This is a genomic window from Gracilimonas mengyeensis (genome assembly GCF_900182705.1).
In the GTDB taxonomy this organism is placed as follows: domain Bacteria; phylum Bacteroidota; class Rhodothermia; order Balneolales; family Balneolaceae; genus Gracilimonas; species Gracilimonas mengyeensis.
Genome location: NZ_FXTP01000002.1, coordinates 288,357 through 403,699 on the forward strand (window position 1 = coordinate 288,357; position 115,343 = coordinate 403,699).

The 115,343-nt window shown below is 45.2% G+C and carries 101 protein-coding genes (1 of these 101 only partly in view); 59 read left to right on the forward strand and 42 right to left on the reverse strand.

What is annotated here, in order from left to right; all coding sequences use genetic code 11:
- Window positions 1–951, reverse strand: partial view of a DNA-methyltransferase gene (locus FN815_RS03555; protein ID WP_221930228.1) — the 5' portion only. It extends 39 nt beyond the left edge of the window; the window shows 951 of its 990 coding nt (coding positions 1–951); it begins with the start codon at window positions 949–951; the stop codon falls past the left edge of the window.
- A gap of 129 nt (window positions 952–1,080) precedes the next feature.
- On the opposite strand from FN815_RS03555, the gene FN815_RS03560 reads away from it, so the two are divergent.
- From FN815_RS03560 to FN815_RS03585, 6 genes are all read left to right on the forward strand, one after another.
- Window positions 1,081–1,761 (forward strand): AbiU2 domain-containing protein, encoded by a 681-nt coding sequence (locus FN815_RS03560; RefSeq protein WP_142453233.1) that lies wholly within the window; start codon window positions 1,081–1,083, stop codon window positions 1,759–1,761.
- Window positions 1,762–2,065: 304 nt separating this feature from the next.
- A complete protein-coding gene (locus tag FN815_RS03565; protein WP_142453234.1) occupies window positions 2,066–2,383 on the forward strand; it encodes a type II toxin-antitoxin system RelE/ParE family toxin in 318 nt (105 codons plus the stop codon).
- A complete protein-coding gene (gene nadS / locus FN815_RS03570) occupies window positions 2,380–2,667 on the forward strand; it encodes a NadS family protein (RefSeq protein WP_142453235.1) in 288 nt (95 codons plus the stop codon). The genes FN815_RS03565 and nadS overlap by 4 nt, the downstream gene beginning before the upstream one ends.
- A gap of 222 nt (window positions 2,668–2,889) precedes the next feature.
- Entirely contained in the window at window positions 2,890–5,127 is a 2,238-nt protein-coding gene (gene purL, locus FN815_RS03575; protein WP_142453236.1) for a phosphoribosylformylglycinamidine synthase subunit PurL, read from the forward strand.
- 99 nt (window positions 5,128–5,226) lie between these two features.
- Window positions 5,227–5,946: an SDR family oxidoreductase gene (locus tag FN815_RS03580; protein ID WP_142453237.1), complete on the forward strand. Its 720-nt coding sequence runs from the start codon at window positions 5,227–5,229 to the stop codon at window positions 5,944–5,946.
- 167 nt (window positions 5,947–6,113) lie between these two features.
- Window positions 6,114–7,004, forward strand: a complete 891-nt coding sequence (locus FN815_RS03585) for a PIG-L family deacetylase (RefSeq protein WP_142453238.1) — start codon at window positions 6,114–6,116, stop codon at window positions 7,002–7,004.
- Window positions 7,005–7,081: 77 nt separating this feature from the next.
- Here FN815_RS03585 and FN815_RS03590 read toward each other — a convergent pair whose 3' ends face one another.
- Genes FN815_RS03590 through FN815_RS03600 form a run of 3 tightly spaced genes read right to left on the reverse strand, consistent with a single transcriptional unit; the run spans window position 7,082 to window position 9,142 of the window.
- Window positions 7,082–7,846 (reverse strand): SIMPL domain-containing protein, encoded by a 765-nt coding sequence (locus FN815_RS03590; protein WP_246075134.1) that lies wholly within the window; start codon window positions 7,844–7,846, stop codon window positions 7,082–7,084.
- Window positions 7,797–8,420, reverse strand: a complete 624-nt coding sequence (locus FN815_RS03595) for a hypothetical protein (protein ID WP_142453240.1) — start codon at window positions 8,418–8,420, stop codon at window positions 7,797–7,799. The genes FN815_RS03590 and FN815_RS03595 overlap by 50 nt, the downstream gene beginning before the upstream one ends.
- Window positions 8,420–9,142 (reverse strand): SGNH/GDSL hydrolase family protein, encoded by a 723-nt coding sequence (locus FN815_RS03600; protein WP_142453241.1) that lies wholly within the window; start codon window positions 9,140–9,142, stop codon window positions 8,420–8,422. The genes FN815_RS03595 and FN815_RS03600 overlap by 1 nt, the downstream gene beginning before the upstream one ends.
- 231 nt (window positions 9,143–9,373) lie before the next feature.
- On the opposite strand from FN815_RS03600, the gene FN815_RS03605 reads away from it, so the two are divergent.
- From FN815_RS03605 to dnaJ, 3 genes are all read left to right on the forward strand, one after another.
- Entirely contained in the window at window positions 9,374–12,286 is a 2,913-nt protein-coding gene (locus tag FN815_RS03605) for a TonB-dependent receptor (protein ID WP_142453242.1), read from the forward strand.
- A 242-nt stretch (window positions 12,287–12,528) separates the two neighbouring features.
- Window positions 12,529–13,092 carry a nucleotide exchange factor GrpE gene (locus tag FN815_RS03610; protein ID WP_142453243.1) on the forward strand — a complete coding sequence of 188 codons (564 nt, stop codon included), beginning with the start codon at window positions 12,529–12,531 and terminating at the stop codon, window positions 13,090–13,092.
- Between the two features lie 10 nt (window positions 13,093–13,102).
- Complete coding sequence (gene dnaJ, locus FN815_RS03615) at window positions 13,103–14,293, forward strand: molecular chaperone DnaJ (protein WP_142453244.1); 1,191 nt, start codon at window positions 13,103–13,105, stop codon at window positions 14,291–14,293.
- Window positions 14,294–14,381: 88 nt separating this feature from the next.
- Here the strand turns inward: dnaJ and FN815_RS03620 are convergent, their stop codons facing one another.
- The 3 genes from FN815_RS03620 to FN815_RS03630 form a co-directional block, all read right to left on the reverse strand.
- Window positions 14,382–14,702, reverse strand: coding sequence for a heavy metal-binding domain-containing protein (locus FN815_RS03620; RefSeq protein WP_142453245.1), 321 nt, complete (start codon window positions 14,700–14,702; stop codon window positions 14,382–14,384).
- Window positions 14,703–14,789: 87 nt separating this feature from the next.
- Complete coding sequence (locus tag FN815_RS03625) at window positions 14,790–16,031, reverse strand: trypsin-like serine peptidase (protein WP_142453246.1); 1,242 nt, start codon at window positions 16,029–16,031, stop codon at window positions 14,790–14,792.
- Between the two features lie 104 nt (window positions 16,032–16,135).
- Window positions 16,136–16,381 (reverse strand): RNA recognition motif domain-containing protein, encoded by a 246-nt coding sequence (locus tag FN815_RS03630; protein ID WP_142453247.1) that lies wholly within the window; start codon window positions 16,379–16,381, stop codon window positions 16,136–16,138.
- A 224-nt stretch (window positions 16,382–16,605) separates the two neighbouring features.
- On the opposite strand from FN815_RS03630, the gene FN815_RS03635 reads away from it, so the two are divergent.
- From FN815_RS03635 to FN815_RS03665, 7 genes are all read left to right on the forward strand, one after another.
- The gene (locus FN815_RS03635; RefSeq protein ID WP_142453248.1) at window positions 16,606–17,184 is read left to right on the forward strand and encodes a TetR/AcrR family transcriptional regulator; all 579 of its coding nucleotides are present in this window, start codon (window positions 16,606–16,608) and stop codon (window positions 17,182–17,184) included.
- A complete protein-coding gene (locus tag FN815_RS03640; protein WP_246075135.1) occupies window positions 17,171–17,923 on the forward strand; it encodes an outer membrane lipoprotein-sorting protein in 753 nt (250 codons plus the stop codon). The genes FN815_RS03635 and FN815_RS03640 overlap by 14 nt, the downstream gene beginning before the upstream one ends.
- A 97-nt stretch (window positions 17,924–18,020) precedes the next feature.
- Window positions 18,021–19,241 (forward strand): ABC transporter permease, encoded by a 1,221-nt coding sequence (locus FN815_RS03645; protein WP_142453249.1) that lies wholly within the window; start codon window positions 18,021–18,023, stop codon window positions 19,239–19,241.
- Between the two features lies 1 nt (window position 19,242).
- The gene (locus tag FN815_RS03650; protein ID WP_142453250.1) at window positions 19,243–20,466 is read left to right on the forward strand and encodes an ABC transporter permease; all 1,224 of its coding nucleotides are present in this window, start codon (window positions 19,243–19,245) and stop codon (window positions 20,464–20,466) included.
- Between the two features lie 23 nt (window positions 20,467–20,489).
- Window positions 20,490–20,900 (forward strand): hypothetical protein, encoded by a 411-nt coding sequence (locus FN815_RS03655; RefSeq protein ID WP_185957150.1) that lies wholly within the window; start codon window positions 20,490–20,492, stop codon window positions 20,898–20,900.
- 33 nt (window positions 20,901–20,933) lie between these two features.
- Entirely contained in the window at window positions 20,934–21,638 is a 705-nt protein-coding gene (locus tag FN815_RS03660) for an ABC transporter ATP-binding protein (RefSeq protein WP_142453252.1), read from the forward strand.
- 11 nt (window positions 21,639–21,649) lie between these two features.
- Window positions 21,650–23,170 (forward strand): hypothetical protein, encoded by a 1,521-nt coding sequence (locus FN815_RS03665; protein ID WP_221930229.1) that lies wholly within the window; start codon window positions 21,650–21,652, stop codon window positions 23,168–23,170.
- Window positions 23,171–24,087: 917 nt separating this feature from the next.
- On the opposite strand, the gene FN815_RS03670 is transcribed toward FN815_RS03665, so the two are convergent.
- The 4 genes from FN815_RS03670 to FN815_RS03685 all read right to left on the reverse strand — a co-directional run bounded on the left by FN815_RS03670 (window position 24,088) and on the right by FN815_RS03685 (window position 29,797).
- Entirely contained in the window at window positions 24,088–25,266 is a 1,179-nt protein-coding gene (locus FN815_RS03670) for a lipocalin-like domain-containing protein (protein ID WP_142453254.1), read from the reverse strand.
- Window positions 25,267–25,865: 599 nt separating this feature from the next.
- Window positions 25,866–28,412, reverse strand: coding sequence for an FtsX-like permease family protein (locus FN815_RS03675; RefSeq protein WP_142453255.1), 2,547 nt, complete (start codon window positions 28,410–28,412; stop codon window positions 25,866–25,868).
- Window positions 28,409–29,116: an ABC transporter ATP-binding protein gene (locus tag FN815_RS03680; RefSeq protein WP_142453256.1), complete on the reverse strand. Its 708-nt coding sequence runs from the start codon at window positions 29,114–29,116 to the stop codon at window positions 28,409–28,411. The genes FN815_RS03675 and FN815_RS03680 overlap by 4 nt, the downstream gene beginning before the upstream one ends.
- A 315-nt stretch (window positions 29,117–29,431) precedes the next feature.
- Complete coding sequence (locus FN815_RS03685) at window positions 29,432–29,797, reverse strand: endonuclease domain-containing protein (protein ID WP_142453257.1); 366 nt, start codon at window positions 29,795–29,797, stop codon at window positions 29,432–29,434.
- 427 nt (window positions 29,798–30,224) lie between these two features.
- On the opposite strand from FN815_RS03685, the gene hisA reads away from it, so the two are divergent.
- Window positions 30,225–30,941: a 1-(5-phosphoribosyl)-5-[(5-phosphoribosylamino)methylideneamino]imidazole-4-carboxamide isomerase gene (hisA, locus tag FN815_RS03690; RefSeq protein ID WP_142453258.1), complete on the forward strand. Its 717-nt coding sequence runs from the start codon at window positions 30,225–30,227 to the stop codon at window positions 30,939–30,941.
- Between the two features lie 139 nt (window positions 30,942–31,080).
- Here the strand turns inward: hisA and FN815_RS03695 are convergent, their stop codons facing one another.
- The 6 genes from FN815_RS03695 to FN815_RS03720 form a co-directional block, all read right to left on the reverse strand.
- Window positions 31,081–32,184, reverse strand: coding sequence for a glycoside hydrolase family 88/105 protein (locus tag FN815_RS03695; protein WP_142453259.1), 1,104 nt, complete (start codon window positions 32,182–32,184; stop codon window positions 31,081–31,083).
- A gap of 208 nt (window positions 32,185–32,392) precedes the next feature.
- On the reverse strand, window positions 32,393–32,974 hold the full coding sequence (locus FN815_RS03700) for a hypothetical protein (protein WP_142453260.1): 582 nt from the start codon (window positions 32,972–32,974) through the stop codon (window positions 32,393–32,395).
- Between the two features lie 186 nt (window positions 32,975–33,160).
- On the reverse strand, window positions 33,161–35,446 hold the full coding sequence (locus FN815_RS03705; RefSeq protein WP_142453261.1) for a TIM-barrel domain-containing protein: 2,286 nt from the start codon (window positions 35,444–35,446) through the stop codon (window positions 33,161–33,163).
- 132 nt (window positions 35,447–35,578) lie between these two features.
- Window positions 35,579–37,711 (reverse strand): glycoside hydrolase family 65 protein, encoded by a 2,133-nt coding sequence (locus FN815_RS03710; protein WP_142453262.1) that lies wholly within the window; start codon window positions 37,709–37,711, stop codon window positions 35,579–35,581.
- A gap of 266 nt (window positions 37,712–37,977) precedes the next feature.
- Complete coding sequence (locus FN815_RS03715; protein WP_142453263.1) at window positions 37,978–38,829, reverse strand: esterase/lipase family protein; 852 nt, start codon at window positions 38,827–38,829, stop codon at window positions 37,978–37,980.
- Window positions 38,822–39,268 (reverse strand): hypothetical protein, encoded by a 447-nt coding sequence (locus FN815_RS03720; protein ID WP_142453264.1) that lies wholly within the window; start codon window positions 39,266–39,268, stop codon window positions 38,822–38,824. Before FN815_RS03720 ends, FN815_RS03715 begins: the two co-directional genes overlap by 8 nt.
- 158 nt (window positions 39,269–39,426) lie before the next feature.
- Between FN815_RS03720 and FN815_RS03725 the strand changes: the two genes are divergently transcribed.
- The 3 genes from FN815_RS03725 (at window position 39,427) to FN815_RS03735 (ending at window position 41,418) form a co-directional block, all read left to right on the forward strand.
- A complete protein-coding gene (locus FN815_RS03725) occupies window positions 39,427–40,572 on the forward strand; it encodes a hypothetical protein (protein WP_142453265.1) in 1,146 nt (381 codons plus the stop codon).
- A gap of 221 nt (window positions 40,573–40,793) precedes the next feature.
- Window positions 40,794–41,081, forward strand: coding sequence for a nucleotidyltransferase family protein (locus FN815_RS03730; RefSeq protein ID WP_142453266.1), 288 nt, complete (start codon window positions 40,794–40,796; stop codon window positions 41,079–41,081).
- Window positions 41,071–41,418 carry a HepT-like ribonuclease domain-containing protein gene (locus FN815_RS03735; RefSeq protein ID WP_142453267.1) on the forward strand — a complete coding sequence of 116 codons (348 nt, stop codon included), beginning with the start codon at window positions 41,071–41,073 and terminating at the stop codon, window positions 41,416–41,418. The genes FN815_RS03730 and FN815_RS03735 overlap by 11 nt, the downstream gene beginning before the upstream one ends.
- A 187-nt stretch (window positions 41,419–41,605) precedes the next feature.
- On the opposite strand, the gene coaBC is transcribed toward FN815_RS03735, so the two are convergent.
- From coaBC to FN815_RS03755, 4 genes are all read right to left on the reverse strand, one after another.
- Window positions 41,606–42,793 (reverse strand): bifunctional phosphopantothenoylcysteine decarboxylase/phosphopantothenate--cysteine ligase CoaBC, encoded by a 1,188-nt coding sequence (gene coaBC / locus FN815_RS03740; RefSeq protein ID WP_142453268.1) that lies wholly within the window; start codon window positions 42,791–42,793, stop codon window positions 41,606–41,608.
- Window positions 42,794–42,795: 2 nt separating this feature from the next.
- Complete coding sequence (locus FN815_RS03745; protein ID WP_142453269.1) at window positions 42,796–43,089, reverse strand: DNA-directed RNA polymerase subunit omega; 294 nt, start codon at window positions 43,087–43,089, stop codon at window positions 42,796–42,798.
- A 4-nt stretch (window positions 43,090–43,093) separates the two neighbouring features.
- Window positions 43,094–43,669: a guanylate kinase gene (gene gmk, locus FN815_RS03750; protein ID WP_142453270.1), complete on the reverse strand. Its 576-nt coding sequence runs from the start codon at window positions 43,667–43,669 to the stop codon at window positions 43,094–43,096.
- A gap of 82 nt (window positions 43,670–43,751) precedes the next feature.
- Entirely contained in the window at window positions 43,752–44,633 is an 882-nt protein-coding gene (locus FN815_RS03755) for a YicC/YloC family endoribonuclease (RefSeq protein ID WP_246075136.1), read from the reverse strand.
- 180 nt (window positions 44,634–44,813) lie between these two features.
- Between FN815_RS03755 and FN815_RS03760 the strand changes: the two genes are divergently transcribed.
- From FN815_RS03760 to FN815_RS03770, 4 genes are all read left to right on the forward strand, one after another.
- Window positions 44,814–46,658 carry a carbamoyltransferase family protein gene (locus FN815_RS03760; protein ID WP_142453271.1) on the forward strand — a complete coding sequence of 615 codons (1,845 nt, stop codon included), beginning with the start codon at window positions 44,814–44,816 and terminating at the stop codon, window positions 46,656–46,658.
- A gap of 245 nt (window positions 46,659–46,903) precedes the next feature.
- Complete coding sequence (locus FN815_RS18800; protein ID WP_020403364.1) at window positions 46,904–47,053, forward strand: DUF5989 family protein; 150 nt, start codon at window positions 46,904–46,906, stop codon at window positions 47,051–47,053.
- 1 nt (window position 47,054) lies between these two features.
- Window positions 47,055–47,441, forward strand: coding sequence for an SxtJ family membrane protein (locus FN815_RS03765; RefSeq protein ID WP_142453272.1), 387 nt, complete (start codon window positions 47,055–47,057; stop codon window positions 47,439–47,441).
- Window positions 47,442–47,595: 154 nt separating this feature from the next.
- Window positions 47,596–48,825 (forward strand): carboxypeptidase regulatory-like domain-containing protein, encoded by a 1,230-nt coding sequence (locus FN815_RS03770; RefSeq protein WP_142453273.1) that lies wholly within the window; start codon window positions 47,596–47,598, stop codon window positions 48,823–48,825.
- A 12-nt stretch (window positions 48,826–48,837) separates the two neighbouring features.
- On the opposite strand, the gene msrB is transcribed toward FN815_RS03770, so the two are convergent.
- Window positions 48,838–49,302, reverse strand: coding sequence for a peptide-methionine (R)-S-oxide reductase MsrB (gene msrB / locus FN815_RS03775; RefSeq protein ID WP_142453274.1), 465 nt, complete (start codon window positions 49,300–49,302; stop codon window positions 48,838–48,840).
- A 213-nt stretch (window positions 49,303–49,515) separates the two neighbouring features.
- Between msrB and FN815_RS03780 the strand changes: the two genes are divergently transcribed.
- On the forward strand, window positions 49,516–50,541 hold the full coding sequence (locus FN815_RS03780) for an Atu2307/SP_0267 family LLM class monooxygenase (protein ID WP_142453275.1): 1,026 nt from the start codon (window positions 49,516–49,518) through the stop codon (window positions 50,539–50,541).
- Between the two features lie 3 nt (window positions 50,542–50,544).
- Here the strand turns inward: FN815_RS03780 and FN815_RS03785 are convergent, their stop codons facing one another.
- The 7 genes from FN815_RS03785 to FN815_RS03815 all read right to left on the reverse strand — a co-directional run bounded on the left by FN815_RS03785 (window position 50,545) and on the right by FN815_RS03815 (window position 59,442).
- Window positions 50,545–51,711: a DUF3095 family protein gene (locus FN815_RS03785; RefSeq protein WP_142453276.1), complete on the reverse strand. Its 1,167-nt coding sequence runs from the start codon at window positions 51,709–51,711 to the stop codon at window positions 50,545–50,547.
- A 114-nt stretch (window positions 51,712–51,825) separates the two neighbouring features.
- A complete protein-coding gene (locus FN815_RS03790; RefSeq protein ID WP_142453277.1) occupies window positions 51,826–52,689 on the reverse strand; it encodes a DUF4382 domain-containing protein in 864 nt (287 codons plus the stop codon).
- A gap of 196 nt (window positions 52,690–52,885) precedes the next feature.
- Complete coding sequence (locus FN815_RS03795; protein WP_142453278.1) at window positions 52,886–54,655, reverse strand: DUF2207 domain-containing protein; 1,770 nt, start codon at window positions 54,653–54,655, stop codon at window positions 52,886–52,888.
- Window positions 54,656–55,060: 405 nt separating this feature from the next.
- On the reverse strand, window positions 55,061–55,957 hold the full coding sequence (locus FN815_RS03800) for a glycine betaine ABC transporter substrate-binding protein (RefSeq protein WP_142453279.1): 897 nt from the start codon (window positions 55,955–55,957) through the stop codon (window positions 55,061–55,063).
- Between the two features lie 67 nt (window positions 55,958–56,024).
- Complete coding sequence (locus tag FN815_RS03805) at window positions 56,025–56,846, reverse strand: ABC transporter permease (protein ID WP_142453280.1); 822 nt, start codon at window positions 56,844–56,846, stop codon at window positions 56,025–56,027.
- 6 nt (window positions 56,847–56,852) lie between these two features.
- The gene (locus FN815_RS03810) at window positions 56,853–58,079 is read right to left on the reverse strand and encodes a quaternary amine ABC transporter ATP-binding protein (RefSeq protein WP_142453281.1); all 1,227 of its coding nucleotides are present in this window, start codon (window positions 58,077–58,079) and stop codon (window positions 56,853–56,855) included.
- A gap of 163 nt (window positions 58,080–58,242) precedes the next feature.
- On the reverse strand, window positions 58,243–59,442 hold the full coding sequence (locus FN815_RS03815) for a hypothetical protein (RefSeq protein ID WP_142453282.1): 1,200 nt from the start codon (window positions 59,440–59,442) through the stop codon (window positions 58,243–58,245).
- Window positions 59,443–59,732: 290 nt separating this feature from the next.
- On the opposite strand from FN815_RS03815, the gene FN815_RS03820 reads away from it, so the two are divergent.
- A complete protein-coding gene (locus FN815_RS03820) occupies window positions 59,733–61,412 on the forward strand; it encodes a M1 family metallopeptidase (protein ID WP_142453283.1) in 1,680 nt (559 codons plus the stop codon).
- A 394-nt stretch (window positions 61,413–61,806) separates the two neighbouring features.
- Here the strand turns inward: FN815_RS03820 and FN815_RS03825 are convergent, their stop codons facing one another.
- Window positions 61,807–62,790, reverse strand: a complete 984-nt coding sequence (locus tag FN815_RS03825) for a c-type cytochrome (RefSeq protein WP_142453284.1) — start codon at window positions 62,788–62,790, stop codon at window positions 61,807–61,809.
- Window positions 62,791–63,099: 309 nt separating this feature from the next.
- On the reverse strand, window positions 63,100–63,861 hold the full coding sequence (mazG, locus tag FN815_RS03830; RefSeq protein WP_142453285.1) for a nucleoside triphosphate pyrophosphohydrolase: 762 nt from the start codon (window positions 63,859–63,861) through the stop codon (window positions 63,100–63,102).
- 201 nt (window positions 63,862–64,062) lie between these two features.
- On the opposite strand from mazG, the gene FN815_RS03835 reads away from it, so the two are divergent.
- Entirely contained in the window at window positions 64,063–65,061 is a 999-nt protein-coding gene (locus FN815_RS03835) for a potassium channel beta subunit family protein (RefSeq protein WP_142453286.1), read from the forward strand.
- Between the two features lie 96 nt (window positions 65,062–65,157).
- On the opposite strand, the gene FN815_RS03840 is transcribed toward FN815_RS03835, so the two are convergent.
- Window positions 65,158–66,039, reverse strand: coding sequence for a hypothetical protein (locus FN815_RS03840; protein ID WP_142453287.1), 882 nt, complete (start codon window positions 66,037–66,039; stop codon window positions 65,158–65,160).
- Between the two features lie 279 nt (window positions 66,040–66,318).
- Complete coding sequence (locus FN815_RS03845) at window positions 66,319–66,675, reverse strand: DUF3127 domain-containing protein (protein WP_142453288.1); 357 nt, start codon at window positions 66,673–66,675, stop codon at window positions 66,319–66,321.
- Window positions 66,676–67,040: 365 nt separating this feature from the next.
- Here FN815_RS03845 and hemA point away from each other — a divergent pair, with 365 nt between their 5' ends.
- The 8 genes from hemA to FN815_RS03885 all read left to right on the forward strand — a co-directional run bounded on the left by hemA (window position 67,041) and on the right by FN815_RS03885 (window position 75,462).
- Complete coding sequence (hemA, locus tag FN815_RS03850) at window positions 67,041–68,222, forward strand: glutamyl-tRNA reductase (RefSeq protein WP_142453289.1); 1,182 nt, start codon at window positions 67,041–67,043, stop codon at window positions 68,220–68,222.
- Entirely contained in the window at window positions 68,212–69,111 is a 900-nt protein-coding gene (gene hemC / locus FN815_RS03855; protein WP_142453290.1) for a hydroxymethylbilane synthase, read from the forward strand. The genes hemA and hemC overlap by 11 nt, the downstream gene beginning before the upstream one ends.
- Entirely contained in the window at window positions 69,104–69,790 is a 687-nt protein-coding gene (locus FN815_RS03860; protein WP_142453291.1) for a uroporphyrinogen-III synthase, read from the forward strand. The genes hemC and FN815_RS03860 overlap by 8 nt, the downstream gene beginning before the upstream one ends.
- Before the next feature lie 89 nt (window positions 69,791–69,879).
- Complete coding sequence (gene hemE / locus FN815_RS03865; protein ID WP_142453292.1) at window positions 69,880–70,911, forward strand: uroporphyrinogen decarboxylase; 1,032 nt, start codon at window positions 69,880–69,882, stop codon at window positions 70,909–70,911.
- Window positions 70,912–71,287: 376 nt separating this feature from the next.
- A complete protein-coding gene (hemF, locus tag FN815_RS03870) occupies window positions 71,288–72,220 on the forward strand; it encodes an oxygen-dependent coproporphyrinogen oxidase (protein ID WP_142453293.1) in 933 nt (310 codons plus the stop codon).
- Window positions 72,221–72,312: 92 nt separating this feature from the next.
- Window positions 72,313–73,296: a porphobilinogen synthase gene (gene hemB / locus FN815_RS03875; RefSeq protein ID WP_142453294.1), complete on the forward strand. Its 984-nt coding sequence runs from the start codon at window positions 72,313–72,315 to the stop codon at window positions 73,294–73,296.
- Between the two features lie 266 nt (window positions 73,297–73,562).
- Window positions 73,563–74,861, forward strand: coding sequence for a glutamate-1-semialdehyde 2,1-aminomutase (gene hemL, locus FN815_RS03880; protein WP_142453435.1), 1,299 nt, complete (start codon window positions 73,563–73,565; stop codon window positions 74,859–74,861).
- Window positions 74,862–75,006: 145 nt separating this feature from the next.
- Window positions 75,007–75,462 (forward strand): SRPBCC family protein, encoded by a 456-nt coding sequence (locus tag FN815_RS03885; RefSeq protein ID WP_142453295.1) that lies wholly within the window; start codon window positions 75,007–75,009, stop codon window positions 75,460–75,462.
- Window positions 75,463–75,476: 14 nt separating this feature from the next.
- Here the strand turns inward: FN815_RS03885 and FN815_RS03890 are convergent, their stop codons facing one another.
- Entirely contained in the window at window positions 75,477–76,697 is a 1,221-nt protein-coding gene (locus FN815_RS03890; RefSeq protein ID WP_142453296.1) for a hypothetical protein, read from the reverse strand.
- A 182-nt stretch (window positions 76,698–76,879) separates the two neighbouring features.
- Here FN815_RS03890 and FN815_RS03895 point away from each other — a divergent pair, with 182 nt between their 5' ends.
- The 11 genes from FN815_RS03895 to FN815_RS03945 all read left to right on the forward strand — a co-directional run bounded on the left by FN815_RS03895 (window position 76,880) and on the right by FN815_RS03945 (window position 90,307).
- On the forward strand, window positions 76,880–78,061 hold the full coding sequence (locus FN815_RS03895; RefSeq protein ID WP_142453297.1) for an imelysin family protein: 1,182 nt from the start codon (window positions 76,880–76,882) through the stop codon (window positions 78,059–78,061).
- An 83-nt stretch (window positions 78,062–78,144) separates the two neighbouring features.
- A complete protein-coding gene (locus FN815_RS03900) occupies window positions 78,145–79,560 on the forward strand; it encodes a di-heme oxidoreductase family protein (protein WP_142453298.1) in 1,416 nt (471 codons plus the stop codon).
- Entirely contained in the window at window positions 79,557–80,615 is a 1,059-nt protein-coding gene (locus FN815_RS03905) for an imelysin family protein (RefSeq protein ID WP_142453299.1), read from the forward strand. Before FN815_RS03900 ends, FN815_RS03905 begins: the two co-directional genes overlap by 4 nt.
- Window positions 80,616–80,711: 96 nt before the next feature.
- Window positions 80,712–82,226 (forward strand): sodium:solute symporter, encoded by a 1,515-nt coding sequence (locus FN815_RS03910; RefSeq protein ID WP_142453300.1) that lies wholly within the window; start codon window positions 80,712–80,714, stop codon window positions 82,224–82,226.
- A 314-nt stretch (window positions 82,227–82,540) separates the two neighbouring features.
- The gene (locus FN815_RS03915; RefSeq protein ID WP_142453301.1) at window positions 82,541–84,346 is read left to right on the forward strand and encodes a M3 family oligoendopeptidase; all 1,806 of its coding nucleotides are present in this window, start codon (window positions 82,541–82,543) and stop codon (window positions 84,344–84,346) included.
- 115 nt (window positions 84,347–84,461) lie between these two features.
- Entirely contained in the window at window positions 84,462–85,928 is a 1,467-nt protein-coding gene (locus tag FN815_RS03920; RefSeq protein ID WP_142453302.1) for a GAF domain-containing protein, read from the forward strand.
- On the forward strand, window positions 85,928–87,094 hold the full coding sequence (locus FN815_RS03925) for a phosphopentomutase (RefSeq protein ID WP_142453303.1): 1,167 nt from the start codon (window positions 85,928–85,930) through the stop codon (window positions 87,092–87,094). Before FN815_RS03920 ends, FN815_RS03925 begins: the two co-directional genes overlap by 1 nt.
- A 242-nt stretch (window positions 87,095–87,336) precedes the next feature.
- On the forward strand, window positions 87,337–87,927 hold the full coding sequence (locus tag FN815_RS03930) for a DUF3109 family protein (RefSeq protein WP_142453304.1): 591 nt from the start codon (window positions 87,337–87,339) through the stop codon (window positions 87,925–87,927).
- On the forward strand, window positions 87,917–89,425 hold the full coding sequence (gene rpoN / locus FN815_RS03935; protein ID WP_142453305.1) for an RNA polymerase factor sigma-54: 1,509 nt from the start codon (window positions 87,917–87,919) through the stop codon (window positions 89,423–89,425). Before FN815_RS03930 ends, rpoN begins: the two co-directional genes overlap by 11 nt.
- 220 nt (window positions 89,426–89,645) lie before the next feature.
- A complete protein-coding gene (locus FN815_RS03940; RefSeq protein WP_142453306.1) occupies window positions 89,646–90,074 on the forward strand; it encodes a putative toxin-antitoxin system toxin component, PIN family in 429 nt (142 codons plus the stop codon).
- The gene (locus FN815_RS03945; RefSeq protein ID WP_142453307.1) at window positions 90,071–90,307 is read left to right on the forward strand and encodes a YlcI/YnfO family protein; all 237 of its coding nucleotides are present in this window, start codon (window positions 90,071–90,073) and stop codon (window positions 90,305–90,307) included. The genes FN815_RS03940 and FN815_RS03945 overlap by 4 nt, the downstream gene beginning before the upstream one ends.
- Before the next feature lie 273 nt (window positions 90,308–90,580).
- Here FN815_RS03945 and FN815_RS03950 read toward each other — a convergent pair whose 3' ends face one another.
- Both FN815_RS03950 and FN815_RS03955 read right to left on the reverse strand, forming a co-directional pair.
- Window positions 90,581–92,428, reverse strand: coding sequence for a hypothetical protein (locus FN815_RS03950; RefSeq protein ID WP_142453308.1), 1,848 nt, complete (start codon window positions 92,426–92,428; stop codon window positions 90,581–90,583).
- Window positions 92,429–93,188: 760 nt separating this feature from the next.
- Complete coding sequence (locus FN815_RS03955; protein WP_142453309.1) at window positions 93,189–94,832, reverse strand: hypothetical protein; 1,644 nt, start codon at window positions 94,830–94,832, stop codon at window positions 93,189–93,191.
- A gap of 335 nt (window positions 94,833–95,167) precedes the next feature.
- Between FN815_RS03955 and FN815_RS03960 the strand changes: the two genes are divergently transcribed.
- The 10 genes from FN815_RS03960 to FN815_RS04005 all read left to right on the forward strand — a co-directional run bounded on the left by FN815_RS03960 (window position 95,168) and on the right by FN815_RS04005 (window position 105,375).
- Window positions 95,168–96,967 carry a hypothetical protein gene (locus FN815_RS03960; RefSeq protein ID WP_142453310.1) on the forward strand — a complete coding sequence of 600 codons (1,800 nt, stop codon included), beginning with the start codon at window positions 95,168–95,170 and terminating at the stop codon, window positions 96,965–96,967.
- 273 nt (window positions 96,968–97,240) lie between these two features.
- The gene (locus tag FN815_RS03965) at window positions 97,241–98,374 is read left to right on the forward strand and encodes a multicopper oxidase domain-containing protein (protein WP_142453311.1); all 1,134 of its coding nucleotides are present in this window, start codon (window positions 97,241–97,243) and stop codon (window positions 98,372–98,374) included.
- A 124-nt stretch (window positions 98,375–98,498) separates the two neighbouring features.
- Entirely contained in the window at window positions 98,499–99,314 is an 816-nt protein-coding gene (locus tag FN815_RS03970) for a formylglycine-generating enzyme family protein (protein ID WP_142453312.1), read from the forward strand.
- Window positions 99,311–99,925 (forward strand): SCO family protein, encoded by a 615-nt coding sequence (locus FN815_RS03975; RefSeq protein WP_142453313.1) that lies wholly within the window; start codon window positions 99,311–99,313, stop codon window positions 99,923–99,925. The genes FN815_RS03970 and FN815_RS03975 overlap by 4 nt, the downstream gene beginning before the upstream one ends.
- A 61-nt stretch (window positions 99,926–99,986) precedes the next feature.
- Window positions 99,987–100,448, forward strand: coding sequence for a cupredoxin domain-containing protein (locus tag FN815_RS03980; RefSeq protein ID WP_142453314.1), 462 nt, complete (start codon window positions 99,987–99,989; stop codon window positions 100,446–100,448).
- Window positions 100,449–100,616: 168 nt separating this feature from the next.
- Window positions 100,617–101,138 carry an exosortase X gene (gene xrtX, locus FN815_RS03985; RefSeq protein ID WP_142453315.1) on the forward strand — a complete coding sequence of 174 codons (522 nt, stop codon included), beginning with the start codon at window positions 100,617–100,619 and terminating at the stop codon, window positions 101,136–101,138.
- Between the two features lie 83 nt (window positions 101,139–101,221).
- A complete protein-coding gene (locus FN815_RS03990; RefSeq protein WP_142453316.1) occupies window positions 101,222–102,145 on the forward strand; it encodes an aminotransferase class IV in 924 nt (307 codons plus the stop codon).
- A 16-nt stretch (window positions 102,146–102,161) separates the two neighbouring features.
- Window positions 102,162–102,890: a sulfotransferase-like domain-containing protein gene (locus FN815_RS03995; protein ID WP_142453317.1), complete on the forward strand. Its 729-nt coding sequence runs from the start codon at window positions 102,162–102,164 to the stop codon at window positions 102,888–102,890.
- A 162-nt stretch (window positions 102,891–103,052) separates the two neighbouring features.
- A complete protein-coding gene (locus tag FN815_RS04000) occupies window positions 103,053–104,318 on the forward strand; it encodes a carbohydrate porin (RefSeq protein WP_142453318.1) in 1,266 nt (421 codons plus the stop codon).
- A 37-nt stretch (window positions 104,319–104,355) separates the two neighbouring features.
- Window positions 104,356–105,375 carry a porin gene (locus FN815_RS04005; protein WP_185957151.1) on the forward strand — a complete coding sequence of 340 codons (1,020 nt, stop codon included), beginning with the start codon at window positions 104,356–104,358 and terminating at the stop codon, window positions 105,373–105,375.
- 125 nt (window positions 105,376–105,500) lie between these two features.
- On the opposite strand, the gene lgt is transcribed toward FN815_RS04005, so the two are convergent.
- On the reverse strand, window positions 105,501–106,325 hold the full coding sequence (gene lgt / locus FN815_RS04010; RefSeq protein ID WP_142453320.1) for a prolipoprotein diacylglyceryl transferase: 825 nt from the start codon (window positions 106,323–106,325) through the stop codon (window positions 105,501–105,503).
- A 133-nt stretch (window positions 106,326–106,458) separates the two neighbouring features.
- On the opposite strand from lgt, the gene FN815_RS04015 reads away from it, so the two are divergent.
- A complete protein-coding gene (locus FN815_RS04015; RefSeq protein WP_142453321.1) occupies window positions 106,459–107,169 on the forward strand; it encodes a protein-L-isoaspartate(D-aspartate) O-methyltransferase in 711 nt (236 codons plus the stop codon).
- On the forward strand, window positions 107,169–108,299 hold the full coding sequence (locus FN815_RS04020; protein WP_246075141.1) for a DUF368 domain-containing protein: 1,131 nt from the start codon (window positions 107,169–107,171) through the stop codon (window positions 108,297–108,299). The genes FN815_RS04015 and FN815_RS04020 overlap by 1 nt, the downstream gene beginning before the upstream one ends.
- A 189-nt stretch (window positions 108,300–108,488) precedes the next feature.
- Here FN815_RS04020 and FN815_RS04025 read toward each other — a convergent pair whose 3' ends face one another.
- Window positions 108,489–109,223 (reverse strand): M48 family metallopeptidase, encoded by a 735-nt coding sequence (locus tag FN815_RS04025; protein WP_185957152.1) that lies wholly within the window; start codon window positions 109,221–109,223, stop codon window positions 108,489–108,491.
- A gap of 208 nt (window positions 109,224–109,431) precedes the next feature.
- Here FN815_RS04025 and FN815_RS04030 point away from each other — a divergent pair, with 208 nt between their 5' ends.
- Entirely contained in the window at window positions 109,432–110,370 is a 939-nt protein-coding gene (locus FN815_RS04030) for a mechanosensitive ion channel family protein (protein ID WP_142453324.1), read from the forward strand.
- Between the two features lie 107 nt (window positions 110,371–110,477).
- Here FN815_RS04030 and FN815_RS04035 read toward each other — a convergent pair whose 3' ends face one another.
- The 4 genes from FN815_RS04035 to FN815_RS04050 all read right to left on the reverse strand — a co-directional run bounded on the left by FN815_RS04035 (window position 110,478) and on the right by FN815_RS04050 (window position 115,266).
- Complete coding sequence (locus FN815_RS04035; RefSeq protein WP_142453325.1) at window positions 110,478–111,704, reverse strand: hypothetical protein; 1,227 nt, start codon at window positions 111,702–111,704, stop codon at window positions 110,478–110,480.
- A gap of 179 nt (window positions 111,705–111,883) precedes the next feature.
- The gene (locus FN815_RS04040; protein WP_142453326.1) at window positions 111,884–114,130 is read right to left on the reverse strand and encodes a S9 family peptidase; all 2,247 of its coding nucleotides are present in this window, start codon (window positions 114,128–114,130) and stop codon (window positions 111,884–111,886) included.
- Between the two features lie 262 nt (window positions 114,131–114,392).
- On the reverse strand, window positions 114,393–114,686 hold the full coding sequence (locus FN815_RS04045) for a hypothetical protein (protein WP_142453327.1): 294 nt from the start codon (window positions 114,684–114,686) through the stop codon (window positions 114,393–114,395).
- A complete protein-coding gene (locus FN815_RS04050) occupies window positions 114,679–115,266 on the reverse strand; it encodes a hypothetical protein (protein ID WP_142453328.1) in 588 nt (195 codons plus the stop codon). Before FN815_RS04050 ends, FN815_RS04045 begins: the two co-directional genes overlap by 8 nt.
- Window positions 115,267–115,343: the final 77 nt, after the last annotated feature.

Genomic DNA, 115,343 nt, shown 5'->3' on the forward strand with positions numbered 1-115,343 from the left:
GTTTAGTAAATCTAAGTGCCCTCTAACTCTTTTGTAAGCTTTCCTCAAATAACCTGCATTTATGTCAAAGCCCATAGAATTACGACCATAATCACAACAAGACATTATAGTAGTACCGCTTCCTACAAAAGGATCGATAACAGTATCTCCTACAAAGCTAAACATCTGTACTAGCCTATCAGTAACTTTTTTGGGATATGGCGCAGGGTGAAATTTCGATGAAGTACCAGTTACATTCCAAATTTGTGTGTACCATTTATTAAAATTCTCTTCACTAATTATAGAAAGTTTTCGTTGGGTTTTTGATGGACTTCTATAACCCCCTGGTTTTCGAAGCATTAAGATATACTCGATATCGTGCTTAATTATGCCATTTGGCTCATATGGTTTTCCCAAAAATTTTGAGTTACCGTTTACCTCAAAAGATGCATTAGAAATTTTATGCCAAAAAATAGGGGCTAAATTATCAAAACCTATTTTTTCGCAATTTACCTGAATATCAGCGTGAAGAGGTACAACTTTATGTCTTCCAAACTTTCTTCTGGAAAGTAAAACATCTCCAACAATGACTATCAATCTACCACCAGGCTCAAGTACTCTTAGTGTTTCTGACCAAACCTTATTTAACTCTGTATGGAAATCTTGATAATGATCAATGTTGCCAAGCTGATTATCAAAATCATCATACTTTTTGAGATTCCAGTACGGAGGTGAAGTTATTGCAAGCTGTATTGATTCATCTTCTAGAAAGCTAAGATCTCTCGCATCTTTTTTTGCAAGCACATGGTTGGTTTCAAGTTGTGAAACTTTCTGTCTTAGTTTTTCAATTTTTACTTTGTCTTTAGCAATCGCAGGAATTGCTTTATCTAATTCTTTTACTGTTAATACTTTTTCAGCCATTTCTTTTTTTACCAAAATACAATAGTTCAGTAACCCTAACAAGCGTTTCAAGTCGGACGCAGGTAGGGTTCGTTGGAAAACTTGTGGGCAATAAAATAAATCAGTTACTTCAACAAAAACCGAAAACCCGCGCCGCTTAAACGCCGGGCCGTTATATGGCTTTACTTTAATCCAATCATTATGCCATTTAGAATTAACAGTTCTGAGGAATTTGAAAGACTTTTGGAAGGAATAGCAGATGATCTAGTCCATGCCAAGATTCATTTTCGTTTACATCAGGATCTTTCTAAATCAATAAAAGAATATGAACGCGAGTTTAATGAATCACGCACATTTTGGTTTCTCACTTTTCGTGCTCAATATGATGCCTGTGTATTTAGACTGTGCCGAGCATATGATCAGAATGATTCAGCTCTACATCTAAACAACTGGTTAAAAATTATAAGCCGAAATATAAAACTTTTTGAAGTTGATGAGTTTAGAACCAGACTCAAAGATAATACATTTGTAGAAAGTCTGGCCGTGAATGTAAAAAAGCCCAACATTGAACAACTTAAAAAAGATATCAAGGCTACAAGTAACAAGAACTCACTTGTTAAGAAACTTACTATACTTCGGAATAACATTTTCGCACATCGAAATGCAAAGCTTACTATGGATAACCGCAATATTCTAGAAGAAAGACCTATAAAAACTGGTGAAATAGAAAAGCTTTTAGATCAAGGTATTGAAATCTTAAATAGGTATAGCAAACTATTCAAAGCTTTATCCTATTCGACACAGATTGTTGGACATGATGATTACAAATATGTATTGGAAGCAATAAAGAAAGATATCAAAAGGTTTGAAACTCGAAGTTAGGTACCATAAAAACAAAGAGCCATATAACAAGGCGTTACTCTTGGTTGAGAGTCAAGAAATAGTACAAAATATCCCTCATCAGCCATACCTTCTCTGGATTTAAATCGGACGGGGTGCGATGGAAACTTGTTTGCAAGCAATTAATTTCGCTACTTCAAAAGAAATCCTAATCCCCGCGCAGTTTAAACGCTGGTCCGTATTTGCCTAAACTCTACTTCGATATCTACCCAGGTAAGCGTTCTCATTCATTAGTTGCGAATTGTGCGTCATTGGCGTACTTTTCTGAGCAACACAGCGTTAGCTAATGGAATTTTTTGAAACGTCCATTTTTACTAAACTAATTCAAAAACTTCTCAGGGATAAGGAATATCACCTGCTTCAATTACAGTTATCTGTGCGACCAGAATCTGGTGACATTATTAAGGGAAGTGGTGGCATCCGAAAGCTGAGATGGGCTGGATCAGGACGTGGAAAACGAGGTGGCATCCGGGTGATTTATTACTACATCACCGAGGATGAAAAAATTTATATGCTTTATGCATATCCAAAGAGTAAACAGGATGATCTCACTGCAGATCAACTCAAGCAATTGAAACAACTAGTTGAGGACCAATTGTCATGAAAGATGAAATGTTTAATGAACTGCTCGAAAGTGTAAAGCAAGCCGGAGATATTCGGAAAGGTAAACGTGAACCATCCAGGTATTCAATAATTGAAGAACCTGATGTTGTAGCGATCCGCGAAAAGTACGATATGACCCAGCAAGAATTTTCTTCACTTCTTGGAATCAGTGTGGGTACACTCAGAAATTGGGAACAAGGAAGGCGAAAGCCACAGGGTCCGGCAAAAGTGCTATTGAAAATTGCGGAAAAGAGACCCAAAGCAATTTTAGATTCTTTGTCGTAAGACAATCGTCAAATAATCAGCGGCTCAACCGGAGGGTATTTTAATTTCAGTCATTGGAGAGCTGTTTGATCCGCCGGTTAGCCGCCACACGGTTATATCCTCCATTTCTTCCCTCAAGATTTTCTTTTAGAGCCTTTTCTCAAATAATCGTACCTTCTGTTCCGTCTTAACTCGTCCGGCTGTTTTGAGCCGGATCAATCCAATTCCAACCAAATATCCACAATGTCTAACACTGCCATTCAGGAACCGGAAGTAAACCTGGAACTCGCCCTCGAACACGGTCTTAACGAAGAAGAATATGAGATGATAAAGTCCCGGTTGGGACGTACCCCCACTTTTACCGAGTTGGGTGTGTATTCCGTGATGTGGAGCGAACACTGTTCCTACAAAAACTCCATCGTTGAGTTAAAGAAATTACCCTCCGAAGGAGAAAACCTGTTGGTGGGAGCCGGTGAAGAAAATGCCGGCCTGGTAGATTTAGGCGATGGACTCGGTTGCGCCTTCAAGATCGAAAGCCACAATCACCCCTCAGCTATTGAACCTTACCAGGGAGCTGCAACGGGGGTAGGTGGTATTCACCGCGATATTTTTACCATGGGCGCACGTCCCGTAGCCAGCCTCAATTCGCTTCGTTTTGGTTCGATGGAAAATCCACGGGTGCGCTACCTGCTGGATGGCGTGGTACGCGGCATCGGTGATTACGGAAACTCGTTTGGCGTGCCTGTGATTGCCGGGGAAGTTTGTTTTGATGAAAGTTACGAAGGCAACCCGCTGGTAAATGCCATGAGTATCGGATTGGTGAAAGAGGGCGAAACCGCCTCTGCTATTGCAAAAGGCATTGGCAATCCTGTGATTATCGTAGGTGCCAGTACGGGAAGGGATGGTATCCACGGGGCGACCTTTGCATCCGAAGAAATTAGTGAGGAAAGCGAAGCCAAACGTCCCAGTGTGCAGGTAGGCGACCCTTTCACTGAAAAACTGTTGCTGGAAGCCAGCCTTGAAGTCCTCAAAACCGGTGCCGTTGTGGGAATGCAGGATATGGGTGCGGCAGGTATTGCCTGTTCTTCTTCTGAGATGACAGCCAAAGGTGGTCAGGGTATGAACGTTGATCTCGATAAAGTACCCGCCCGCGAAGATGGCATGACGGCTTACGAACTGCTGCTTTCCGAAAGTCAGGAGCGTATGCTGATTGTAGCCGAAAAAGGCCGTGAGCAGGAAGTAATTGATGTATATGAAAAATGGGATCTCCACGGTGTGGTGATTGGTGAAGTAGTGGAAGGCGACAAAGTAATCTATTGGAAAGAAGGCGAGATTAAAGCTGAAATCCCGGCCGACCACCTGGTGTTAGGCGGCGGTGCTCCGCAATATGTACGCGAAACCAAAAAGCCTGCCTATTTGGATGAGGTGCAAGCTTTTGATTCCAACTCGCTGGAGCATCCCGAAGATCACACCGAAACCCTGAAGAAATTATTGAGCTCGCCCAATATCGCCTCCAAGCGATGGGTACACGAGCAGTACGACACTACGGTACGAACCAACACGGTAACGCCTCCCGGTGCTTCCGATTCTGGTGTGATTCGCATCAAAGACAGCAAAAAAGGCTTGGTAGCCAAAACCGATTGCAACGGCCGGTATGTATATCTGAATCCACGGAAAGGCGGACAGATTGCCGTAGCAGAATCAGCTCGTAATGTAGTTTGTTCTGGTGCCAAGCCGATGGCTATCACCAACTGCCTGAACTTTGGAAATCCCTATAAGCCGGAAGTGTACTGGACGTTCAAAGAAGCGCTCGGCGGAATGAGCGATGCCTGTAAAGCATTGAATACCCCCGTAACCGGCGGTAACGTGAGTTTCTATAATGAAAATCCAAATGGCGCTATTTTCCCTTCACCGATCATCGGTATGCTTGGGGTGATGGAGGATGTGGAAAAACATACCACCACCCCAGCTTTCAAAAACGATGGCGACCTGGTGCTTTACATCGGAGCTGAACGTAAAGGTTTGGGCGGCAGCGAATATCTGAAAGTGCTGCATGGCCTTACCTCTGGTGATGCTCCCGAGATTGATCTCGACTTTGAAGTGAAGTTGCAGGAAGCACTGCTAACAGCTATTAAATTGGGTCTGATTACCGCCGCCCATGACATCTCTGACGGCGGCCTGGCAACTACCCTTGCAGAAATGGCCATTTTTGGCAAGAAGGGAGCAAAAATATCGGTAGATACCCTAACAGGCACTCCGCATGAAGTGCTGTTTAGCGAGGCACAATCAGGCGTAGTGATTACGATCCCAGCTGCAAAATTGCACACTGTAAAGCATCACTTTGATGAAGCCGGTGTTCCGGTTTTTGAATTGGGAGAAGTTGGCAAAGATCAGCTTATCATCAAAGATATGCTTACACTGGATGTGGCTGAATCTGAAGAGCTGTATGAAAATGTGATTCCTAAAGCGATGGAAGTGTAGTTTAGCTTTAAATCTTGTCTGAATTCCGTTAGACAGGAACGAAAAAACGGGCGTTCTGCTTGTATGATGTGACTATTCATAAAGAGAAAAAATCACATCATGGAAGATACAACAGTACTAATTGTAGGCGGTTCTGGCGGTATAGGTCGGGAAAGCGCCAAGCTATTCGCAAAATCCGGAGCTAAAGTAATTATAGCAGCTCGCAATAAGGAAAAACTGGACGAAACAGTCAAAAGCATAAACACCAACCGTGGAAAAGTCTATGCCATTGAGGTAGACGCCACGGATCAGGAATCGGTGCAGAGCATGGCCAATACCATCAAAGAGAAATACGGTGAAATAGACGTGCTGGTGAATGCATTTGGCCAGGGACTCATCCAGCCGTTCATGGATATTGATCCCAAAGATGCTAAAGAAATCATTGATGTAAATGTATATGGTACATTTTTGGTCACCCAAACCGTGATGGGGATCATGAGTGAAGATGGCCCGAATAATGTGATCATGTTTCCGGGTACGATGGGGAAATACGTGATGAAAAATGCATCGGTTTATGCAGCCTCCAAATTTGCTATTCAGGGTTTCACGAAATCGTTGGTGGAAGAACAGCGTCGTGGTAATACCAAGTTCTCACTCTTATATCTCGGAGGAGTGAATACTGCTTTTTGGGATGATGAACGAGTAAAAATGAAAGTAAAGAAAGAAGCGATGCTTGATCCCGAGGAAATTGCCAAAGTGGTGTTTTATGCCGTAAGCCAGCCTTCAGCTTCGGTAATGAATGAAGTGGTGATACAGCCGGAAAGCCACCAGCTGGTTTAGTAGCTATTGATAAAATTCCGTTAAGATGACGTAGGTCGGACAGTTTTGTCCGACCTTTTTTTTGATCCCATTTATTGCCTGTAGTTCTTCAGTTTATTACGAACTTTCCAATCTCCCAAATCACCCCTACCTTTGGGAGGTTCGAATATCAATCAAGAAGACCTTCCATGAAGAGACTATTTTTGCTATCTGTTTTTCTTATTTCTGCATCCGTAGCTTTTGCGCAGGATTCCCTCCTTAACTATCAACCCAAAGTACTGCTGGTAACGGCTCATCCCGATGATGACGCCTTATTTTCAGCTACCATTTTCAAAACCACGAAGTTGCTGAATGGTAAAGTAGATCTGGCGCTGATGACCAACGGCGAAGGTGGCTACACCTATTCTACCCTGGGGAACTACATCTACAACAAAGAGCTGGATAAAGAAGAAATCGGACGGCAGTATTTACCCGGTATCCGCAAGCAGGAACTGATGGCAGGGGGTGAAATTGTGGGCATCCGGAATTACTTCTTTTTTGATCAGCCCGATTTTTATTACACTGAGGATGTGGAAGAAACCCTGGAGAAGTGGAATACAGATTGGGTACACGAGCGCATGGTGCAGATTTTGGAAGAAGGCGACTATGATTTCATGTTCCTGATGTTGCCCTTTGAAGAGTTTCATGGCCATCACAAAGCATCGGCAGTATTGGGACTTCGGGCTATGCAGGAGCTTCCTGAAGAAGACCGTCCTATTGTATTGCAAGGCATTATCAGAAGAGGGGACGGACCGGGCATGTCGTTTACGCAAATGCCGGGTTATCCTGAGACCAAAGTGATGGAAGGAGAAATCTTTGAATTTGACCGCAGCCAAACCTTTGGCGCCAACGACCGCATGAATTATAACATCATTTCTAACTGGGTGATTGCTGAACATAAATCACAAGGCACTATGCAGTTACTGATGCAAACCGGCGATAAGGTGGTAGAGCAATACTGGTACAATGCCATCAACGGAGAGGGAAACCTGAAGAAAACGGCTGAGTATTTTGAAGCGGTAAATGCGGCCCAGCCGTAAGTTGGTTATTAGTTATTAGTGTAATGAAAAATGGTGAGAATACGATTAACAATTTACCATTACACCATTAACCAACCTCACTCGATAAAATAGCTGATGTTTACGCTGGCTTGTATCTCTACTTTTTGAGAAAAGTCCATCATTGAAGCATCTGAAGAGGCTCTTGACATCATTTCCATGGCTTGGGCTTTGCGCGGAACTCCAATTTGATGGTCCGAATAGTGAATGGTTGAAACGTTACCCAATTCTACACCTGAAGTTTTAGCAATCAGCTCAGCCCGTTGCTTAGCAGCCTCAATAGCTGAAATCAATGCTTTTTCTTTGCCCTCATCAATTTTGGTAGAAGAAAACTGGCCGTTAAAAGAATCAAACTCATTTTCAATGAGGGTAAGCTGAATTTTTTCGTACAGGCTGAAATCTTCAAAAGTGATACTCACCGATTGGTTGGTGGCTGTAACATACTCGGGCTTTTCATTACTGGCATACCGGTTGCCGCTTACTTGACGTCGGTTCATGCGCACGGGCTCGTAATCAATATTTTCATCCTTGATATTCAAATCTTTTAAAAGGCTGGCTAAAAGGGATTCTCTTTTCTTGTGCAGCTCAAAAGCTTCTTCGGGTGTTTTGCCTTCCGCATTTACATTCACATTAAAAATAATCAGGTCGGCCGGCAGCAATTCAGAGGCTCCCATGTTAATGGTGATGGTGCGCTTTTCTACCGGTTGCTGAGCCAAAGTAGTACAGCTTATCCCAAAAAAGAGAAGACTAACGGTTAAAGTGATTTTGCCAAGCTTACTTCCAGTCGAGGCCATATTCTTTCTTGATTTTTTGTACATCTTCATAGCTTTTTCCTTGGTTGATTTTAAACACCCGGTTGCCAAACTGATCATGTTCTTCAACTTTGTAACCGGCTCTGTACCAACTCTCTAAGACCTCCAAATATTGTTGTTTTTTTTGTTTGTTTTTGATCATGAATCCAAAGCGATCTTCACTGCCATCCGGATGGGTAATCAACACAAACAATAGAACCCTGCTGGAAAACCATTGAAATGATTGCATGGTGTTAATCCTTATTTTTGTTTGCTGATGGAGATGAATTGGGGAGCCTGGAAACTGATCCGGATTTCTTTTAGGGGTGATTTCAATCTGATTTTCCTTAAAAGTTACGATGCCTGCATTTCGGCTAAAAAAGTAGGCAAAAAATGCCAGTATGTATCCAACGATTAGTGCGATAAGAGAAAGCAGTTCGGTCCATTCGGGTAGTCCCAGTTCAAAAAAATCCAGAACAAAAAATGAGATTATAAGAACGGCTGTAATCCCCATAATCACCCTGAATGATTTGCTTTCGGTAAAAGTAACTTTCCCGGTTAAAGGGTCTTCTTTGTTTTGTACATCAACTAAACTGAATTCAGCCATTACTCTCTGAGAATTTTAGTTACAGTAGGAAGCATTTCTTCTACCCACATGGCATACATACTGGCAGAAGGATGCAAATTATCGGAAGCCAATAAACCCCGGTCATTGGCAGCAAGCTCCGATATTGGGGTGATATCAACGAAAGAAACCCCATACTCTTGGCTTATATTATGGGCAATGTTATTATAAATCTCAATCTCTTCTGCAATACGGGCCGTGTCTCTGGATTGGGCAAAGGGGGTAACGCCATAGTTGGGGATGGAAAGCACCCACACATTTTGGATATTTCCTCCCGCAAAGGCAATGGCTTGTTCCAGTAAAACGCGAAATTCCTCTTCGTAAAGTTCGATTTCCAGCCCCTGATATTGATTATTCACTCCAATCAAAAGAGATACCATGTCATAGCTGGAGTCAGGTTGGGCATCTTCAATTCCAAGCAGCAAATCGGTAGTGGTCCAGCCATTGGTAGCAATAATGGCCGTGGTATCTATCGGGAAGTTTCTTTGAGCCAGTGAGTCGGTTAACTGATGGGGATAGTTATTAACAGGGTCAATACCCGTACCGATAGTGTAAGAATCTCCCAGGGCAAGGTACCGGAATGACTCTGTTGATGAAGCAGGGGGTACTTCAGGTTCTGTGTTAGTACACTGTATAAGGCTAAAAGTGGTTAAAAAAGTCAGGATGAGTTTTACCGTAAGCTGCAGGGCAGGAGTGAAGTTCATAAAATGTTATTTTAAATATGCTAAGGGTTTGCGCAGGGATAAGTTCTGTAAGATAGTAATGCCTCAATAAAAGTTATGGAAGCGCTTGCATTTATACCAAAAACACACGTTTATTTGAATATGAAGAAACTATGAAGATAAAAGCAATAAGGACGCTTCAATTTATCAAACCAGCCAATAAATAGTTTCGTGTGAAAAGGCGGAAAACAAAAATAAAATAGGATCAACAAAATGAGGAATAAACTACGATTAGTTTTTATACAATTTTTGGTGCTTATACTCGTAGGCGCTGCTTCAACAGAGATTCAGGCCAATAGCCTGGATCAAACCCAAATTTCTGGAATGGTGACCGATTCCAGCGGAGAGCCACTGGCCGGGGTAAACATCAGGGTAGAAGGAAAGGTAATTGGTACGGCCACCGGGGTAGATGGAACATTCAGCCTGAATGTTACCCAGGATCCGCCTCTAACACTTATTGTCTCTATTGTAGGGTTCAAAACTCAAAGAGTTGAAATTACGGAGGCGGTTGTGGAAGATCTGATCATAGAACTTCAGGAGGAAACGGTTTCCGGAGGCGATTTTGTGATATCAGCTTCACGGGTGGAGGAAAGCATACTGGAAGCCCCGGTAAGTATTGAGCGGCAGGATGTAATTCAAATTCGAACTACTGCTTCTGATGATTACTACAAAGCTCTTGCCAACCTGAAAGGGGTAGATATGACCACCAGCAGTATCAACTTTCAGATTATTAATTCCAGAGGATTTAACTCAACCGGTAATACCCGGATGGTACAGCTTACCGATGGGATGGACACGCAGGCACCGGCTCTCAATTTCCCAATTGGGAACCTGAATGGTCCTTCTCAACTTGATGTGGAAAGCATGGAATTTTTGCCAGGCGCTTCGTCGGCATTATATGGGCCCAATGCTTTTAACGGCATTCTTCTGGTAAACAGTAAAGATCCGTTTAGCTATCCTGGACTGAGTGTGATGGTTAAGTCTGGTGTGAATCATATAAACAGTCGCCCAGCCTTAGGTGAGCCGGAAGACCCACAACCGATGTATGAGACAGCCATCCGGTATGCGAAATCATTCAATAACAAGTTTGCCTTTAAAGTGAATTTCTCCTACTCACAGGCTGAAGACTGGAGAGGCATCAACTACGACGATAAAAATGCCTCATTGAATAGTGGCTTCCAAAGTAATCCAGCCTATGATGGCGTACACACTTATGGCGATGACGGTACTTTCAATATGGCATTACTGGGCCTCCCCGGACCAACACGTGCACAAATTGCAGCAGGAGTATCGCAGCAAACCGGTGTGCCACAGTCTGAAGTGGAGCAATATATGGCCGCTTTGCCATCTCAACCGGTATCACGCACAGGTTACCGTGAAGAGTACCTGGTAGAAAGTGACGCCAAGAACCTGAAATTTGGAACATCACTGCACTATCGGATTACGGATGCCGTAGAAGCAAGCTATACTTTTAATTACGGGTACGGAACCTCCGTATACAGTGGCGCGCAGCGCTATAGCCTGAAAGATTTCAATATCTCACAGCATAAAATTCAGTTTGACGGGGACAACTTCATGGTACGTGCCTATGGAACCTTTGAAAACTCCGGAGATTCTTACATCGCTGACTTTGTAGGCTTTTCGGTTAACGACCAATACATGAACACGCAGCAGTGGTTTGGTGCGTATGGAGGAACCTTTACCGGAGGTTTGATACAGGCCGCAGCTCAAGCACAAGGCGGTGACCCAACCTATAACCAGGCGACGGTGAATGCTATTCTAAGCAACACGGCTTTGGTGGGCCAATTCCACGCGGCCGCCCGAAATGCAGCCGATGCCAACCGTTATCAACCCGGAACCGAGGCATTCAATAATGCCAAAGAAGCAGCAACGCAAGCAGTAGTGCCTAACGGCGCCCTTTTTGATGATCAATCCCGCTTCCTGCATGCCGAAGGTCAGTATGATTTTAAAAACGAAATCGATTTTATGGACCTACAGGCTGGCTTGAGTTTCCGCCAGTACCAGCTGCGTTCTAACGGTACTATTTTTGATGATGAGGGAGGCGTAGATATCAACGAGTTTGGTGGATACCTGCAGGGCTCTAAATCTGTTTTAGATGACAGATTAAAGCTGACCGGGTCCGTTCGTTATGACAAAAACGAAAACTTCGACGGACAGTTTAACCCCAGAATTTCAGCCGTGATTAACGTAACGGACAACCAAAATATCCGGGCTTCCTATCAAACGGGATTCCGAAATCCCACTACACAGGGGCAATATATCGACCTGAACGTACTTACTGCGCGCTTGTTAGGAGGACTCCCTTACCTGGCTGAAAAATACAATATCACTGAGAATGCTTTTACGCTGGAGAGTGTAAACAATTTTACCACTGAATTGTTGGCAGGTAATCCCGCTGCAGCGGCAGAATTGGTTCCTTACACCAGTTTTGAACCGGTTAAACCTGAGCAAATCCAGTCATTCGAGATTGGCTACAAAGGCTTGCTGGGCGATAAGCTGTTTTTTGATATGGCTTATTACTATAACATTTACAATGACTTCATTGCTCAGTTCCGCGTACGAAAAGCTGCTGGACCATTTACAGGTAATCCACAGACCGATCAACAAGTGGCTGCTTCCTTACTTTCAGGAGATGCTTCCAATACATTCCAGATTTATGGAAACGTAGATGATGAAGTGGAATCACATGGTGCTGCCATCGGGTTTGATTACAGCTTGCCCGCAAACTTTAAACTGGGCGCCAACTATAACTGGAATAAGTTAATTACCGAGCAAGGCGACGGAGCCTATGTGTTTGATTATAACACACCGGAGCACAAGTTCAACGTGAGTTTCAGTAACCGAAGTCTGCTTGATAACCTCGGCTTCAATGTTACCTATCGCTGGCAGGATGAATTCCAGTGGGTGTCCTCTTTTGCTGATGGTATGGTGCCTGCCGTATCCACGATTGATGCGCAGGTCTCCTATAAGATTCCAAACCTGAATTCTATTGTAAAAGTGGGCGGAAGCAATGTGACCAACAACCGTCACTACCTGAATTATGGCGGACCAAGCCTGGGTGCTATCTATTACGTGTCGCTTACTTTCGACGAGTTCTTGAACTAAGAACAGCTTAAAAATCTAAAAACTAATAAGGAGGCCATTGTGCCTCCTTTTTTATTGGGATGATAACCCTGTAAGTCCGTCGGTTGGAAAATGCCTACCTTTGCAGCCGTGGCACGAGCATTGTGTGCATAATCTGAAATTCGTGACAATATTAGTCGTATTATCAAATTGGCAGAGCATGGCATACTATTTGCTCTGTATTTAGTGAAAAAAATTAAATCAATAATTCCGTTAAGAAGGAAATGAGTAAAGAAGAAATTTCGACAGAAGAAAAAGAGCAGGAGTTAGAATCCGCTCAAAATGGAGAAACTGCCGAAGAGCAAGCAGTTGAATCTGAAAAAGATGAAAAGGATGCTCGTATTGAAGAACTTGAAGAAGAATTGGCCTCTGCCAAAGACGGCATGCTCCGCAAAGCAGCTGAATTAGAGAATGTTCGTAAGCGTGTTAAGCGTGAACGGGTTCAGCTTTTTGAAGAAGCCAAAGCCGGTGCTCTGGAAGATTTTATGCCCATCGCCGATGACCTGATCCGGACCCTGAAGGCTGCTGAAGAATCAGAGATTGAGAACAGCTTTCTGGAAGGTGTACAGATGGTGGCTGATAAATTCAAAAACGTGCTCGAAAAGCATGGCGTTGAGCGCATTGATGAAACCGGCGTTCCTTTCGATGTAAACCTTCACGATGCCATGATGAAACAAGCCGCACCCGACGGTGATACACCAAGCGACACGGTTTTGCAGGTGCTGGAAAGCGGCTATAAAATCGGAGATCGCACCATACGTCATGCCAAAGTAATTGTAAGCGAATAAATTAGATTGTATGTCTACCAACAGAGATTACTACGAAATTTTAGGAGTTGATAAGAGCGCCTCAGAAGATGAAATCAAAAAGGCGTATCGGAAGAAAGCCATGAAATTTCACCCCGACCGCAACAAAGGGGATAGCGAGGCTGAAAAGAAATTCAAAGAGGCCTCCGAGGCTTACGAAGTACTCCGAGATAAAGAGAAGAGAGCTAAGTATGATCAATTCGGCCATGCCGGTGTAAATGGTCAGGGAGCCGGTGGCTTTGGCGGCGGCGGAGCCGACTTTGATAACATGGGCTTCGAAGATATTTTCAGCCGCTTCGGAGATATTTTTGGCAGCGGCTTTTTCGGTGAAGAAGCTTTTGGCGGTGGTGGTCGCAGAGGCCGTTCCCGCAGAAGTAAGGAGCCTGGCCAGCCAGGTTCGGATATGAAAATCCGTATGTCCCTTAAACTTGAAGAAATTGCTTTTGGTGCCGAGAAAAAGCTCAAGATCAAAAAGCAGATTAAGTGTGACTCTTGCGGAGGAACCGGAGCTGAAACCAATTCCGATTTCGAAACTTGCTCAACTTGTAATGGTATGGGCGAAGTCCGCCAGGTAACCCGCACCATGCTGGGACAAATGGTGAATGTACAAACATGCCCTACCTGTAATGGCGACGGTCGTATCATCAAGAATAAATGTAAGAAATGTAGTGGCGAAGGCCGGGTTAAAGGGGAAGAAACCATTAAGGTGAATATCCCATCTGGTGTTTCTGAAGGAAATTATATTACGCTTCGAGGCCAGGGTAATGCCGGGCGACGAGGCGGACCTGCCGGTGACCTGATTGTCTTAATTCAGGAAAAAGAACATGAAAACTTTAGCCGCGAAGGGAATAACATTTACTACAATCTGACTTTAAGTATTCCTGAAGCAGTGTTGGGTACAGAAAAGCAGGTGCCCACCCTTAAAGGAAAAGCCAAACTGAAAATAGATCCCGGAACGCAACCAGGCAAAATGCTGCGTATGAGAGGCCGAGGTATAAAAGGATTGAATAATTCCGGTGAGGGCGATCAATATGTACGCCTGAATGTATATATGCCGGAAAATCTGTCTGATTCAGAGCGTAAGGCAATGGAGTCGTTCAAAAAGTCTGATAACTTTTCCGCTTCCAACGCCAAGGGCAACGAGAAGAACTTCTTTTCGAAGATGAAAGATATGTTTGGGTAAGTTTTTAGGTGCAAGGTGTTTGGTGCTAGGTGTTAGGTTTTAGTTATATCGATAACTAAAACCTAATCACTAACACCTAAAACCTATATCACTCAACCTGAACGGCCGTGCCACATACGGTAACCATCAGCATGCTGCCGTTGGCGCCGATGGTTTCGTAGTCAATATCGATGCCGATGATGGCGTTGGCGCCTACACTGTTTGCTTTCAGTTCCATCTCTTCGAAAGCAATTTTGCGGGCTGACTGTAATTCCTTTTCATAAGCCCCGGAACGTCCCCCCACGATATCACGGATGCCTGCAAACAAATCCCGAAAGATGTTGGCTCCAAGAATGGCTTCGCCCGTAACAATGCCCAAGTATTTTTTGGTTTCTTTGTGTTCGATGTTATTCGAAGTGGTCATGATCATAATAAAAACTCCTGTTTAGGATTAAATGGCTTTCCAGCAAGTTTACTAAACAAGCGGCAAAAAGTTACCGGCTTTTTTGGGGTGATGTTATTTTAGCAGAATCATTTTTTCGGTAGCCCTGAACCCATCTCCCTGCAACACATACAAATACATTCCTGAACCAATATTCTCTGCGTTAAATGGGGTTGTATGATAGCCGGCGGTAAAACGCTCATTGGAAAGCAAAGTAGCTACTTTTTGCCCGGTTATGGTATAAACTGAAAGGGAGACCTCCCCGGCTTTCTTCAGCTCAAAAGGAATAACGGTAGTGGGATTAAAGGGATTGGGATAATTCTGATGGAGCCGGAAATCCCTGGCCAGTTCTATTTCCTCTGCAATAGAAACGGGATCGGCATTTTCTATGACGTGAGAAAAAGCCAGGTAGTTAAATGCGGTAATTTTTTGAAAGGCTGATAGGTTTATACCGTGCGAGGTAAAACTGAATGTACCAAGAGAGAAATATCCGTGTTCAGCATCCTTAACAAAAAGAGAACTGCCACTTTGACCCGGCGTGCCTACGGTCGAAAGCAGAATTTTTTCAGGTCTGTTACTATCCAACCTGCCAAAGCCATGTCCTTCAATCATGGCTTCCCCATCGTAAACAAGGGTAGTGTCCACAGGGTGAGTGGTTGCAGGATATCCATAGGTATAGGTCAATTGATTTTGCATCCAATCCGACTTGCTGAAGTAGCCAAGCCCCATCCAGCCACTTTGATCTCCAATGTTATAATCCAGTTCCAGTAAGGCTATATCATTTTGCGACCAAGACTGTTTTCGTACATCGTAGGTCGTATAATAGGTGGTTGCACGGCTGAGTAAAACCGTATTTTCAATGCCATTTTGATGATAGCCCGCAAAGGCATAAAGTGGGGACCTTAGTTCGTTATTCCTATAAACGCAGTGTCCCGCCGTAAGCACATGACGGGGCGAGACCATAATTCCAGAGCAGCTTGAGGTTGCCGTATCATTTCGAACCTGGAAAAGTTTAACTACTGCCGAGAGAGGATACATTTTTTCCTCTCCAGCTGCTATTGAAGTGAATGCACTGAAAAATAAATTATCCTCTTCGGGTACATCGCTAATGGATGGTAATATCTTTTCGGTCCGGTCCTCCGGAATAAAATGCCCGGTCGAAAGTAGCGGCTGACTTTGATCATAGCTTACCGTGATAGCCTTTGAAGAATAGACCGAATCAACCGCATTAAAAACATGAAGTGTGTCCGTAAAGGTAGTATCAGTTTGAGGAGTAAATAATCCAAACACCCCGGTTAGTAGTATTAAAAAACCCATTCTCTTATCCTCTTGTTTTTGTGTTATGTGAGGATAATAATAAAAAAGCCTTTTCCGGTAAAGAAAAAGGCTGCATTTAATAAAACCGTAAAATGTCGAAACGCTTAGTTGCGAGGCTTGGCTTCATTTACTTTCACCGGACGGCCGTCAATTTCAGCCCCATCCAGTTGTTCAATGGCGGCTTCTGCTTCTGCTTTGCTATCCATTTCCACAAAGCCAAATCCTTTGGATCGTCCCGAATTACGATCGGTAATTACCTTGGCAGAACTAACGGTGCCAAAGGCTTCAAAAACTTCTCTTAGCTGGTCGCTGGAAACTCCATAACTCAGGTTTCCGATATAAATATTCATAATGGTCAGTACTGGTTTAAATTAGAAATCAACATATGCAGTGTCATCAATACTCAAAGTCCGCATACCGTATCACAAAAGTACGGTATTTTCGAAGTTTCACAAAGCCTTTGGAAAATATATTTGAGGCTATCAAACCAACAAATAATTACTGGTACTAAAAGAGGTTGTAATTTGCATAAGAATAAAATACATTTTTGACTGAACGTTTAGTCAGTTAAAAAATGAGCCCACGTACTGAAGCACAAAACGAAGAGATCAGGAAGCAAACACGGCAGCAGATTTTGGATGCCGCTTTTGAGTTGTTCGCCAACGATGGTTTCACCAAAACCAGCATTGCATCGGTAGCAAAAAAAGCGGGGGTATCTAAAGGACTTATCTACCATTACTTTGACAGCAAGGAAGCCATTCTGGAGGGAATCTTTGATCAGCTGGTACATCTTGCTGAAGAAATGCTGAGCTTTCCCGAAGACTATAGCAGCACAGATAAAATCAGGCAGGTGATAGAGCAAGCTTTTCAGTTTATCGAACACCAGACCGGTTTAGGGAGGTTGATTATTGGTCTGGCTTTGCAGCCTGATACCATTGAAACCTTACATCCTAAAATCGATCAGGTGAAGGAAAACCAGATGGTACTGTACATTGGTTTATTTAATGAGCTGGGCTACAAAAACCCGGAAACGGAAGCCTACAAATTTGAAGCCCTTATGGATGGAGTGCTATTGGGATATGCTTCTTTAGGAGAAGAATATCCTTTAGAAGAAATGAAAACAAAAATAATGGAGGAATATGTACCGTCTTAAAAAACTGGTTTTTCTTTTTTTGATGGGATTCGTTTCAATACCGGTTTTGGGGCAGGATGCCACTGAAATCATTAAAAAAATGGATGATAAAATGCGGGGAGAAACGCTGGAAGCGGAAATCACCATGACCATTGTACGGCCAAGCTGGGAGCGAAGCATCTCCATGAAAAGCTGGAGCAAGGGGACTGAATTTTCACTGATTTTAATTACAGCCCCCGCCCGGGACGAAGGCACCGCTTACCTGAAGCGTGGCAACGAAATCTGGAACTGGGTGCCCAGTGTGGGACGTACCATCAAAATGCCCCCGTCTATGATGATGCAGTCCTGGATGGGCTCCGACTTCACTAATGATGATTTAGTGCGGGAGTCGTCTGTAGTGATCGATTACACGCATGAACTGGCCGGTGAAGAAACGGTTGAAGGCTACGAATGCTATAAAATCGAAATGACGCCGAAACCGGATGCCCCTGTAGTTTGGGACCGGGTTGATGTGTGGGTGACCAAAGAGGAATTCATGCAGATGAGAACCGAGTTTTTTGACGAAAGCGGGGAGCTGGTTAATGTGATGCAGTCTTCGAATGTGCAGACTTTTGACGGACGCCAGATCCCTTCCAAAATGGAAATGATCCCACAGGATAAAGAAGGCCACAAAACGGTATTGGAGTATGAATCTATGGAGTTCAACGAAAAGATTCCCGATGGATTTTTCTCAGTACAAAACATGCGAAGGGTGGAATAAGCAATTTTGAATTATGAATGCTAAATGATGAATTCAAATCGGAGATAAAAAATTCAACATTCATAATCCAACATTCAGAATTAAAAAGATTACTGCAATGCTGTATTTAAAACTTGCCTGGCGGAATATTTGGCGAAATAAGCGCCGATCGCTGATTACGATGGCATCGGTGGTGATGGCGGTGTTGCTATCGTCCGTAATGAGTTCGATGCAAGAGGGGCAGTATGATCAGATGATCGATAATACGGTGGGTTCGTTTACGGGGCATTTGCAAATTCAGCATCCCGATTATTTTGATGAATCTACCCTGGATAACAGTCTCGAGATTGATTCATCACTGATACAGAAAGTAGAGGCTCATCCCGAAGTACAAGGGGTAATACCCCGTATTGATTCGTATGCATTGGCTGCCGGAGATGATCGCAGCAAAGCAGCCATGGTGGTGGGAATTGATCCTGAAGCAGAAAAAGCTCTAAGTACTCCCGACCAGAAAATTTCAAATGGGAAATATTTTGAATCAGCTGATGAGCGGGCGGTTTTGGTAGCGGAAGGACTGGCGGATTTCTTAAGCGTGAGCGTTGGGGATACGCTGGTGTTGCTGGGGCAAGGGTTCAGGGGCATGAGCGCTGCCGGAGCTTATCCTATAACAGGCATCGTCAAATTTGGCCTGCCTGATATGAATAACAATGTGGTCTATTTGCCCATGCAAACTGCACAGGATTTATATGCGGCCTACGGTCGGGTGACTGCTGCAGTCGTCATGTTGGAAAACCCCGAGCAAGTACAACAAGTAGTACCCGAGTTGCAAAAAGAACTTGGTGAAGAATATGCCGTGCTGGGATGGCAAACGTTGGTGCCGGAATTGGTACAAGCCATAGAAGCCGACCGGGGCAGTGGCATGATACTGCTGCTGATTTTATACATGATCGTAGGCTTTGGCATTTTGGGCACGGTTTTGATGATGACGGCCGAACGAAAATTTGAGTTTGGGGTGATGGTGGCCATCGGTACCGCACGGCTGCGAATGAGTATCATGCTGATACTGGAGATGTTCTTCATTACCCTGATGGGCACGGGTGCAGGCATGGTATTCAGTTTGCCGGTGATGTACTATTTCAACTTTAATCCGTTGGAATTTACCGGGGAAACGGCAATGGCTATTGAGGAATATGGTATGGAGCCTTTTATTCGCTTTTCAACCGATCCGGGGATTTTATTTGAACAGGGGTTGATCGTTCTGGTGATAACGCTGGTGATCAGCTTGTATCCCCTGGTGCATATGTACAAATTAAAACCGGTGGAGGCCATGCGACACTGATATGAAATTCTGGGCCATTTTAAAACTGAGTTGGAAGAATGTGTGGCGAAATCCGCTGCGGAGCACCGTGGTGATTATGGCTGTGCTGTTAGGCACCTGGGCCGGTATTTTTTCTACGGCTTTGATGAGCGGACTGAGCATGCAATACATCAAAAACCAGCTGGATACCTCTATTGCCCATCTCCAAATCCATCACCCCAAATACCAGGAAGAAAACCTGCCACGCTACTATATCCCCAATCCTGATTCGTTGGTGGATGCTTTGCAGCAGTATGATTTTGTGCAATCTGTATCGCCGCGCACGGTGGTGCAGGGACTGGCATCCAGCACAGCCAATTCGTACGGCGTAACAGTAAAAGGCATCGTTACAGAAATGGACACCCTGGTTTCCGATGTGCATGAATATCTGAAGGAAGGCGAGGGACTGGCCGAGACTTCCAGAAATACGGTTTTGATTGGAGACAATCTGGCTAAACGATTAAAACTGGAGCTGCGGTCAAGGATGGTCATCAACTTCCAGGATGTGGAAGGAAACCTGACAGCTGGCGCCTTTCGTGTTGCTGGTATTTTTGATACCCCGAACTCGGTATTTGATGAAACCCATGTATTTGCAAAACAGGAAGATTTGGGACGATTACTCGGCCGCTCCCATACCATTCATGAAGTAGCCCTTCGGGTGGATGATTTCAAACAGGCCGATGCGTACCGGGATTCGCTGGCACAGACCTCCAGCTTACAGATTGAAAGCTGGGGTGATGTATCTCCCTCGCTGCGTTACACCGATTCCAGCCTTGATTTTGTGCTCTACATCATCATGGTGATCATTGCAATAGCACTCACCTTTGGCATCATCAATACCATGCTGATGGCGGTTTTAGAACGAACCCAAGAATTGGGAATGCTGATGGCGATTGGCGTAAACCGGCTGCGCACTTTTTCTATGGTGATGCTGGAAACGCTGTTTTTAACCATGGTAGGCGTTCCTTTTGGCATGCTTCTGAGCTGGGCTACTATCCAATGGGTGAGCAATGTCGGCATTGATTTAAGCGCCTTTGCCCAGGGACTTGAAGAATACGGAATGAGCACCGTGGTGTACCCGCAATTACCGGAAGGTTACTTCCTGAACATCGGCCTGCTGATGCTTGTTGCCACCCTGCTGGCTGCCGTTTATCCATCTATAAAAGCCTTAAAACTAAATCCAGTTCAAGCAATCCGAAAAGTATAGAATATCTAATGTTGGAATTTTGAATGATGAATGTTGAATTTTTTGACTGTGCCTTTTCAAACCATAGCCCACGGATTCATCTGTGGGGAAGAGAATTTTTGGCGAGCAAAATTTTCGCCCGTATTGTTTTGAAGGTACATTTAGAAATCGAAAATTGGGCGGGATGGTTTCTGGAGGTTCTGGCACCGCCCTCCCTGGTTTCAAAACAGCGCTGCGGCTATTTTGAAACCGGTCCCTCCTCCGAATGCTCGGAGCAGGCTAAAAGGACACAGGTTCTTGCCAAAGTAAACCGTTTTGCCAAAAGAGTTGAAAGGTTTTCAATCGATTCGAACTATCTCTCTTCGGAGAGAGACCGATTTCAGCTTGTCCCGAATTGGTCGGGAAGAGAGGGCCGTGGTGTATTCAACATCAATCTACTCCAGCCCAAATCATAAATCGTCAATCATAAATCATAAATCAAAAATCCAATGTCTATCATTCAGGTTCGCGATGTCACCAAAGTGTATAACAAAGAACAGGTGCCGGTACATGCGCTAAACGGTGTAAGCCTGGATATTGAAGAAGGCGAGTTTACGGCCATTGTAGGTCCTTCCGGCTCTGGTAAAACCACTTTGCTGAATATCATTGGCGGACTGGATGAGCCTACTGAAGGCACCGTAGAAATTCATGATACCAAGATCTTTTCTATGAGCGAAAGTAAGCTCATCGACTTTCGGCTGCATCACATTGGTTTTGTGTTTCAGGCCTATAACCTGATTCCGGTATTGACGGCCAAGGAAAACATCGCGTTTATTTTGCAGATGCAGGGACGTCCCCAAAAAGAATGCACCCACCGCAGCATGGAGTTACTGAAGATGGTGGGGCTGGAAGATAAGGTAGATAAACGACCTTCAGAGCTTTCCGGCGGACAACAGCAGCGCGTAGCAGTAGCCAGGGCATTAGCCTCCAAGCCGGATTTTGTACTCGCCGATGAACCCACCGCCAATCTCGACTCTGCCTCAACCGCCAATTTGCTGGATATGATGTTGAGGCTGAATGAAGAAGAAAGTATCACCTTCATCTTCTCCACTCACGACCAAAGGGTGGTAGAACGGGCCCGCCGTGTGGTTACGCTGGTAGATGGCAAAGTAGATACGGACGAGGAGAGAACGGAAAAGAATATCGAACATTGAACAGAAGAATAATGAATATCGATTTTTCTGAAGAGACCGGTTTGAACTATAGCCCACGGATTCATCCGTGGGAAAGGGGAGTACGTGATAGGAAAATTTTCGCCCGGGTGTTTTGTGGGTTGATGATGGGTATCGAAAATTGGGCGGGTTGGTTTATTAAGGCCTTGGCACGGCCCTCCCTGGTTTCAAAGCAGCGCTTCGGCTGTTTTGAAACCGGTCCCTCCTCCGAATGCTCGGAGCAGGCTAAAGGGACACAAGTATCAGCCAGTAGGAGTAAAACTGCCATTAAGATTCTATTTTTTCAATGGCTAAAAACCTATCTCTCTTTGGAGAGAGACAGGATTTGGCTTGCCACAATCCAGAGAGAGGGGAGTGCTGGAATAAGGCTGTTACTTTTTTTGGGGCTTCTGCTACTCTTCATCCCCGCAAAAACATCCGCCCAAAATACTATTGAGGTAGATTTTCGGGGTTATGTGAAAGAACTGGGCAGCCTCAGTCTGAGCAACGATTTCGAAACCCTGCGTTATGACAACATCCTGCATCACCGCATAGAAAGCCGGTTTGGATTGGGGGAGTATGTGGAATTTCGGGCAGATGTACGAACGCGGCTGTTCAACGGCTGGACGGTTCAGAACACGCCGGGATATGGAAAATATTTATCCAACGATCCCGGCTACGTGGATTTGAGTCATACCTGGATTGATGAGGAAAAAGTGGTGCTTAACTCAGCCATCGATCGCCTTCACTTTTCTTACATCAATGGCCCGTGGGAAGTACATGCCGGACGGCAGCGCATCAACTGGGGCAAGACGATGGTGTGGAATCCCAATGATTTGTTTAACGCCTACGCCTATTTGGACTTTGATTACGAGGAACGCCCTGGCACCGATGCTTTCTCGGCCTCTTATTCCTGGAGTTATGCATCCAGTGTGGAGGCTGGTTATCGTTTGGGGGATTCTTTTGATGAGTCGGTGCTCGCCGGGATGTTTCGGGGCAGTGTGGGAGAGTATGATGTACAGCTAATCGCCGCTAACTATTTTGAGCAGCTGGCTCTCGGGGGCGGCTGGAGTGGATATATTAAGTCGGCAGGTTTTAAAGGAGAGATAACGTACTTCCATCCCCGTAACGATTTTTGGGATGAAAGCGGGCATGTTACGGCTACGCTTGGCGGTGATTACATGTTTCCCAATGCGGTGTACGCCTCGGCAGAGTTGTTGTACAATGGCGGCTGGGATCGTTCGGTGAATCCCGTGGCGCAATTAACACGCCCGCCCAGTGCCGATGATTTGTTCATTGCGGAAACCGGTTATTTTGTAAATGCGGCCTACCAGTTAAACCCGCTTACCAGTTTAACCGGTGGGGTGATGGGAAGCTTCGATCGCAAAATGGTGATCCTGATACCGCAATTCACGCGCTCGCTGAGCAATAACCTCGATTTATTGATTTTGGCACAATTGCTAAAAGGCTCTGCCTTGTCCGATCTGACTGAAACGCCGAATGTATTGTATTTTAGATTGAAGTGGTCATATTAGTTTTCAATGGGTACAAAGGAATAGAACGCGGATGACACAGATCGGGTGGATTTATTGTTTTTGTTTTGAGGCTCGTAACGAAGGCCCTCCTTCGTTACGCAGATGTGAAGCTCCTGCTTCACTTATCCTTTCTGTGATGATCCGCATAATCCGTGTTATCCGCGTTCCATACCGTAGCGTTACCTTTAGAACCTTTTGTTGCCCAACCTCCGGTAAGCAATTGAACTTTATAGCAACTCGGGCGAAGGTTCTGTGTGGCCTGCCTTATACCCCGGGTTGAAACCCGGGGCTATTGATGTGATCATCTCTTCGGGGTTTATATATTGTTAGAATTTCAGATTCCATGCCGTGGATATTAATGTATAGAACGCGGATGACGCAGATGTGGCGGATTTGCGCTGTTTTTTTGATGACTCTATGATTACATCCTTTCAGCGATGATCCGCATAATCCGTTTCATCCGCGTTCCATACCGTAGCTTTATCATTGGAACTTTTGTTGCTCCAACCTCCGGTAAACAATTGAACTTTATAGCAACTCGGGCGGAGGTTCTCGTTTGGTTTATCTTTACCCCGGGTTGAAACCCGGGGGCTATTGATGTGATCATCCCTTCGGGATTTATATATTGTTAGAATTTCAGATTCCATGCCGTGGATATTAATGTATAGAACGCGGATGACGCAGATGTGGCGGATTTGCGCTGTTTTTTGATGACTCTATGATTATATCCTTTCAGCGATGATCCGCATAATCCGTGTCATCCGCGTTCCATACCGTAGCTTTATCATTGGAACTTTTGTTGCCCCAACCTCCGGTAAACAATTGAACTTTATAGCAACTCGGGCGGAGGTTTTATCGGGAGTGCTCATTACCCCGGGTCGAAACCCGGGGCTATTATAGTTGCATCCCTTCGGGATTTAGTTCTCGCCATATCCGGTCATCTCTATAAAACCATTTCCGCCCAGAGATTTGCCCTCCATATTTCCGGAAACCGAAAGCGTGCCCTCAAAATATCGAACCGAAACATCCATTTCCTGATCGGGAAAAAGGGTGGCGAGATCCAGTTGCAGATCAAAACGGGGAATGCGCATGGTCCACTGCGAAGGGTATTCCGCTCCGCTGTGTGGGCTCAGCCAGGTATCTTGTACTTCCAATTCAACATCTTCCGGGGTTATGGTGGTTTTATTTCCAGCAGGATCAATAAGCGAACCGGTGGTAAAAGTACTCACGGTGCCATCATCATTTCGGAGTTGATAATACATCAGGTCGTACCCATTGGATAGTTGTATAGAAAACCAGTCCCAGCCTTCCTGACTTTCATCTAGGGCCGAGGTGCTCCATTCATGATCCATCCAGCTGGAGCCACTAATGTCAAACTCCTCTCCGTCTTTGGTGATGGTGCCCTCCGTATCCATCCGTGTGAAAGCCAGGTAGTACGAAGCATTGCCTTCTTCCTCGCCTTTGCGGTCATATCCATCCTCGCCCTGCAGCACCAGCGGTTTGCTTGGGGTGATGGTGAAATCAATCGAGGCACCATCTTCCATTTTGGCCTTAATTCGGACCGGGAAATCCTTGTCATCAGAACCATTGGGATTCACCCGTCTGATTTCCCAGTCTTCCAGCCAAATGCGATAGGGATCTACTTGAGCTCCCGCGAGACCAGCTGCACCACGGCTGTATCGTTCTTCAAAAATGTGATCTTCTTCTGCCACATCCGAGATGGCAAAGTGTCCGAGATAAAGCTGGTTAGTATTCCAGTTATTTTGGGTTGATGCGTCTTCAGAAGTGCTGTCGGGCGGGGTGAGCTGGCTGCGGAAGATGGTAAATTGGTAGCCAAACTGGCGTCCTTCTTCGGTAAACACATTGCCGGTGTAGTACCACCATTCGGTGCGGAAGCCGGGATGAGGGCCGTGATCATCCGGAAATACAAACTCGCGGGGACCGGTAGCCCGCAGGTATTCTTCTTCATCTCCGCCGCCCATGGCTTCTGCCACCGAAACCGAGGCTGAGATTTCATCCTCTTCATTCCCCGATAACATCCAGATGAAACCGGCAAATAAAGCGAGTATAAATATGGTCCAGTAAAGTTTTTTCATAAGATCCGTGTTAGATAAAAATTTAGAATTCGTTCCGAAGCTCCACTTTTCGAGGGCCGTGGTCACAAGCGAATAGAACGCTGATGACGCAGATGTGGCGGATTTGCGCTGTTTTTTTGGTGACTCTATGATTACATCCTTTCAGCGATGATCCGCATAATCCGTGTCATCTGCGTTCCATAACGTAGCGTTAATTACGGTACCTTTTCTCGATAATCACAGTCAATCAAATACATCATAACTATCACAGTTCAACGGTTTTGCCCAACCTCCGATTAATCATTTTCCAATTACACCAATTGGGCGGAGGTTCTGTGTGGCCTGCCTTATACCCCGGGTTAAAACCCGGGGCTATTTATGTGGTCATCCCTTCGGGATTTATATATTGTTAGAATTTCAGATTCCATGCCGTGGTCACAAGCGAATAGAACGCGGATGACGCAGATCTGGCGGATTTGTGTTGTTTTTTTGATGACTCTACGTTCAACCATCCTTTCAGCGATGATCCGCATAATCCGTGTTATCCGCGTTCCATACCGTAGATTTACTTACGGCACTTAGGGCTTCGTGTATATACGGCTCAATGAGCCGTGGTATGTCTACTCATTCCGCAACGCATCAGCGGGGTTGGCCTCCGACATTTTTCGGGAGGGATAGATGCCCGCCAACAGCGCAGCCACCACGGCCAATCCTACGGCCTGAAGCAGTACTTCCGGCGTAATCATAAACTGCAAGGTCCATCCAAAAGAGCGCAGGTTGATGACATATACCAAAACGTAGGCCATCAAAATACCCAGCGGAACAGAAAGCAAACCAGCCATAATGCCCATCACCCCGGTTTGGCTAATGACATAATTCCATAGCTGTCCGGGCGTCATTCCATTGGCTCGCAAAACGGCCAGTTCGCGTGCTCGTTCCAGCTGTAACGCCATCAGGGCACTTAGCACACCCATGAAGGCAACCAGGATCGCAAGCATGCGTAATACAATAGTGACGGTAAACGTACGGTCGAAAATTTCAATGGAGGCTTCCCGCAATCCGCGGTTGGAACGGATAAATACTTCCTGCATACCGGCTGACCGTTCCCGCAACCGATCAACCAAGGTTTCTACCGATTGCCCTTCTTCTGCATACAAAGCGAGCCCCGAAATAGCATTATCATCAAAATATTTATTATAAATTTCTCGGCTGATGGTGATGGTGCCGATATCTGAGGCGTAATCAAAGTTGATGGCTTGAATGACAAAAGGTTGGGTTCCTGCATCGGTTTCAATGCGGAGGGTATCGCCTAGCCCCATATTATTTCTATAGGTGTACACTTCCGATACCATCACGATATTTTCTTGGGTATAGCGCTGCCAAAAATCAGTACCACTTACTTTAAGCTGATAAGCCTGCTTGGCCGTAGGGCCCTGACTGATAGCCACCAGGTTATCAAACCCGTTGTTGGTTCGAACATCCACACTACGAACAGTGCTCGACTCTGACACACCTTCCGTTTTTTTGAGGAGATCTACGAGCATTGGCTGCAGGGTAGCATCAGCCTGGCGCGTTACGGAGCTGGGAGGCTGAATGTAAATATCAGCCTGCAGCTGAGCTTCCAGCCAGGAAACGACCGTGGTGCGAAAACTGTCCACCATCACCCCAACACCAACGGTAGCAGCAATAGCAACCGCCAGGGCAGCAATAGCCACGGAGGTACGGCTGAGTTCCGTAACCACGCCCCGTACAGACATCTTTCCAATTAGTCCGGTTAACTTACCGAGAATGGGACGAAATACCTTTGCCATCCCGATGATGAGCAGCGGTGTGATGAGCGCAAATCCTACAATCATAAAAAGGAGCGAAGAATATCCTGCGGCAATTCCTCCATTCGGAATGAGCAGAATGGCAGCACCGGCTAATGCGGTTAACACTCCGATACCAGCCAGGGGCAGTATCCTTGCGCTGAGTTTAGATTCGTTGGAAGAACGCTTGAGCACGGTGGTGACTTCGGCTTGAGAAGCTTCCCGGGCCGGCCAAAATGCGGCAATCATGGTAGCGCCCAATCCCAAAACAATTCCTTTAGCGATCGGGAAAATCCCAATAGACAATTCCTGCACAGAGAGCACAAAGTACAGATCGTTGATGGATTGAGTGACCAGTTGCACGAGTCCCTGTGCCAGAATGATGCCGGCAATAATTCCGAGCACGGTTCCCATGGCACCAATAAACAGGGCTTCTTTGAGAACAGTAAATAGAATTTCATTTCTGGTAACCCCGAGCGCCCGCATCCGGCCAATGAGCGGATGACGTTGTACCACGGAGAACGTCATGGTGTTATAGATGAGAAACATCCCCACCAACAGGGCCAACATGCTCAAAGCCTGCAGGTTAAATTCAAAAGCTCGGGTCATTTGCTCCACCGTTTCAGTGCGGGAGTCAGAGCGGACGATACTGGCACCCTCAGGTAGAAATTCCTTGATTCGGGATTGTTGAGCTTCAGAATCCTGCGGCAGGATCAAGTCTATGCGGCTCAGTTGTCCCTGGATATTGAAGAGTCGCTGGGCTGTGTTGACATCCACTACCAAAATGCTTTCGAGTGCTTGCTGGCTGCGGTCGTCGGTCGCTTCAATCAATCCAATAAGCTGGATTTGATAATCGATACCGCCCACCGAAAGCTTCAGTGTATCGCCAATTTTAGCTTGCATCTCTTCGGCAGTGGAGGCGGCAACCATCCCGGTATTATTCCCGGTCATAAATTCAGAAAGTTCAATGCCGGCCTGTTGACTGGCATAATCCCGGAACGGGCCTTCCGCAATGGGATCAACCCCCAAAACTTGAAAAGTGCGATTTAATCCCTCCACTCGGGCATAACCTTCCACAACCGGTGCAGATTTACGGATATTGGCTTCCACACGGAGATCGGTGTATACGGATTGATCCAGGTTTTCACCGGCTCCCAGAATTTGATGAGTGGCTTTGCCTGTCACGGCTTCCGTAGATAGCTGAAAGGCTTTTTCGGCACTGGAATTGGACAGATCAATGGATACCACCACGGCTACTCCTAAAGCCACACCTAAAATGGAAAGGGCAAAATGCCAGGGATGTTTTAGCAGGAAGCGCCAGCTGGAACGCCACAACAAGTTATTAGAAGATTGGCTCATGATGCAGAAAGTTCCGACAGTTCAACTTCATGAAGCTTTCCGCCCTGCAGTTCAACCACGCGATCGGCAAGTTCACAGATGTCGCGATCGTGCGTAGCCAGAATAATAGTACGGCCGTTTTCGCGCACCAGCTTATTGAGGATATCCAGAATCTGTTCTCCGGTCTCATAATCGAGATTTCCGGTTGGTTCATCGGCTAAAATCAGCATGGGTTCGTGAGCCAGTGCACGCGCAATAGCCACCCGCTGTTGCTCGCCACCGGAGAGCCGGTCAGGATAACTGTCGCCGCGATCGCCCAGGCCTACTTCCGTCAAAAACTGTTCGGCTTTAGGTACGGCTTCCTCATCACTATCGCCTTTGAGTTTGAGGGGTAGCAACACATTCTCAAGGGCGGTAAGCGTGGAAATCAGGTTGAAGGATTGAAATACGAAGCCGATGTTTTTCCGGCGGAAAAGGGTCCGGTCTTTTTCACTGAGCTGCGCCAGGTTGGTGCCGCCGATGATGACATCACCGGAATCGGGCCGGTCAATTCCGCTAACCATATTCAGGAGCGTACTTTTACCGGATCCAGAACGCCCCAGCAGGACGATCATCTCGCCCTCTTCCACGGATAATTCCAGTTGATCCAGCACCGAGCGCGACTTCTCGCCTTCCCGGTAGCTTTTGGTGAGGGTATTGAGCTGTATGTGTGCTTCGTTTTTCATGCAAATGGTTTAATCGTTGTTGGCGACCAAACATCTGCGGTTTTGGAATTGTTCCCTTTGGCTAATCTCTCTGCAAAGAGAAAGAGGTGATTTACTGAGCTTTAAACAAGATCATAAATGATTCAAGATTTCCAGTCCTAAACTTCGACCTCACCTAAATCCTCTCCTTCGCAAGGAGAGGACTTTTATGGGACTTATAACTATTTCGATATGCGTTCATAACTTCAATTTTTAACAACGGGTCTTTCTCCTTGTGAAGGAGAGAACAAAAGAGGTCGGGGATGGTGGATTTAAGGCTTTTTTACCGCACTATCATCACAATTGTAGTTTTCTTTTAACCATCCTGTGTAGTTTTGATACGACGTTCTCCAAATTATTTAGCACTTCTTCATTTTTAAATCTGATCACTTCAATACCGTTTCGTGTTAGAAAAACGTCTCTATTCAAATCCTTTTCCTGAACCACTTTTTTTAAATGGATCTTGCCATCAACTTCAATAGCCAGTTTTACTTTTGGTATGTAGAAATCTAAAATATAAGGTCCAACTCCATATTGACGTTTCACACGGACGCCAAGTGTTTTTCTGCGCAATGCTTCCCAAAGGATTTCTTCAGCTTCCGTCATATCCTGTCGAAGCTTTCTTCTTTGCTGCAATGTTTTTCGGGGATTTTTGATGCTCATTTCATTCTAAGCTTAATTCTGTATAATTATAATGATTTGGTTTTTTAAAGACACCTGCTCTCCTTTTCCAATTAATTTGGGGAAGGGGCAAGCGGTTAAGTTTTAAACAAGATCATAAATGATTCAAGATTTCCTGCCCTACACTTCGACCTCACCTAAATCCTCTCCTTCGCAAGGAGAGGACTTTTATGTGATTTATAATTACTTCGATATTGGTTTTTAATTCTAACTCTTTAACAACGGGTCTTTCTCCTTATGAAGGAGAAAACAAAAGAGGTCAGAGATGGTGGATTCGGTACTAAGGTTTATCTCGACTGATTTTACAGGGAGGGGAGTCAAAGCTATCACTAATATCCATTTATTCCATGATTCTAACCCACTAAACCCCTAACTTCGGCTTCAATCCAAATTCCAACAAGCACATTCCATGCAAACCATTCCCGCTATCGATCTTCTCAACGGACAGGCTGTTCGCCTTCACAAAGGTTCTTATGAAGAAGTTACGGTGTATGATAAATCGCCGATAAATCAGGCTCGAAAATTTAAGGAAGCAGGGTTTGAGCATATCCATGTGGTGGATTTGAATGGAGCAAAAGAAGGGGAATTTATCAACCTCCCGCATATTAAGGAGATTATCGATGAGCTGGATATTTCGGTACAAACAGGCGGGGGAATTCGCACCTTTGACGATGTGGAGATGCTGCTGGATGCCGGGCTATCGAAGGTGATTTGCAGCTCTATGGCCATCAAAAATGAAGAAGACTGGCTGCATTCACTTCAGCAATATCCCGAGCATATGATTTTGGGCATGGATTTGAAAGATGGGAAAATAGCGTATTCCGGTTGGTTGGAGACGGCAGAAGAGTCGGTAGAATCTTTCTTGAGCCGGATGATTGACGAGGGACTTCAGGAAGTGCTTTGTACCGATATCTCCAAAGATGGCACGCTGGCCGGGCCCAATTTCGATTTATATCATGATCTGCATAGAAGCTTTCCTAAGGTACGGTTGATTGCTTCCGGCGGGGTGTCTTCCCTGGAAGATCTGGAGACGCTGGATGAGGCGGATATCGATGCTGTGGTAATTGGGAAGGCGTATTATGAGGGGCGTATGAGCCTGGAGCAAATGGCTGGTTTTAACCGCTAAGGCGCAAAGGGTTGTTGTTTTGTGTTATATCCCTTTGGTTTCGAGCTAATCAGGGTTGAATATATGCAATTGGTCCAAGCGGGACGCTTGAATCAGTATGTAGGGAGAGTATCTTCTGTAGATGGAGTGTTTTTTAGTGCTATTCACTTTTCAGAAGCTGATGAGCGAACCAGAGCAGAGGAGCTTGCCCGTGCAAATCTCCGGTTACGGTAGGCCGATCCAGGTAGTATTGAATGTTATCGCTTTGACCGGTGCCCACACAAATATCGGTCAGGCGTCCGTATTCATTTACTTTGTCTGCCAGCGCCAGCCATGCTTTTTGGTATGATTCTGTATAGCGGGGATCGGAGAGTATGCCTTCATCCTCGCCTACTTTAATGGCATAGCCAAACATGGCTGTTCCGGAGGACTCTTTCCAGGAATCTTCGTTATCAATCAGTTGCCGCCACATGCCATCATTGGCCTGGTACCGGAGCAACGATTCCATCATGGTGGTGTAGCTTTCAATGATGTTGGTATAATGGGGATTGCCTTCCGGTATCACCGTAACCATTTCAGCCAGGGCGGCAGCCATCCAGCCATTTCCTCTTCCCCAGAAAAAAGGTGCATCCGGGCCGTGATAAAACAACCCATTGGGCCGTTGCAGCTTTTCGAGGTAATCATTCATCTGCAGGGCGGCACGGTTTAGGTAAACTGTATCGCCGGTAACTTTATAGGCTTTTTTCTGGATGATGCCGATCATGAACATATCATCAATCCAGTAGCGGGTTTGGTTGGTAATTCCGTTGGGTTGAGGATCATCCCATTGAAGGTCTGCCATGGTAACGCCCATTTTTTTATAGGCTTCATTGCCATTCCACTGGTAAAATTCAATGGGCAGTACGCCAATAACGTTTGCATCCACATGGTCCGCAGGGAGCGAATCAAAATCATCCAGAATATGCTGATACCGTTCTTTAAGTAAGTAAATCCGAGAGGTATCCCCGAGAACAGCCGCAAGTTCGATGGCTCCCATGCCGGCGATGGCCTCGGCGTAATGCACCGTGCTGAGGAAGTCGGTTTCGTAGCGCATAATTTCATCCCGGGATAACAAATCATCGATGGCCATCAGACCAATCTGTGAAGGAGAGCTTTCTTCATCCCAAAAAGTATCTGATTCTGTAGCCTGATGACAGGATGTTAATCCCATCAGAATGATGATGAAAGCAAAAGGAAAGCTGAAGCCTGTGTTGTTTTGATGCATCGCCAGCAAATTGGTGTTTGTTGTAATTCACAGAAGATGTAAATGAACAACCATAAAAACACCTGAAATTTTGAAAGATGCATCGGGGCAAAATATAGTTTCACTATGTTACTAAGACACCCACAAAACAATTTCAAAATAAAAATCCCGCCGGCAGAAAAGAGAACTTCTCCACGGACGGGATCCTCATGGGATGAAAGTGGTGTGCTTAATTCAGGTATATTCGAGCACCAAAAGTGAGTGCTTCAAGGTATTCCGCTTCATCATTTACGGGAATATTGCCCTCCAGCATCAAATCTACCGGTGCGTCATTCAGGTGAATATCGATGCCAACCGGAACCAGCAACGCATGATAAGTAACGTTGTCAGTGAAAAGTGGCTGGTAGTTAAAACCCGTGTAAAGGCTTACCGGGTGGATATCTTTACTGATATTCACGCCGGTCTTCAGGCCTAAGTCGCCATAGGTGTAGATACCTCCCAGAAGAGCTACCGATAATGAACTGGTGGGTTCTGAAGCAACATTGGCTTCAAAATGACCGCCAAAGTAAATCTCATCGTCCATAAACCCGAGCTTGGCATGACCGGTGAGATCATTGCTAAAACCATAGGCTCCTCGGGTAATGAACATAAAATCATCCTGAGCGGTAAGCATTACCGGCTGTATCCCTACAGCAAATGTACCTTGTTCAAGGGTTTTGGCATTGGAGAAAAAACCATCTTGTGCTTTTAACGTTTGTGTTCCAAAAAAACAGAATAGGCTTAGTAGCGTAAGTATTAGTGACTTCTTCATTATGGGTGATGTTTTTTTATTCACATTCACCCTTTAGATGGTATCCGGCGGAAGTATGTTCCCGATTTTAATGGGTATTAGGTTTGATGATGTTTATGCGGTGTGATAAATATCTACGGTGCATCCATTCGGCGATATTCTCAGCATCCTCTCAAAGCCATCATTATTGGTATCATCTTTTGGCGTTTATTGCTTTACTATAACCTCAATGTCTGAACCGGCATTAATCTCAACAGAAACAGTTTTTTGGTCATCATTATACTGAAATTCAACTGGTTCGCCATTCACAGTGATATTTTGAGGTTCAGAATCAAGTCTTACGATAGCATGGCTGTCGGCCGCTAAAGCCTCACTGTTAAACTGTATAGATAAGTCAGACCGGCTTAACTTCATTACTTTTTCCTGGTCATCATCCAGGTAATCCACATAAGTAAATGAGGTGGTTTGGCCAGGCTCACCGGGAAATAAGTGAATAGTTAGTGATTCATTGCCCTCCAGATTTCCCCGCCAGTTTTTGGAATTTCCCCGGTAAATATCGCCTGTTAAGTAGATAGAATTGGCTTTAACAAAGATGGGGATTTCCTGAAGTGAAACTTTTTTAGTGATGGTTTGTCTCCCTTCCATTTTGGTGGATAGATCGTGATAATCATACCATGTTCCTTCGGGTAGATAAACTTCACGGCTGTTATTTGGGGAAAAGAGAGGTGCTACCAAAAAGGCATCCCCGAAAATATATTGATTCCACATTTCGTAGGTGGTTTCATCATCGGGATACATATAAGTCATAGGTTTCATTAACACGCCGTTTTGATCGGAAGTGTTGGCCAGCGAATAAGCATAGGGTAGCATAGCCATCCGCAGCTCGGTGACATCTCTGAATACATCCTGCAATTGCTGAGAATACTGCCAGGGTGCGCGGTCTTTTCCGCTGCCGCCCATGCCATCAATCTTGATTTCAAACATACCATTCCAAACGCTCCACTGCAGCCAGCGGATGTAGAGCTGCTCATCAATAAATCCATCACCCAGGTAGCCGCCCGTATCGTTGCCCCAAACCGGGAAGCCCATGAAGCCAGCGCGCATGGCATTGGCCATATTCCCCGACATCCCCTGCCAATTGGGGCGTACATCCCCACCCCAAATAGCACTTAAATAAGGCTGTGAGCGATGATAAGCAGCCCGGGCAAAATTAAACTGATCGTCGCCATGAGACTTTTCCAGAAACTTATCAATCACTTTGGCATAGAGGTACACATATTTATTCCGGGTTTCGGATTGGGGAACTTCATCATACCAAACGGCAGTCATTGGGAAATTTTCGTCGGCACGGTCCATCTTGTGACCTTTTACTCCCACGCGATACTGCCATTCCATGCGGCGTTCAAATTCGGCCAGGGCTTCGGGATGGGTGAGATCGATGTAGCCCACATCACCGGGCAGCAATCCGGGAAAATAGGGATCGCCAAAAGTAAGCGAACCGACCCAGCTCATAAATTCCATCCCATATTTATCATTGATGATCCCAATCCATTCCTCTGGATTTGCAAACTTCTCATTGAAATCCATCTTTGACCACTCATGCGTACCGTTGCTATATGGACGATCTACAAAGGTGGCCGTAAGCGGTATTTTCATGTCGGTGAATTTCTCCAGGTCTTTCAGAATCTCCTGGCTGCCACCTGCGCGGGTACTGTCGCCTCCGTTATCATCCCGCCAAACCACCGGACCTACGGCCCATATCGGGACTGACTTCGGCTCTCCAATCACCCCAAAATACTCTCGGTGGATCACATCACCGGTTGGGCCGTAGAACAAATACCAGTCCAGCGAGTCGGTTTGGTGGTAAATTTCGGTGGCGCCGTCTTTGGCAAACTGATACTGACCCCGGGCAAAGGTATCAAAAAAACTGCCGTAGCCGTTGCTGCTCATAAAGAAGGCGGAGTAGGCTGATGCGTAATTCTCCGCATAGTTTTCTTCGCCTTTGTGATGCACATCCACATCTATGGTTTCTCCCCGCAGGTCTGGACTTTTGCGGTTCCCTGGATATAGTTTCTCAATCAACCCAAAATAATGCTCGTCCAGCTCCCGCATTTTTATGGTGATGTGATTGAAGGTCTCGTGCCCGGCTTCAAAGTGAAATGTCTGCCCGGTATGACTCAGGGTAAGCTCAATTTCTTCCGGAAAGTTCTCGTGATAGCCATCAGAATCCTGTAAAGCCAAGTTTATAATGAGCTGGTTTTCTCCGTTTCCTTGTTCAATTCCGGTGATTTCTGTAGGAACAAAATTGAACTGAAATCCTTCCACATGGGCAAAGGTCTCGTTATTATAGGCCAGACGAATACCTTCACTTTCATCAACAAAAACCTGGAAATTCCCTTGCTCCAGAACAGGTTGAGCATGGATAGTAATCATACCAATGATGAACAAAATCAGTGTAAGAAGGGGACGGAATGTTCTTGGGGTGATCTTCATGGTTGGTTATTGGTGTGAATAAGGTGATAGGTAAATAAGTGGTTAGAGTATGAGGTGCTGCAATAGAGGCATTTTTAAAGCCTGGCTCATTTTTTAAAACTTTGCGTTCTTCGCGTCCTCCGCGCTAAAAAATTATGGCAGGGGATGAAGGTTTTCGTATTTCACTACCCAGCTACCATCTTGGGGAAAGCCGGGGGCATGAATATCAGGAGCGCCTTCCCAGCCGGCGGCCATCATGGCTACGGCCGTTAGTAAGCCCCCATTTCCGGGCAGGTAAATGGTCAGGTTTTCATCCTGATAATTATGCCCGTTGTTCAAATAACGGTTTTTTTGGACGTCCATCAGCAGGGCATTAATGGCGGTTTCGGGTTCTCCAAGCCGGGCAGCATTCATGGCCGTCATGGGGTAGTCCCAGCCCCAGGTGTCACTCCAGTCCCAGCTTTGCATCACTTGCTCCAGCGTGGCCCGCATCATATCCTGGTCCACATTTTGTGTAGGTAACATACCAAATACGCCCAACACGGAGGGGTGGTCAGTCCGGTGTCGTTCATCCTGGAAAGTGTTCATGGCATTTTCGGCATTTTGGTAGTAGCCGTTATTTTGGGGCAGGGGGGATAAATGGTTCAACACCTTTGCCCAGGTTGAATCAGGGGCTTCTCCCAGTCGCTCTTTCCATTTCATTGCGGTCTGAAGACCAAATTGCCAGTAGGCCACTTCGAAAGCGGGGTTGACGGCCTCTTCCGGTTCATAGCGTTCCTGTGCCGGAATGAGTGGTGGGCCCAACATATATCGGCCTTTGGTAGAATCGAAATGGGCGTAAGAGGCCATGAAATCAGCCGTTTCAAATACAATGTCTTTGTATTCATTCAGAATAGATTCATCATCGTAATATTGGTATAAAAGCTCTGCATAATAAATGGGATTGGGCTGCTGCCAAATCAAAAACACGCCGATGGTTGACGGACTTTCGGCACCCCGGTAATCGGTCATTTTGGGCCAGCGGACGCCCTCATAACCCTGACGTTTGGCTTTAGTTCGGGCAGCTGGCAGAATGTCGGTGTAATAATCCAGACTTTTTTCAAATAGTTCGGGCTTATCCCAAAGCACATAATGCACGCCGTGCCACCAGTGCATTTCCAGGTGAAATTTGCCGTACCAGCTGTTGTAAGTCAGGCCTGTTTCGGCGGGTGGAAGTGACCCTGAGGTTTGAATGGCGGTTAAATAGCGGGAAAGTACGATACGGCGTTCCAGCTCATGTGCACGCGGGTCGGTACTCTCGGAGAGATCGATGGCGCCTCCGGTTTCCCAGAAGTTTTTCCAGTGCGTTTTGGATGCTGCCAGTACTTCTTCAGCCGGCTGGGGGTTCGTATCCGGTTCATCCCGCGAAAAACGTGCGCTGAAACTGAACAAGCTATCTGATTGGATATCTAAAATAAATGAGTGGCTTTCGGTTTGCTGAATTACAGCCTCGCCCTGCCATGTAAGTTGCACAAAATATCGCGTGGTGTCGAGATCACGGCGAATAAGGGCTGAGTGGTTGTCCTGTGAAACTAGCGTGGAAGTGTGTGCTTCTGGTTGATCCCACACCGCCGTTTTTTTACCCCAGGATTGGGAACCATAGGGGAAATCCAGGCGGATGTCGAGATTACCGGATCCGAGGAGTGGGGAAGTTATTGTGGCAGCAAGTTGATCTTCCTGTGGGTGAACCGCGGTCTGAACCGACACGCTTTCATCCAAAACAGAAAAATTACTTTTAATAATGCCTTCCCAAATATCTGCTTCCTGGTCGATATGAGTCAATTCAGAAAGTGGCACATCTTTTCCGTTATCATTCTTAATACTAAACCCGATTTGCCCCAAATGCAGCCGGTGCGGGTTGGCACGCAGCCATTGTCCGGCTTCACTATTTTGATGGTAGGCGTAAGAGACCGGGCGGCCGTAGGTATCATAATCCTTTAGGGTTTGCTCAAAGCGATAGCCCTCAGTGTTGGGAACCGAATGCCAACCCCATTGTGCCAGGGTGCCCAAGGGAATGAACTCTTCGTAATAATCCGGGAAGGTTTGAAGTCCGGTTATATCTACGGTGTAGGCAAACGCACCATTTCCTACGGTAAAAGGGGAGAGGGAATCTGACTGGCTGAGTGTCGGAATATGCCTTTGAACCAATGCGCGCCGGTCAATGGGTTTTTGATGGTCAGGGTTGAAGTTACAGGAGAGAATAAAAAAACTGGATACCACGAAAATGGCCAAGACTAGACTTTTCATAACCCGTATTTTGAGAAAATTTCAAGTCCATGAATTTGTATAGAATATGCTAATTAAGCAAAATTAGAAGTCAGGAGTAGTTGCACATATTTTCTTTTGGGATGCTTGATGGGATCATGCTTTAGTGCCCACTTTTTTACCACGAAGTCACAAGGGCACTAAGGTTCACGAAGTTTGATGTTTATCTACTTTGTGCTGCTTAATGTCTTCGTGGCCTTCTTTTAGCCACGAAATCATAAAGGCACAAGGGGCACAAAGCTTGATGATCAATGTCCGCTTTCTGCCAATCTCTCTAAAACCTGCTGCCAGAATTGCTGGTAGATTCTGTCGCTTTCCTTATTCATCTGTACATGCATTTGCGCCAGGTGAGAGAGGGGTACTGTTTCAATGTGTGTTCCCCAGTGGGCACTTTCAATGGATACAAAAGCATCGTTAGGCCCCTCTTTGTCATAGATGTGATTATTCTGGAATTTATACATCGGGTTTAAAGAGTACTCGGTTCCTTTGCCTACCGCAGCGCTGTATGAGTAATAGGCTACTCCGTCCTTATCGGGTGTTTCCGGGTTAAAAATATTTGTGATAAAAGCACAGGTGAGTTGTTCCAGAGAGCCCAGTGCATCACTTTTTGTTTTGGGATACATGTTATCACCAAACCAGTCGAACATCTCGCCTAATTTTTCAGTGACTTGATCCGGGGCTTTTAATACCAAATCAGCCAGGCTGGAGCCATGATGAGGAGTGGCGAGGGTAGTAAGGCTATCCACTTTGTCTGCAATATCCAGTTTGGACAGGGCATAGCGCATGTCTAAGCCACCCATGCTGTGGGCAATTACATTTACTTTTTCGCAACCGTACTTTTCACAAAATTGATTAATCAAACGCACCCAATTTTTTGCTCTGGTTTCGATGCGGGCGTAGGGCACAATGTTAGGAGCAATGGCTGGTACCCCGTGGCTGCGCACTTTCATGCAGGGATCGTGCATGGGACCCGATTTTATCATCCCGCCAATAGCACCGTAACCATGACACATAAACACCGGATATTTTAATTTTACAAGATCAGGTTGAGGAAATTCACGCAACTCAAATCGTTTTAACAGTTTCTTTCGCTCAGCCATTGGATGGTCCCCCGGTTTGGGTAGTGTCGAGATCAGTATCGGTCATAAGCCGGATAATGCGCTGTACAGAATCATGGTAATACACATAAATATCCATATCGCGTTCGGGAAAGTGCATCTCAGCAGGGGTTTCTGCACCGTATTTATGCAGTTGTTTGTGAAGATTGATGTGGAATAAAGTTTTAGAAAAGCGGGAAGGAACATCAATTTCATAAACTTTACGGTAGAGTCCTGAATCCACTTTTACCTGGTAGGCATAAATTTGCGGGGACCGGATTTGGGTCTGAAATATCTGGTCATTTATCAGCGAGTCTAAATGTGAAGGACTCTCGATGTAAAGGGCTTTCTTTTCCGGCGCTGAAGCCAGAATGATGCCGCTTATCACACAAGATAAAGCAAGCAGTGCCGTAATAATTTTTTTGCCGTTGCTAATTTTCAAATGAAGCAGGTTGGTAAGGTTAATAATGTCATTTACCTTCAACCTGAATCTATGAACTTCTGCTGTTAAATAGTAAACAGCTTTTCCGGAAAACGAAGGTTCGCATCACTGGAAATTCTAAAGCAGGTGGTTCCAATAAAAATATGCCAAAGTACCGCATGAGCTTACAAGTATATAAAGTTGAGACGAAAGATCAGGTGGATGCTTTCCATGCACTGCCACAGCGGCTTTATAAAAATCATCACTGGTATCGTCCTCCGTTCCGTTTTGAAGTAGAGAATGTGTTTGATCGGAAAAAAAATGAGCGCTTTGAGAAGGGCGGAGAATGTGAGCGTTTTTTGGTGATGAGAGAGGGAGAAGCAGTTGGCCGGTTTGCCGTGTTTATTGATCCCGAAAAAGATGAAAGTTACGATCCTAAATTGGGAGGGATCGGGTTTATTGAGATGGAAGATGATCCTGAAATTTCTATCGTTATTATCGATTTTGCCAAAAACTGGCACCGGGATCGGGGATATGCAGGTTTTAGGGGACCGGTTAATTTCGGGGAGAACGATACTTTTTGGGGGATTCTGATTGACGGTTTTGAAGATCACAATGTGTATGGTATGCTCTATCATCATAATTATTATGAAAATTTGATAGAGGAAACCGGTCCGGAGAAGTTTGATGATTTATACATGTACCAGCTGGATATGAAACAGCCATTGCCCCCGCGACTGGTAAAGATTACGGAGCGCCTTAAATCACGCGAAAATATTGAAGTCCGTCCTATCGATAAGAAAAACCTGTCGCGGGATGGAGAACTGGTGCGGCAAATCTACAACCGGGCCTTTCATGATCAGGTGATCAAAGAGAGGGAGGAAGAGTTTATTGGGATTAGCCGGGAAACGATTCGCCAGATGGTGAAAAAGCTAAAGCCGGTGCTGATGCCGGAAACATCACCTATCGCTTTTGTGAAGGGAGAGCCAGCCTCATTCCTGGTAAGTGTCCCTGATTTGCATGAAATATCAGCCCAAACAAATGGGAGGTTACATTGGTGGCAACTGTACAAGCTGATCGGGTTCGAAAAGCGAGCCCGTAAATTCCGTCCGTTGGCCTTTGGAACGGATCCTCGGTTTCGTGGTCGAGGGTTAGAGGCGTTGGTATTTATCGAGGGCTTTAAGTGGACTAAAAAATACTATCCCAATTTAAAAGTGCTGGAAGGCGGTTTTGTAAGTGAAAAGAACTGGATCATGCGTCGCAGCCTGGAAGCCCTGGGATGCGAAATCGCCAAAACGTACCGGGTGTATAAGTGGATGGTTTGAAGTGGTTGGGTGAATGGGTAATAAGGTGATATAGTGAAGAAGTGATATAGTGAAGAAGTGATATAGTGGAGTTCTGTATGAAAGTCCCAGTCATCCCGGTCAAGCTGGAGCGTAGCGGAGGTGTAGAGCGGGGATCTCCCAAAAGAGTTTTTAGGTATTTAACAACGAAACGTTGGTGATGATGTGTCGCTTTTGAGAGGTGATTTATATACATTAATGGCATGGAAAAGGCAGAATTGCATAATATTATCAGGGAATACTTTCATGAGAAGCCAGTACGAAAGGTATCTGTCTTTGGATCATATGCATCGGGCAAAGAGAGGGAAGAATCAGATGTGGATATTTTGCTGGAATTAGTTCATCCTGTCGGCTTGATGGAATTATCACGATACAAGAATGATCTCGAAGATCTGTTAGAAATAAAGGTAGATATCGGTACAGAATCAGGAATATCAGAACACTTAGCTGAAGAGGTTAGAGAAAACGCATCCGTAGTGTATGAAGCTTAACAAAAGGGATATTGTTCGGCTGAAACACATTCAGGGTGCGATTGTTGCTATCCAAAGCTTTACTGAAGGAGTTGATGAATCCTCATTCAACAAAAACGAGTTGATTCAATCTGCAGTGATAAGGCAATTTGAAATCATCGGGGAAGCTTCTTCAAGAGTAACAGAAGAAACGCAGCAAGTTTTTCCTGAGGTAGAATGGAGGACTATTAAAAATTTTAGAAACCTCTTAATTCATGAATATTTTAGGGTTGATGCGGCTGAGGTTTGGTATTCTGTTCTCAATGATCTTCCTGTTTTGAAAAGCCAGATTGAAGAGATTTTGGCAAGGGTACAATAAAGAGAAAGTCCGCGTCATCCCGGACAAACCGTAGCAAAGCGGAGGTGCAGAGCCGGGATCTCCCGGAAGAGGTTGAGGAGTTTTAGCAAGGTGTTGTTGGAGAATGTTCTGACTGTAGTAGGGAGATCCCGCATCTCCGCGTTCGCTACGTGCGGGATGACTTACACCCGTTTTGAGTAGGTAGTGGCTACCGAAAAATCGTATTTAAAACTTCAATGGCGATATCGGTTTTGGTGCCTTCAAACTGCTGTTCCCCATCTTTGCTAAGCAGGAGCACACGGTTGGTATCTGTAGCAAAGCCGGCGTCTTCCTCAGTTAGGGCGTTGGCAATAATGTAATCGGCATTTTTCTTCTTCAGCTTGGAGGTGGCATTTTCCACTAAATTCTCCGTTTCCATAGCAAAGCCGATGAGAACCTGTCCTTCTTTTTTGTTTTCGCCCAGCCAAGCCAGTATATCCTGCGTTCGTTTTAATAGAATAGCATCTCCGGCGTCATCTTTCTTCACCTTGTGGGTAAAAGTTTCGGCTGGGGTGAAATCGGAAACAGCTGCGGCCATTATAATCACATCGGCATCCGAATACTCTTTAACCGCTTCAAACAAATCAGCGGTGCTGGTGATGCTGACACTGTGCATATCATCCGGCTTTTCGACAGAAAGCGGGCCGTGAATTAGCGTAACATCCGCGCCCAAACTTTGAGCAGCTTTAGCCATGGCAATACCCATCTTGCCCGAGCTGGGATTGGAGATAAACCGTACGGGATCGATGTGCTCGCGGGTAGGTCCGGCCGTTACTACCACTTTTTTGCCTTCCAAAGGTCCTTTGACAGAGCCGATAATTTCTGAAGCTCTTTCGAGAATCGCATCCATCTCCGGCAACCGGCCTTTGCCCTCCAGGCCACTAGCCAGGTAACCACTTTCCGGTTCCAGGAGGTAATAATCTTTCTTCTGTAAATTCTTAAGGTTCTCTGCTACTCCGGGCGATTCATACATCTCGCCATCCATGGTTGGACAAATGAGCAAAGGGCATCGGGCGGCAAGTACCGTACTGGTAAGCATGTTATCCGAAATGCCGTGAGCAATTTTGGCCAGGGTATTGGCTGTGCACGGAGCTATCACAAATAAATCAGCCCACTCACCCCAGTTTATATGGCGGGTCCATTCGCTGGAATCAGCGTCATCGGGAAAAATATCGACGGCTACATCGTAGCCGGAAAGGGAAGCGAAAGTCTCTAAACCAACAAAGCGGGTAGCTGAAGGGGTCATGGTAACCCGAACTTCTGCTCCCGCTTTTTGAAATTCTCTGAGCAGCACTACGGCTTTGTAGGCTGCAATACCCCCGGTAACACCTAAAATGATGCGTTTACCGGAGAGCATAATTAATCTTCTTTTTCAGGATGTCGGTAATAAATCTGATCGTCCTGCATTTCCACAACCGCACGCTGTGTGGGGTGCGAAAGTTTTTCGAAAGCTTTGGAGATATTCTCCTGTTCTTCGTTGAATGAGAACTCGTCTTCTTCTTCAAATCCTTCAAAATACTGGAGTTTCTCATCCAGCTCCAGCTTTTCCTGGGCCGCAATCTGGCGGGCTCTCTTGGAAAGGATCACAAGTAACTCGTATTTGTTACCTGTCTTAAATTTTAGTTTCTCTATATCTAATGTTTTAACAGACATAATCTCAGTTTTGATTCATGAAATTGAGCACAGCTTCTTTCACTTCCTTATAAGCTGTCTCCAAATGATCATTAATAATTACCTGATCAAACCGATCAGCGTAAGTAAGTTCTTCTTTAGCACGTTCAAGCCGCAGGGCCAATGTCTCATCATCTTCAGTACCGCGGGCAATCAGGCGCTGTTTCAGGACATCGATAGAAGGTGGTTGGATAAACAGCGAGAGACATTCATCGCCGTAAATTTCTTTAACGTTTACCGCTCCCTTTACTTCGACATCAAGCAGAATAAAATACCCTGAATTTAGTTTTTTATCAACCTCTGAGCGCAGGGTCCCGTATTTCTTTCCACCATAAAATTCTTCCCATTCAAGAAAAGCTTTTTCTTCAATTTTTTGGTCAAATTGGGCGTCAGTGAGGAAATAATAGTGTTTTCCGTCAACTTCACCATCACGGGGCGGACGGGTAGTAGCTGAGACGGAAAATTTAAGTTCATCAAAATCTTTAAAAAGCCGGCGCGCCAACGTGCTTTTTCCACCACCGCTGGGCGCCACCAATATGATAACTTTACCTTTTTCTTCCATGAACGAAATTCAAAATTTAAAATTGAGGATTAAAGACGGGTATCCGCTAATCTTCAATTTTGAATCTTTAATTTTTAATTCCTTATTCAACATTTTGTACTTGTTCGCGAATCTGCTCCAGGGCTTCTTTGCATTTCACCACGTATTGCCCGATGTCGGAATTGTTGGATTTAGAGCCAATGGTGTTCAGCTCACGGTTAATTTCCTGGGTGAGAAAGTTCAGGCGGCGCCCGGCAGGTTCGGGTTGCCCCACGGCTTCCAGGAAGAATTTGAGATGTGATCGAAGCCGTACAATTTCTTCGGTGATGTCCATTTTGTCAACCAGGATGGCTATTTCCAACTCTAGACGTTCTTCGTCCACCTTGTCATCCTCAATAATGGCTTTGATGCGTTCTTGCAGTTTTTCGCGGGTCTCGGCTGCACGACCTTTGGTTTCGGTAATGATGTATTCCAGGTTCTCATCAATAAACTCAATGCGGTCCACAAGGTCATTTTTAAGCTGATCGCCTTCCTGGGTACGCATCTTCATGAGCGAGTCGAGGGCCTGTTCCAGTGCTTTGAGTGTCAATTCCCACTTGCGCTCGGTGGTTTCTTCATCTTCTTCTTTGTTGATGAATACATCATTAAACTGGGTAATGTCATCCACAGTTACGGGCTCGTCAATACCTGCAGCCTCGCGGAGCTGTGCAAGTAGCTTGGAATAAGCTTTTACCTTTTTCTCATCCACGGTGATACTCAGCTCACCGGTTTCCGACTCCGTGACATACACGCTGATATTCAACTTGCCGCGGTTTATAACTTTTTGCACCTGTTCTTTTACGTGCAATTCCTTGTCTTGAAGGCGCTGAGGCAGGCGGGTGCTGATATCAAGGTAGCGGCTGTTTAATGATTTAATTTCGACCGTGGCCGTGATGCCATTTTCAGTGGCTTCTCCGCGTCCAAAGCCGGTCATTGAGATAATCATAATACTTTCCGGTAGATGAAAATTGAGCGAGAAAATACGAAAGTATAGCTGGGATAAGAAATTACTGATTTAATTAATCCAAACTAATTTGGGACTAAACAGAAAAGCAGCTGAATATGTCGGCTAATTTCAAGAATGAAGCCACAGATTTGTTATCTTCCCAGCCACCCAAATACTACTATGATTATACTAGGAATTTCAGCTTTTTATCACGATTCAGCCGCATGCATCACTCAAGACGGAGAGATACTGGCTGCGGCCCAGGAAGAACGTTTTACCCGTAAAAAACATGATGCTTCTTTTCCCAAAGAGGCCATCCGGTATTGCCTGGATACGGCTAACGTTCGCCTGGAGGATCTGGATGCCATCGCTTTTTATGATAAGCCACTGCTCAAATTTGAACGCCTGCTGGAAACCTACCTTTCCTTTGCACCGCGCGGACTGAAATCCTTCATCACAGCTATGCCGGTATGGCTGAAGGAAAAAATGTTCATGAAGCGCATCATGCGGGATGAACTGAACCAGATTGAAGAGTATGATCCGGAAAAGGTGAAATTTGTATTTCCGGAACATCATTTGAGTCATGCCGCCAGTGCTTTTTATCCGTCCCCTTTTGAGGAAGCCGCCATACTTACCATAGATGGAGTGGGCGAGTGGGCCACGGCTTCAATTTGTTCCGGTAAAGGTTCAGAGATCACCAATCTCAGGGAACTCACCTTTCCGCATTCACTGGGCTTGCTGTATTCTGCTTTTACCTATTTTTTGGGATTTAAGGTGAATTCCGGGGAGTATAAACTGATGGGGTTGGCTCCGTACGGTAACCCGGAATCCGAGCTGCTTCAGGAGTATCTCACCAAGATTAAAACTGAGTTGGTGGATATACGGGAGGACGGTTCCATCTACCTCAACCAGGATTATTTTGATTACGCCACCGGCCTGAAGATGATCAAAGAAAAGAAATGGGAAGAGCTCTTTGGCTTTTCAAAACGGGAAGAAGAGGCCGAGCTGCAACAGCATGAGGCTGATTTGGCACTGGCTATCCAAAAGGTTACCGAAGAGATTGTAGTTTTGATGGCAAAGGAAGCCAAGCGGCTTACAAAATCCAATAAGCTATGCATGGCCGGCGGCGTTGCCCTGAATTGTGTGGCAAACGGAGCCGTACAAAATGAAGAGATTTTTGAGGATATCTTTATTCAACCTGCTGCAAGCGATGCCGGTGGAGCGGTAGGTGCGGCCCTTGCTGCCTATCATATTTACTTTGATCAGGAGCGCAAACCGCAAGAGCCGGACTCTATGAAAGGAGCTTACCTTGGACCTGAATTTCATGCATTTCAAATTGAGGAACAGGTTAAATCTTATAATCCTGCCTATCAAAAATTGGATGAGGAGGCCTTGTATCCGCAAGTGGCCCAATGGCTGGATGAAGGTAAAATTGTAGGATGGTTCCAGGGACGCATGGAGTATGGGCCCCGTGCACTGGGAAATCGCAGTATTTTAGCGGATCCCCGTACCCCCGAAATGCAGAAAAAGCTGAATCTCAAAATAAAATACCGGGAGTCATTTCGGCCTTTTGCTCCCTCAGTAATGGCGGAACAGGCCAAGTACTTTTTTGAAATGAAATCGGATTCCCCGTACATGTTGCTGGTTCAGCCGGTAAAAAAAGTACTCAGGAAGATGGTGCCGGGAGATTTTGATAAAAAGACGCTAAGGGAAAAACTGGCACATCGCCGTTCTGAGCTGCCAGCCATTACCCACATTGATTTTTCCGCCCGTATCCAAACCGTGCATCAGGAAACCAATCCGCGTTACTGGAAATTGCTGAATGCCTTTAATGAGATTGCCGGCCTGGGCATGCTGGTGAATACCAGTTTTAATGTGCGGGGTGAACCGATTGTTTGTACACCGGAAGATGCCTACCGCTGTTTCATGAATACCGAAATGGATTACCTGGTGATGGGAGATTTTGTATTCAAAAAGGAAGATCAACCCGAATGGGAAAAGAAAGTAACTTTTGATAAGGATTGAGGTTTTTGGGCATTAGGTTGGTCCAAGCGGGACGCTTGAACAAGTATCATCCATGTTCCTAGTCGAAATCGAGATCTTAACAGGGATCTTTTGAGGTTGTACCTCAAAAGCAAAAGCCATGCAAGGCTAAGCCTTGCGTTAGTACCATGTTTCTAATGCTTACATGTCTTTACCTGAATAGCAAAATATCAACCCGAAAAAAAACATAAGTGTTTTAATGCGTTAACCGCCTTAAATTTGATTCTATGGAAACACTAAAAGATTTATGGAATTTTATGAAGCAGCGGAAAAAATTCTGGTTGGCCCCGGTCATTATTGTGCTGCTTCTGCTTGGATTTTTAATCGTGATAGGCGGCGGCTCATCCATAGCGCCTTTCATCTACACTTTATTTTGATATGCTTGAACCACGCTCTTTAGCGCAAATCAAAGACGACCCATCAACCCCAAAAACACAATTGGTGATGGTAACGGGATTGCTGGTTTTAGCCTGGCTTTTTACCAATATATGGCTGGTATATGCAGCAGGAGCCATAGGCTTGCTTTCCTTTATTCCTCCTATTGGAAATCGCCTGGTTTGGGGATGGTACAAGCTGGCAGAGGGACTGGGTTGGCTTAACGCCCGCATCTTACTTTCAGTGGTATATTACCTGATAGTAACGCCGGTCGCATTTCTATTTCGGTTATTTGGGAATGATCCATTGCTGCTAAAGGATAACAAAGGAAGCCTGTTTAATTTCAGAGAGCATGCCTACAAAAAGGAAGACTTAGAGAACCCCTGGTAATTGAGGTTAACTTCGAAGGCTAAAAATGGTACAGATGTTGGGTTATTGCCTGCCCAGCATCGGGTTAGCTAACTATAAGATATTATTTTATAATAGGATAAATAATAACTATCATTTGTCTTTTCATCGCAATGTCCTATAAGCAACAAATTACATGTTATCATTTTTGAGGTTTTGGCTTACCGGCCTGATATGCTTTTTTCTGTTTTTGTCCTGTTCCAACACCGATAAAGTAATTAATAAAACAGCTTATACTGACGAGGTTGAAATTTCGGGTACGGTCATCGGCAGCCAATCTGGTGAACCTTTATCAAAGGGGACCGTTTGGATAGAGGGCAGTTCGTTTAGTACTCAGGTTGCCGAAGATGGTACTTTTTCTATGACAGTTCCCAAAGGCTTTTACACCCTTGTGGCTGAGCAGGAAGGCCTTCAGCGTTCCAGGCAATTGGTGGAGTTAGAGGAAGATAAATCGATAGAATTTAGGCTGATGGATTATACTTCAGCTGAAAGCTCCGATTCTATAACCGAAGAACCCGCTTCCCTGTCTGGCATGAATGAACGTGTCACCTACCTGGAAAGGCAAGTGGACAGTTTGGAGGTGATGGTGAAGCGTCTGCAACGCCGACTCTACGGCATGCAGGCTGAGGGTAAGATTCAGACCTTTGTAAATCACTACATAAATGATGATTTGAACTGTGAGGTGGTAAACAGCGAGGATATTAACTTTGATGTTACCGAAGAGGCCGGTGTTATGAACATCAGCGAGTCGGTAGATCTTGTTGTGATGAATTATGAATTAGGATATGAGGTACGGGTAGCATTGCGGGGATACCGGTCTAAACGTTATGATAATGTGGTAGGTATAAAAGCGGATGCCGATTATTTTTTCCGGGAGATGACGCCTCGCAGTAATACGCAGGCTGAGCAGTGGAAGCTGAAAAGGAAGGAAATGTTTGAAGGATCTTTGCGGCACTTCCTGATTGCTTTGGCCAGCGATAAGCCTCCCATTTATTTTGGATATGTATTCTATGCGGGTAGTTTTGTCCAGAATGTTTCAGGCCTGGGTTATTCATCTACAGAGCGAGGCGATCAGCAGGTGCAGAAGGATTTCTTCTACCAGGAAAGCAATTTTAGCGATACAAACATCCTGAGTTTTGAAGATGAAATCCGGGTAGAGTACAAGCGCAGGGGCAACACAGACCCTGATAACATTATGGGACTGGAAGATTATCTGAATCAAACATCCTGGATCTCACTAAATACTGACCGGCTGGAATTTACCGATAACGGTACCTTAAAAGATCCAAACCTTTTGGAAGTGAACGGATACTGGGCCTACACACCGGTTTGTAAAATGCTGCCGGCCAATTATTTGCCTGAGTAAAGGCAAGGGGTTCTATCCCTCTTTTTCTTCTGATGTCTCCATTTTCTCCAGGCTTACTGCGTTGATACAGTACCGAAGACCGGAGGGTTCGGGGCCATCGGGAAAGACATGCCCCAGGTGGGCATCACAAACATTACAGAGCGCCTCAATGCGTACCATCCCATGCGAGGTATCCATCTCGTATTTGACAGCATTTTCTTGTACAGGCTGTGTAAATGAAGGCCACCCGCTGCCGCTTTCAAATTTCTCGGAAGCATCAAAAAGTTCGGTACCACAACAGGCACAGGCGTATTTGCCGGGATCAAATTTATAGCACATCTCACTGGAGCCCGGGCGTTCCGTTCCTTTCATTCGGGTAATAACATATTGTTCTTCCGTGAGCTCTTCTTTCCACTCTTCTTTACTTTTTTCTACCCGGAGTGGAGGCTCGGGATTTCCATTTTTAGCGAACGATTTCAGGTCAGACCATTTTAACATAAGTGAATAGGGCTATTTTCGATTTATCTGTTCAGATATCTACAACCAAAAATATGCAAAAATCACTCATTCTTTTACTGATTCATTTCAGATGGGATGACTGATCCTATTGACCCAATAAATTCTATGAATTTCATTTCCTTCCGACATTAGTTTAATATTGAACAAATAATTTAGAAACTATTTGAAGAGTACAAACGGATTAAAAGTATTATGGAATTAGGTATTTACACTTTTGTGGAGAACACCCCGGATGCAGAAACCGGAGAACGGGCGCATCCGGCCGACCGGGTAGAATTATTGATGGAAGAAGTAGAACTGGCTGACAAGCTTGGCCTGGATGTGTTTGCTATTGGAGAACATCATCGGGAAGAGTATGTGTCGTCTGCGCCAGGCGTGTTGCTGGCGGCCGCTGCTGCACGGACCCAGAATATCAAACTAAGTAGTGCGGTAACGGTTTTAGGATCAGATGATCCTGTGCGGGTATATCAACAATTTTCTACCCTGGATTTGTTATCCAAAGGAAGAGCAGAAATTATGGTTGGTCGGGGTTCTTTTGTAGAATCATTTCCGCTGTTTGGTTATGATCTGCAAGATTATGAAGAGCTGTTTAATGAAAAGCTGGAGTTGTTACTGAAACTGCAGGATAATCCAACCATCACCTGGGAAGGTAAGCACCGGTCAAGCATCAACAACAGGGGCGTGTTTCCCCAGCCTTACAAAGACAAAATTCCTGTTTGGCGAGCAGTAGGAGGCACACCGAAGTCCGCCCATCAAGCAGGAGTAAATGGAATGCCCATGGCCTTGGCTATCATTGGCGGATATCCTGAACAGTTTAAACAAATGGCAGACATCCATCGTCGTGCTGCAAAAGAGAATGGCCATGCAGTACCTGAGTTGAGTATTAATTCGCATGGCTTTATTGCGGATACTTCACAAGAAGCAGCTGATACAGCTTTCCCTGCCTTTAAAACCGTTATGGACAAACTGGGTGAAGAACGAGGCTGGCCGCCAATGAGTCGCGATCAGTTTGATGCTTCCATTACACTAAGAGGAGCTAATGTGGTGGGAAGTCCTCAAGACATCATTGACAAGATTATGTTTCAGCACGATATTTTTGGGCACGACCGCTTTTTACTGCAAATGAGTGTTGGAAGTATCCCAAGAGAAAAACTGTTACGCTCTATTGAGCTTTTTGCTACCGAAGTGGCCCCGGTAATCCGCGAAAAAATAGGATAAGCTTTACATGCCAAGTTGCTTTCGGCGGGCTTTAAGCTCTTGGGAAGCCTTGGCATATCCACCGTCGGTTCCATCCACAAAGTGTATGTGATTGCTTTGGTAGTTCTTTACGTAGCAGGTCACCATGGCTGCAAAGGAAGAGTGTACGCCATAGGCTATTTTTCCAGCTTTAAACTGCTGGTCCAGAAAATGGGTAAAATCCATACGCTGCTGGATGGTGCCGGCGGCCACAAATCGCAGACCGTCGCCAAACTTTTGATAGTCAGCATGACGCACCAGGTCAGGTTTATAATCCCCCCAGTTGGTAGCTGAGGTCTGTTTGTTGAATTTCATGAGATACACACCCGTTGCATATTGAAAAGCCATCAGGGCGGCATGTTTTACTTTTTTTGTGAGAGAAGAGGGCTGGGTACGCAGTTTCCATTCTGCTGAAAGTTGTAACGGATTGAGCGACATATTCAGCGCTTCTTCCCGGATGGGGTGATATTCATCTTCGGTTCCATATATCTTTTCAATTTCTTCAAAGCACTGTTCGTAGCTATTTACCTGATCTTCATCTGTACCGCCAACAGCTTGAATGATATAGGCTGCCACTTCATCTTTGTCGCTGGGGACTTTGTTCCATCGGCATTCCAGTCCGGAAAAATCAGCTTCAACAGGTTCAACATCCTCTAACAGGTTTTCTTTTTTGATGAGATTTTCTGCATAGGTCACCCCATCACCCCAAAACAGCGTTTGGTCAATAATCTCAGATAGCCTGAAACGTGCTGCTTTTATCTCGTATCCATCTTCTCGTAATGATCGCATGGAAACCACACCAGTAGCCATTTCCAGTCCGTATGCTTTTTTTACAGCATCCTTACAAAAAGCGAGGGTTCCTTTAACTGCCTCAATCTTCTCATCAGGCAGCGCAATAAGCGATCCGTCCCCTCCAAATAAATAGGGTAGCATATTTTCTTTTTCGAACAGGTTGTTTAGGGCGGCTATAATAGAAGCTCCGGCAAGGTTCACCTCTTTGTATTTGCCCAGCCGGATGGCATCGGTAGAGCCACGAATATCGGCAAGGGCCAGATACCAGCTGTCTGGGATGGGAGTGTATAAGCTGTGATTGGCTACCTCCCGGAAGCTGGAAATAACATGTAGCTCTTCATAAAAATGCCGGCTGTTCATAGATATGGATTCATGAGTGATTGCCGGGCGTAAAATAAGCGGAGTTGGGAATAAAAAAACCCGCTTTTGTATTAAACAAAAGCGGGTTAGATAAATATCAGAAAGAGGAACTATTTAGTTAAGCAGTCCTTCTTCTTCCAGTTCGATAGTGGCTTCAAATTCGAAGTCTTCAGCGTCTTCCAGTACAATATCCTGCACCAGCGAATCTACATAAGAATCGTTGGTAGGGGCAAAGAGTACGTCGTAGGTACCTTCTTCAAGTCCTGTTAGCTGAAAATTGCCATTATCGTCCGGTTGTGTACCTACGGTGTCTTGTCCATGAATGGCGTACACAAAAGGTTCTGCTTCGATAGGCATAACGGTTCCGGCAATACTGCCTTGTTCTTCAAAATCTACCGTTCTGAGTACCGGCTTCAGAAGAAAACCACCTGCACCGGTTGCAACAATAGATTGAGAAGCATCAAAGTCGATAATCAGTTCGTAGACTTCACCTTCTTCGATATCGGCATTTACGTTAAGCTTGTAGCCAGACTGTTGGGCACTTGGGGTAGTAAGTGCATAAGTTTCACCGTCTACCACAATAGTATTGTCGTCACCAAGCATTAGGCGAATCTGACTGTATTGGCCAGCTTCCAGTTCGGTTTCTCCGAGCTCAAGCGTTTCACCATTCTGATAATCCAGGAGGTTAATCGTCATGGACTCGTCAAGTATAACATGCCATTCACCGTTTTCGTCGGCATCGTCGTCGTCATTTTCGCCGTCACCGTCTTCTTCAGGTACTGCGTCTTCGTTTCTGTGCACCAATACTTGTTCTACTTCAATGTTAACTTCATTGTAAGCAGCGGGTGCATCGGTTAGCATTACTCTTAGGGTTCCGTTTCCATCGTCGCTGTCGGTACTACAGGCTGAAAAACCTAATACGGCAGCTGCGAGAAGCAGGAATGTCGAAAAATTAAACTCCTTAAATAAACGTCTCATAATAGAATAGGTTGGTTTTGTTTGAATTTCATCCCTTTAAACAAGGCTTAGATTTGTGTGTTCCAAAAAGCCCGATTTTTTAATATTCAGGAGAAAATCAATGGGCAGGAGATATAGAAATAGCAGGATAGGAGTAATTGACTGCCATGCTTAAGAATGAAGGCAGGTTCATTATTCTATTTTAACAAGAAAAGTACTAAGAAGCCCCGCTTGCTGCGCCACCACCAGCGGCACCTGCACTGGCTCCTCCACTAGAGAAACCACCGGCAGATGAGGATCCTGAAGCGGCAAGAGTGGAAAAAGAGGAGGCTATATCAGCCGGAGAGCTTTGCATGGAAGGGATTAATACAATCCAGTAGATTGCAACAGCAGCATCGGGATGCTGTTCAAATATCTTTTCAACATGTTGAGAGCTCACGCCAAGGGCGATGGAAAAAATAAAATGACGCCCTAATTCTTCTTCATTCAAGGTGTGTTCTTTGGCATTTTTCAGGGCTTCACGATAGGCTTTCCATCTTTGATGAACTTCTTCTCCTTTAGGGGTTCGCCGTACGATGACAAGTGACATCAATATCATCATTAATATCAGAAAAGCAGCTGCAAATAGCACAGGATGAACAAAGATGACCGCCACAATAGCCGCTGCAACCAGCATGGCCTGTATGCCTAAATTCCAGTACATGCCTTTATAGCTTTCTTTATCAACCCAACCTTTACTGGAGACCGCTTCTTCTACTTCTTTTTTCCAACCTCTGAACCATTTGGCAAAGTCAGTGGACGTTCCTTTAAACACTTCCGTGAGTTTTTCTTTGTTGTCTTTGTTTTGCTGGCGAACGTAATCGAAAACGGAACGTTCCCACCCGGGCATATTTTCATCCGGTTTTTTATCCGTGGATGTAATGGCATAAACGGGATCATCATCCCCAAACGACCATTTCTCTTTTTCAGGCTCTCTTTGTTCGATTTTGAAATACCCCCGGCGGGAGAGATCCATAAGGGTGGCCATTAAGTGGTTATGCATCACATTTCGTCCGGAAATGAGCCATCCGATCAGGGCCGGTTCCTGCCGACCGGGTATCATGATACTTTCGCGAATGGAAAGGTTCACGGAGTGGCGGCTACCAAAACGGCGGTACAAATAGATAAAAACCAAAATGCTTAATCCACCCAAAATAATAGCAATCTCAATACCCAGCTGATACATACGGGCCTCTTCTTCAGCAATACGCAGCTGTTCTTCGCGATAGGCCATTTCGTCCTCTTCAGCCCATTGCAGGCTAAAGGTGTTGTCGGTTATAGATATTCGGTTTGCAGCAAATACTTTCGTTGGAAATACGGTTCGTATAGTGACTTTTTGATGGTTGTCAATTTCGGTACCGTTGAATTGAAAGCCATTCTCTTTTGGGAGGCTCACCATTTGTCCGCGTGCGTGACGAACCCAGGAATGTAAGTCGGCCGATTGCACACTATCTGGCAGTTGGATGGTAATATCTAAGGTACCAGTGTCTTTATCTCGCTCATCCGAGGTGTAATTCCAGAAAAACTGGCTCCATTCTGGTCCAATGGTCAAAGCACCTTCCAGGAGGTAGGAAATCGTAAAGGTGCGTTCTTCGTCCTCAGCGGTATAGTACCAGCGAATAGTGTAGGCGTTGTCTGATTCTTCTATTAAAAAGGTGCCGGGTTCTTCGCTGTTGAGGTTGGTGAACGCTTCATCGCCTTCGGCAATGCGAATATCCCGGATGTTTGAATAGCCTGACTTGGGAATGCTGTAGAAAGCTTGGGAGAATGAGCCGTCAAAGGAAAAGGTGTGATGCTCGGTGATACGAACCGTACCGTCTTCGTTTGCTTGTACATCAATTTCGATGAGAGGAATGGTGTATTCTTTTGCTTGGGCTGGCAGTGTTACACCCATAGCAAATATCATGAAAGAAATAAGAAAGATGCCCCAGGAAGAATGTCGGTTCATAACCCAAAATGTAAGTTTAAAACATAAAAGTGAGTACCTGAATATAGGTGCTCTGCTTAATCTTTAAAAAACTACGAGATGGATTTTTGGATGTTTCGGATGGGGAACCGCTAAGGCGCAAAGAGCGCAAAGGAGTGTGAGGAATTGTTTTTGGAAGTGAGGCACAGCCTCACTGGACTTTTACTTTTGAGGTACAACCTCAAAAGATCTTTGGGGATCTTTATGGGGTTTTTAGAGAGCGATAGAAGAATCGGGCAACTCCGCTTTCCTATCAAACACATTAACCCTTAGCGCTCTTTGCCCCTTCGCGGTTAAAAAAGCGGGGAATAAAAAAGGAAACACGCGTGAACGCATTTCCTTCAAATTTAACCTATAAAAAGGTTTACACAGTTGTAGCAGAAAAGCTTACATCTCAGATTGCTCTGCGCCTTCCGGAATCCAGTCTTCAATAACGTCTTCATTGTCTTGCAGCCATTGCTTGGCTACCGTTTCATTGTCTTCATCCGATTCCTCAATGGCCACCATCAAGCCGGATAGTTCGGCATCGGTAAGTTCCATGTTGGATAGGAAAGCGGCCAGTTCAGGTTTTTCCTCTTCCAGATTCTGGCGTCCCATAATGTGAATTTGTCCGGTGCCCCAGAGTTCTTTATCTGGGTCTTGTTTGAGAAATTTCAGATCAAAACGACCGAATTTCCAGTGCGGGCGCCAGCCGGTAACTACGATCCATTCTTCATCTTCATAGGCACGCTGCAGTGCGGAAGTCATAGCCGGACCGCTGGATTGAACCAGTTCGTAGTCCAGGTTGTACTCTTCGATTACATCTTGTGTAGTGCTCATAATGCCTGCACCTGCGTCAATACCGGTGATTTCACCGTTAAACTCTTCGCTTACGCTGTTCATTTGGCTAATGCTGTCAATTTCAACATAGGTGGGAACTACCAGACCACTTTTGGTACCGTCGTAGACTACACCGAGGTCGGTGATTTGATCTTGGTACTGTTCGTAGTAGTCGGCGTGGAGTACCGGCAGCCATGTTTCCATGAAGGCATCTGCATCGCCCTGGGCAACGGCGGTGTAGGCAGGACCAACGTCAGCGGAGGTTATCTCCACTTCGTAGCCCATGCGGTCTTCCAGGATTACTTTAGCAAGGTTGGTGTAAGCAATCCCCTCAGCCCAGTTAACATATACAAGATCTGCTGTTTTTTCTGATTCAGTTTGGGCACATCCAGCCATCAGCCCAATCGCCAGGACAAAAACGCCCAGCTTCGATAGCATATTTAAAAATTTATTGTTGGATATCATGGTTCTCTGCTTGGTTTGATTTGGATTTCGATTTACTCGAAGGATAATATTCATATTAAATTCTTTGTCAGGCCGAGTCGCCTAATGATTGGGTCACCCTATCCAGAAATACGGCCAGGATGACAATAGCAAGTCCGCCCTCAAAGCCCAGTCCGATATCAAGGCGCTGCAAGCCTTCAACTACAGGTTGACCTAAGCCACCGGCCCCAATCAATGCGGCGATTACCACCATAGATAATGCCAGCATGATGGTTTGATTCACTCCGGCTAAAATGGTGGGCATGGCTACGGGCAATTCAACCTTCAATAGCATTTGTTTGTTGTCTGATCCAAAAGCCAGGGCGGCTTCCCTGATTTCTTCCGGAACTTGCCGGATACCCAAATTGGTAAGACGCACGGCTGGCGGCATGGCAAAAATGAGAGTCGCGATGATGCCGGGAACCTCGCCGAGTCCAAAAAATAGTACGGCCGGTATCAGGTACACAAAAGCCGGCATGGTCTGCATAAAATCAAGAATGGGGCGGACAATTCGCTCCACGGTTTTACTTTTCGACGCCCATATTCCAAGCGGTACACCCAATACCAAGGCAATGAAAACCGCTGTGATGATCAGCGCCAGCGTTTCCATGGTGCCATCCCACATATCCATGCCTTCAATCAGTATCAATCCGGCAACAGTGAAAATTCCTACGCCTTTGCCTGATACGTACCAGGCTAGTGCTGCCAATAGTATAATCATTACAATGGGGTGCGGAAACAACAGCAGGTTTTCCACACCAACCAAAAAAGTTTTTACCGTGACGGTGATGAGATCAAAAAAGCCACCGAGATTGTCTGTCAACCAGTTAATCAGAAACTCGAAAAAACTTCCAACAGGAATATCTAACATCGTTGCTTATTCTGAGAGTTTATATTTTTCGTTTTCTTCTTCTGAACTTGAGCTTCCGTTTTCATTGAGCTCAGCCAGTATCGTTGCTCGGTCCACAATGCCGAGCAGTTTACTTTTTTCGTCCACTACTGCAATAGGATATTTGGATTGGATGGATTTGGTAAGCAGCGTATTAATGGGACTTTCCGGTCCGGCTACTTCGATATCCCGGATAATTATTTCCGTTAAATCCTTCTTGCCGTCTTCTTTTAAATCAATGGCGTCATCAACAGTAACAATACCTTTCAGTTGCCGGTTTTCGTCAACCACATAGGTGGTAGAAACGCCAACCTTCTCCATTTTGCGAATGGCGACAGATGGTCCGTCTTTGGGTACCTGAACCGTTGGGGCCTTACGCATAATAGCCTGGGCGGTAATAACTTTGGTGCGGTCTACATTTTGGACAAAGGCCTTCACGTAATCATCGGCGGGATTAGTCAGGATTTCTTCCGGAGTTCCAACCTGAACTACATACCCGTCTTTCATGATGGCAATGCGATCGCCGATTTTAAGTGCTTCATCTAAATCGTGAGTAATAAATACAACGGTCTTGTGCACTTCGGCCTGCAGCTCCAGGAGTTCATCTTGCATGTCGGCCCGTATGAGAGGATCCAGGGCACTGAAGGCCTCATCCATCAACAAAATTTCCGGGTCGTTAGCAAGAGCTCTGGCTAATCCTACCCGTTGCTGCATGCCGCCGCTTAGCTCGCTGGGTTTTTGTTCTTCGTATCCTTTAAGCCCAACTTTTTCGATCGCTTCATAGGCCTTTTCGCGGCGTTTTTCTTTGTCCATGCCGCTGATTTCCAGGCCGTATTCAACATTATTCGCGACGGTGCGGTGGGGGAATAAGCCAAAATTCTGAAAGACCATCGACATCTTTTTACGTCGCATCTCCAGCAACCGGTCTTTACTTACTTTGGTGATGTCTTCATCCCCAATGGTGATAGTACCTTTCGTAGGTTCAATGAGACGGTTCAGGCAGCGTAATACCGTTGATTTGCCACTACCGGAAAGGCCCATAATGACAAACATCTCTTTTTCTTTCACCTCAAAACTTGCATCGTTAATGCCAATGGTATTGCCGGTTTCTTCCAGTATTTCATCCTTTGATTTTCCTTCTTCAATCAAGGGGAAGGCCTTCTCGGGATTTTTTCCAAAAACTTTAAATAGATTCTGTACCGTTATTGCAGCCATTTAGTATCTGGTTCTAATTATTGATTAATCTTTGCAGGATGATTCATGTGTAAATCATATCAAAGCATCCCGGCAGTTGCCAAGATCTCCTTCGCAAAACGGTGTTTCGCCAAGGAGATCTCACCCCGGTGTGCTGCGGGGTGAGATGTTTTTAAATCAATCTTTAGAAATAATAGCCGATATTAATATTGAAGCGGGTATTCCAGCGGGCGTCGTTCACTCCCTGTGCAAGACCGGAACCAAAGTTTTGTGTTAACCATGGTTGATTACTTCCTCGCGCAATGTCGAAGTAAGCGTAAATGTTACCGGCGGATACCAACACCCCGATGATGTTTTGATGGGAATTGTTGTAGCCGTCAATATTTTTCTGGAACAGAGTGTAATCGTTGTAGAAATTCAGGTTGGTGACGGGCCCCCAGTCTACATCATAACTATAACTTAAGCCGGCAACATACATGTTCATTTCGGTAGCAACCGGATAGGGATCACCGTAAGCGGCCATATACACATAGTCAACTTCCTGCCCGGCATCATTTTGGGCGTCCATGCCATAATTGATGAACTCCCCCTTAAAGTTCCAGTTGCCATAGTTGATGTCGGTGTGAGCAGCAAGCGCATAACGGGCCGTATTTTCTTCCACCGCACTGTTATGTATTTGGCCAATTTCACCACTTAATCCAACTTGAGCAGAGCCGTTGGTGAAGCTAAATGTACGGGTGGCTCTCAGGTTTAACTGATTGCGTTCGAAGTTGGATTGAGCTACTTCGTTGGTGCCCAGCACATAGTCCCATGGATTGCTTCCGGTGATGGGAATAATATCGTAGGAATATCGCCCTGATCCGCCGCTCCCGAAAGATGCAGCTCCGTAGGCAGGTCCGGCAGGTTCAGGCTGAAAGAAATAAGCCGCCATAAAATCCCAGTTTTCGGCCGTGTAGGTGTATTTGAGGCCCATGTCGTGGTCATCCTCCAGCCCAACATAATAAGGTCCCTGAAACCACCAGCTGTGTGACGTGTACGTTAAATTACCAAATGGAACCTGCGTTACACCGAGCTGAACGTTATTACTTTCATTAAAATCGTATCCAATCCAACCCTGTTTTACAAAGTGGGTGTTAAAGGTTGGGTAGAAACGATATTCAAAATTTAGTTTTAGTCCGTTGCGTTCAGCGTTTACATTCAGGCGCCAGGTATCCCAGGTAAACTGGCCGTCGCTATTGGTGATTTCGCCATCTTCATAATCGGTAAGCAGTACATTATATCTGAAGGCTCCGCCAATTGACAGCGATGATTCATCCTCCTGCGCAAAAGCGTATGTTGAGAAAAGCATAAAAAATGATGAAATGAGTAGCGTGATATATTTCATGGTGAGTTATAAAGTTTTATGGTTTTAATTAACCTTAGTACTTTTTAAAAACTCTCCCATTAGGCTGAAGGAGCAGAACGCCGTGAAACGAAGCAGCTAAAAAAGTTTCACAAAATTAGATTATAATGGCGTTTTTAAAATGCTTTTGTAATTCCGAAAACTTCTGACAGTTAATATAATGGTTAACTGAACGGTTATAAAGTTTTCCGGCAAAAGATAAATTTATAATATTAAGAACTTATAAAGTGAAGCTAAGATCAGCTTCCTACGTCACACGGTATAAAAAGGATATGAAATTGAAAACGTTCAGATTAATATTTGTTGGTATTAACCTTCTGTTTTGCTTTACTTTAAGTAATTTATATGCACAAGATTCCGGGGATGAGCCTTCCTTTTCCAGGCAAGATTCGCTGCGTGGGAGCATCACCCCTGAACGCGCGTGGTGGGACTTAACTTATTATCACCTGGATGTGGCGGTAGATATCGCAGATAGTGCACTATCGGGATCCAACACCATTCGGTATCGTGTGCTGGAACCTCATAGTGTGATGCAGATTGATTTGCAGCAGCCCCTGGATATTTCCAGCATCACCCAAAATGGAAAATCATTAACCTTTAGAAGAGAAGGCAGCGCCTTTTTCGTAACCCTTAAAGATGCACAAGAAAGGGGAGACCTGAATGAATTAACCGTTAGATACTCCGGCCACCCCACAGTTGCCGTACGTCCACCCTGGGACGGAGGCATCACCTGGCAGACCGACAGCAACGGCAACCCTTTTGTAGCTACGGCCAACCAGGGCATTGGCTCCAGCGTGTGGTGGCCAAATAAAGATCACCCCTATGATGAGCCAGACAGCATGCTGATTAGCGTTACCGTTCCTGATTCTCTTATGGATGTATCCAACGGACGTTTGCGTGGCGTGGAAGAGCACGATAATGGCACCAAAACCTGGCACTGGTTTGTGAGTAATCCCATCAACAATTACGGGGTGAATATTAATATTGGCGATTACGTCCATTTTGGGGAAGAATACGATGGCGAAAAAGGCACTTTAACCCTGGATTACTACGTGCTTCGGGAAAACGAAGAACTGGCCCGTGAGCAATTCAAACAAGTAAAACCCATGATGGATGCCTTTGAATATTGGTTCGGTCCCTATCCCTTTTACGAAGATGGCTACAAGCTGGTGGAAGTGCCGTACCTGGGGATGGAGCATCAGAGTTCGGTTACTTACGGTAACCAGTACCAGAACGGATACCTGGGAAGAGATCTGAGTGGTTCCGGCTGGGGTTTGAAGTTTGACTTCATCATCATCCATGAAACAGGACATGAGTGGTTTGCCAACAATCTTACCAACAGCGATGTAGCGGACATGTGGCTGCACGAAGGTTTCACCAATTATTCAGAAAGTTTGTACCTGGATTATCATTACGGTGAGCAGGCGGCTAATGAATATGTGCGGGGATTACGATTAGGTATCCAAAACAACCGGCCTATTGTGGGTGAATATGGGGTGAACTACCGCGGTTCGGGTGATATGTATAACAAAGGCGGAAACCTGCTGCACACCATCCGACAGATTGCAGAGAGTGATTCGCTTTGGAGGCAGACTTTACGTGGCTTGAACCGTGATTTTTACCATGAAACGGTGAGCACGGCTGAAGTGGAGGCATACATCAGCGAAAAACTGGGACAGGATTTAGGCCGGGTTTTCGATCAATATCTGAGAGACACCCGTATTCCAACCCTTGAATATGCCTTTCGGGAGGGGCGCCTTCAATACAGTTGGGGCAATGCCGTAGAGGGCTTTGACATGCCGGTAGATGTCACCATCAATGGAAAGCCCATGCGCCTACATCCTGACACCGGGTGGAAAAGCAAGGAATTGGATCCTGCGGATAGCTACGAGCTGATTGTTGATCCGGATTATTATGTGGGGAGCTTTAATCTATTGGGAGAGAGTAAATAATTAGAATAGGGAGGTATAGCTTTTGCCCCATGCCTCCCCATCCTAAAACACATCACCAATACAAAGTGGATTTTTATTGATTAACCTGGGGTGTAAAACCCTGTACTTTAGTATTCCGCAGACATTTAATGCTAAAATCATGGAGTCATTCTGAGGCCCCGAATCAGTCGGGGCGAAGAACCTTAGCCAGAAAATAATTACCAACCTCCCATTGGTAACAGCGCTTAGGTCACTGGAAATAAAGTTCAGTAAAATAGTTGAATAAGCTCCACAAAATGCAAGGTCCATCGTCCCGATCCCGAATTGCTCGGGAGGGATGGATGACCGGGATGGTGGAGAAAGAGCGGAACTTTCAGACCCCAGTCAAACCCCTACACTTTCAGTGTAGGATGGTTTATTGATTAACCGGGGTAAATTTCACAATTTCATTTTGCACCGGCACCACCGTTTGAAGGTATGCATAAATTGCTTTTAGCTCCTTATCGCCCATCTGCGAATAGTTTTTCCACGGCATGGCTGTATTAAATTGTCCATGTGCTACTTCATCAAATACGAATGAAGTGTCGGCGTAATCTTTAAAGCGTTTTATGAATGCCTTTTCATCCCAGCTACCGATCCCGGTTTTGACATCCGGAGTGATATTAGCCGTGCGGGCCGTGCTGCCGTCAATCATCGGGAATTCCATCCCTCCTGCAAATTCCATCCCAGGAATGTCCGCCCCTTGCTCTTTTGGGGTATGGCAATCTGCACAACTTGCGGCAGTAACCAGGTATTTGCCCCAGGCTACCGGATTGGCTGTATCAGGAGCAGGCTGATGCTGAGGTGGAGCCGGAATAGTATGAACGATGAAATTCATAGGAAAGGCGAGTTCAGAAGCAGGTACTTCATTTTCTATGGGGTAAAGCGTTCTCAGGTAAGCGATGACCGAGTAAATATCCTCTTTTGCCATCTGACTGTAATTCAAGTACGGCATCAAAGGAAAAAGAGGTCGCCCGTCTTTGCTAACTCCTGATGTAATAGCTCGATATAGCTCCCCGTCACTCCAATCTCCAATACCGGCCGGGGTAATATTCGGGGTATACAAATGTCCCGGAATTCCTTCTTCGGGGCCGTAATGGGTGCCACCTGCTCCCAGACTATCCGGATAGGCGGGATGGGCAAATTTGGTTTTTTGTTGGGGTGAATGGCAGTGCATACACGACATCACGTTGTTTGCCAGGTACTCGCCATGTTCAATACGTTCGTTGGTACGTTCTACTTGTAAATCAGAAGGAGCGTCTATATTTGGTAGGGCGGTTTTTAGGTAGGTTAAGCCGGCAACAGCAGCTACAACCACAACCAGAATGATGCCCCCCGTAATTTTTAACAGTGTTCTCATAGCATTGTTTTTTTAAGTGAGAAGCTTTTGCACCCTGCTTTTTATTAGCTGAAAGCCTCATAGAATTGAGGCTCAATTAACAAAATAATTTGATAATTGTCTATGAGGCAGAAGGTTAGCAGAAATTATTTATTAGTCTCAGTCAAGGAGAAGAACCTTAGCCAGAAAATGGTTGCCAACCGGCCAAAGATATTGCTCTAAGAGTCACTGGAAAGAAGGGGGTAAAAGTGGAACACTGATGCTCTGCAAAATGAAAGATCCTTCGGGGGTATCCTCAAGATGACCATGTGGAGAGGATGGATGTGAACATTACAATTCTTTGGCCTCATTCCAATACTGGTCCATTTCTTCCAGGTCGGCATCCTTCAGCCCTTTATTCTGTTCTTTCAGGCGTTTCTCTATATGACGAAAACGCTGCTCAAATTTGGCGTTGGTTTTACGAAGGCTGTCTTCGGCATTTAACTCAAAATACCGGCTCACATTCACCAGCGAGAACAGCACATCGCCAAACTCATCAGCCAGCTTGTCGGCATCCTGATGCTCCAGTGCTTCCTTGAATTCCTGCAATTCTTCATCCAGTTTTTCCCAGGCCAGTTTCCACTCAGGCCAGTCGAAACCTACGTTGGCGGCTTTCTCCTGCATGCGTTGGGCCCGGATCAGAGCGGGAAGTTGGAGGGGGAGTCCATCCAGCGTTGATTTCTTTCCTTCTTTTAGTTTGATGTTTTCCCAGTTCTCGGATACCTGCCCTTCTCCGTTCACTTCCGTATCCCCAAAAACATGCGGATGCCGTCTGATGAGTTTTTCCATCAGCGTATAAATCACGTCGCCCATATCAAAGGTCTCGGTTTCCGTGGCCATTCTGGAATGAAACACAACGTGCAACAACAAATCTCCCAGTTCTTTCTTGAATTCATCGAAATCCTGATCGTCCAGTGCTTCAATAGCTTCATAGGCTTCTTCAATCAGGTTGTCTTTGATAGATTCATGGGTTTGCTTGCGGTCCCAGGGACATTCTTTGCGGAGGATGGCTACCAGTTCTACCAGGTCTTCAAAATTACGGCTGGGTTTCATGTTGGGAGATTAAAAATTCAAGATTGAAGATTAAAAATTGGTGGGTAAAGGTAGGGAATATGTGCTTGTAAAGTTAGGGAGCAAGCCGCCCCAATGCTCATTAGATGAAATAATTTTTTTGTGATCCAGAAAAGAACGCAGGAATTTGCTAAGCTGTTGTGCCAGTGAATGTAAATCAATAACCAAAAGAACTTAACAGATATGGAATATCGAAATTTAGGACGATCCGGACTCAAAGTATCAGCACTCTCCTTTGGCTCATGGGTTACCTTTGGTGAGCAGGTGGATACCGACCTGGCTTATAATCAAATGAAAGCAGCTTACGACGCCGGAGTTAACTTTTTTGATAACGCAGAAGCGTACGAATCCGGTAAATCAGAAATTATCATGGGAGAAGTCATCAAAAAAGCAGAATGGAAACGTTCTGACCTGGTGCTATCTACCAAAATATTTTGGGGTGGGGAAGGGCCAAATGACCAGGGCCTTTCTTTTAAGCACATCAAAGAAGGAACAGAGGCGGCTCTTAAACGTCTCCAAACCGATTATGTGGACCTTATTTTCTGTCACCGTCCAGATTTGCATACTCCAATCGAAGAAACGGTATGGGCCATGAACCAAATGATTCAGGAAGGTAAAGCACTCTATTGGGGAACCAGTGAGTGGAGTGCAGAACAAATCCGCAAAGCGTATGATTTTGCGCGGCAAGAGCATCTGCGCCCCCCGCTGATGGAACAGCCTCAATACAATATGTTTCATCGCGAAAAAGTAGAGAAAGAGTTTTCCTCACTCTATGAAGATATTGGCTTAGGAACCACTATTTGGAGTCCGTTGGCTAGTGGCTTGTTAACCGGAAAGTACAATGACGGTGTGCCTGATGATTCCCGCCTGAGTTTAGATAAATACAGCTGGCTTCGCGAAAAACTGCTGGAGACTGAAAATGGCCGACAGAAGATTGAGAAAGTGAAAAAACTTGCTCCCATTGCCAAAGACCTGGGGATGAGCATGCCGCAGCTGGCGCTGGCCTGGTGTCTTAAAAATACGGATGTGAGCACGGTTATCACAGGCGCTTCCAAAGTGGAGCAGGTAGAACAAAACATGAAAACCATGGATCATCTGGATAAAGTAGATGACGAAGTGATGAATAAGATTGAAGAAATCCTAGACAACAAACCAGCTGAAGAGCAGGATTGGAGGAGGTAATTTCAAGACTTCCTAAACAAGATTTAAAAGGCGGTTCAGTACAATGAACCGCCTTTTTCTATTTCTGCAAGAATTAACGCACTAACTAAAAAGAACTCAAATATCCCGGTCCAGTAACTGTGCTACCAGGTTCTCAAGGGCTACATCAAGTGTGAGCGGATCGCCGGGCAGGTCTTTACGGCGTTCTTTTTCAAGCAACCGCTTCAGGGTTTTATCATCAATGAGTTCTTTCACATCCAGCACCTGCAGCCAAAAAGGAGTATCGTTATGAATGACCCCCTCAGCTCCGGCACGTACTACATTTCCCTTTTGGTCTACCAGGTAACCGCTGAGTTGCAATACTTCTACAGGTTTATCCTCTGCACTAAAAAAGCGAATTTCTTCTTCATGATGTGTGCCCAGTAAAACTTGCTTCTTTACTAATCCCTTATCGGCTTTGGGATATTCGGCAAAGCTAATCCAAACTTTCAGCAGGTAGTCGACCTCATGATCGGCCATAATTTGTGAGCTTTCTGATTTCCATTTTTTACCGGGTTTTTGGCGGTAAATAATCATGGGTGGGTATTTTTCATGATCTTCTCTCATGATAGAAGCACCAACCGGTACATGCTCTCCTTCACTGCTTCCAAGATATAATCCGGGGCCGTCTTTTCTCGTGGCTAATAAAGGTTCATTAACAGAGGTGGTGATATTCATGCGCTGCAAACGGGCATTGAGTGTGTCCGTGAGTTCAATGAGCAGGGGATTATTTCGGTCATATTCAAAATCAGGTGATTCCAAATAAGGACGAACTGTTACAGGAAGCAAGCCAATAGCAGAGGTAGACGACGGCATGTTTTTAGTCTCATAGGTTTTATAAAACTGATTCTTTTTAAGCCGGTCGGTCTGGGCGGTCGATAATTTATCAAGCGTGCTACAGCCTCCCCCGAAAAGTACTGCTAACACAAGCAGACAAAGTGTAGATATACGAAAATTCATAGACGTAAATTGAAATGTTATTTGATGCTTCAGGAAGGCAATACAAAAGGAAGCTTGTTGTATTGCTGCATTTATTCCGAAAAATTATGAGCTGCATACGTTGCAGCAAAAGGGAAGTTAGATAGCTTTATTGATATTTAAAACAGTATTCGTACTACATGAAGATGTAGCTAAACCGGGAAAAAGAATTTTGAATAAAGCTTCCAAATAAAGGAACAAAAAAAGAAAAAAAGCCATTGTTTTAAAACAATGGCTTTAAAATAAGTAGAGCAATAAGGACTAAAAGGGCATGTCGTCGTCCAGATCCATTTCCTGGTTACCATCCATAGTAAGTCCCGGCGCGCTTGGCGGGGGCGCTACATCGCCCTGGGCTTTTTCAACTTTCCAGGCTTTTACATCGGTGTACCAGTTGCCATTATATTCACGGCTTTGGATGTCGATAGAGGCTGTAATTTCGTCGCCTTCCTGTACTTGTTGCTGATCAATATTATCTCCCCATTGGGTAATGCAAACTTGTTTGGGGTACTGGCCTTTTGTTTTCAGGATGAAATCACGTTTTCTCCAGGGACCATTTTTTCCCTGTCCTGATTTCTCTTCCAGTATGTTGACGACTTTTCCGGTGAGTTGTAAATCCATTTCTTGTTTTTTTGGATGATTTCTTCTGCCCCTAAATATAGCCATCATCATGTTGAACTTCGAGGCAGTCTGCAAGTTTTAGTTTTGAGGGTTTAGTTTTAGTTCTCCATTAACACAATGCAACTCAAAACTCAGAACTAAAAACTCACAACTCAACACTCCTTTATCTCATCCATCAATATTACTAATCACAATTGGTTTGCAGAACTTGTATCTTTACAACTTCATAAAGCAGGAAACCAAAATCCGGCTTCTGTTGGGGTTAGAGGTAGTTTTTTCCGAATGTGAAGTTTTTCTTCACATTATCTTCATATTCGGAAAATACATTGTCGACTCATGTGCCGGAAAATTTTTAAGATCAATTTATGAGGTTTAGTGCAATAGGTATTTCTCACTGGAAAAGTGAGGTTTCTATTCGAGAATTATTCTTTTTGGACAAACATCGCAGGCAGCTCTTAGAGTTCCATACCAAAGATATACCTGGTGGAATTCTGATGCTGGATACCTGTAATCGCACTGAACTTTATGCTTTCTGTGATCCCGATGTTCTTATCTCTGCGCTCTGTAAGGCTACAAATACTGATCGCGAGTTTTTCCATGAACACGGTTATATCCATACCGAAGATGATGCCTACGATCATCTTTATGAAGTAGGTACGGGACTCGACTCCCAGGTGCTGGGCGATGTACAAATCATTCAGCAGGTAAAGCAAGCGTACAAGAAAGCGAAGAAAAAGGGACTTTCCGGCGAATTTCACCAACTCATTCAATCCGTTTTCCGAGCACACAAGCGGAGCCGTACTGAAACCGATTTTGGTAAAGGTACGGCCTCCGTCGGTTTTGCGGCAACTCAACTGGCCCTGGAGCATTTTCAGGATTTAAGTGAAATAAGGATTTTGCTTATCGGGGCCGGTAAGATGGGCAAAGTATCTGCCAAAAACCTTATCTCAAACGGGGCAGAGCACATTTCGGTGGTAAACAGAACCATCGACCGCGCCAAACAACTGGCATCCTCTTTTGATATCAAGGCACATGCTTTTTCCGATTTGGAAGAAGAAATCAAAAAGGCCGATTTGGTGATTACCGCTACCGGTGCCAAAAACCCGATTTTACATCCCGAGCACTTTCAAGGTGTTGAACACCCACAGTTGGTACTCGATTTAAGCGTACCCCGGAATGTGGATCCTGCGGTGTCAGAGGTGGAAAATGTGACATTGATTGACATGGACTCCATTCACAAAGCCAACAAAAAGGCTATTGAACAAAGAAAACAGTCTGTTCCGGAAATAAAGCATATCATTGAAGAGGAAAAGGGCGATTTCATGAAGCGTGTAAAAAGATCGCGCTACCTGTTGCCCCGTATCAAAGAAATTGAGCATCGCCTGAGTGACATCACCGATGCGGAACTGGACCGGGTAAAACATAAAATGGATGAAGATTCCTATTCACAAATGGAAGAAGTTACCCGGCGTATCAAGAAAAAAATAATGGCCATTCATATCGACCGCATCGATCAGGAATTCGAAAAGGCACAAAATGAAGCTTAGAATCGGCACCCGAAAAAGTACGCTGGCTCTGTGGCAGGCGAATAAAGTAGCCGATGCACTCCATCAACAAGGGATAGACAGTGAACTCGTAGAAATCGAATCTTTTGGTGATAAGGTGCAAGACATCCCCCTAAATAAACTGGGAGATAAAGGCGTTTTTACCAAAGCACTGGATGACGCACTGTTGGCCGGTGAAATTGATCTGGCCGTTCATTCCCTGAAAGATGTTCCTACTGTGCTTCCCGAGGGACTTAAACTCACTGCCGTGTTGGAACGCGGAAACCCGGCAGATGCATTGGTTCGTCCGGCTCAACCCAAAAAAATGGACACGCGGGTGATTGCAACCGGCAGTATCCGTCGCACCGCTTTTTGGAAAAACCGTTTTCCTGAAGATGAAGTCGTGGGGCTGCGTGGCAACGTACCTACCCGGCTCGATAAAGTAGATTCCAATGAGTGGTACGGTGGCATTTTTGCAGCAGCCGGCCTGGAACGCATTGGCTACGAAGACCGGATAAGCGAAGTGTTGCATTGGATGATCCCAGCGCCTTCCCAGGGAATTGTTGGGATTGTAACAGCTGACGAAATAGAGTTTGAAAATGAATTGGCTAAGATAGATCACAAAGAAAGCCATATTTGCGGAGCCATTGAACGGGCCTTTTTAAATGAATTGGAAGCCGGTTGCTCAAGCCCGGTGGGCGCCCATGCGTATATTAAAAATGAGATGCTTTACTTTGTTGGGGCGGTCCTTTCCTTAGATGGCAGCAGGCGTTTGGATGTTGAACAGGAAATATTGCTTGGCGAGGCCTCAGCTGACAAAGGCACCACTTGGGCCAAAATGTTGAAATCTGAAGGTGCTGAAGAAATACTGGAACAAGCCGAAAATGGATAAAAAACCTAAGATTCTGTTCACTACTCAACTTTCTGAAGAAAAAAGGACTCAGCTGGAAAACAATGAACTTCTGATTGAGAGTGAACCCTTTATCACCTTTGAATACCAGATGCCGGCCTTATGGAGATCAGAAGTTCCTGAGAAATCGGATGCCTGGATTTTTACAAGCAAGAAAGCGGTAAAGGCGGTCTCAGCCGTACTCAGTGATTTCGAATTACCCCAGCATATTTTTGCCGTGGGAGCTAAAACGGCTGAAAAACTTCAAGAATTGGGCCTCAAAGTCTCTATTCCCGAAGAATACAATGCGGCGGATCTCTCAGCTATGATGCAGGAACTGAAACTGAAAAAAGTGGTTCATTTTTCTGGTAACCTGAAAGCTGCTAACTTCCAGAAGCTTTTGGGAGATGAGGTGGAAGTAGTTTCAGTGGAAGTGTATCATACCAAATTGACTGGTCATCAAATGGATGATTTGAATGATTTCGACGGGATTGTTTTTATGAGTCCAAGTGCGGTGGAATCATTCAGCCATCAAAACAAAGTGACCGGGCGCATGCAGGTGTTTTGCATTGGCACAACCACCGAAGAAGCAGCACACGAATTTGGGATGCAACATTGTATCACCCCTGAATATTCTACCCTGGAGTCGCTGATGGCTTCGATACAAACTTTTTACCTGTAGAACGGCTTTCCTTCATTGGCTGTTACCATAATCTCATCAGAAATAACTAACCCGGCTTTTTAGAAGCCAAATTTTAAGATTATATCTATATGGCATTTCCTGAACTCAAAAACCGATTACTGCTTGATACGCTGGAAGGCGCAGAAACTGAACGTCCCCCGGTGTGGATGATGCGTCAGGCCGGGCGCTATCTTCCCGAGTATATGGAGATCAAAAAGAAGTATAGTTTTTTTGAACGGGTAAAGACGCCGGAACTGGCTTCCGAAATCACCATCCAGCCTATCGATATTGTAGGCACGGATGCCGCAATTTTGTTTTCGGATATCTTGGTGTTGATCGAATGTCTGGATGTGGAAGTGCAGCTGAAACCGGGGTTTGGCCCGTATCTGTCGGATCCCATCCGTACAGTAGAACAGGTGGAAAACCTGAATATCAAACCCGCAGAAGAGCAGCTGAGTTATGTGTACGATGCGCTCACTTTAACCCGCAAAGAACTGGGTGGCCGCGTGCCTCTTATTGGTTTTGCCGGCGCACCATGGACTTTATTTTGTTACCTGGTAGAGGGGCAAGGCTCTAAAACATTCTCTACGGCTAAATCCTTCTTGTTTTCACAACCGGAAGCGGCCCATAAATTGCTGGAGGTTATGACCGATCAAACTATTCAGTACCTGCATAATCAGGTAAAAGCCGGCGCGCAGGTGCTGCAGGTATTTGAATCGTGGGCGGCGGCTTTGGGGCCGGACGATTTCCAGAAGCTGGCTTTGCCACACCTCAAGCGCATTGCCAACGAAGATTATGGCGTACCGCTCATTATGTTTTGTAAGGATGCCGAGTGGAGCTATCCGCTGTTTGCCAATACCAAGGTAAGCAGTTTTGGAGTTGGTTGGGGATGTACTCCTGAACACGCCCGCCAGTTTGCCGGCGATAAAGTAGTGCAGGGTAATTTTGATCCATCCAAGCTGCTGATGAAACCCGATCAGATTGAGGCTGAAGCCAAAGAGATGATGCAACGCTTTGGTAAAGGCAACTACATTGCCAACCTCGGCCACGGTATCCTTCCCGACGTGCCGGTAGAAAATGCCAAGCGCTTTGTGGATACGGTTAAGAATTTTCGGTATTAAAACCACGCGGACCGGGAGGTCCGCAAAGGCATTCCCAACCGGGTGGTTGGGAACGAGTTAACAAGTCCTCCCTTGAGGGAGGTGCCGGAGTGAGTGAATACGAACTCTGGCGGAGGGTGTTGGTGCCGGGGCAAGATCGCATAAGTTGCCCTGATTGCCCTCCCTGATTTTATCGTTGGGCGAACCAGCGCTAAAATCTGTCCCTCCCGAGGGATACAGGTTCTTGGCTCTTTCTAAATTTTAACCAATAGTTGAGAAACCTGCATTAGCAAGAACCTATCTCTCTTCGGAGAGAGACAGGATTCAGCTTTGCTGTAATCCAGAGAGAGGGCGGTGGCTGATGATGGTAAGTTTTTAAATTGACATACGATCAACAATGACTTCAAAAAATCTAACTTCCATAAAACCTGAATTCACCAATTTTGTTTCTGATGTGCAACAGCATATCTGCGATGAACTGGAAGCCGTGGAAGGTACTCAGAAATTCCTGATTGAAGACTGGGAACGGGAGGGTTTCGGAGGTGGAAGTACCCGCATCATAGCGGATGGTGAGGTAATAGAAAAGGGAGGGGTGAATGTGTCTACGGTAGGCGGACCGCTACCGGAAGCCATGCAACAGAAATTTGAGGTGCCCGAATCCGAGTTTTTTGCCACGGGCGTGTCGCTGGTAATTCATCCTCGCAATCCCTTTGCACCCACGGTTCATGCCAATTACCGCTATTTTGAATTGTATGATAAAGAGAGCGGGGAACTGCGTGACCAGTGGTTTGGCGGCGGGGCCGATATGACGCCTTATTACCTGTTTCCAGAAGATGCCAAACACTTTCACCAGGTGCACAAAGAGGTGTGCGATCGCTTTGACCCGGAATATTATCCAACTTTTAAAGCGGAATGTGATACCTATTTTTTTAATCACCACCGGGAGGAAGCTCGTGGAATAGGTGGTTTATTTTTTGATTACCAGCGTCCGCATGAAGAACGATCTGTTGGAGACCTTTTTGAATTTGCCAAAGCAGCAGGTTTTGCCTTTACCGATGCCTACCTTCCCATCCTGAAAAAAAGAAAAGATTACGACTACAATAAGGAGCAGCGAAAGTGGCAGGAAATTCGCCGTGGGCGCTATGTAGAGTTTAATTTAATTCACGATCGCGGTACCTTATTTGGGTTGAAGACCAAAGGCCGCATCGAGTCCATTTTGATGAGCCTGCCGCCACAGGTTCGCTGGGTGTATGATCATCATCCCGAACCCGGCAGCCCGGAGGCTGAATTGGTCGAGCATTTGAAACCGATTGACTGGATTAATTACTGAACAAGTGAAAGGGGAAAAGTGAAAAGTCAAAAGTCAAAAGTTCTTAACCTTCTTTTCACTTTTGCCTTTTCACCTTTCACAAGGAAAACACCATGAACTACCCAACCACCCGATTACGCCGAAATCGACAATCCGCCGCCATCCGCGAGATGGTACAGGAACATCGCTTGCACCCGTCCGATTTTATCGCCCCAATTTTTATTATGGAAGGCGAGGAACAGAAGCAGGAAATCCCAAGCATGCCCGGTTATTACCGGTACACGCTGGATTTGCTCGGTAAGGAGCTGGAAGAATTAATCGAAGTTGGCATACAGTCGGTATTGCTTTTTGTGAAGGTGCCCGAATCCAAGAAGGATAACAAGGGAACGGAAGCACTAAATGATGAAGGCCTGATGCAACAATCCGTACGGTTCATCAAAGAGCATTACCCGGATTTGCTGGTGATGACCGATGTGGCCATGGACCCGTATTCATCTTATGGTCATGATGGCATTGTGGAAGACGGCGAGATTGTAAATGATCCATCCGTGGAAGTGCTGGCTGAAATGGCGGTGAGTCATGCCAAAGCCGGCGCCGATATGGTAGCTCCCTCTGATATGATGGACGGCCGCATTGGAGCCATGCGAAAAGCCATGGACGAAGCCGGTTTTGAAAACAAAGGCATCATGGCCTACAGCGCCAAATATGCATCCGCTTTTTATGGTCCGTTCCGGGATGCGTTGGATTCTGCCCCGGGCTTTGGTGATAAGAAAACCTACCAGATGAATCCTGCCAACGTGCATGAAGCTCTGCGTGAAGTGGAGCTGGATATCAACGAAGGCGCCGATATGGTGATGGTAAAACCAGGCATGCCCTATCTGGATGTAGTGCGAGCGGTGAAGCAAAATTTCAATATTCCGGTTTCGGTGTATAACGTTTCCGGTGAGTACGCAATGATTAAAGCCGCTGCCGAAAAGGGCTGGCTGAATGAGGAGGAAGTGATGATGGAATCCCTGATGGCCTTTAAGCGGGCCGGAGCCGATTTGATAGCGACTTATTTTGCTAAAGAGGCGGCTAAGGTGATCGCGGATTTGTAGGATTTTGGGATTGTGCGGATTTTCTGAAGTAGATGTTGGAAGAAGCAAGGAAAAGTCCTCCCTTGAGGGAGGTGCCGGAGTGAGTGAATACGAACTCTGGCGGAGGGTGTTCGTGCCAAGGGCATTTTGATGCTAATTTAACTTGAATCACTTTGGCTCCAACACCCCTCAAAATCAGTCAGGAACAGCTGACTGATTTATCTCCCCTCAAGGGGCGACTTGAAGGCCGTACAAAAATTATTTTTAGAATTACAGAAGACAGAATTATGAACTACCCAAACAGTAAAGAACTTTTTGAACGAGCATCCAAAGTAATTCCCGGCGGGGTTAATTCTCCGGTACGGGCTTTTAATAGTGTGGGCGGTACGCCGGTTTTCATCACAAAGGCCAATGGCGCTTATTTATGGGATGAAGAAGGCAATAAGTATATCGACTATATCAGTTCATGGGGACCTATGCTGCTTGGACATGCCGAGCCGGATGTGGTAAAAGCCGTACAGGAAACGGCAGCTAATTCTACCTCCTTTGGTGCCCCGACCAAGCTGGAAGTGGAGATGGCCGAGCTTATCACTAGCTCTGTGCCCGGTGTCGATAAGATCCGTATGGTAAATTCCGGGACCGAGGCTACTATGAGTGCGATCAGAGTGGCACGTGGTTATACCGGCAAAAACAAGATCATCAAGTTTAAGGGAAACTATCACGGGCACGGCGATTCTTTCCTGATTGAAGCCGGAAGCGGTGCCTTGACGATGGGCGAGCCGAGCAGCCCCGGTGTAACAGAAGGGACGGCCAAAGACACCCTCAACGCTGAGTACAACAATCTGGAATCGGTCGAGAACTTGGTAGAAGCCAATAAAGACGATATGGCTGCTATCATTCTGGAACCTATCGCCGGGAATATGGGATGCATCCCGCCAAAAGAAGGATTCCTGGAAGGATTAAGAGCACTTTGTGATGAACACGATATCGTCCTCATTTTTGATGAAGTGATGACCGGCTTTCGGGTTGATTTCCAAGGTGCCCAAAAAGTGTACGGTGTCACTGCCGATATGGTGACCTATGGCAAAATCATTGGAGCCGGATTGCCTGTTGGGGCCTATGGCGGCAAGCAGGAAATTATGGATTATGTAGCGCCTACCGGTCCGGTGTATCAGGCAGGTACACTTTCCGGGAATCCACTGGCCATGGCGGCTGGCTATACGCTGTTGAAGAAACTGAAGGAATCCCCGGCGGTGTATGAAGAGCTGGAGAAAAAAGCATCCGTGCTGGCAAATGGGATTGGGCAGATCCTCAAAAAATATGATATCCCGCATGCCATTAACTGTGTGGGTTCGATGGTTGGGGTGTTTTACTGTGAAGGTCCGGTGGAGACTTTTGATGATGCGAATCGCACCGACAAAGAACTTTTTGGGAAAATATTCCACGGTATGCTGAAAAGAGGAGTGCATCTGCCGCCTTCGCCCTTTGAGGCATTTTTCCTAAGCAATGCGCTTAGTTCGGAAGACATCACCAATACGCTTACGGCTTATGAAGAAACCATTGCGGAAATCACAGAATCGGAATAAAAAGTAGTTTCCATATTTTTTTGAAGAATACAGGCCGGGCAATGTTGTCCGGCCTTTTCATTAATGTGATAACGATGTCGGTTTATTGTTGCACTTAAGCCCCATTTTTCTAACTTGGTTTATCCGCTCACCAACCGATAAGCCGATGACGCTCCTTACTGTAACCAAGCAGATCAACGCGCCACTAAACAGGGTATTCAATACAATTTCTGATATCCGGAATTTTACAGAGGCGGTTCCCGATATCGTTCATGTAGAGTTTTTAACAGAACAAAAACATGGCGTAGGCACAAAATTCAGGGAAACCCGGGAAATAAACGGGCGCAAAGCGACCACTGATCTTGAAGTGACAGAGTTGAAAGAAGACGAATACATCCGGCTGGTTTCGGATGCAGGTGGTACGATCTGGGATTCATTATTCACCGTTAAGGAGAAAAAGGGAGTGACTGAATTAACCCTGACTATGGAAGCAAAACCTTACAAAATGATGGCAAAGTTAACCACTCCGCTCATGAAAGGTATTATGAAGAAAGCCCTCAAAAAGGATATGATCTCTCTGAAGAATTACTGCGAAGCAGATGCTCCAAAAAAGGCACTCTAAAGGAATTTAAGCATTTACCAAAGCTTCCATTTAGGGTTGTGTTCAGCTACCGGCTGACCCTCCATGGATTCGGCAATAAGATCATCCAGAAAAACGTCCGGCTCAAAAACAAGGGATCTCCAATTCGGGTAGAGGCGGTCAAGTATTTCAGCCTGGGCCCATCCGCTGTAGTAAAACATGGTTTCACTAAAACTTAAATCACTGCTTAACTGGCGTATTTCCTGCACTTTATGATCGTTGGCATTTTGGTAAAAACTGAAATCATCGTCTTTTTGCATACCGGGCAGAGGCTTATATGACTCTTCCGAAGCTTTGAGCCAGATGTTTAATTCAGCGTATTTAGCCATTCCTTCCAGCCATTCACGGTTTTTCTCATAATGGACAAGGGTAGAGTCAATGGTGCTCTGGCGATCTTGCCGCATAATCAACCATTGCTGAACATCTTGTTTGAATTTGCGCGGATCTTTCTCTTCGATAGCTTTGGCCAGCAGTCGGCGTTCCTCCACCCATTTGTTGCGAAAGGCTGCATCATTCCAGGGATAAGTGTCTTCTAAAACGGCACATTTTTCGGCTTCCAACAGTCTGTCATAAGCTACATTAGCCTGGAAAGCATGGAAACTCTCATGTAAAATACCAGCCACGTGCCAATCGCTGTCAAACTTATTAACCAGCAATTGATAAGGCATGACCGGTTTTAGGATGTTCGGCAAATCATCCCGTATCATTTTAATAAGCTGGATTTGGGTCCAGGTTTTGGTCGTCATGCTGGCCGCAAAGGTATAACCAATTTGGACGATGAATGCCTGTGGTGTTTCTCCATTTTCAGGAAGTGGCTGACGGAAATAAGGCATTTTGCCACTGGTGGCTTCCCAATAAGTTCCATGAAATGAGGAATAGGGGACCTTTTTCCATCCTGGTGCCGGATCATCAATGCCGGTTAGAAAAGCATAAGATTCATTATATAGCAGTATGGGAATTTCCTGATCTCCCCAGCCGGGCCATACTTCGTTGCCCAGAGTTTTGCGGAGGTGGGTGATTTCTGACAGCCTGTTTTGTTCTGTGTCGGATAATTCACTGAGATAGGGAGAAGCTTCTGGAAGACTCAAATTGTACAGAGCCATCCCTGCCATGACAATGCCAAGAACTATGAATGAGGCGATAAAAACTTTTTTGATAGTAGAAAGGCACCCGCTTTTTGGCTTACCCATACGCTCCTCCATTCTATAAATGTTCATAGCATGAAAGCGGTTTTTTATGAATAATTGATGAAAGGGAACGTATCGATGGGAATACTTACTCATTAAAAGCATAGAGTAAAAAGCCCGAAGATCGTTAAATGTCGCAAACGGCTTTAGAAGCCAAGTATAAATCTGTATCTTATCTTTAATCAATCTAAATAAGAAATTTTAGTCTTCGTATGAAAAATTTGTTTTCAGTTGCAGCAATGCTAATTGTTTTGATGATAAGCGGTTGCAGCAACGACCAGCCACTGCGTCCGGTAGTTGAAACCTATGCCGATATTGCTCTGGCCAATTATGAGGATGCTCTTATTGATGCCGAGAATCTTAATGAAGTAGTAAATACATTCGTTGAAAATCCATCACCAGCAACCTTGGATTCCGCCAAAAAAGCTTGGCTAAATGCACGTGAGACTTATGGACAATCCGAGGCTTTTCGTTTTTACGGCGGTCCCATTGATGATGAAAATGGCCCGGAAGGACAACTTAACGCCTGGCCACTGGATGAATCCTATATCGATTATGTGGAAGCATCACCAAATGGAGAAGGGGAATCAGTGGGTACCAATATCATCAACAGCCCCGATGAATTTCCAGAAATCACAAAAGAGCTGATTGCCTCCTTGAATGAACAGGGAAGTGAAACCAATGTAAGCTCCGGTTATCACGCCGTTGAATTTCTTTTATGGGGACAGGATGTAAGTGAAGGACCCGGTGGAGGCGAGCGCCCTTATACCGATTACGTAACTGGACCTGAAGGCACCCATGATCATCAGGAGCGACGGGCCACCTACTTGACCGAGGTTACCGAATTAATCACCGACGACTTGCAGATGCTGGTTAATGAATGGGAGAAAGGGCAGGATAATTATCGTGCTTTCTTTACTTCCGAAGAGCAAATTGAGACTTCCATTGGCCGCATTTTGAATGGTATTGGCAAGCTCAGCAAAGGAGAATTGGCCGGGGAGCGCATGTTTGTATCCTGGGATCTGCGCAGCAAAGAAGACGAGCATTCTTGCTTCAGCGATAATACCCACCGCGATATTGTGACCAATGCCATCGGTATTCGAAATGTCTTACTTGGAGAATATGAACGAATCGACGGCACCGTGATCTCAGGTCCCAGCGTACTGGATGTTATTGAAGATGCCAATCCTGAACTTGCCGAAGAATTAAAAGAGACGGTAAACCAAAGCGTACGACTTACCCAGCAAATTGAGCCTCCTTTTGATCAGCAGATTTTAAGTCAGGAAGGGCGTCAGCAAATTATGGAAGCTATTAACTCCTTGCGTCGTCAGGGAGACCTGATTGCAGAAGCTGCGGCTATATTGGGTTATAACGTAGATCCGGATGCTATCTAATTTGTTATTTGTTAGTGGTTATTTGTAAGGCTAAAAGCTTGCAAGCCTGATAATCATTAACGAATAAACCATTAACCATACTCATGGGCAAAATTTCGAAGATAAGTTCTGTAATACTCATCCTGCTTTTATTTGCAGGCTTTATTCTCATCTACAGTCAGGGTTGGTTTGATCCGCTGTCGGAATACCGGGTTGAAGGTGAGCAGTATAGCGGGGGAGAAACCACCGTTTTCAACGAATCGGTGAACGCATTCGGGGAAGCAGCGCCCAATCTCACCGGAAATAAAGATCTGTTTTTTGTAAGCGGCAATGCCTTTTTCAAAAGAAATTGGGTGAGTTCACCCGCTTCAACAGCTGATCTTGATGGACTGGGCCCTTTATTTAATGCCCGTTCCTGTTCCAGTTGTCATCTGCTGGATGGGAGAGGCAAACCACCACAGGATATCGATGAGCAACCGGTTGATCTTTTGTTTAGGCTGAGCCTCCCCTCTGAGAGCGGTAACGGAACCCGCCCCTCCAAAAATTATGGCGGTCAGTTTAACCACATGTCGGTTTTGGGGGTGGAACCCGAAGGCGATGTACGTGTTCGCTATGAAGAGGTGCCCGGCGAGTATCCCGATGGAAGCAGTTACTCGTTGCGAAAGCCGGTCTACGAATTTGACAGTCTTGCCTATGGCGATCTTCCTGACGACATCATGATATCACCCCGTATTGCCCAGCACCTGGTGGGCCTGGGATTGCTGGAGGCTATCCCTAAAGAACGCCTGGAAGAACTGGCAGATCCTGAGGATGCAGATGGCGACGGTATCTCCGGCCGAATTAATTATGTGTATGATTATGTGAACGAGAAAATGTCCGTAGGTCGTTTTGGCTGGAAGGCCAATGAACCTTCGGTGCGTCAACAAACGGCCGTTGCCTTCAGGGAAGATATCGGGATTACCTCGCATCTTTTTCCGGTTGAGCTGTGTGCCGAAAATCAACAGGACTGCCACGAATCTCCCAGTGGAGGAGATCCCGAATTATCCCAGGATATTCTGGATCGCGTTGCTTTATACACCGAAACCATTGCGGTGCCGGCCCGCCGGAACTGGGATTCTAAGGAAGTGCTGAGAGGTAAGAAGGCTTTTATGGAAAGCGGGTGTTCCTCATGTCATGTTCCCAAGCAGCAAACCGGAACGCATCCTGAGCATCCCGAATTTTCAAACCAAACGATCTACCCCTACACTGATTTATTGTTGCATGATATGGGGCCGGGTTTGGCCGACGGACGTCCCGATTGGAAAGCAACCGGAACCGAATGGAGAACCCCGCCGCTTTGGGGCATCGGCTTGATAGAAACCGTGAGCGGCCATACTTTTTTCTTGCACGACGGCCGTGCCCGAAACCTGGAAGAAGCCATTTTGTGGCATGGCGGAGAAGCCGAAGAAGCTAAAATGGCTTTTAAGAAACTTCCCAAAGCCGAACGAGAAAATCTCATCAAATTTTTGCAGTCATTATGAGCCAAATGAAATCTTTCTTTTTGTTGATCGCGCTGCTGATATTATCCGGTTGTGGCAATCAATTTGACCGGACAAGAATACTCGATAATGCCGCCGATAACCTGATCATTCCTGCTTACGAGGATTTTAAAGACAAATCAGATTCACTGCATATCGCACTGATGGCCTTTACTGAGAACCCAACAGAAGGCATGCTTCAAACTGCTCAAGAGCGTTGGAAAGCAAGCATAAAAAGCTGGAAACGGGCGGAGTTGTATAATTTTGGTCCGGTAGAAAGCATGGTACTGGTGACCTCCATTGACCGCTGGCCCACCAGCGAAGCAGGTATTGAAACGGTCATTGAGGAATACGACGACTCGGATGATTACCTGGTTCGCGTAGGCAGCAACCGCAGAGGATTGCCAGCTATCGAATATCTGCTTTTTCACAGCCAGCCCGAAGAAATTATCACTGAATTTGAGGACGCCAACCGGAAAGCTTACCTGTTACAACTTTCTGCTTCAGTTGCGGAAAACAGTGCGCTTATTTTAGATGAATGGCAAAATGAATACAAGCACCGGTTTATCGAAAAAACCGGAAACCGGCCTAACTCAGGCATCACATTGCTGGCCAATGAAATGGGGTATCTACTGGAGATGATTCGCATGGATAAGCTGGAAATTCCCTTTGGTAAACAGACGATGGGTGCGCTTCGCCTGCATATGCTGGAATCAGAGTATGCCGGAATCTCCAAACAGCTAATTCGCGAAAACCTTGAAAGTGCACGCCACACTTTTAACGGAGGCGAGGGTACAGGTTTTGACGATTATTTGGATGGATTGAATATACGTGGTGATGACGGAATGATGCTTTCAGAAGCCATCAACCAGGAATATGCCAACGCGCTGGCTATCATTGACAACATGGATGGAAGTCTTGCCGAAGTGATGCAAAATGACAAAGAAGCCGTAGAGCAACTTATCGAGAGCGTTCAGCAATTGTACATTTATACCGAAGTGGATATGATTTCTCAGCTGAATATCCTCGATACCTTTAGCGATAATGATGGTGATTAAGGCTGGGAAATGCCGCATCAGAAAATTTCATATCTGCAATTAACCGGCAAATTTTAGATTTTCAGCGCGTTAACCCAAACAAACCGGGACGTGCCCTTGGCTTTCAGTTTTATCGATTATGCGGTTATAGTGCTGTATTTGGCCGGTGTGGCTTACCTGGGGCTCAAATCTTCCGGCCAACAAACTTCCAATAAAGACTACTTTTTAGGCGGAGACGGCTTGCCCTGGTGGGCGGTTTTATTTTCCGTAGTAGCGACCGAAACCAGTACCCTTACCTTTATCAGTATTCCGGCCGTAGCTTATGGCGGTAACCTGACTTTTCTTCAAATTACGGTTGGCTACGTAATCGGGCGGGTGATTGTGGCACTTTTCTTTCTCCCCAAATACTACGAAGGCGAATTATACACAGCCTACACATTCTTAGAACACCGATTTGGGGCGGGTATGCGTAATGCAGCCAGCACTACATTCATGATTACACGGTTGCTGGCTGATGGTGTGCGTTTGTTTGCAACGGCCATCCCCCTGGCCATTATTTTGCGGCTGGGTGGTGCCTTTGCCGGCTGGGGAGATCTGGAACTGTATATCTTATCCATTTTTGTGATTACCGCCATTACCTTGGTGTACACTTTTTTCGGGGGAATCAAAGCCGTGGTTTGGATGGATTTTGTACAGATGATCGTCTACATCGGCGGCGCATTTATCGCTATTGGGGTACTTTTCGCGAATCTTCCCGCTGGTTTTGAATTGCCACAAGCCAAGCTACAACTTATTGATACCGGTTTTGATTTATCTTTCCGGGATTTTATAGCTCAGCCTTATACCATTATTACCGCTATAGTTGGCGGCGCAGTCTTTTCCCTTGCTTCCCACGGCACCGATCAATTATTGGTGCAGAGAGTTTTAGCTACCCGAAATCTTAAGTCGGCACAAAAAGCTATGATCTGGAGCGGGATTGTAGCCATGCTGCAATTTGCGCTTTTCCTCGGTGTAGGCTTGTTGTTGTTTATGTTTTACGAGGGGATGTCGGCCGAGCAAATGGGATTGGCCACTACAGACGAAATCTTTGCCAAATTCATTGTTGAACAATTGCCGGCCGGTATTTCCGGTTTGATCGTGGCCTCATTGTTTGCCGCCGCCATGAGTAGCCTGAGTTCTTCTCTGAATTCCCTGGCCTCATCCACCACCTATGATTTATACAAACCCTACTTTGGTAAACAAAATACGGAAGCGAAGGATCTTTCCATCTCCCGCAGAATTACCTTGGTTTGGGGCGTGATTTTGGCTGCATCTGCTATTTTCTTTGCGGTGCTGCAACTGCAAGAAGGCGAGCGCCCGGCTATTGTGGAATTAGGATTGGGCATCGCTTCCTACACCTACGGAGGGTTGTTGGGTGCTTTTCTTTTGGGGATGTTTTTTGATAAGCCCGACAAAACCGATGCCCTTATTGGTTTTTTCTGTGGGTTGATTGCCCTATTATTTATGGTACAAGGACCGGTTCAAAACCTGTTGCCGGGTGAGGGGTTGGCCATTGCGTGGCCGCTCTACACGATGGTGGGTAGCCTGATTGTTTTACTTGCCGGTAACCTGAGCATGCTGATCCGGCGTTAAATTGTACCACGGCCTGTCCCGCGCTGTGGACAATGTGGCAAAGACGTTCAGGGTTTAATTCTATGTTGGAATCTAACGGGCCAATTTTCGTGGATCAATATATTCCTTCAAAACCCTTGGGCGAAAATTCTGCAACTGCGTAATCATAAATTCCTACCGATAGGAAGCCCCTAACGGGGCAGGATAATTTGCTATCTGAAATCTGCCAATCTGCAATCTTTAATTTCCCATCCCCATCACCCCAAAAATAAACCGCTGAATAGCTTTAATTCGCTTGTATCAAGCCCTATATTCCACATCAAAAAAATTGAGGAATGAGCGAAACTTCTGAAAAACAAAAAACCGGCGCTGAAAGTATCCATTGGGACCTTTCTGATTTATATGAATCCAATAATGATCCACAGTTGGAGGCCGACAAAAAGAAAGTTGTAGAACAGGCCGAAGCTTTTGCTGAAAAATATCACGGTAAGATTGCTGAACTGGATGCTTCTGACCTCAAAGTGATGTTGGATGCCTACGAGGAAATTCTTGATCTGAGAGGAAAAATAGGATCCTTTGCTTACCTGCAGTGGTCTACCGATACCGGCAATTCCGACTATGGAAAACTGGTGGCGGAATCCAACGAGCTGTCATCCGAGATTAGCCAGAAATTGGTTTTTGTGGATGTGGAATGGCTGGAAATTCCTGATGATAAAGCTCAGCAGTTGATAGAAAGTGAAGAGCTGAAGCCTTACAAACATTACCTGGAAAGTGCACGGCGCTACAAAGAGCACGTATTGGAAGAGAAACAGGAGCAAATCATGTCGGCCAAGTCTGTCACCGGCCGCAGTGCATGGGTTCGCTATTTTGATGAAACCCTTGGGTCTGCCAAGTTTGAACTGGATGGTGAGGAGCTCAGTGAGCAGGAAGTATTAAGCAAACTGCATGAAAGCGACCGGGATCTGAGGGAGCGGGCTCATGCCTCACTGACCAAGAAATTCAACGAATTGAGCCGCACGCTTACTTTCGTTTTTAATACAGTATTGGCTGACAAATCCACCAATGACAAGCTCCGAAAGTACAGCAGCTGGATTGACTCACGAAACCTGGCTAATGAAACCGACAAGGAGACCGTGGATGCGCTTATTGAATCGGTGACCGGAAAATACGAGCTGGTACAGCGCTACTACAAGCTGAAGAGCGAGTTGCTGGGACTGGACGAGATGAGAGATTACGACCGGTATGCCCCGATCGTTAAAAATCAGGCAACCATTGATTGGGGCGAAGCACAGAAGATGGTGCTGGATTCCTATTCCAATTTTCATCCGGAAATGGGAGAGATCACTCAAAAGTTTTTTGATGAAAACTGGATTGATGCAGCCATTAAACCCGGCAAACGCGGCGGAGCTTATTCAGCCAGTACGGTGCCTTCGGTGCATCCCTATGTTTTTATGAATTTTGACGGAAGAATCCGGGATGTGCAAACGTTGGCCCACGAGCTTGGCCACGGCGTGCACCAGTATTTATCACGGCAGCAAGGAGTCTTGCAATCTTCTACACCTTTGACCACGGCTGAAACGGCTTCGGTTTTTGGGGAGATGCTGGTCTTTCAAAAACTGATGAAAGAGCTGGACGATCCCAAAGAAAAACTGGCGCTTCTTATTGGTAAAATTGACGATACCATAGCTACGGTATTCCGTCAGATTTCCATGAATCGTTTTGAAGAAGCCATGCATACTGCCCGTCGGGAAGAAGGCGAGCTTACGACGGAGCGTTTCTCCGAACTATGGATGGAACAGCAGAAAGCACTCTACGGTGATTCTGTAAAACTAACTGACGAGTATGGCATCTGGTGGAGCTATATTCCCCACTTCTTGCATACGCCCGGCTACGTATACGCATACGCCTTTGGAGAACTGCTGGTGTTGGCTCTATATGAAGAATTTACCCAGCGCCCCGATGGCTTTGCGGAGCGTTACCTGGACCTGCTCAGTGCCGGTGGTTCGGAATGGCCACACGAGCTGGTAGGCAAAATGGGGCTCGATATCACCCAGCCTGATTTCTGGAAGAAAGGGTTGGCTTCATTTGAGCGCATGGTTGAAGAGGCCGAAGCCTTGAGTGAAGAAATACACGGGGCTTAATATTTGAGTTGTCTCAGGCAGGTTCAATGCGGAACCCTGCCTGAGAAGTTGGAGAATTGTATGCCGGAATTTTGTACCATCACCATGATGAACATCACACTTTAATGGAAATTACATGTCTATAGATCGACAAGACAGAGCGCTTCGGGAATTCAAACAAATCCTGCGGGATTTGGTGCATTTGCTGCGCACTTCCACCAATACTCAACTGGCATATTTATGCTGGGTGAACCGCTCACGCGGGCAATTTGTGTGGGAAACCAACAGCACGGGTTTGCCCAATGTGATGTTTAAAGACCGTGTGGCCTTTGAGAATCATTACCTCAATCCTTATCAGGATTTGGATGAGCCGGTGCAACTGGTGGTTGGAGAGGATGTGCCGAAAGCTAAACTGATGCATTACTTCGACTTTGTGCAGGCTAAGAACATTTTGATCATTCCCTTCATCAACAAAGAGGAAACGGTGGCTTTAACCGTACTTGAGTGTGAAAACAGCATTGATGTAGAGGCGATTCAGGATCGTATCATGGCTTACAACAATGCCATGGTGAATGTGTTGGATACTTACCTGGAAGTAGTAGATTTGCATGAGCATCAGCAGGAATGGGAAGGCTATGAAGAATCCGTACAAAAGATAGACCACCATTCGCACCGGGTTGAGATCCTGACCATCATGCTGGAAGAAATTCAAAAGCATTTACCCTCTGGCGGTGCCGTTTTATTGGCTCCGGGAATGAATTCCTGGAATGTGGTGCTTCGCTCCCGCAAAGCCCGCGAATTGCAAAAGCTGGGGCTGCAACTGGAAGAAAAAAGTGTAGCCTATGAGGCCCTCGAAAAAGGAGAGCCCATTTTTACCATGCATTTCAACAATAATCCCCGGCGGATTACTTCGGCAGAGAAAACGACCGACGGCGCCACTTTCGCTATTCCATTGATGGTCCATGATCGTCGCCAGGGTGTGATTGTGTGCAGTGATTCCGATCCGTTAACATTCAAAGAATCTACAAAACATAAGCTGGCAAACCTGGTGCGTATTGCGGCTTTAAATATCCAGGCTTCCGTGAAGAAGGGTGGAGTCAGTGATGAATTGCTGACTCAGCATTTTGGGGCTTTTATGCCGGAACTGTGGGAAGCAACCCTGAACTGTGAGCTGGCCAAGATCAAAAATGGTACCGCGGTAAATAAAACCTGGCTGGGCTTAGTGGCCCCCGAGGATGTATCAAGCCTTCGGACGAAATTCAGGCTCGAAGATCTCAAAAAAATACAAACGGACTTTGTTACCGCTTTGAATCCCTCACGCTATGGGCTTAGCGGTTATATCGGCTATAATTCCGATTATGTGTATTCTTTTATTATTCAAAGTGAAGAGGAAGACGCCGTAGCCGACTGGATGGAGAAAGTAAAGTCAAAACTGGATCTCGGTCTCAAACTTTCCATAGGTGGTAACCTGAAAGTGCGGTTTAAAGCCGGATATACTTTGTTGGATGAACATTCCGTTAACGCCTATCACGTTAAAGAGAAAGCTAAAAAAGCATTGTCAAAAGTGATGAATGAACAGGAAACCGAATTGGTGGAAGCGTAATGGGAAACGCATATGTTATTGTGATAGACGGATTGGGCGTTGGAGCGCAAGAGGACGCCCATCAGTATGGTGACGAAGAAATGAATACCCTGGGACATGTATGCCGTGATACAGGCGTGAAGCTTCCTAATCTCCAAAAAATGGGGATCGGAAATATCATTCCGCTTGAATCGGTTGCACCAATATCGGAGCCGCTGTCAGCCTGGGGAAAGCTGCGTGAAGTATCAGCTGGAAAAGATTCGACCACCGGTCACTGGGAAATTGCCGGTGTACAGTTAGAGCGACCATTTCCTACTTATCCTGAAGGATTTGCTTTAGAAGTCATCAACGATTTTTGTGAAGGTATTGGCGTTAAAAAAGCCCTGTGCAACAAGCCGTACTCAGGGACCGATGTTATTCGTGACTATGGGGAAGAGCATTTGGAAACGGGCTACCCGATTGTGTATACCTCGGCCGACAGCGTATTTCAAGTGGCTTGCCACACCGATGTGGTTTCGGTTGAAAAACTGTATGAGTGGTGTGAATTTGCCCGAAACGAAGTAATGACCGGTGAGCACGAAGTGGGCCGGGTAATTGCCCGTCCTTTTGAAGGAGAACCCGGTAATTTTGAGCGCATATCGGATAAACGGCACGATTATTCTTCTACACCGCCGGCCCATAATCTTGTACAAGTATTGTATGATGAAGGCTTTAAAACTTACTCCATTGGAAAGGTAGCAGATCTTTTTGCAGGTCAGGGTTTTACGCAATATCGCCCCACAAAAAGCAATGCGGAAGGTATTTCGCAGCTGCTTAGTTTGATGTCTGCCGGCCTGGACAACAGCTTTGTATTTGTAAACCTGATCGATACCGATCAGCTATTTGGGCACCGGCTGGATCCTGAGGGTTATGCCGGCAGTCTTGAAGAGTTTGACCGGGCTATTCCAGCTCTTGTTTCCAAAATCAGGGAAGACGATCTGCTCATTATTACAGGTGATCACGGAAATGATCCTTGTTCAGATAGCACGGATCATTCCAGGGAATTTGTGCCATTGCTGGTGTTTCCAAAGGCAACGGCAGTGCAGGAGAATTTGGGAACCGGCGAAACTTTTTCTAACATTGCCAGCTCAGTCGCAAAGTTTTTTGGGCTGAAGGCATCATTCCCCGGACAATCGTTTGTAGAATGATTGCACAGTGAACCGTTGGCCTATGGTTTGGGAAAACAGCAGTCATGAATATCAAACAACCTATTTCATCAAATCAGGTGTGGACTGCTGATACCTTACATGTAAAGAGAAGACATAACAAAAATTGAGAGGCTGCTATCCTTTGGCAAAATCAGGTAAGCCAAATGGGATATAGGTTCTGCAAGCTAAATCCACTGCAGACAAAAAATTGAAATAGATATCCTGATTTGTATCTTAATCCTATGTTTAAAGTTAAAAATACGATTCTATCAGACGATATTGCCACGGCTCGCTTTGCCTGTGATATCCCACGTTGCAAAGGGGCCTGCTGTGTAGTAGGGGATGCCGGCGCACCCGTAGCTAAATCAGAAATTCCTGTTTTGCACAAAGCGTTCAGAGTGCTGAAAAACGAATTAAGGCCCGAAGCTGTTAAAGTAGCTGAGGAGGAAGGTGTAGTGCTTGGAACCCAAAAATCTGGCTACGAGCTTGCTACCGTAGAAACAGAGGAATGTATATTTGTGCAATACGATGAAAACGAAGTGGCTTATTGCGCCATCCAGAAAGCTTTTTTTGAAGGGCGTTTTGGATGGGAGAAACCCATAAGCTGTCACCTTTTTCCCGTTCGTTTAAAACGGATGGCAGGCTTCGATTATGCAAATTTTGAATACGTGCCAACCTTATGTTCGGCCGCCTGCGAAAAGGGTAAAAAAGAGGATATCGGATTAGCAGAATTTTTAGAGAAGCCTCTCACCCGAAGGTATGGGGAAGAATGGTACCGTGAATTTTTAACGGCCTGCAGCACTATCAGGAATAAAGAGTCGCATGCTACGTAATCAACAGAATCTGAATCAGAAGCAGCAGCAAAGTCTGCAGCAAAAGCTATCTCCGCAACAACTGCAATACATCAAGCTATTGCAATTGCCGGCTATGGCCCTTGAACAGCGCATAAAAGAGGAGATGGAGGCTAATCCTGTATTAGAAGAAGTTGATCCCGGAGAAACCGAAACGGTAAGTCTTTCAGAGGTAGAAGAATCACCAAAGGAAGAAAAAGAAGAGGCGCTCGAAAGCCTTGAAGAGCATGAAGTAGATTGGGACGACTACGACACCAATACCGAATATGAGGGGGAGACCTACAGCACCAACTACAATCCCGATGCTGAAGAATGGCGTGATCTCCCCAATCCCTATCAAGCCTCTTTTTTAGAGGAACTGGAAGAACAGGTGAGCCTGCTGAATTTTACGGATGAAGAACAACTTATCGCCGATCAAATTTTGGGCTCGCTGGATGAAGACGGCTACTTTCGCAGGGAAACGGAAGCAGTGGTTGACAATATTGCCTTTAACGAGGGGGTGCTGGTTGATGAGGATATGGTGGAAGATGTCCGTAAGCAGATACAGCAGCTGGAGCCTCTTGGCATTGCCTCGCGAGATTTAAGGGATTGCCTGTTGGTTCAGCTCAGGGCTGCCAACACGGATTTGCCTGGCCGCGATTTAGCCATCGATATTGTCGAAAATGCCTGGAAATCATTCGAGAAAAAGCATTTTAAGAAGCTGTTGCAGAAGTTCAATATTGACCGGGAAGAACTGCAGGAAGCTTTTCAGGCCATACGACACATGGATCCCCGGCCTGGTTCGGTAGCCAGCGACATGGAAGAAACTCAAAACTACATCGAACCGGATTTTGAGGTGTACTGGCGAAGCGCAAGCGAAGGAGAAACCACGAGGGGGGAGTTTGTGATCAATTTAAATCAGCGAAACGCCCCATCACTGCGTATCTCTCCCGAATACAAGCAGATGTGGGAAGAGATTAAAGCCAAGAAAAAAAAGAATACCGACACTGAAACCCGCACCTTCATGAAGAGCAAGATAGACTCGGCCCAGTGGTTTATTGAGTCTATCCGCCAGCGTCAAAACACGCTGATGAACATCATGAAAACCATTGTAGCCCTACAGGAAGATTTTTTCAAATATGGGGAAGGTCTGAAGCCCATGATCCTAAAAGATGTGGCCGAGCGTATTGGTATGGATATTTCAACGGTATCCAGGGTGGTAAACGGGAAGTATGTACAAACACATTCCGGGGTATTTGAACTCAAGTACTTTTTTAATGAAGGGTTGGAAACGGAAAGTGGGGAAGAGGTATCAAACCGCGAGGTCAAGAATATTTTGCAGGACCTGATTGATAACGAGGATAAACAGAAGCCGTACAGCGATCAGGAGCTTACCAATATGTTAAACGACAAAGGGTACAAAGTGGCGAGGCGTACGGTTAGTAAATACCGCGAGCAGCTAAACGAGCCGGTAGCCCGTATGCGCAAGCAGGTTATTTAAGAGATTTAAGATTAAAAATTGAAGATTACAGATTGAGGGAGTCCAATCCCTATAGACCATATTTTTGCTATAAGATTCCATGTTCTATAAGCCAACAAAGTTGTCTGCTGAATTATTGAAGGATCCAAAGCTCAAAAATAAAGAAGAGAAGTCTCCATTACTCCCTAATTAGGCGACTAAAATTATTTGTTCTTTTTTTTGGTATTGTATATAATACCATATGTCAGTCCACCAGATCGTACTAGATACGAACATTATCTATTCGGCACTCCGCTCAAAAAGAGGGGCGTCATACCGGTTAATGTCACTGCTGAATTCATCAAAGTTTGAATTCAACTTGTCGGTTCCATTAATCATAGAATATGAAGATGTATTGGTGAGAAAGATAGAGACTCTTAATTTTGATGCTTCACAGATATCTCAATTTTTAGATTATTTGTGTTTGATTGGAAATTGGCATGAGGTTTACTTTTTGTGGAGACCCGTTTTGAAGGATCCAAAAGATGATATGGTCCTTGAATTAGCGGTTAGGGCCAACTGCAAATATATTGTAACTTATAACAAAACTGATTTTCAGGGTGTTGATAAGTTTGGCGTCAAATTAGCAACGGCAAAAGAATTTCTTCAAATAATCGAGGAGCTACCATGAGTACATTAAGTGTTCGGTTACCTGAGTCATTACATAAGAAAATAAAGGAACTTGCCGAGCAAGAAGGTGTGTCTATGAATCAGTTTATCACATTGGCGGTTTCCGAGAAAATGTCTGCTTTATTAACGGTAGATTATCTTAAAGATCGTGCAGAGAAGGCCAGCAGGCAGCAATTTGATGAGATCATGAACCAAGTGCCTGATGTAGAACCCGAAGATTACGACAAGTTATAAGAGATTAAAGATTAAAAATTGAAGATTACAGATTCCGCTCCGTACCCATCTGACGGCTTGCTTTCTATTATGTAGCCCTAATCCTGCAGAGAGTCGTCTGATGGATCCAATTAAGCCCGGCTGCCTAAATTCAACCATCGGTCAGACGGACTTTGAGTTGTCAGAGCGGGAGTTTGGTGATTGCACTTTTGAGGGTGCGGGATGTGAATTAATGTTTAAATATCAACCGACTACTTTTCTGGTTGCTGGGCGTATATTTTACCCGGTTTCTCTCTATCGGTGGATGTCGGTGTCGAGGCCGAGGTTGCTGATCTTTACTTTTACGTTCGGGTCAGCAACAGCCATCTTGGCTTTTGCGGATTCTTCTGGGGCACGTTCTGGTTGGTAGTCCCACTGAGTTTCAATATAGGCCTTACTTCCATCTTCCACAATGACGACATCGTCATTGCCGTTAGTCACAGTGTCTGCCAGTGCTGCAGCATGAACAACTTCGATTTTGTAGTAGGTGCCATACTTGAACCAAGTTTTATTGAGTTCGTAGAATCGCACAACTTTCCAGCCCTCCAGTCCTTCATCAGGGATAATATCGGTGATGTTTACGTGATTAAGGTTGTCTCTACTGCTCCCGGTGTAAAAACGAATAGCGAACTCTTCACCAGTTTGTCTCTCTTCAACTCTTGCCATAAGTTCAACCGTGATAGATTGAGCTATTGTAATTGAAGGATTAAATTTACGCGGTGAGACAAGTTCTGTCTCTTGTTCTCCTGGTTTTCCAGATACAAATATTTTCTCTGTCCAACCATAGGAGGTCGAAGTTTTTCTTCGCATTAGCTCAACATCGTCATCAGGATCGTGGATCCCAGTTTTAGGATCTACACAACCTAGGTCATCCGCATCCACGCCATTGTAGAAGTCGTTATCCACACCGTCTGAACAGGCGGGAACATGACTAAGATCAAGCGTGATGTCACTATCTTTGTTACTAGATAGCTCGATAGACCCCTCAGCAACATTCAAGAAGTTGTCAGTATTGACACTGTGCTCGTGCCCGCTTTCGGGGAAGTACTGGACCCACACCGTGGCTTCCAGATTCTCTGGGCCGACTGGGTAGGTGACGGTGCTTGTGACACCTTCGCCGAGTTCTAGTTCTCTGGAATGCTGTATATCCATTGGCAGATTGCTCGTGTTTACCGAATCACCAATATTAGCCCAGACTGAGTCACCAATCTGCAGAATGTAGGCTGTGCGATCAACCTCGAATCCTGAGCTGAAATTCCAAACTTCAACATAATCATCATACCCAATGATTTTTGGTGTCACATGTACAGCCACCTTTTTCCGTGCAAGTGTTAGGGTGATTTCCTGATCTTGCGTGAGGGCAAGTGTGTCGCAGCTGGTTTTGTAGTAAGTGGCCTGACCACAAATAACAACTGACTCTTTACTGTAGGGTAAGACCTCACTACCACTTGCGTCATGGGATATGATTTGACCGTTAATAGAGAAGTTAACACCATCAAGTGGACCGTTGTCATCCGCAAGGATGTTGTAGGATAAAGCTACTTCATCTGGGTGATCCTTCTCCAGCCCCACCTCAACTGAACTACTATCTGAAAAAGTTATCTCTGTAACTGCAGAGACATACCCGCTCAGACTCGTTCGTACAGTAATGGTGGTATCAGCTGGGAAGGTGAGATCAACTTGACCTTCACCAAGCTTTTTGTTAGTAACATCATCTGTGTGAACAGCTGTATGAAGAATCTCATCACCATCTTTTGGTGTGAGTGTCTTTGTTACTGGCTTTGGTGGTTTTCTGGTTAGTAAAAATAACTCCTGTTTATTATGGTCAAATGTAACCACCTTGCCCTCAGTAATGTAACCGCTACGTGCAACCTTTATCGTTTCGGTTTTGTTCTTTTTGCGTTCAATGCTTGGTTGGGTAGCGTCTCTCGCTACAACCTCACCATCAATATAGACAGTAAGACTATCAAGCAGTGCGTTAGTTTGCGCATCAAGCGCGGTTACAGTTACTTGCTTCGTGTCGTTTTTGGGGTTAATGATATCGCAACCTACCGCAATGGTAAGCAGGATAATGTAAATCAACCCTCGTTTCAGTTGTGTCATTGCTAACCTCTCTTCTTTCTTTGGTTGATATTCTTTGTTTATTACTGTACCTCTACCGTTATTATTACCTATTTGAGTAGATTTGTCAAGTTAAGGTATGGGTTTGTGGGTTTGTCAAATAAATGGTGGACGTACGAGCGTACGTCCAGAAAAAGTATTTTGAAACTTTGCATGTCGCGAAGTTTCCATTTATTTGTCTGCCTACGTTGCGTTCGAATATAAATACAAGTGACCATGTCACTCACTACACTTGGCAGTCAAGTAAGTGTGTATTTTTTGAGAGTCTCTTGGCTCTCGCATCTACTTCGTAGATGTTTATCTATTTGTCTCCCGGCGCTGCGCTGTGAGCTAGCTTGCTAGCGAGGAAGTACTCTTGGGGTGCGTTCGAATATAAATACAAGTGTTTATGTCGCTCACTCCGCTTGAAGAGTGGATTTATCAATCCACCTACCAGCGCCTTGTTCAAGAATAGGGGAAGTGCCCCTCAAGGATAAGCTTGAGACGTGCTCTAAACAAAACAGAGGTTCGACCTGTGTGCTTGTTGTTAGGTAATGCAATAGAAATCCCGCACTTTTGGGTGCGGGATTTGATTTATGTATTAAGTGAGTGTCGGATAACTTTTAAAGTATTTTAAAAGTACCGTTACACGAACTTATGTCCGAATCTTGTCATTGGTATGACGAGATTCATGGACGAATGAATATTAAATATCAACCGACTGCTTTTGGTTGTTGGGCGTGTATTTTTACCCGGTTTCTCTCTATCGGCGGATGTCGGTTTTGGGGCCGACATCGCTGATCGTTACGTCTACATCTAGATCGGCGGCAGTTGCTCCAATAACTACTTTTGCTTTGGGGACATGTTCTGGCTGATAATCTAGTTTAATTGCCAGGTAGTCCTCGAGATTCGCTTCGTAGAAAACCACATCATCGTTACCGTCAGTGGTTATACCAGCAAGATTTGCAGCGTGAACTGCGATAATCTTGTAATATGTTCCGTTGGCGAACGACTCTTTGGTCAGATCATGGATCTGGACAATTCGCCAGCCGTCCAGTCCATCATCAGGGATAATGCTGCTAGTGAAGGACTTTACAAGGTTGTCTTGGCTTGGTCCGGTATGTAGCTCTATCGCAAAATCCTCGCCAGTTTGGCTTCCTTCCGCAAAAGTAGTGAACTCAATTGTGAAAGACTGGGCGATTTTTGCTACATGATCTAGGCTTCTGACAGGTAGAAGTCTCACTCGTTGTTCTTCTTGTTTTCCTGACACAAGATGTGTATCTTCCGAGAGAATGTAATGAGTATGAGTGCGAGTTCGCATTAACTCAACATCGTTCTCTGGATCATGGATTCCAGTCTCAGGATCAATGCAGCCTGGATCGGCTGTGTCAATGCCGTCATAGAAGTCATTATCTATACCGTCTGAACAGGCCGGAATGTGATCGAGGTTCAATGTAATGTTGCTATCAGTGTCGCCAGAAAGCTTGATAGAGCCCTCGGCAACATTAAGGTAAGCATTGTCACTATACTCGTGCCCTTCCTTGGGAAAGTACTGCACCCACAAACGAACTTCTAGCTCTTCTGGTCCAGCCGGATAAGTAATAGTACTTTCAACGCCTTCACCAAGCTCCAACTCTCTGGAAGTGCTGGGTATGTCTACTGGCAGATCGGCAATCTTTACCTCGCGGCCAATCTCGGTCCAGGTTGAGTCACCGATTTGCAGAACATAGACAGTGCTTTTTCGCACGTATCCAGGTCTGGTTGGTGTACCGTTACCAGTATCCCAACTTTCTGAATAATCAGTATACCCAACTACCTCTGGTGTAATGGCAATCCTTACCCGCTTTCTCTCTAGCTTGAGCTCCACATTGCGGTTCTCGATGAGAGAGGCGAGCGTGTCGCAACTGGCTTCATAATACGCAGCCGTTGCACATACAGTCACTGTCTCGCGACTAGAGGGAAGTGCAATGCTTCCATCACTGTCTCTGGCTACCACTTCATCGTTTACCAGTAGTTCGACATTGTCGAGGGTGCCGGTATCGTTGGCGATGATTGCGTATGAGAGCGTGACTTTATCCGGTGCTTGCCGGACAAGCGGGATTCGTATCGGTTTGTCGGCATTAATCTTTACTTCCTTTGTCTCGGCAATGTAGCCATTGCGGACAATCTTTATCGTTACGGTTGTACCCTTGTTTTTCGTCAGGGTATAGGTACTAACATTCTCCTTTACCAGCTTGCCATTGATATAGATGGCGAGACTGTCAAGGGGTTCGTTAGTTTGCGCGTCCAGCGCGGTGATTGTTATCGTATTACTGGGACCGTCTGACCCAAGCAATCCACAACTGCCCATAACAAAGCCCATAATCAAGAAAAGCAGTACTAAAATATATCCCCGTGAAGCATGCATGAGTTGTAGCATTTATAGGCCAACATTTTGGAATGGTTTAATATAGCTAAATGCCTTCTGGATTTCAATAACTTCCCACTTAATAAAGCTTCCTTCCTACCCACCTGACGGCTGCCATGAAGTTTCGTACTTTTAATCCTGCAGAGAATCGTCTGACAAATTTTTCGTACTTGTTAAGAGAATAAACTTCTAAACCGCATTGTTTTAAAAGGCTCATCTTCACAATGCATTCACATCCTTATGTTAATATCCGCTAACATGATAATTGTGTTCCGAAAAATTCGGACCAAGAAACAAACAATGAGGCGGACGTTAGCTGTCTGTAAAATAATCCTATGTCAACATCACTTCATTCTTTTTCTATTCCTGTTATGGGAACAGGACACTCTATCGATTCTCCCATACGCGTAGCACCTTATGGCATCAATTCAGTGATGTCTGTAGTAGATGACCTTCTGGTAGAAAAAATCCGCAAATATTATTGCCAAGAATTTGATCTACCTTACAAGAATATACCTCGCTCGGCTGAAGATGGACGGGCTAAACGAATCACGGCATATCTTGATACCGTGCATGACATTGTTCATCAGAAATTCGAAGATATAAAAGCCCAGCCCTTTCTTAAGGACAATGAGAAAGCCAAGTATTTTAGAATGCTTCCGGATGAAAATCCCCTGAAGAAGTTATGGTCTAATATGCAAGAGTCGGCTGATTCTTCCATGCTGGATGATGCCAAAAAAATGCTGAATGACTGGATGAAGCCAGGTTCTATTGATGTAAATATTATGGCCAAGGTGGATAAGTTAAACTTGTCTAAATCAGGTAAACCCCTGAGTGCTGAATTTAGCGATGCCAGTGCTGCCCTGCGTGGATATGCCAATAGTAAACTTTCTTCCAGCTTGATTTTATCAGCAGGCTTTAACCCAAGATTATATAATTATCTGGCTGATTTTAAAGATTTTTACCGGGATGCATCCGGGGATATCAAAAAGAAAATTATTCTGAAAGTAAGTGATTTCCGTTCGGCTTTAATTCAGGGGAAATACCTTGCTAAAAAAGGATTGGAAGTTTTTGAATATCGTATTGAGTCGGGACTGAACTGCGGAGGCCATGCTTTTGCTTCTGACGGTTACTTGTTGCCCGCTTTGTTAAAAGAATTTCGGGAGAAGAAAGATCAGCTTACCACGGCGGTAGAGCCCTTGGTTGTCAAGTTTTATGAAGACGAAAAAGAAGGCTTTGACAGCGATTGGGAAATAACTGAGCCTCGTATTACGGTACAGGGTGGTATCGGCACTAATGGTGAGATGCAGCGCCTGTTGAAAGATTTTGAAATGGATAATACCGGCTGGGGCAGTCCCTTTTTGTTGGTTCCTGAAGCAACTACGGTAGATCTAACTACCCGAAAGCTATTGGAAAATGCCAAAGAAGAAGATTTATACCTGAGCGGAGTTTCACCGCTGGGAGTGCCTTTTAATAATGTTAGAAACTCCGGTTCCAAAAAGTGGCACCAGGAGCGAATAGAAAAAGGGAAACCGGGTTCGCCTTGCCCTAAAGGATTTCTGGAAACCAACACCGAGTTTACGGAAAACCCCATTTGCACCGCATCCACCCAATACCAGTTGTTGAAGTTAGACCAGATTAACAGTGCAGACTATGATGATGCCAAGAAAGAGCGCCTTAAAACCAAGGTGTTGGATAAAGCTTGTCTGTGTGATCATCTTGCGAACGGAGCCTTAATTCAACTTGGTATGATAAAGGAAAGCCGGGCACCTCAGGCCATCTGTCCTGGACCAAATATTGCCTGGTTTGACGGTGAATACACGCTTGAAGAAATGGTGAACCATATTTATGGACGTGGTGAATCGCTGGTTAATGCTGAGCGTCCTCATATGTTTGCTAAAGAAATGTGTATGTATGTGGATTACCTGCAGGATTTAGTAGATGAAACAGAAGGCGATCCGAATGAAGACCGGAAGCTTACCCGTTTCCGTAAGAACCTGGAAGAGGGTATGGATTACTGCTTGGAAATTTCCAAGTCAGAAGCCTATGCCGGAGAGAATCTAGCTTCTATTGGGCAAACGGTTAAAGAACAACGAAAACGACTGGAAACCATTTTTGGCCTGCAACCCGCCTGATGGTTTCATTCTGTGAATCTGAAAGAGCTTAATCACTCTGCCAATAAAAAACCGGGAAGTCCTGCTTTCCGGTTTTTTTGTTCAACGATATCTATCAATACATCTTCGTCCTAACGCGGAGCGTGTGGAACGAGGGAAAATAGTGGGTCGAAATTATTTAAGACAAATTCATCTTAAATTCACAATGTATGTTTAGGTTGAATCTAACCAATAAATGATGACTTATTTAAGACAAAATAGTCTTAAAACTTTAACTAAATAAACCCTAATACTATGAAACGCGCAATATCAAAAATTACCCTCTTGGTCGGAATGGTTTTATTTGGAATGAGTTCGATGTTATCGGCTCAAACCGAAGAGTATACTCTGGATGGAATGACATTCGGGATGCCAGAAGCTGAAGTTTATACGGAAGATTACAACGGTTCTCCCGTTGTGGGCGAATACATCACCCAACTTCCGAATCTTGCCCCGCTGGATTACGAAGGCAACAAACATCACGAAGTTCGCATCGATATCATCGTACAAGAAATTGAAGTGGCTGAAGGCGTTCGCTACCAAGCCTGGACCTTCGGCGGAACCGTGCCCGGTCCCGTACTTCACGTGAAGGAAGGCGACCGTATTACCTTTGTCATGAAAAATCGTTCGGATGAGGAAGTAACCATTACCGAGCCGAATAAAGGCGGTTCCCCCTTTATGCAACAAGTGGCTAACAATACTTATCAGAAAAATAAGTCAGCCATCATGCCTATGCCGCACTCTATGGATTTCCATGCCGGAACGGTAGCTAAAGATGACAAGTGGAGAACCATTGGACCCGGTGAAACTATCAAGTTTGACTGGATTGCCAACTATGCAGGTTCTTACATCTATCACTGCGGAACTCCCAGTGTTCTTATGCACACTGCAATGGGGCAGCATGGGGTAGTAGTGGTATCGCCTAAAGATGGCTACGACACTGGATATGAAGTAGACCGAGAGTATGTGGTAGTACAAAGTGAATACTACCTGACCAAAGGTCCTGGCGAGTTGTATCAATATGATTTTGAGGCCGCTTCTGCCAATAATCCTTCTCACGTAGTTTTTAACGGTCACCAAACCATACTGCACGACCAACCGCTGAAAGCAAATGCCGGCGAGCGAGTGCGCTTTCACGTAAGTAACAATGGTCCAAGTGGTACATCCAGTTTCCACGTGATTGGCGGTATCTTCGACCGTGTATGGCTGGAAGGACATCCATTTAATGAAATGAGGGGAATGCAAACCGTACTGCTTGGTGCCTCCAGCTCTGCAACCATCGATATGATTGTACCTGAAGAAGGCAAGTACATCCTGATTGACCATGAGTTTGTGGATGCTGAAAAAGGCGCAACCGGTACACTAAAAGCTGGACCTCGTAAGAAATAACCCATGCAGAGCGAATAGTCTGCCCGCTCAGTTAAACTGGCAGATCATTTGAGATACTGAGAGAAGTAAATTACGCAGGGGCGAGATGAATTTCGCTCCTGCTCTCTTTTAACAAATTAACGCTATGAGATCTCTGTACAACATATCACTTTATTCAATGCTGCTCTTGGGGATGATAGCGGTGGAATTATCAGAAACAGTGAACGCACAGCAAACACCCCGCAAACTGGTACCAGCAGGCTCTTATCACTCTGTACTGCCTGAAGTAGTTGGCGAACCGGTACAAGTTGATTCTTTTTATATGGATGAAACAGTGGTTACTAACGAGCAATATGTTAAGTTTTTAGAAGAACATCCGGAATGGAGACGATCTGAAATTCCCCCGGTGTTTACCAATGATGGTTATTTGAGAGAGTGGGATTCAGATCTTAATCCTGGTTACGAAAATCTGGGTATGAACCGACCGGTGACCCGGGTTTCCTGGTTTGCAGCCAATGCTTATTGTGCAGCACAAGGCGGACGTTTGCCAACCTTAAATGAATGGGAATACTCAGCCCAGTTGTTGGAATTTGCCAATGAGGCAGAAGCCAATAAATTCAGTAGCAAACTTATCAGCTGGTATTCAGGGATTGATGTAAACAACCTGCCTGAGGTCGGTTCCACCCAAATAGAAACCACAGCAGGTGTTAAAGACCAGTTTGGCTTGATCATGGAGTGGGTGGATGACTTCAAACCTATCATCGCCGACGAACTTTCGCTGGATTGCGGTACCGTAGGGCGTATGCAAACTTTAGGTAGCGTGTACAGTTACGCTGCTTCAATCCGCTATATCACGCGGATGAGTTTTAATGCTAAAATTACTACAGGCATGGTTGGCTTCCGTTGTGCTTTTGACCAGCCGGCTCCTGCCTCTCAAAACACACAGGTTGAAACGCTATGAGAGCTTTTATAACATTTACGTTGGTTTTTTGGGGGATTTTTTCTCTGAATACCTTTGCACAGCATGACCATCACGAACACAAAAAAGAAGCTTTATCGGCAGGAGAGGTACACCCGGGACACTCGCTCTATCATCTGGATGCTGAGTTTACGAATCATCGAAATGAGACCGTGCAGCTTGGGGATTTCAAGGGCGAACCGGTAATCGTTGTCATGTTTTATGGCAACTGCACGCAGGTGTGCCCTATTCTTATACAGGATACCTGGCGCTTGTATAGTTCACTTGATGAAGCAACACAGCAAAAAGTTAGTGTGCTGGCCGTGTCCTTTGATACGGAGAATGATACGCCAGCCGTCTTGAAGGAATATGCTGAATATGAGCAGCTAAATTTACCTCAGTGGCACTTCATCACTGGAAAGCATACCGATATCCGGATGCTGGCAACCATGCTGGGTGTTAAGTATCAAAAAAACAGTGACGGACATTTTGCGCACTCTAACCTGGTCACTGTACTAGATACAGAAGGTAAAATTGCGAATCGTACGGAAGGTTTGAATCAGCCCACGGAAGAGGCCGCATCAGTTATTGAAAAGATGCTTCGTAATCTGTGATAATAGTTAAGTTGCATTCACTATAAAAAGGTGGCTTTATTAAGCAACAAAGGTCTGGATCATGCTAAAATACTATCTGGTTTTACTATTGATGATCTTAAGTGTTAACGCTTATGCTATTCCCTCCGACACCGTTTCTGTGACCGTGTGGGGAACCGGGGAAGATGCGCGCTTTGAACCCGCGGTGGTTCAGGTTCAACCAGGAGATGTGATTCGTTTTGAGGTAAAGGAGGGCTTACACACGGTGACTGCTTACCATCCCGAAAACCGGCGCCCGCAGCGTATTCCGGAGGATGCTGCAGCTTTCAACTCTGGAATGTTGCAGACTGGCCAAACATGGTTTTTGAAGCTCAACACGGCAGGTATGTACGACTATTTTTGCCTGCCGCATGAACGAATGGGGCATTTGGGAAGAATCTTTGTGGGACCCATAGAAAATATCTCAGGTTATCCGGTTGGTCGCATTCCGGCATCTGCCTTGATAATGTTAGACAAGGCAACTCAAGATCTGATTAACCCATAAACCAATCAATTCTCGGAATTGGTTTTATTCTTCCTAAAGCATTATTGCATTTTTAGAATGAATATTAAATCATCATAAAAAAGAAGCCCTGCAATTCTGAAGTGTTCTTAAAATTGTGTTTCTTATCTGCAACTGACTAAAACCTATAAAGCTTTATCAACGGTTGCTATGAATACGCCCATTGGCCGCTTTATTGCTAAAGCGCTCGCTTTTTTTATCGCCTGGTATGTACTTTATGAGTTATGGCTGCTGCCCGATGGTCGTGTAGACAGGTGGCTTTCTTTGAATATTATTGCCACCGGGGGTGGTCTGCTACAGTGGCTGGGCTTCGATGCATATACTGTCAATCGCATCATTGGTATCGGTGAGTCGCCCGGTATAAAAATAGTTGATGGCTGTAACGGGATTGCTGCTATGGGCCTATTCATCGGGTTTATCCTGGCTTATCCCGGAGATTGGAAAAAAAGAGCGGCTTATGTGGTTGTCGGTGTTGGGGTAATTTACCTGGTAAACATTGTCCGAATAATGATATTAGCGGTTACACAATTGTACTGGCCCACTTTCTTTGATTTTACCCATGACTACTCCACCACGGCTATATTCTATATCGTGATTTTTATTTTGTGGATGATATGGGTGAATTATAGTGATACAGAATTCAAAGATCGCTCACCAAAAACAGCTAGCTAGCGAAAGTGGTTAGTAAAAAAATCTTATGCTGAAGCTCCATTTTATGAGTATTGAGAGGAAAATGTTATGTTCTCTCAAAAATCATGGTCCACGGCACACACAACGCAGTTGAAGATCCCCGAAACGAAGACGTTCTCGTCTATGTAAATGGAGAACTACTACCCCGGAATGATGCCAAAATTTCGGTATTTGATAGCGGGTACTTAGTAGGTGATGGCGTATGGGAAGGGCTTAGGCTGCACGGAGGCGTGTTGGTTTTTTGGGACGAACACCTTGACCGTTTGTTCCAGGGAGCCAAAGCCATTGGGATGGATCTGAAAATGAGCCGCCATCAAATCAGGGAAGTCGTTTGGAAAACCCTGGATGCAAATGATATGAAAGACGGGGTGCATGTACGCGTGATGTTTACCCGTGGGATTAAGAAAACGCCCTCTCAAGATCCCCGTTTAACCGTGTCAGGGCCCAATTTGGTTATCATCGCGGAATATAAACAAGCTGATCCGGAGAGCCGGAACCGGGGTGTTAAATTGCACACCAGCAGCGTACGCAGAGGGTCTCCCGATTACCTGGATCCTAGGCTCAATTGCCATAGCAAAATTCACGAAGTACAAGCGTTGATCCAAGCCCTGGAAGCCGGCGCAGATGAAGCCCTGATGCTGGATGTTAACGGCTTTGTGTCTACCTGTAATGCTACCAACTTTTTTATGGTTAAAAATGGGGAAGTGTGGACATCAACCGGACAATATTGCATGAATGGCATCACTCGGGCTAAAGTGATAGATTTGTGCCTTCAAGAAAAAATCCCTTGTTTTGAGAAGAATTTTTCACTGTATGACGTCTATAGTGCCGATGAGGCCTTTGTTACCGGTAGTTTTGGAGGGATTACCCCGGTTACAGAGATAGATGGCCGGGTTATCAGCACATCAGTTCCCGGAAACATGGCACAACGTTTGCAGGAACTATACACGCAGGCCGTTGAGAATGCTGTAGCGAGGTCTAAAATTTGAAACTGAAATAAATATAATGCTAAAAACAAGAAGAATCTGTTTGTGGAGTGGTCCACGTAATATTTCAACTGCACTAATGTATGCGTTTGCACAACGCGATGATACCACAGTTGTGGATGAACCCTTATATGGGCATTACCTTAGCAAAACAGACGCAAAAGAATATCATCCCAGTGCGGATGAGGTAATGGAATCTCAGGAAACGGATGGGCAGAAAGTCATTGATGAAGTGATACTGGGAGATTACGAAACACCGATCGCTTTTTTCAAAAATATGAGCCATCATCTGGTTGATTTGAACTGGAGTTTTCTGGAAGAAACAACCAATGTAATACTTACCCGGCCCCCGCGAGATATGCTACCTTCTTATATAAAGCATATCGAAAATCCAACGATGGAAGATCTGGGTTATGCCAAACATCTTGAAATCGTGGAATACTTAAAAACGGTAGGTAAAAAACCCAAGATTGTAGATGCAAAGAATATTTTGCAGTACCCACAGTCTCGGCTCCGTGAACTTTGCGGCTCCCTGGGAATTCCATTTGATGAAGCTATGCTGAAATGGCCAGCCGGTCCCCGTAAAGAGGATGGTGTGTGGGCAAAACACTGGTACCACAATGTACATCGCTCTACGGGCTTCAGAAAGTATCAGGCTAACAAAGATCCTTTCCCTGAAGAGCTGGAAGATTTACTGGAAGAATGCCAGGAAGCTTATGAGAAATTGTTAGAGCATGCCGGTGACTAAAACCGGGTGATAATGTTGTAGCAATATCACACATTTAAACTACTGACAGCTAAAGCACCATTGAAACGGTGTGCTGATATCCTGCGTTTAGAAATCCAATGCTCGTTGGCTAAAGTCAATTTGAGGTCGGAATAGAAAATCGGAAATAAGTACAGCTCTAAGATGGATGTTAGGAAACATGGGCACATTTTAATTATTTGTGCCCTTTTTTTTTCGTGGACACAGAATTGTAACGCTCAAGCTTCGGGCTCGCCCCCAGGTTCTGATAATCCTTTTAGTTTAAGTGCCACTTACATTGGTGATTTATTTGGCAACGTAGCTGGCGGAGAAGAACAGGGCATACGTTATTTCGACAACATCGACATTAATCTGGAAGTAGACCTTGAGAAGCTGGGCAGTCCGGTTCTGTCAGGTACAACCGTGTATGCATACGGTTTGGGAAATCAGGGTGGCAGCATTTCAGAATTGGCTGGTGATGTGCAGGGAGTCAGCAATATTGAGGCAGAAACGTCCTGGAGATTGTACGAAGTTTGGGCACAGAAAAAGTTTTTCTTACTCAACAGTTCACTGCTTATGGGATTATATGATATCAATTCTGAATTCAATTATCTGCAAAGCAGTCAGCTTTTCTTAAACAGCTCGCACGGTTTAGACCCTACCATTGCGTTGAGTGGTACTTTGGGCCCGTCCACCTTTCCTCATACCTCGATGGGTGCCCGCTTAAAACTGAATCCATGGCGGGGATTGGTTTGGCAGGCAGCCTTATTGGATGGGGTGCCTTCTGATCCGGGCAATACCAGGGGTACTAAGATTAAATTCAGGGAAGATGACGGATTATTTCTGATAACAGAGCTGAGCTTACACTCGGTAGATCAGGATAAATTACATCTCAGGGGACAAAAAAGGCGTCTTTCAAACTACCTGGGACGCGAGGTGGATGCCGATAACAGCATTGGAATAGGCGGGTGGATGTACACCGACAAGCGGGATAGCTGGAGACCAAATGGGCAGAAAAACTACGAATATGGAATTTATGCTTTAGGAGAATACAAATTTGCCGATAAGGATAATCAGTGGCCGGAAGCACACTTCTTCAGCCGGGTTGGAATGAGTAATCCCTCGGTAAGCGAGTTGTCTTTTTTTGGCGGAGGCGGAGTAGCCCTTTCAGGAGTTCTTCAGTCAAATAAAAAAGATGTAGTTGGTTTTGCTGTGGCTTATACCCAAAGCAGTACCAATTATCGCGAACAAGTGTTGATTAGTGGTCAGACGCCAGAGATGGCCGAAACAAATTATGAATGGACTTACAGGTTTCAGCTTCATCCATATATTCAACTACAAGCGGATGTACAGTATGTAGTCAATCCCGGCTTTGACGCCGAATTGTCAAATGCATGGATATTCGGACTGCGGAACATCATTTCATTCTAACAAAAAAATTGAATTGGAATACAAATTACGATACGTCATGAATAACTTTCTAAAAATATTTCTAACTGTTTTCTGTATAGCAGGAATAGCTTCAGCTGATTTAAAGGCACAGCAATCCTCAGAAAACGAACTTATTAATGAGCTGCGCAAAATGGTTAAGAGTGAGGCTTTTAATATAAGTTCACTTATTATGGCTCGTTCCACTATCGACTTTGACAGCGATGGAACACGTAGAATGACAGTTCCTCAAGCTCGTCTGAAAGTAACAGGAAAGCTGGATGGTGGATTTAGTTACAACCTTCATTTTGATGCAGCAGACAACAGCATTTTGCTGGATGCTATCATTGGATATAAAATTAGCGATGGCGCAAACTTCACTGTAGGTGCACAAAAACCAGGCATCAGTTACGAATTTTTGACGGGGCCGCACAAAATCGACTTCGTAAGTCGTAGCCAGGTTGTTACCGCATTGACTCAGAACCGCGATATTGGTGCAAAACTTAGCGGTGATCTCAATGATAACTTCAATTACAGTGTTGGTATTTTTAACGGTAATTCGCTGAATAGCAATGACAATAATAAATTTTACTATGCTGGCCGCCTTGGCTTTAGCTCCGATGAAGGTACACTGGTAGGTGGCGTGAATGCCGCTTTTGGTGATAAAAACGGCACTTCAATCACAGGAAAAGTACTGCCAGCTATTGATGGCGAACGAGTAATCTACGGTGGTGACCTTCGCTTTGAAAACAGCCAGGTAATTTTGGCGACAGAAGTGTTAGGAGCCAGCCTGGAGTACGCCGGTATTCCTGACAAAGACAATGTTTTTGGCTTCCATGTAACAGGTGGTTACAAGTTTTCTGAAAAAGTAGAAATGCTGGCTCGTTATGAGCAATTCAACTCTGATGTGCTTTCCAGTGTAGAAACTGAACGTGCCGTGATCGGGTATACTCATTATCCTACAGGACAAACAGCATTCAGAATTAACTACTTATTGCCCCTGGATGATTCCGCTTTTGAGAATCACGGACTGGCTCTCAATTACCAAATTTCGTTCTAAACCAACGAAACATTCATAGCATAACTTACAATAGTAGTTATATATCATAGTTAGTTGTTAGCATAAAGAAGCCCCGGTTAATGCCGGGGCTTTTTCATTTTCTCTAAATGAGCTTCGCTCACTATTCAGGAGTCTTTTTGTTGCCAGTCAACCTTTTTGGTAACAATATAAAGTCCTATTAATACCAGCGGGATACTCAATAACTGTCCCATATTAACGGGCCATGCGGCTGCGAAATCAGCTTGTGGTATTTTGGTGTATTCCAGAAAGAAACGGCCACTAAATAACAGGATAAGAAACATCCCAAAAAGAGAGCCTTCCGGTGGATGCGCTTTATATTTTTTGTAGATGGTCCAAAGTACGGCAAAAACCAGCAGGCACAGTATAGCTTCGTACAGCATGGTAGGGTGACGGGGTACCATCCCGGCTTGTCCCGGTAAATTGGTGAAGATTATACCCCAGGGAGCATCGGTAACGTGTCCATAAATTTCAGAATTAAAGAAATTACCGGTGCGTATAAAGGCCCCACCTACAGCGGTCGGTATCACGACGCGATCGGCGAGCCACCAAAAGGTCATGCCGGGAGCTTTCTTGGCCTGGTAATACATAGCCACGATAATACCCACAGCGGCGCCATGACTGGCAAGCCCGCCTTTCCATACGGCCAGCACTTCGTCTAAATTCCGCAGGTAGTAGCTTGGATCATAAAAAATAACATGTCCAAGGCGAGCACCTATTACCGTACCAACCAGTATCCAAGTTAAAATGCTTTCCATCTCTTCAGGTTTACGACCTGCATCTTTCCACATTTTTACCCCAAACAGGTAACCGGAAACAAAAGCCCCGGCAAACATGAGTCCATACCAGCGGGGGGCGAGAGGCCCTAACGAAAATATTTCAGGATCGATCCCCCAAGAGAGGTTTTCAAGAAGTGCTAAAGCTGTAATCATAAAAATTGTTGGTGAGTATTCGCAGGGAAAATAAGAAGCTGTCTATGATAAAAAAATTTCTTTACTACTTGTGAACAAGCGCGTAATAGTTTTCAAAAAGAGAAACAAATTATCGCCTCATTTTTTCAGCCAAATGCCTATACTTGCATCAGAATGCATTTCGATAATCAAGCATAGAAAACACAATACATTGAATCAGGAACGAAGATTTTTGAGGCCGCGCAGGCAACTGGTTGAGCAGTTGCGAAAAAAAGGCATTGAAGATGAGCGTGTTTTACAGGCTATTGGGAAAATACCGAGACATAAACTCATTGACACCGCCCTGCACAGCAAAGCTTACGATGATACCGCTTTGCCGATTGGCATGGGCCAAACCATTTCTCAGCCATTTACTGTAGCCGCCCAAACTGAACTTCTTAATATTGAAAAAGGTGAAAAGGTTTTGGAGATTGGTACCGGCTCCGGCTATCAATGTATGGTTTTATGCGAACTGGGGGCTGAGGTCTACAGCGTTGAACGCCATAAGGAATTATATTTCAAGGCCAAAGAGGCTTTACGGGAATTTGGCTACAAAGCCATGCTAAAGTCAGGCGACGGAACCCTTGGGTGGTCGGCTTATGCGCCCTATGATGGTATCGTAGTTACTGCAGGAGCGCCTGTGGTACCTGATGACCTGGTACAACAATTAAGTATTGGCGGGCGACTTGTAATCCCCGTTGGAAATGATGAAAGCCAGATGATGCTGCGCATCAGACGAACGGCCGAAAATGAATACGAACGCGAAGAATTTTCTAATTTTAAATTTGTGCCATTGATTGGTGAAAAAGGATGGGGAGAGGGGTAGTGACTGAAGAAACTCCTGAATCACCCAAAGACACAACCTCATTTAAAGAAGCTCCCTTTTTGGCCCTAAAAGGCTTTTTAATGGGGTCGGCGGATATCGTACCCGGCGTTAGCGGAGGCACGATGGCTTTAATTGTAGGCATCTACGAACGCTTGCTAAATGCCATTAAAAGTGTAAATGGCCGGTTTCTGAAACTGTTCTTCACTTTTAAATGGAAACAGGCTTTTGGTGAACTTCACCTGTTGTTCCTGGTGAGCTTGTTTGCGGGTATTTTTGCAGCGCTTGGATTTTTTACTAAGATAGTACCGTTGCAGATATACATGTTTACCTATCCAGAAATAGTCTTCGGGCTGTTCTTTGGGTTGATACTCGGCTCCATTTACATTTTGATAAAGGCCTTAGAGCGGTTCACAAAAACAGAAATGCTAATGCTTGTTCTGGGGATGGCTTTCGGAATATGGATCGTATCCTTGGTTCCGGCAGATACTCCTGAACATCCGGCATTTGTATTCCTCAGTGGTTGTATTGCCATTTGCGCAATGATCCTGCCGGGAATTTCCGGTTCTTACCTGTTGCTTATCATGCGCAAATATGATTATCTGTTAAGCCAGATTGGTAAACTCGGTGGCGTAGAGACGGTTGACGGGCTGCTTGGTCTGTTACCCTTTATGGTAGGAGCTGTGGTCGGCTTGGCCGCATTCTCCCGTTTTCTGTCGTGGTTGCTGGGGCGCTATCATGCCCAAACCATTGCCGTACTCATTGGCTTTTTGATTGGGTCTCTGTATGTGATCTGGCCCTATCAGCACAGAGAATATGTGGAGCAAGTTCGGGAAACCGAAGTGTTGTATATGACCGAACCCAGGGTGCAGGAGTTGATGGAAAATCCTCCCAATACCAACCTGCCAGAGTTTGAACGTCTGGGAGAAGTCTTCAATGAAGAATCCACCTTTGATGAAATGAAGCAGGTGGAAATTGAAACGGTCAAAAAGAAACTGATTCACACCGAGCCCTATGTACCCGGCTGGCTGGGCGACAAAACCGGCGATGATCCCAATGTTTGGGGAGGTGTGTTGGGTATTTTGGTAGGCATGATCATGGTGGGCGGACTGGAACGGCTGCGGAAGTACTAATAAGTTCTTGATCGACTAACAAAAGTGTTTTTATAAACCTCTGGCTGTCATTTCGCGGCGTAGGCCCGAAATCTAATTGATCTATAAATTTCAACGTAGGTCTACTGGCAATAATAAGATTCCTGCTTCCGCAGGAATGACTTCTATCGGGTTTTGCAGATATTCAAAAAAGTTATAATGGTTGTTTAATCAACAATTGCGGATCCGAAAACGCCCGTTTAATTCCACTTCAAGCTGCTTCCAATTGGGCAGGAATTTCTCCATAATTTGGTAGAAACGTTTGCTGTGCAAGCGCTCCAATAAATGTGTCATTTCGTGCACCACTACATATTCCAGCAGTTCAGGACTTTTCTTGGCTAATTCCAGGTTTAGCCAAATGCGTCGCTGCCTAATATTACAACTGCCCCAACGGGTCTTCATCTGCTTCACTCCAAACTCATTCACACGTACACCCATCGGCTTTTCCCATTTATTGATCAGTCCGGGGATTTGCTTCTTTAGTTCAGCCCGATACCATTCCGTAAGCACCCGTTCTTTCTTTTCAGCAGAACTTCCGGCAGGTACAGAAAGGTGTAGAGTGTCTGTCTCATGGTCAACCAATACTTCTTGAGATTGTTTGCTATGAACAATATTCAGTGTAAAAGCCCTGCCACTTACATAATGTGTCTCACCGTCTTCAAATGTTTTTGGGGTGATCTTTTTCTTAGCCGGTTTATCCAATAGTTTTTGTTTAATCCAGGAGTATTTCTGGGTGATAAAGCCTTCGGCATGTGCTAAAGTGGCTCGCCTGGGTATGGATAAACGAACCTGCTGTTTGGAAGGATAAACGCGCAAGTTTAGGTTTTTAACATTTTTGCGGCGTACTTCAACCTGAAGATCCTTTACGGCAATAGTATATTTGCTATATATTTTTCCTCGTGACAAGGCAGCTGATATAATGAATAGTTTGTAGGATTATAATCGATCAAAAGAGTAGGGGTAGAGCGGGAAGAATACAAATCTGAATAAGTAAAAAAGCGGGTGTTCTTAGATCAAAAAAATTATGGAATCTTTTTTCAGCTATTCCCCTTTATAAAGATATGAGCCTTAGGCACATACACTTAATCGCCAATAATAATCAATTTACACATACATGAATTTTGATCCGCAAAGTATTTATGAACTGATTTCAGGCAAGCTAGAAAACTGGATTACCACTGCCATAGAGATGCTGCCCAACCTGGTGATGGCATTATTAGTCATGCTATTATTTTATGTGCTGGCAAAGATCATCAGGAAGTTTACCGGGAAACTGCTTTCAAGGGTTACCGGCAATAAAACCGTTACCGCCCTCATTCAAACAGTATTGGCAGTGCTGGTGATTGGCATTGGGGTATTTTTTGCCCTAAGTATTTTAAATCTGGATGGCACAGTTACAAGCCTGTTGGCCGGTGCTGGTATCATAGGTCTGGCTTTAGGTTTTGCATTTCAGGATATCGCTGCCAATTTCATTTCAGGTATTCTGCTCTCCATTCGTCACCCTTTTGGAATTGGAGATATTATTGAAACCAACGATTATTTTGGAACCGTTCAGAAACTAAACCTGAGAAATACGGTCATTCGCACGGCTCAGGGACAAATTGTGTATGTACCTAATAAAGTGGTGTATGAAAACCCATTCACCAATTATACTAAAAATGGAGAGCGCCGAATCGATTTAGCTTGCGGTATCTCTTATGGTGATGATCTTGAAAAAGTTAAGAAAGTAGCCTTAGATGCTATTTCCAGTGTTGAACAGCGAGACCAGGATCGAGACGTAGAATTCTATTTCTATGAGTTTGGAGGCAGCTCAATCAACTTCTATGTACGGTTTTGGGTTGATTTTCATAAACATCCGGATTTTTGGAGCGCTCAAAGCGAAGCTATCATCAAACTGAAAAAGGCTTTTGATAACGAAGACATTATGATTCCATTCCCAATCAGAACACTGGATTTTGGAATTCGTGGTGGAGAAAAACTAAATACTATGCTGCCTGATACGAGTTCTGCGAATGGTTCAGAAGGCAATGCTGAAGGCGGTAGTGGAGAGTAAAACCCTAAAATCTATACGTTGATTTTACCCATCAAAAAAAGCTCCGGGAATTAACCGGAGCTTTTTCTTTACTATAATATTTTGAAATGGTTGGAACCTGATAAATCTTAGAATCGTGAATTAACCACGTTGTTATAAACCGAGCCAAAGTTGAATTCCAGCCCAAAGGAACCCCGATAGTTATAGGAAGTGGCTTGCTGCTTTAGGTTCAGGAGGCGTTCCTCTTCGGAAACCTCTCCGGCTGCAAGACTCAACTGGTCATTTATCACAGAATAGCGTCCGGAAAGAAAAACAGAGAGTCCACGCATTACGCGCATGTTGAGACGCAAGCCCATATTCACGCGGTTCAAGCTAAAGTCGTGCATGTAGTTGCCTGCATCCAGCCAGCCGTATATACCGCCCCAAGGTTGGGTGAAGTCGGTGCGAACACTGAGCTCCTGTCTCCACAAAAACTCTTCTTCCTCTTCATAAATGGTAGCTTCAGTATAGTCGTAGTGAGAGCCCAGCACGCCATAGCGGAAAGTGACTTCACGCCGGGTATGCTCGTGGTAGGGGAATAAACTGTATTCAATGGAGGGGGTAGCGCCGATACTTAAATCAATGTTATCCTGGGTGGAGGTTCGGATACGGGAATAGCTACCTATGGTCCAGTGATCACCAAGACTATGGGCCAACAAACCAAAAAAGCTTCTGTTTTCGGTGACATAGATATCAGTCTCTTTATTGCCTTCATCGTCTTTTGAATAAAATGTCTGCTTTTCATAGCTCTGATCGTATTCCAGCCGAATTTTCCAGTTTTCAGTGATACGCCGGGCGTCAAGACTACCGCCAACCCAAAGTTCTTCCTCTGATTGTTCGCCGCTGAAGTTAGTACTTGCCCCTATGCGGAAAATCCAGCTGTTCCAGGGGTCGGTTTCTTCAATTTCCTCCCCGGTATTCATTATCCCTGAGAAATTCACATTAAGCTCTGAAAGTACATCCCTATCCGCTAAAAAGTAAACGAGTCCAAGCTTCACATACTTTACCAGCCGGTTTCTCATCATGTCGTTTGTATCAGACTTTGGACTGATAAAAGTCATCTCCTGGGATTGCGTGTTCAGGGAATTCAACCCAATGAAGTTCAGGGTATGCTTCCAGCCGCCGCTGCCCGTTTGCTGCAGGGTAACCAATAGGTGCACTTCGGCGTCTGACTGATCTCGTACAAAATTGACGAAATTGACTTCTGAGCGTACGTAACTGTCGTTACAACCACGGCAATCCAGGTACACATTTATGGTTTCCCGGGATTGAGAACCAGCTGTTTGCGCTTGGGTAAAAACCGGTACCGTTAACATGAGTAAAATGAGCGAAAAAAAACGAGATGATATCAATGTCCTAAAGAATGCGGCTTTAAATTTAAGGGGCTAATTTAGCCAATATTATCGGTGCACTTTGCAAAAGTGTTAAAAAAAATTAATAACTATTAACAGATGGCCGCCAATTGATAACAGCCATCCGTCAAAGATACATCCGGTTATTGAAGATTTTTTAAATGCTCTTCCAGGTATTCGGTATAGGTTTTGTACAGCAGTACATAGCTCTCACGGTTGTAGGCCACCCCGTGAGCTCCAGGAGGATAGATTCGAAGGTCGGCATCTTTGCCGGCATCGGTGAGTGCCTTCACAAATTGCATGGTGTTTTGTACATGTACGTTTTCGTCCATGGATGAGTGTGCGATGAACATTTTGCCCTGAAGTTTGGGAGCGTGAGTGGTAGGGGCACTTTGGGCATAGCCTTCTTCATTGTTTTCCAGTAAGCCCATGTAGCGTTCGGTGTAGATAGTATCATACAAACGCCAGTCGGTTACCGGAGCGCCAACGATGGCCACCTGAAATACATTGGGATGCGTAAGTATAGAGAAGCTGCTCATATATCCGCCATAGCTGTGCCCGCGAATACCGATGCGGCTTTCATCAACCCATTCGTATTCTGAAGACAAGTATTTAGCTGTTTCTGCAAAATCGTGTGCTTCCCAATGCCCCAAATTCTTGTAGACAATCTTTTCAAAATCGCCGCCATAGCCACCGCTGCCACGGTTGTTTACATTGGCAATAACGTAGCCCTGCTGCGCCAGGTATTGCACCCAGCCACTACTTTCCCAGCTGTTATACACGCCTTGTGCCCCCGGGCCGCCATAAATATTCAATAACAGCGGATAGGATTGCGAGGGATCGAAGTCGATAGGTTTTACGATGGAGCCGTCTAACTCTTGTCCGTCTGAAGTGGTGAAGGTGAAAAGTTCTTTGGGCGCATACACATGTTGTTCTATGTATTTAGAAACCTCAGAGTTATCCACCAGTTTTTCTACCATTTCGCCGGTAGTGCTCCAAAGCTCAACCTGCCGCGGAGTATCCACACTGGAATAGCGATCGATGTACCAGGTGCCATTTTCATCCATATTGATGGAATGTGTACCGGTTTCCCGGGTGTGCTTTTGTTTATTGGAGCCATCAAACTTGATAGAATAAAGATGGCGCTCCAACGGACTTACTTCAGTAGAGGTGTAATAAATGTACTCTGAATTCGGGTTGATAGCGTGAATATTGGTCACTTCCCACTCGCCGTCAGTAACCTGGTTAGTCAGCTCTCCGGAGTAGTCGTAACGGTAGATGTGATTGTAGCCATCGCGCTCAGATACCCAGAAAAATTCTTCCAGGTTTTTAGGGAAGGTAAAATAGTGATTGATGCCTGCAAAAAAGTCAAATACATCAATCCAGCCATTTTCATTTTGCTCTTCCATGATGAGATCGCCTTCGCCGGATTGTACGTCAAAGAAATGCAGCTTGAGGTGATTCTGCGGACGATTCAACCAAACCGTAGCCAAAGTGCCGGGACGTGCGGTCCAGTAAAGGCGGGGGATGTATCCATCCTGTAAATCCAGATCCATCCATTCATTTTCGCCGCTTTCTACATTAACTACGCCAATCTTAATTTTTGGGTTGTCAGCACCTACTTTTGGATAAGGAATTTCTACATATTCAGGATAAGTCCCGGAGTAATCGGTAGACATAAACAGTTTTACATCACGCTCATCCGTTTGCCAATAGGCTATGTACTGGCTGTCGTGCGACCAGCTCCAGGCCTGGGCTAGCCCAAATTCTTCTTCATATACCCAGCCAAAACGACCGTTATAAAAATTCTTGGCGCCACTGTCTGTGAGCTGTGTTTCAGTTTCACTGTCTAAATCATACACATATAGATCTCCTTCCCGCTCATAGCCTACTTTGGAACCGTCGGGAGAGAGTTCAGCGGTCATGGCATCTTTAACCAGCACATTTAGCTCACCGGATTCTACCTCGTAATAGTAGTAATCAGAAATGCCCGAACGCCGGTAAATAGGCCGGAAATTTGATTGGAACACGATAAAGCGGGAGTCATCGGTCCACTGAAAAGAATCATATTGGAATGTTTCATCGGTTCCCGGCGTGTTGAAATCAGAAGTGGAAAAAATGAGTTCGTCCTCGCCGGATGCGGGATCATATGACCGGATTTCCGATGCATTGGTATCAGAATTGCGCTGGGTGTAGGAATACTGCTGTCCGCCGTTGATCCAAACCACATTTGAAGGTCCACTTTCGCCGCTCAGGTTGCCGCTGTTGAAGAGAGCTTCCTGAATATTGGCATATCGTGTTTTATCCTGGGCGTTTGCCGGTATGCTTAATGCGAGAGCCAAAAAACATACAAACAGGGAAAAAAGGGGGCGCAATCGGGAGGTATCCATAGTATGAAGCATTAATTTGAATAAATATGATTGTGAGTGCTGGCAGAAGATAATAACTATGATGTTTCCATATTATTGGTAAACAGATATTAACAAAAGTGAGTCAGCTATAAGATTAAAATTTAACCCTATAACTGATCAAGTAAAGTGAAACTAGCTTTGTTTAAGGAGCAGCTGAATGATTTACCCAAGTTCACATTAAGTGCATGGGCTTCAATAATATGGGCAATTTAACGGATGGAATTCCATTCATTTTTGATGTCTAACCAAGTCCAAGACGTCCTTTAATAAACCCATAGACTTTATTAAAGGCATCTACGCGTTTGTTTTGTGCCTGAGTTGCATCTGTGGCTGCTTCAATATTAGCCTCAATGTCATTCTTTTCAGGCAGAGAAATGGTTTCCAGTTTTTCTTTAATGTCGGAAAGAGTCATTCCTTGGATTTGCATCTTCAGTTGCCCGATTTTGCTCTCATTCAAAGTTTTCTGCAAAGGTGGCAGCCCCTCAAGTGCCTGTTCCAGTTCTTCAATTTTTTCGTCCAATTCTTGCTTAGTCATTTGTTACCCCTAATGATTCTATAGTTTGATTGAGTTGATTGAGCCCGTTCGTGAGTGTTGGAATCCTATTGTTCATTTGTTGTACCAAGGCTTCAATACCCGGCAGGTTCAGCACATCATTAACGACGGCTTCTCCAGCTTTTTCAGACTGGATGTAGGCATCCAAAGCAACATGTACTTGCTTGAGCTGTTTGAGATATTCCTGCAGTTCTTGCGACTGTTCCCGGATAGTGGCCAGATCTTCAAGCAGCTTGATTTTGTTCCGGTTAGCCGTTTCCATGGATGCGGCGTATTGGGTGAGGGCCTGGCTGACTTCTTCCGCACTAAGTGTTTCATCAGCCAGTAGAGTGGAAAAGCGCTCGGTATCTTCTTTGGCTAGTTGGTCTATGCGTTCTGTTGCTTGCAAAACTAACTTTTCAGAAGCCAATACCAGTGCTTCCGATTGAATGGCAGTAGCCTCAATAGCGGCATCCAGGTAATCGTTTTGCTTCACGGAGAGTTTTTTGACCTGATAAGGCGTTCCACAGGCCGATAGGGTAATAAGGAGAATCAAAAATCCCCCGATAGTTTTTGTATTCATTTGTACACCTCGTAATATTATTTATTGGAATGGGATAGTAGTACCTCTCAATTTTTTAAAATCCCGAAAATATAATT

Excerpts from the sequence above, each read along its gene's own strand:
- rpoN (WP_142453305.1), top strand. The coding sequence starts at position 87,917 with ATGCTACGTAATCAACAGAATCTGAATCAGAAGCAGCAGCAAAGTCTG.
- FN815_RS03590 (WP_246075134.1), bottom strand. The coding sequence starts at position 7,846 with ATGAAGATGTACAAAAAATCAAGAAAGAATATGGCCTCGACTGGAAGT.
- FN815_RS03930 (WP_142453304.1), top strand. The coding sequence starts at position 87,337 with ATGTTTAAAGTTAAAAATACGATTCTATCAGACGATATTGCCACGGCT.
- hemB (WP_142453294.1), top strand. The coding sequence starts at position 72,313 with ATGAACTACCCAACCACCCGATTACGCCGAAATCGACAATCCGCCGCC.
- FN815_RS03610 (WP_142453243.1), top strand. The coding sequence starts at position 12,529 with ATGAGTAAAGAAGAAATTTCGACAGAAGAAAAAGAGCAGGAGTTAGAA.
- FN815_RS03620 (WP_142453245.1), bottom strand. The coding sequence starts at position 14,702 with ATGATCATGACCACTTCGAATAACATCGAACACAAAGAAACCAAAAAA.
- FN815_RS03765 (WP_142453272.1), top strand. The coding sequence starts at position 47,055 with ATGCTTGAACCACGCTCTTTAGCGCAAATCAAAGACGACCCATCAACC.
- FN815_RS04030 (WP_142453324.1), top strand. The coding sequence starts at position 109,432 with ATGAATTTTGATCCGCAAAGTATTTATGAACTGATTTCAGGCAAGCTA.
- FN815_RS03715 (WP_142453263.1), bottom strand. The coding sequence starts at position 38,829 with ATGGCTGAGCGAAAGAAACTGTTAAAACGATTTGAGTTGCGTGAATTT.
- FN815_RS03780 (WP_142453275.1), top strand. The coding sequence starts at position 49,516 with ATGGAATTAGGTATTTACACTTTTGTGGAGAACACCCCGGATGCAGAA.
- FN815_RS03895 (WP_142453297.1), top strand. The coding sequence starts at position 76,880 with ATGAAAAATTTGTTTTCAGTTGCAGCAATGCTAATTGTTTTGATGATA.
- FN815_RS03600 (WP_142453241.1), bottom strand. The coding sequence starts at position 9,142 with ATGAACTTCACTCCTGCCCTGCAGCTTACGGTAAAACTCATCCTGACT.
- FN815_RS03940 (WP_142453306.1), top strand. The coding sequence starts at position 89,646 with ATGTCAGTCCACCAGATCGTACTAGATACGAACATTATCTATTCGGCA.
- FN815_RS03605 (WP_142453242.1), top strand. The coding sequence starts at position 9,374 with ATGAGGAATAAACTACGATTAGTTTTTATACAATTTTTGGTGCTTATA.
- FN815_RS03585 (WP_142453238.1), top strand. The coding sequence starts at position 6,114 with ATGAAGAGACTATTTTTGCTATCTGTTTTTCTTATTTCTGCATCCGTA.
- FN815_RS03990 (WP_142453316.1), top strand. The coding sequence starts at position 101,222 with ATGGTCCACGGCACACACAACGCAGTTGAAGATCCCCGAAACGAAGAC.
- FN815_RS03785 (WP_142453276.1), bottom strand. The coding sequence starts at position 51,711 with ATGAACAGCCGGCATTTTTATGAAGAGCTACATGTTATTTCCAGCTTC.
- msrB (WP_142453274.1), bottom strand. The coding sequence starts at position 49,302 with ATGTTAAAATGGTCTGACCTGAAATCGTTCGCTAAAAATGGAAATCCC.
- coaBC (WP_142453268.1), bottom strand. The coding sequence starts at position 42,793 with ATGCTCTCCGGTAAACGCATCATTTTAGGTGTTACCGGGGGTATTGCA.
- FN815_RS03580 (WP_142453237.1), top strand. The coding sequence starts at position 5,227 with ATGGAAGATACAACAGTACTAATTGTAGGCGGTTCTGGCGGTATAGGT.
- FN815_RS03805 (WP_142453280.1), bottom strand. The coding sequence starts at position 56,846 with ATGTTAGATATTCCTGTTGGAAGTTTTTTCGAGTTTCTGATTAACTGG.
- FN815_RS04050 (WP_142453328.1), bottom strand. The coding sequence starts at position 115,266 with ATGAATACAAAAACTATCGGGGGATTTTTGATTCTCCTTATTACCCTA.
- FN815_RS03730 (WP_142453266.1), top strand. The coding sequence starts at position 40,794 with ATGGAAAAGGCAGAATTGCATAATATTATCAGGGAATACTTTCATGAG.
- gmk (WP_142453270.1), bottom strand. The coding sequence starts at position 43,669 with ATGGAAGAAAAAGGTAAAGTTATCATATTGGTGGCGCCCAGCGGTGGT.
- FN815_RS04040 (WP_142453326.1), bottom strand. The coding sequence starts at position 114,130 with ATGGATACCTCCCGATTGCGCCCCCTTTTTTCCCTGTTTGTATGTTTT.
- FN815_RS03685 (WP_142453257.1), bottom strand. The coding sequence starts at position 29,797 with ATGAGCATCAAAAATCCCCGAAAAACATTGCAGCAAAGAAGAAAGCTT.
- FN815_RS03995 (WP_142453317.1), top strand. The coding sequence starts at position 102,162 with ATGCTAAAAACAAGAAGAATCTGTTTGTGGAGTGGTCCACGTAATATT.
- FN815_RS03760 (WP_142453271.1), top strand. The coding sequence starts at position 44,814 with ATGATTATACTAGGAATTTCAGCTTTTTATCACGATTCAGCCGCATGC.
- FN815_RS03925 (WP_142453303.1), top strand. The coding sequence starts at position 85,928 with ATGGGAAACGCATATGTTATTGTGATAGACGGATTGGGCGTTGGAGCG.
- FN815_RS03975 (WP_142453313.1), top strand. The coding sequence starts at position 99,311 with ATGAGAGCTTTTATAACATTTACGTTGGTTTTTTGGGGGATTTTTTCT.
- FN815_RS03795 (WP_142453278.1), bottom strand. The coding sequence starts at position 54,655 with ATGAACCGACATTCTTCCTGGGGCATCTTTCTTATTTCTTTCATGATA.
- FN815_RS03665 (WP_221930229.1), top strand. The coding sequence starts at position 21,650 with ATGAATATCGATTTTTCTGAAGAGACCGGTTTGAACTATAGCCCACGG.
- FN815_RS03655 (WP_185957150.1), top strand. The coding sequence starts at position 20,490 with ATGATGAATGTTGAATTTTTTGACTGTGCCTTTTCAAACCATAGCCCA.
- FN815_RS03950 (WP_142453308.1), bottom strand. The coding sequence starts at position 92,428 with ATGACACAACTGAAACGAGGGTTGATTTACATTATCCTGCTTACCATT.
- FN815_RS03650 (WP_142453250.1), top strand. The coding sequence starts at position 19,243 with ATGAAATTCTGGGCCATTTTAAAACTGAGTTGGAAGAATGTGTGGCGA.
- purL (WP_142453236.1), top strand. The coding sequence starts at position 2,890 with ATGTCTAACACTGCCATTCAGGAACCGGAAGTAAACCTGGAACTCGCC.
- FN815_RS04005 (WP_185957151.1), top strand. The coding sequence starts at position 104,356 with ATGAATAACTTTCTAAAAATATTTCTAACTGTTTTCTGTATAGCAGGA.
- FN815_RS04015 (WP_142453321.1), top strand. The coding sequence starts at position 106,459 with ATGCCTATACTTGCATCAGAATGCATTTCGATAATCAAGCATAGAAAA.
- FN815_RS04035 (WP_142453325.1), bottom strand. The coding sequence starts at position 111,704 with ATGTTAACGGTACCGGTTTTTACCCAAGCGCAAACAGCTGGTTCTCAA.
- hisA (WP_142453258.1), top strand. The coding sequence starts at position 30,225 with ATGCAAACCATTCCCGCTATCGATCTTCTCAACGGACAGGCTGTTCGC.
- FN815_RS03560 (WP_142453233.1), top strand. The coding sequence starts at position 1,081 with ATGCCATTTAGAATTAACAGTTCTGAGGAATTTGAAAGACTTTTGGAA.
- FN815_RS03835 (WP_142453286.1), top strand. The coding sequence starts at position 64,063 with ATGGAATATCGAAATTTAGGACGATCCGGACTCAAAGTATCAGCACTC.
- mazG (WP_142453285.1), bottom strand. The coding sequence starts at position 63,861 with ATGAAACCCAGCCGTAATTTTGAAGACCTGGTAGAACTGGTAGCCATC.
- FN815_RS03905 (WP_142453299.1), top strand. The coding sequence starts at position 79,557 with ATGAGCCAAATGAAATCTTTCTTTTTGTTGATCGCGCTGCTGATATTA.
- FN815_RS03630 (WP_142453247.1), bottom strand. The coding sequence starts at position 16,381 with ATGAATATTTATATCGGAAACCTGAGTTATGGAGTTTCCAGCGACCAG.
- FN815_RS03770 (WP_142453273.1), top strand. The coding sequence starts at position 47,596 with ATGTTATCATTTTTGAGGTTTTGGCTTACCGGCCTGATATGCTTTTTT.
- FN815_RS03735 (WP_142453267.1), top strand. The coding sequence starts at position 41,071 with ATGAAGCTTAACAAAAGGGATATTGTTCGGCTGAAACACATTCAGGGT.
- xrtX (WP_142453315.1), top strand. The coding sequence starts at position 100,617 with ATGAATACGCCCATTGGCCGCTTTATTGCTAAAGCGCTCGCTTTTTTT.
- FN815_RS03915 (WP_142453301.1), top strand. The coding sequence starts at position 82,541 with ATGAGCGAAACTTCTGAAAAACAAAAAACCGGCGCTGAAAGTATCCAT.
- FN815_RS03980 (WP_142453314.1), top strand. The coding sequence starts at position 99,987 with ATGCTAAAATACTATCTGGTTTTACTATTGATGATCTTAAGTGTTAAC.
- FN815_RS04000 (WP_142453318.1), top strand. The coding sequence starts at position 103,053 with ATGGATGTTAGGAAACATGGGCACATTTTAATTATTTGTGCCCTTTTT.
- FN815_RS03705 (WP_142453261.1), bottom strand. The coding sequence starts at position 35,446 with ATGAAGATCACCCCAAGAACATTCCGTCCCCTTCTTACACTGATTTTG.
- FN815_RS03565 (WP_142453234.1), top strand. The coding sequence starts at position 2,066 with ATGGAATTTTTTGAAACGTCCATTTTTACTAAACTAATTCAAAAACTT.
- FN815_RS03725 (WP_142453265.1), top strand. The coding sequence starts at position 39,427 with ATGAGCTTACAAGTATATAAAGTTGAGACGAAAGATCAGGTGGATGCT.
- FN815_RS03810 (WP_142453281.1), bottom strand. The coding sequence starts at position 58,079 with ATGGCTGCAATAACGGTACAGAATCTATTTAAAGTTTTTGGAAAAAAT.
- FN815_RS03700 (WP_142453260.1), bottom strand. The coding sequence starts at position 32,974 with ATGAAGAAGTCACTAATACTTACGCTACTAAGCCTATTCTGTTTTTTT.
- FN815_RS03840 (WP_142453287.1), bottom strand. The coding sequence starts at position 66,039 with ATGAATTTTCGTATATCTACACTTTGTCTGCTTGTGTTAGCAGTACTT.
- FN815_RS03680 (WP_142453256.1), bottom strand. The coding sequence starts at position 29,116 with ATGAAAAACGAAGCACACATACAGCTCAATACCCTCACCAAAAGCTAC.
- FN815_RS03635 (WP_142453248.1), top strand. The coding sequence starts at position 16,606 with ATGAGCCCACGTACTGAAGCACAAAACGAAGAGATCAGGAAGCAAACA.
- FN815_RS03745 (WP_142453269.1), bottom strand. The coding sequence starts at position 43,089 with ATGTCTGTTAAAACATTAGATATAGAGAAACTAAAATTTAAGACAGGT.
- FN815_RS03790 (WP_142453277.1), bottom strand. The coding sequence starts at position 52,689 with ATGAGACGTTTATTTAAGGAGTTTAATTTTTCGACATTCCTGCTTCTC.
- FN815_RS03755 (WP_246075136.1), bottom strand. The coding sequence starts at position 44,633 with ATGATTATCTCAATGACCGGCTTTGGACGCGGAGAAGCCACTGAAAAT.
- FN815_RS03640 (WP_246075135.1), top strand. The coding sequence starts at position 17,171 with ATGTACCGTCTTAAAAAACTGGTTTTTCTTTTTTTGATGGGATTCGTT.
- FN815_RS03845 (WP_142453288.1), bottom strand. The coding sequence starts at position 66,675 with ATGGATTTACAACTCACCGGAAAAGTCGTCAACATACTGGAAGAGAAA.
- dnaJ (WP_142453244.1), top strand. The coding sequence starts at position 13,103 with ATGTCTACCAACAGAGATTACTACGAAATTTTAGGAGTTGATAAGAGC.
- hemF (WP_142453293.1), top strand. The coding sequence starts at position 71,288 with ATGACTTCAAAAAATCTAACTTCCATAAAACCTGAATTCACCAATTTT.
- hemL (WP_142453435.1), top strand. The coding sequence starts at position 73,563 with ATGAACTACCCAAACAGTAAAGAACTTTTTGAACGAGCATCCAAAGTA.
- FN815_RS03960 (WP_142453310.1), top strand. The coding sequence starts at position 95,168 with ATGTCAACATCACTTCATTCTTTTTCTATTCCTGTTATGGGAACAGGA.
- FN815_RS03710 (WP_142453262.1), bottom strand. The coding sequence starts at position 37,711 with ATGAAAAGTCTAGTCTTGGCCATTTTCGTGGTATCCAGTTTTTTTATT.
- FN815_RS03660 (WP_142453252.1), top strand. The coding sequence starts at position 20,934 with ATGTCTATCATTCAGGTTCGCGATGTCACCAAAGTGTATAACAAAGAA.
- FN815_RS03945 (WP_142453307.1), top strand. The coding sequence starts at position 90,071 with ATGAGTACATTAAGTGTTCGGTTACCTGAGTCATTACATAAGAAAATA.
- FN815_RS03965 (WP_142453311.1), top strand. The coding sequence starts at position 97,241 with ATGAAACGCGCAATATCAAAAATTACCCTCTTGGTCGGAATGGTTTTA.
- FN815_RS18800 (WP_020403364.1), top strand. The coding sequence starts at position 46,904 with ATGGAAACACTAAAAGATTTATGGAATTTTATGAAGCAGCGGAAAAAA.
- FN815_RS03820 (WP_142453283.1), top strand. The coding sequence starts at position 59,733 with ATGAAATTGAAAACGTTCAGATTAATATTTGTTGGTATTAACCTTCTG.
- FN815_RS03595 (WP_142453240.1), bottom strand. The coding sequence starts at position 8,420 with ATGGCTGAATTCAGTTTAGTTGATGTACAAAACAAAGAAGACCCTTTA.
- FN815_RS03645 (WP_142453249.1), top strand. The coding sequence starts at position 18,021 with ATGCTGTATTTAAAACTTGCCTGGCGGAATATTTGGCGAAATAAGCGC.
- FN815_RS03920 (WP_142453302.1), top strand. The coding sequence starts at position 84,462 with ATGTCTATAGATCGACAAGACAGAGCGCTTCGGGAATTCAAACAAATC.
- FN815_RS03955 (WP_142453309.1), bottom strand. The coding sequence starts at position 94,832 with ATGCATGCTTCACGGGGATATATTTTAGTACTGCTTTTCTTGATTATG.
- FN815_RS04045 (WP_142453327.1), bottom strand. The coding sequence starts at position 114,686 with ATGACTAAGCAAGAATTGGACGAAAAAATTGAAGAACTGGAACAGGCA.
- FN815_RS03890 (WP_142453296.1), bottom strand. The coding sequence starts at position 76,697 with ATGAACATTTATAGAATGGAGGAGCGTATGGGTAAGCCAAAAAGCGGG.
- lgt (WP_142453320.1), bottom strand. The coding sequence starts at position 106,325 with ATGATTACAGCTTTAGCACTTCTTGAAAACCTCTCTTGGGGGATCGAT.
- FN815_RS03885 (WP_142453295.1), top strand. The coding sequence starts at position 75,007 with ATGACGCTCCTTACTGTAACCAAGCAGATCAACGCGCCACTAAACAGG.
- FN815_RS03815 (WP_142453282.1), bottom strand. The coding sequence starts at position 59,442 with ATGAAATATATCACGCTACTCATTTCATCATTTTTTATGCTTTTCTCA.
- nadS (WP_142453235.1), top strand. The coding sequence starts at position 2,380 with ATGAAAGATGAAATGTTTAATGAACTGCTCGAAAGTGTAAAGCAAGCC.
- FN815_RS03900 (WP_142453298.1), top strand. The coding sequence starts at position 78,145 with ATGGGCAAAATTTCGAAGATAAGTTCTGTAATACTCATCCTGCTTTTA.
- FN815_RS03825 (WP_142453284.1), bottom strand. The coding sequence starts at position 62,790 with ATGAGAACACTGTTAAAAATTACGGGGGGCATCATTCTGGTTGTGGTT.
- FN815_RS03675 (WP_142453255.1), bottom strand. The coding sequence starts at position 28,412 with ATGAGCCAATCTTCTAATAACTTGTTGTGGCGTTCCAGCTGGCGCTTC.
- hemC (WP_142453290.1), top strand. The coding sequence starts at position 68,212 with ATGAAGCTTAGAATCGGCACCCGAAAAAGTACGCTGGCTCTGTGGCAG.
- FN815_RS03800 (WP_142453279.1), bottom strand. The coding sequence starts at position 55,957 with ATGATATCCAACAATAAATTTTTAAATATGCTATCGAAGCTGGGCGTT.
- FN815_RS03670 (WP_142453254.1), bottom strand. The coding sequence starts at position 25,266 with ATGAAAAAACTTTACTGGACCATATTTATACTCGCTTTATTTGCCGGT.
- FN815_RS03695 (WP_142453259.1), bottom strand. The coding sequence starts at position 32,184 with ATGCATCAAAACAACACAGGCTTCAGCTTTCCTTTTGCTTTCATCATC.
- FN815_RS03625 (WP_142453246.1), bottom strand. The coding sequence starts at position 16,031 with ATGGGTTTTTTAATACTACTAACCGGGGTGTTTGGATTATTTACTCCT.
- FN815_RS03970 (WP_142453312.1), top strand. The coding sequence starts at position 98,499 with ATGAGATCTCTGTACAACATATCACTTTATTCAATGCTGCTCTTGGGG.
- FN815_RS03860 (WP_142453291.1), top strand. The coding sequence starts at position 69,104 with ATGGATAAAAAACCTAAGATTCTGTTCACTACTCAACTTTCTGAAGAA.
- hemA (WP_142453289.1), top strand. The coding sequence starts at position 67,041 with ATGAGGTTTAGTGCAATAGGTATTTCTCACTGGAAAAGTGAGGTTTCT.
- hemE (WP_142453292.1), top strand. The coding sequence starts at position 69,880 with ATGGCATTTCCTGAACTCAAAAACCGATTACTGCTTGATACGCTGGAA.